Here is a 113950-nt window from a genome sequence, read left to right as displayed (position 1 = left end):
CTTCCTCGATGCGGGCGACGAGGGTGTCGCGGTCGCCGAGCATCAGGTCGCGGGCGATGGCCAGGGCCTCGGGGGGGCGGGTGGCGAGGGTGGCGGCCAGCGCCAGGGCCTCGGCTTCGAGGTCGGCTTCCGGCACGACGCGGTAGATCAGGCCGGCGGCGAGCGCGCGGTCGGCGGAGAAGCCTTCGCCGAGGCCGAGCAGGGCGAAGGCCTGCTGGCGGCCGAGGGTGGCGGGGGCGAGCAGGCTGGAGCCGGCTTCCGGCACGAGGCCGAGATCGACGAAGGGGGTGCGGAAGACGGTGCGCGGGGTGGCGAGCGTCAGGTCGCAGTGCAGGTTGATGGTGGTGCCGATGCCCACCGCGATGCCGTCGACGGCCGAGAGGACCGGCTTTCGCGACCGGGCGAGCGCGATCAGGAAGTCGTAGACCTCCGTGCCGCCCTCCCCGCCCAGGGCGACCGCCATGAAGTCGGCGAGATCGTTGCCCGAGGAGAAGGCGCCCGGCACGCCGAGGACGAGGTGGACGCGGATGGCGGGATCGGCGTCGCCCGCCGTCAGCGCGGCGGCCATCGTGGCGTACATGGCCCGCGTGATGGCGTTCTTCTTGTCCGGGCGGTTCATCCGGATCGCCTGGACGGCGCCGTGGCGGGTGATCTCGATGTGGTCTGTCATGGGGGGAGTCCTCCGTGCGTGTTCGGCCTATGATTCAGACAGCTACGGGCAGGTTGCGCTCCGTCGCGCCCCCCTCTGTCCTGCCGGACATCTCCCCCACGAGGGGGAGATCAAGCGCTCCGCCGATCTCGCCAACCGCCGAAGTTGGAGGAAGCGCGGCAGCGCCGGGGCTGCCGATCTCCCCCCTCGTGGAGGGTCCGAGCGACGGGCGAGACCGGTGGCTCGCCCTACCCGGTAGGGCAGAGGGGGGCGACGTAGAGCGCGGCGGTGCAGAACGGCATCGCTACCCAATCCTCACCCCAGCGCCTTCGCGGCCTCGGCCAGGCTTTCGGCCCCTTCCATCACCCGCTCCTTCAGCGCCGCGGTCTCGCCGACGAGGTTTTCGGCGTGGAAGCGGCAGAGCGCGATGCGGTTGGCGTCCTGCGAGGCGACGGCGCCGCGGCCGAGCATGGCGGCGGACGCCGCGAGGGCGAAAAGGCGAAGGTAGGGCGTGGCGCCGGCGAGCGCTTCCTTCGTGCGGCCGGAGGCGAGGCAGTCCTGCAGGAAGCGGGTGGTGGTCTCGAGGTCGTCGATGGCGGCGGCGATCTTTCCGGCCGAGCGGCCGAAGGCCGGCAGGTTGGAGGCGCGGACGGTCTCGGCGTCGGCGCGCAGCTCGGCGATGAAGCCGTGCACGTGTTCGCCGCCCGCCAGCGGCAGCTTGCGGGTGACGAGGTCGATGGCCTGGATGCCGTTGGTGCCCTCGTAGATCGGCGCGATGCGGGCGTCGCGGTAGAGGACGGCCGCGCCCGTCTCCTCGATGAAGCCCATGCCGCCATGGACCTGGACGCCGATCGAGGCGACGTCGACGCCGATGTCGGTGGCGAAGGCCTTGGCGACGGGCGTGAGCAGGTTGGCGCGGTCCTGCCAGTGGCGCGCCGCGTCGCCCGAGGTCGCGCGGCCCATGTCGGTGGCATGGGCGCAGGAATAGGCGATGGCGCGGGCCGCCGCCGTCAGCGCCTTCATGGTCAGCAGGTTGCGCTGCACGTCGGGGTGCAGGACGATGGGCGCCATGCCCTCGCCCGTATGGCCCTCGGCCCTGCCCTGGCGCCGCTCGACGGCATAGGCGTGCGCCTTCTGCCAGGCGGCCTCCGCGATGGCCACGCCCTGCATGCCGACGGCGAGGCGGGCGTTGTTCATCATGGTGAACATGCAGGCCAGCCCCTTGTTCTCCTCGCCGATCAGCCAGCCGATGGCGCCCGGCGCGTCGCCGAACTTCCCGTCGCCGTAGATCATGGTGCAGGTGGGCGAGCCGTGGATGCCGAGCTTGTGCTCGATGGAGGCGCAGAAGACGTCGTTGCGGGCGCCGGGATTGCCGTCCGCGTCCGGCAGGAACTTCGGCACCAGGAAGAGCGAGATGCCGCGCGTGCCGGCCGGCGCGTCGGGCAGGCGGGCAAGCACGAGGTGGACGATGTTGTCGGTGAAGTCGTGCTCGCCATAGGTGATGTAGATCTTCTGGCCGAAGATGCGGTAGGTGCCGTCGCCGGCCGGCTCTGCGCGGGCGCGCAGGGCGGCGAGATCCGAGCCGGCCTGCGGCTCGGTCAGGTTCATGGTGCCCATCCACTCGCCGGAGACGAGCTTCGGCAGATAGAGCTGCTGGAGTTCGTGGCTGGCGTGCTTTTCCAGCGCGTCGACGGCGCCCATGGTGAGCGTCGGCCCGAGCGCGAAGGCCATGGAACCGGCGTTCCACATTTCGAGCGCGGCGACGCCCAGCATCTGCGGCAGGCCCTGGCCGCCGAACTCGGCCGGTCCGGACAGCGCGTTCCAGCCGCCCTCGCGCCAGCGGGTGTAGAGGTCCGCCCAGCCGGCCGGCGTGGTGACGGCCGCGTCGGCCCAGACGGCGCCCTGCGTGTCGCCGACCTTGCCCGCGGGCGCGACCTCCTCGCCGGCGAAGCGGCCGGCCTCGGCGAGGATGGCGTCGACGAGGTCGGCGGAGAGGTCGGGGAAGACGCCGGCGTCGATCGCGGCGGAAAGGCCGGCGATCTCGTTCAGCGCGAAGGAAATGTCGTCGAGGGGGGCACGATACATGGGGCGGTTCCTCCCGGATGCGGCCGTGACCCGACGGGCCGGCCCGTTTTGCTGGCGACGCCCGGACCCCGAGGGCCGGACCGTCCGGTGAACGATAGGGCGCGGCGGGACGCTGCCGCAACCTCGCGCCGATGGCTAGTGATTTTTGACGTTTACGTCAATTCATCGCGCGGCGCCGCTGCGACGATTCCGGCCGGCTGAAGCGCAAGGCGGGCCAGGACTTGCGGCATGGCGCCGGGTCGCCTTGACGCCCGCCCCCTGCCCTGCCACTCACTGCGCCATGGACAGCATCCAATCCCGCGACGCGCAGGGCCGGGTCGCAGACGCGCCGACCGGGCACTGGGTCTACCGCACCCTGCCGCGATGGCTGTGGCCCTATGCGCAGCTCGCCCGCTGGGACCGGCCGATCGGCTGGCAGCTCTTGCTGTGGCCGTGCTGGTGGTCGGCGGCACTGGCTGCGATCGCCTATGCGCGGCCGGGCGAGCCGCTGATGACGCTGCTGCCCGACCCGTGGCATCTCCTGTTGTTCTTCCTCGGCGCCTTCGCCATGCGCGGCGCGGGCTGCACCTTCAACGACATCGTCGACCAGGACATCGACGAGAAGGTGGAACGCACGCGCTCGCGGCCGCTGCCCGCCGGCAAGGTGACGCGGCGCGGCGCCTGGGCCTTCCTCGTGCTGCAGTCACTCCTGGGGCTGGCCGTGCTCCTGCAGTTCGAGAGCTTCGCCATCCTGCTCGGCATCGCCTCGCTGGCGATCGTGGCGATCTACCCCTTCCTGAAGCGCATCACGAACTGGCCGCAGCTGGGGCTCGGCCTCGCCTTCTCCTGGGGCGCGCTGATGGGCTGGGCGGCGGTGTTCGGCGACGTCGACGCCGCCTCGCTGTTCCTCTATGGCGGCTCGATCCTGTGGGTGATCGGCTACGACACGATCTATGCGCACCAGGACAAGGAGGACGACGCCATCGTGGGCGTGCGCTCGACGGCGCGGCTGTTCGGCGACAGGACCAAGCCGGCGCTGATCGTGCTCTATGGCGGGGCGCTCATCCTGATGGGCGGGGCCTGCGCTTCCGCCATGGCGCCGTTTCCGGCGCTGGCCGGCCTGCTGGCGGCCGGGGCGCACATGCTGCGCCAGGTTCAGGCGCTCGACATCGACGACCCCGACCAGTGCCTGGCGCTGTTCAAGTCGAACAACACGGTTGGCTGGCTGATCTTCCTCGGCTTCGTCGGCGGCGGCGTGTGGATGGCGGTCAGCCCGCTGTTCTGAGCGGGCGGGAGCGCTTCGACGGCAAGGTCAGTTGCGGGCGATGATCTCCTCGCCCTTCACCACCAGGCGCAGGCCGAGATCGCCCTTGCGGCGGCGCGCGAGGAAGCGCGGCCGGCGCGGCTGCGAGCCGACGCGCTTGCGCCGGTCGACCGGACGCGTCGAACTCAGCGAGGATTCGAGCGAACGGGCCACACCGTCGGCCTCGATCAGCAGCATCGGCAGCTTGAGCACCTCAGACCAGGCGCGCCAGTCGGCGGCCACGTCGTCGAGATCGTCGGCGACGAGCAGCGGCACGCACAGCATCGGGTCGCGGTGGTGGAGTTCGAGCGTGACGGTGACGTTGCCGCGGCCGTCCTCGATGGCGCGGGCGGCGATGCCGTCGAAGGTGCGCGCCGGCAGGAGCAGCGACACCGGCAGTCCCGACCGTTCGAGGACGCGGCGCATGACGGCGCCGCGCCGGTCGATCGTCACGGTGACCTCGCCGAGGTCGTCTCGCGATGCGTAGCTCGTCATCTGGGGCAACCGGAACGGGTCGAGCCGCATGTTGCGGCCGGCCCAGCCGGGCTTGGTCACCGAGTTCATCATCATGCCTTCCTGCAATCCCTGAGAGCCGAATTCGCGGTCCTCGCGGGCCGATTTGCTCGGCCTCGTATGGGTTGCAGACTAGCGGGAGGGGCTTACCGTCGGCCTTAGAAGTTCGGTTAAATTTTGCTAGCGCGGGCGATGGTTAGCGGAATGCCACCGGAACGGGTGGGATTGCAGGTGTGCCAGGCGCTGTGCGACGTGCTGCTTTACTCGTGTACACTTTTCGTGTACTTTTTGCCACAGTTTCAGGATGGTCGGCGACGGTGTCGCCTGAGCAGCGTCCGTCAGCCAAAGGGAACCCCTCCCATGGTTTTCGAATGGGACGAACGCAAGCGCCAGCAGATCATCAAGCAGCGTGGCGTCGACATCGTCTATGCCGCCCTGATTTTCGAAGGCACCGTCCTGACCCGGAGCGATGATCGCGAGGACTACGGCGAGGAGAGGCTGATATCGCTCGGCATGGTCGACAACGAATGTTTCGTCGTGGTCCATACCGAGCGACATGGGTCGACGAGGCTGATCACAGCATGGAAAGGAGGCCGCCGTGAGCGAGCCGGATATCAGGCGGGCATCGCTCGCCGACATAAGGCGGATGAAGGAGGCCGGTGAACTGCATCACGATGCGGATGCGCCCGAAGGCGAGAGCCTGGGAGCGGAGTTCTGGGCGCATGCGGCGATCGAGGAACCAAAGAGGCCTCGTTCGGTCCATCTCAAGCTCGATCCGGACGTGTTCGAGTTCTTCCGGCAGCAGGCGGGCGGCAAGGGCCATCTGACGAAGATGCAGAACGTGCTGAAGGCCTATGCGAAGGCGCATCGGCCTTGAGCCGCCGGGCGCCCCCCGTCAGATGACCTTGCCGGGGTTCATGATGCCGGCCGGGTCGAAGCTCGCCTTGATGCGGCGCATCAGGTCTGTGGCGACGGGGGGCTGGGTGGCGAGGAGTTCGTCGCGCTTCATGCGGCCGATGCCGTGTTCGGCCGAGATGGAGCCGGAAAATTCGCGCACGACGGCGTGGACGATGTCGTTGAGCTCGCGGTAGCGGGCGAGGAAGGCGGCCTTGTCGCCGCCGGCCGGCTGCGAGACGTTGTAGTGCAGGTTGCCGTCGCCCATGTGGCCGAAGGTGACGAGGCGGGCACCGGGCGCTGCCGCAAGCACGGCCCGGCCGGCCTTCTCGATGAAGGCGGGGATCGCCGCCACCGGCACCGAGATGTCGTGCTTGATGGAAGCGCCTTCCGGCTTCTGGGCGTCGGACATCGCCTCGCGGATCGCCCAGAAGGCGTGCGCCTGGGCGAGGTTCTGGGCGATGACGGCATCGTCGGCGTGGCCGGCCCCGATGCCTTCGGCGAGGATCTCCTCGATCAGGGCGCGGGCATCGTCCGCCGAGCGGCCGGACGAGATTTCCATCAGCACCAGCCAGGGGTGGTCACCGCGCAGCGGCGGCGTGAGGCCGGGGGTGTGGCGGACGGAGAAGTCGACCGAGATCGCCGCGCAGAGCTCGAAGGCGGTGAGACCGGAGCCGGCGCGGTCGAGCGCCAGCGAAAACAGCGCCAGCGCGCGCTCCGGCGAAGCGAGGCCGACCCAGGCGACCTCGCGGCCCCTGGGCTTCGGCACCAGCTTCAGCACGGCGGCGGTGATGACGCCGAGCGTGCCCTCGGCGCCGACGAACAGGTTCTTCAGGTCGTAGCCGGTGTTGTCCTTCTTCAGCTTGCGCAGATCGTCGAAGACCTGGCCGGTGGGCAGCACCACCTCGACGCCGAGGCAGAGCTCGCGCGCATTGCCGTAGGCGAGCACGCCCGTGCCGCCGGCATTGGACGAGAGGTTGCCGCCGATCTGGGCCGAGCCCTGCGAGGCGAGCGAGAGCGGGAAGAGCCGGTCCGCGGCATCGGCCGCCTCCTGGATGCGCTGGAGAACGACGCCGGCCTCGACGGTGATGGTGTTCGAGGCGACGTCGAGTTCGCGGATGCGGTCGAGGCGCGACAGCGACAGGACGACCTGGCCGCCCGACATGTCGGGCGTGCCGCCGCCGACGAGGCCGGTGTTGCCGCCCTGCGGCACGACCGGCGTGCGCGTCTCGCTGGCGAGCGCGAGGACTTTCGAGACCTCGTCGACGGATCCCGGCTTCAGCACGAGGCCGGTGCGGCCGGTCCACAGGCCGCGCGGCTCGGTGACGTGCGGGGCGACGTCGGCCGGAGCGGTCAGCGCGTGGCGTTCGCCGACGATGGCGGCGAAGCGGGCGAGGCGATCGGGCGGGAGAGTGGCGGTCATGGGCGGCTCCGGACGGGCGCGGCAAGCATCCGCGTCGGCGCGGCGGGACGCGTCGCGGGCGCACCCGAGGGGTCAGGCATGTCTGAGGTCATCGTCTTTCCGCACGACGGCGATGCGGAGCCGGTCGTCTTCTTCGGGAGGGCGGGGGGCGGAGATGGCGGCCGGTGCCGCCGGCAGGAGCCTGTCTCTCAGCCAGCGCTGCGCCGGCACTTCGAAACGGCGGTAGACCGGAATGCTGACCGCGATCACGGTGCCGAGAAACAGCGCCAGCGTGGCGGGATGGGATACCCATTCCTGCCAGCCCAGCGCCGCGATGACCATCTTCATCACCATCAGGATGGGCATGTGGGTGAGATAGGTGGCGTAGGTGATCGCGCCGATCCAGCCGAGCGACGCCGGGACCGGCGGCCGCGCGTGATCCAGACAGACGAGCCCGGCGATGGCGACCGGCAGGCAGACGAGGGTGAGCGCCGTCGGAAGCCGGTCGATCTGGCCGGCCCACACCACGGCCGCCGCGATCGCGACGCCGAACGACGGGAGGGTGAGACCGAGCGACAGCATGGACCGCTTCGACAGGCGCCCGGCGACGGAGGTGACGCCGAGCGAAGCGGCGACGCCGAGGAAGAACAGACCGAAGCAGTAGACGATGACGTTGTCCGACAGCAGCCAGCAGACGATGCCGAGGCAGGCGATGGCCAGTGCCGCCGCGATGCTGCGCGGGGCGACGAGCACATAGGCGGCGAACATCGCATAGGCGATGATCTCGACCGAGACGCTCCAGATCGGGCCGTTGAAGGAATCGCCGACCTGGAAGCCCCAGCTGGAGGCGAAGAAGAGCTGCAGGACGAAGTGATAGGCGTCGTTGTTCCCGTAGACCTGCGGTGCGCCGAAGACGGCGAAGCTGAGCGCCTGGATGGCCGCGACGAGCAGCAGCGTGGCGAAGTGCAGCGGGTAGAGGCGGGAGAAGCGGCGCACCGCGAAATCGCGCAGGCCGAAGGACACGTTCGCGCGGCAGTAGGTGACGGCGAACACCACGCCCGACAGGACCCAGAAGGCCTGCACGGCCGCACCGCCGTAATCGTAGAAAGGCCAGAGCAGGCCATGGAGCGGCAGCCGGTCGGCATAGGCGGGATTCCACAGCGGCGGATCGAACAGCCAGCGGTAGTGGACGAGCATCACCGCCAGGGCGGCGAGGCCGCGCGCGAGATCGACATGGGTGAGACGAAGCAAGACTTGACCCCCTGGCAGGACCGCGAGCCAACAGCGACGGCATCACGCTGTCAAGGCGGCCGGCCGGGCCGGAACGCTTTGTCCCCGCCGGGGTCGACGGATCCGCCCGGCCGGCCCGACCTCCGATCGGGATCGCGACCTTGAAACAGGATAGCACCCAGTGCTATCTATCAGCATGGCCGCCGCCGGACGATCGCGTGTGTTCAAAACCGCCTGGTTCGCCAGAGCGGCACGCAAGGCGCGGATCCAGGACACAGAACTCTGCGAGGCGATTTCGGACGTGATCAGGGGGCTTGCCGACGATCTCGGCGGGGGGGGTCTACAAGAAGCGCCTGAACAGGAACATGCACCGGAGCATCGTTCTGGCGAAGGGGGGTCGACACTGGATCTACGCCTATCTGTTCGCGAAGAAGGACAGGGCGAACATCGAAGACATCGAACTCGATGATTTTCGCACCTTGGCGCGGGGGTATGCAACGCTGACGGACGAACAAATGTCGATGCTTCTGCACAACGGCGAATTGAAGGAGATCTGCCATGGCGACGAAGGCCAGGTTCAGGAGCGACATCGCTGAGGCCATCCATTCGTCGGCGGCCATGCTCCACAAGGTCGGAGCACTGGACAAGGCGACGATGCGGGACTTCGACGCCCGCCATCTGGTCGTGCCTGACAGGATGGAACCTGCGCAGATCAAGCAGATCCGCGAGGCCAACAATGTCAGCCAGCCGGTGTTCGCCCGCTACCTCAACACCAGCGAAAGCACGGTCGAGAAGTGGGAGACCGGCGCGAAGCGGCCGAGCGGCGTGGCACTGAAACTGCTCTCGGTGGTCCAGAAGCATGGCTTGACCGTGCTCAAGTAAGGCAAGTGACGCCAGTGGCAGGAGCCGCGGCGCCCCCGCGGCGCAGCCCCCTCGCCGCTCTGCGACAACGCGATGCTTGCATCCGGCCAGGGAATGGCGTCATACCGTTCGCCACCCAACGTCGAGGAAACCCGCGATGTCCGTCGAAGCCTTCCACCAGCGTACGCGCATCCGGCTGCTGCAGGCGGGCGGGGTGGCGCTCGGCCTGCTGCTGCTGGCGGGGCAGCCGCTGTGGACCGGCGCGATCCACGAGCGGCTGGAGTTCCTCGGCTTCTGCCTCGTGGTGGCCTGCATCGCCGGACGACTGTGGAGCATCCTCTATCTCGGCGGTCGCAAGAACCGGACGCTGGTGGTGGAGGGGCCGTATTCGATGACGCGCAACCCGCTCTACGTCTTCTCGACCGTCGGCGCCGTCGGCGTCGGGCTGATCTACGGCTCGGTGGTCGTGGCGCTGCTGCTCGGCATGCTGAGCATCGCTGCGTTCACCCTGACGGCGCGCAAGGAGGAAGTCTTCCTGCGGGACGCCTTCGGACCGGCCTATGCGGCCTATGCCGAACGCACGCCGCTGTTCTGGCCGCGCCCCTCGCTCTACCGCGATTCCGCGGAGGTCTCGTTCTCGCCGAAGGTGCTGAAGCAGACCTTTCTCGACGGGCTGGTGTTCCTGGCGATGTTCCCGGCACTCGAAGCAATCGAATGGCTGCAGGCGGAGGGCGTGCTCAAGGTGTTCTTCCACTTCGCCTAGCCGGAGACGCGGCCGGGCGAGCGGCTTCGGGCGTTCAGCTGCGCGGCGCGGCGTTCAGCCGCGCGGCACGGCGATCAGCCGCGCGGGGCGGCGGCGCGGGCGAGGCGGTCGGCGATGGCTTCGCCGAGACCCTCGACGGGGATCGGCTCGACGGCGATGACCGGCGCGCCGGACCGGTCGAGCAGCGACAGCATGGCGAAGAGATTGGCGGCGGCTTCGCGCAGGTCGCCCGACGGCGACAGGTTGGCCAGGGCGGCGGCCTTCTCGGCGCCGGGAATGCGGGAGGGACCGAAAGCGAGCAGCGCCTCCCCTGCCCCGACCGACGACGCGCCGAGCCGGACGGCCGCGCGCGGCGCGTAGTGCGAGGCGAGCATGCCCGGCGCTTCCACGCCCGCGGCATCGCCGGCCCCTTCCCGCCTGGTACCGCCGCGCGTCAGCGGCAGGCCCGCGACGGCCTCGATGTCGGCGGCCGCGATGCCGCCCGGCCGGAGCAGGCGCAGGTTCCCGTCCCCGACCTTGACGATGGTGGATTCGACGCCGACCGGCGTGGCCCCGCCGTCGACGACGAGCGGGATGCGGTCGCCGAGATCTCTGGCGACGGCCTCGGCGCTGGTGGCCGAGATGCGGCCGGAGGAATTGGCGCTGGGGGCGGCGAGCGGCCGGCCGGTGGCCGCGATCAGCCTCGCGGCGAAGCCGACGGGCATGCGCAGGCCGACGGTGCCGAGCCCCGCCGTGACCAGCGGGCTGATGCCGGCGCCGTCGCGCAGCGGCACGACGAGGGTGAGCGGGCCGGGCCAGAAGGCATCGGCCAGCCGCTGCGACACGGGATCGAGCACGCCGATGCGGTCGGCCATGGCGCGGTCGGCGACGTGGACGATCAACGGGTTGAAGCGCGGGCGGCCCTTGGCCTCGTAGATGCGCGCCACGGCCTGCCCGCTGGTGGCGTCGGCGGCGAGGCCATAGACGGTTTCCGTCGGCAGGGCGACGGGCAGGCCGGCGAGGATCAGTTCGCCGGCGCGGGCCAGCGCCTCGGCCTCGGGGACGATGTCGGCCATGGAAGCTTCCTTTCGCCGCGCTGCCTATCGCGCGGGCGGCATGGCCGCAAGTGACCCCGCGTCATCGTTTCCTTAATCGTTCGGATGCTATCCAACCGCAGGGTGGGTCCCTCCATTGCGCCCGGCGATGCGATCGGGTGTGCGTTCCGCAAGGGGCAGTGCGTAGGTTCATGACGTTTCCGAGGGCCGTACTGGTCACGACCGGATTTCTGCTCGCGCATCAGGCGCAGGCGGCGTCCTTCGTCGTGCTCGGCGGCGAGCCGGTGGTGCGCCCGCGCTCGGTGCTGGTGCTGGGCGAACCGGCCGCGCCGCGCCCGGCCGCGACGGCACGCGCCGTGCCGCCGCCCGACCGCAGCATCGAGACCGCCGCGCTGCGGCCGACGCATCCCGCGACGGCCGAAGCCGCGGCGGACGTCGTACCGTCCGCGGCCGCACCGGACATGCCCGCCACCGTGGAGCCCGATCCGCGTTCCGTGGTGGCCTGGCCGCCGGTGCTGTCGCGCTCGATGGTGGCCTTCGGCGTGCCGCTGCCGGACGAGACGCAGGTGGTGGCGCTGGCGCCGCGGGCGCCCTTCAGCCTGCCGGCCGTTTTCCGGGCGGGGCTCGCCGGCGAGGCGTTCCAGTTTGCGCCGACGCCTGCGCGCGCCGCCGTGCAGGAGGCGCCGGCGGAGAAGAAGGCGGCCAAGCCGGAGCGGCCGGCCACCGGGCGCTCGATGGAAGCGGATGAAGACGAAATGGCCGAGGGCCGCGACCCGGCGCCGCTGAAGCCGCAGGACCGGACGCCCGCACCCGCCGCACCCCCCTCCGTGCCGGCGACGCCGCCGCCGACGATGCGGCTGGAATAGACGGGACGGGGCGGAACGACCCCGTCGGGCCGGCGGATCAGCCGGCGATCTTCGAGAAGTCCGCCACCTGGCCCGTCGCGCCGCGGATGCGCGACAGCAGCGCCAGTCGGTTCGCCCGCACCGCCTCGTCCTCGGCATTCACCATCACGGCCTCGAAGAAGGCGTCGATGGGCGCCCTGAGCGCCGCCAGCGCGCGCATCGCGGCGGCGAAATCCTCCTGCGCGATGGCCGTGGCCGCCTCCTGCTCGGCGGTCTCGACGGCGGCATGGAGGGCCACTTCCGAGGGTTCGGACAGGAGGGCGGCGTCGACACGGGCCGCGACGCGGGTGCCCTTCTTCTCCTCGGCCGCCAGGATGTTGGCCGCGCGCTTCGTGCCCGCGACGAGGTTCTTCCCGTCCTCGGTTCCGAGGAGATCGGACAGCGCCTCGACGCGGCGGACGATCATCAGGAGGTCGTCGTTGGTGGAGGCACCCTCCCCCGCCAGGGGGGAGGAGGTCGCCGCCGGTGGAGCGCCGATCTCCCCCCTTGTGGGGGAGATGCCCGGCAGGGCAGAGGGGGGCGTCGCGGAGTGCAAGCGGTCGACGTCGTAGGGGATCGCGGGCTGGGGGGTGAGTTCAGCCTGGTTCTCGGAAGCGTGGAGAGGTCGAGCCTGGGCGCCCCCCTCTGTCCTGCCGGACATCTCCCCCACAAGGGGGGAGATCGGCCTGCCGCCGCCGGCGAGCACGGCGTCGATCAGGTCGTGCCGGGCGCCCTTGTCGCGGAGGTAGACTTTCAGGCGGTCGTGGAAGAAGGATAGGAGGTCGGCGCATTCTGCCTCGAGCAGAGAGACCCCCAGTGCGCTTTCGATCTCTGTCTCCTCACGATCTTCTCTATGAACAAGTGACGCCTCTAAGTTCTTTGCTTCAAATAGAAGCCCTTGCTTATTCAGTTCGGCCACCAGCGCGCGCCGCCGCTGATCGCGTAGATATTCAACAGCGAGTTCGATCTCGACCGAGGCTCTGAACAGAGTATCGAATAAACCCAACCTTACCCCGTTCTCCACCAGAATCCGGATCACCCCCAGCGCCGCGCGGCGCAGCGCGTAGGGGTCCTTCGAGCCCGTGGGCTTCTCGTCGATGGCCCAGAAGCCCACCAGCGTGTCGAGCTTGTCGGCGAGCGCGACGGCGATGGCGACGGGGTCGGTGGGGACGGTGTCGGTGGGGCCCTGCGGCTTGTAGTGGGCTTCGAGTGCTGCGGCGACGGAAGGGTGTTCGCCCTGGAGCAGCGCGTATTTGCGGCCCATGGCGCCCTGGAGTTCGGGGAACTCGCCGACGATCTCGGTCTGCAGGTCGGCCTTGGCGAGCACCGCGGCGCGGCGGGCGAGCGCGGGGAGGTCGGCATCGCCGTCGTGGTGAGCGGCCAGGTGCGAGGCGTCGGCGGGAGGCGTACCCCCACCCCTTACCCCTCCCCTCAGGGGGGAGGGGGGGAGAGACGCCGCGATCTCTTCGGCGAGCCTGGCGATGCGCTGGACGCGTTCGCCTTGCGTGCCGAGCCTGGCGTGGAAGGTGACGCCCAGATGGTCGAGGCGGGCCATGCGCTGGTCCAGCGGCTTCTTCAGGTCGAGGCCGAACCTTTCGGCCGACGGCTGCAGCGCGGCGAGGTCGGGCAGGTCGGCCTGGTCGGTCTTCCAGAAATGCACGGCGTCGGAGAGCCGCGCGCGAACGACCTTGCCGTTGCCGTGGACGATCTCGGCGCCGCCGTCGTCGGCCTCGATGTTGGCGGTGAGGATGAAGCGGGGGGCGAGCCCGGCCTCGGGGGCGGCGCCATGCGGCCGCGTGACGAAGCACTTCTGGTTGGCGCGGATGGTGAGGCGGATCACTTCCGGCGGGATAGCGAGGAATTCCTCCTCGAAGGAGCCCATCAGCACGACCGGCCATTCGACGAGGCCGGCGACCTCCTCGAGCAGGCCCTCGTCCTCGACGAGGTCCAGGCCGCTGGCGAAGGCGAGGTTGCGGGCGTCCGACAGGATGATCTGCTTGCGGCGCTCGGCGTCGAGCACGACCTTCGCCGCCTCCAGCGCCGAGACGTAGTCGTCGAAGCGGCGCACGGTGATCTCGCCCGGGGCGTGGAAGCGGTGGCCGACGGTGACGTTGCCGGAGCGAAGGCCGTCGACCTCGAAGTCGACGACCACCGGCTCGGCGGTCTCGGGGCCGAAGGTGCAGAGGATCGACTGCAGCGGCCGCACCCAGCGCAGGCTCTCGGAGCCCTTCGCCACGTCGCCGTAGAAGCGCGGATCGCGCGGCGCGGACGCCGCACCCCAGCGCATCGACTTCGGCCAGGGGAAGTCGCGGATGATGCCGGGCATGAGGGCGGCGATGATCTCCTCGGCCGCGCGGCCGGGCTTCTCGATCAGCGCGACGTAGAAGTCGCCCTTCTTCGGGTCGGTCTGGACGGAAAGCTGGTCGACGGACGCCAGGCCGGCCTTGCGCAGGAAGCCCTGCACGGCCGCCTCCGGCGCCTTGACGGGCGGGCCCTTGATCTCCTCGCGCACGTCCTTCGAGCGGGCGGTGACGCCGCGGATGTCGAGCGCGAGCCGCCGCGGCGTCCAGTATTCCCGCGCCGCCTCGTAGGTGAGACCCGCCTCGACCAGACCGTCGGTGACCATCTTCCGCAGATCGCCCGCCGCCTTGCGCTGCATGCGGGCCGGTATTTCCTCGGAGCGGAGTTCGAGCAGAAGATCGGGCATCAGAGCACCTCCAGCCGCATGCCGGTTCCCGTCTTGCGCGTCCTCGCGCCTGCGGCGCTGCGGGCGCGCGGGCGGGCAGGCATTTCCTCGGAGCGGAGTTCGAGCAGAAGATCGGGCATCAGAGCACCTCCACCCGCATGCCGGTTCCCGTCTTGCGCGTCCTCGCGCCTGCGGCGCTGCGGGCGCGCGGGCGGGCCGGTATTTCCTCGGAGCGGAGTTCGAGCAGAAGATCGGGCATCGGATCGGTTCTCGGGCGCGGGAGTGTCAGGCGTGCGCTCTAGCAACTCCGTCCGCCGCTGTCACCAGCGCGCGGGCGCGAGGGGTTTTCGTCGCGCGCCGTGGTTGGCACAATGGCTGCGATCGGCGGTGACGACGGGCGGGAGCAGACGATGACGGAATGGCCGAGGGGCAAAGGCGTGGGGCGGCTGGTGCGGATGCTGGCCGCGGCCATGATCGTGACCCTCGGCCTTGCCGTGCCGCAGGCCGCGGCGGCTCCCGCCTGCGCCGACCTGGACGCCGCGGTGCTGCGCGACGCGACGCGGGTGGCGATCGAGGCGGAGGCACCCGTGCGCGGCGGCGCGCCGTTTCGCCTGACGTGGAGCGTGCCGGCGCCGGGCTGCGAGGGAGCGGCCTTCCTGGTGGTCGACCTTCCGGAGCGCGTCAGGCTGTCGGGCGAAGGCTTCATGGCGCTGGCACCCGGGGAGCCGGCGCCTTTCGGGATCGGCCATGCCTCCGACCGGCTGCGCCTCTTCGTGCCGCTGCACCTGGCGGAGGCACGGCGCGGCTCGGCGCTGGTGACGCCCTTCCTCACGGGGCCGATGACGGCGGGGTGGGCGCTGGCGGTTCCCGGCAGGCCGGCGACGGCTGCCGGCGCGCTCGACCGGACGGTCGCGCCGGGCGAGCCGAAGATCGTCGTGCAGGACAGTTTTGCAGCCGACACCCCGGTCGAAAGCCGGGCCAGCGCGGACGGAGAATATACGCTCTCGGTGTTCGACGGACACTTCCGCGTGACGGACGCGACGACGGGGGCGCAGGTGATCGCGGCGGAGGGGTACCGGCCGACCTTTTCGCCCACGGGGCGCTTCCTGCACTGGTTCGGCGACATGGCTTCGCAGCTGCGGGTCTTCGACCTCGTGTCGGAGAGCATGGTGCTCGAACTCGACCCGGAGGGCGTGGGCGGGCGCGGCACCTTCGTGCAGGGCGTGCAGTGGTCGCCCGGCGACAGCTTCATGCTCGCCGCCTACGAGGCGGCCGGAGCGATCGGCTTTCTCGAAACGCTCACCGGCCGCGGCTACCGCTACCTCGCGGAAGGCTGCGGCGCGTGCGACCCGACCGAAGAGGCCGTGGTGGACGTGGAGATCGACAACACGCTGGTGCGCATGGGCTCCTACGATCCCGAGGTCGCCTACAGCCTGATCTTCGATCGCATGCTGACCGACGCGCGCGATCCGGACGAGCCCTTCACCGCCGCGGATGCGGCGGCGCATGTGGTGGCACCCCGACCGACGCTCGGCTCGGCCGGGCGCGGCCTTGCGAGCTGGCGCCTGAACGGCGGTCCCCGGGCGAGCCTGTCGCCGCTCGACGGGGTGCCGCTGCTCCTGGACGAGGCCGGCGACGGCAGACCGGAGGCGAGCGCGCCGGACGTGGCGGCCGCCGCCGCGGACGGGACGGTGCTGCGGGCGGCGGCGCGGCTGCGGCCCGTCGAACGCTTCAACCGGGCGAGCCGCATCGCCGACCGGCTGCGGGCGCTGGGCCTCGGCTATCGCGGGCAGGCGCCGCTCGCCTTCGACCGCCTGACCTTCGAGAGCATGAAGGACGATGCCGGCGACGAGGCGGAGTATCGCGTCGCGTCGGGATCGGCCGCGCAGGCGCGGCGGCTGGCCGATGCAGCGCTGGCGGCACGCTTCGACGCGGCGGCGGCGACGCTGACGATGCATCCCGACCTCGACGCCGCCTGCACCACGGTCGGCCGCAGCTCGGAAGCGCGTGTCTGGAGCCTGACCTACCAGGGCCGGCTGCGACAGATCGTACAGTTCCACTGCTACGTCAGCACCGGCGCCTTTCCCGAGGGGGCGGCCTCCCTGCTGGAGGAGAGCGGGGGCGAGGTCGCCGTCACGCTGATCGGACAGACGCTCGACGGCGACATGCTGGCTTTCGACCCGCGCTATGCCGACAATCCAGAGATGCTGGCCGATGCGGAGGACGCGGGGGACGCGCCGGACGAGCTTCTCGACATGACCTTCCACGACGAGCTGCGGGTGTTCCGCCCGGACGAGCGGCACCTGGCGCTGCTCAACAGCCGCGGCGAACTGGCCCTGCTCGACCTGGCGGATCGCTCCGTGACGTTTCGCCAGGCCCGACTGGAGGGCTTCGCCAACGTGGCGGAGATCGCGCTGTCGGACGACGGGCGGCATCTCGTGCAGATCAACGCCGACGGACGCTTCTTCGTGCATGCGATCGGCTCGGGCGCAGCGGTGCTCGCGGGGCGCTTCGTGGACGACGAGGTGGTGGCCTACGGCAGCGGCTTCCGCTTCGAGGCGACGCCGGAAGGCGCGCGCCACGTGCATCTGAAGTTCCCCGGCGACCGCAACCTCTACGAGCTCGCGCAGTTCGGCGGGGTGCTGGCGGCGTCGGGGCTGGTGGAGGAGACCCTGCGCGGAGGCGCCCGCCCCGGCGCGGCCGCACCCGGCATTCCGCCGCGCCTGACGCTGCGGGCGCGCGCAGGCGCGACGAAGGGCGAGGCCATCTTCGAAGCCGTAGCCGAGGGCGAGGCCGACCTGGCGCGGCTGACCCTCTTCCGCGACGGCCGTCCGGTGGAGGCCGTGCCGCTGTCGGGCCGCACGGCCGCGGTGGAACGCCGCGTGACCCTTTCGCCGGAAACGCGCGTCGTCTCGGCGCGGGTTCTCGACGCGCGCGGTCTCGCGAGCCTGACGGTGGACGTGGCGGTCGGGGAAATCGAAGGACAGCGGCCGGTCGACGGTCCCGCGCAGGCCCGCGGCCGGCTGTTCGTGCTTGCGGTGGGCACGGACCGGTACGACGACCCGGCCATCGGGACCCTGCGCTATGCCGTCCAGGACGCCCGCCGCTTCGCCGCCGCGGCGGCAGCAGGATCGCCCTATTATGCCGGCGTCGAGACGGAGGTGATCGCGGACGCGGCCGAGCTGGCGGCATTGCTGCCTTCGAGGCTCGACGTGATCGCTGCGCGCATGGGGCCGGACGACACGCTGTTCCTGCACGTGGCCGGGCACGGGCTGGTGGACGAGGCCGGTGCCTTCCGGCTGGCCGACCGGGGGACGCGGCTCGACGGGCTGGCGCAGACGGCCATCGGCATGGACGATCTCTCCGCCGCGCTGCGCCGGCTGCCGGGCCGGGTGTTCGTGTTCCTCGACGCCTGCCATTCGGGTGCGGCCGGCACGGCGAGCAACGACGCGGCGGTGGACGGGCTGCTGTCGCAGGGCGCTGCGGCCGTGGCGGTGATCTCGGCCTCCAAGGGCCGCCAGTTCAGCCTGGAGGGACCCCGCTTCGGCGGCGGTGCCTTCACGGCGGCGCTGGCGGCGATCTTCTCGGACCGGGCGACCGCAGACGCGAATGGCGACGGCGCGCTGGACTTCGACGAAGTCTACCGCGCGCTGAAGCGGCGGGTGGTGACGGAGACCGGCGGGCGGCAGACGCCCTGGATCGCGCGCAGCGGTCTCGCCGGAACCGCGCCGCTTCTGTGAGCGCGGACCGCCCCGGTCAGTAGACGCCCGGCAGCAGGCGCTTCGTGCGGGCGGCGTAGGCGTCGTAGTCGGCGCCGAAGGCGGAGCGCATCATGGCTTCCTCGCGGCCGGTGCGCAGCGCGTAGAGCAGCGTCACGGCGAACAGCCCGGCGAGACCGGCGAACCAGTTGGCGACGAGCAGCGCCTGCATGATGCCCCAGAGGAAGAAGGAGGCGTACATGGGGTGGCGGACATGGGCGTAGACGCCGCCGGTGACGAGCCGGTGGCCTTCGCGCAGTTCGAGGCTGACCGACCAGTTGCGGCCGAGATCGCGGTGGCTGCGGCGGAAGAGCCACAGGAACGCGGCGCCGGCGGCGATGCCGAGGACGAGCGGCACGAGGCCCTGCGGCCGGTCGCCGATGCCCTGGAACAGGCCGAGCCGCCAGGCGACCGGCAGGACGGCGAGGCCGAAGACGCAGTCGACGAGCAGGGCTATGTCGAGCGTGTCGCGCCGGTCGTCGCGGGTGCGCAGCCTGCGGGCGCGGCGCATGGCCGGCCAGCGCAGCGCCACCCAGCCGATCAGGAAGGCGAGCCAGACCCAGAAGGAGACGTCGCGCATCAGTGCTTCTCCGTTGCTCAGGACGTCTCCGGCCGGCGCGGAACGAGGCTGCCCCGGATCGACGCGTGGATCGGATGCGGCCCGCAGCACATCATGAAGAAGTCGTAGCGGTCGTGCTTCGTGTTGGCCGAGATGAACTGGTAGTGCAGCCGGAAGACGTTGAAGCGGATGCTGCGGTAGAACGCCTTGTCGAGCATGGACCTGAAGCGAACCCGCCGGACGAAGGGAAAGGGCGTCGTCCGCGGGTTCGGGATACCGGCCAGCGCCAGCTGGTCGCAGCGATAGAAGTTGATGATGTCGGCGACGGCCTGGAAGTCGCCCCAGTCGACGCCGGGATGGGCGACGAGACCGCGCAGGCGCTCGCGCGAGCCTTTCGCGGCGGGATGCAGCGTGATCTTGGGTCCCGTCGAACCGACGGTCAAGAGCGTGAAGGCGGGCGCTTCGCCCCGCGCGGCGACGCGCGCCGCATAGGCTGCCGCGACGTCGAGGATGATCGCGCCGCCGGTGGAGTGGCCGACGAGCACCACCTCCTCGTACCCGCCCGCAAGGACCCGCTCGTCGATCGCGCGCGCCCACACGGCGATGCGCGCCTCCATGGCCGGCCGCCTGCCGCGCAGCCATTCGCGGCTGAACGACCAGAGGTCCATCAGGTGGAAGAGGAAATAGCGGCGCGCCAGCCGGCGGATCAGCAGGACCGCCAGCGCGGCGCCGAGGAGCGCGCAGACCACGCCGGCAGCGGGAACGGGAACGGTTCTGCCGAAGCGCCAGACGAGAAAGCCGAGCAGGACCGGGCCGACGATGCCGAGCAGGGGATAGAGGAAATAGAGCGCGAAGCGCCAGTTGGCCGCGAAGAAGCGGAACATGGTGCCGGTCGCGACGTAGTCGAAGAACGCGGCGAGCCAGCGGACGACGCGCGTGGCGAGCGGTCGCGCGCCATCGGCCATGACGATGTCGTCGTAGTCGAGGAGCACGAAATCGGTGCGCGTCGCGCGGGAAGCGGCGCGGCAGTCGACCGACGCCGACGCGACGTGGCCGGCGCGGTCGAAGGCGACCGGGCCGAGCGTGGCCTCGACCGACCAGCAGGCGGCGAAGCGGGCGAGTTCCTTGCCGAAGCGCGCGAAGAAGCGGCCCGCGTCGTTGCGCTCGTAGCCGCCGACGTGGAAGACGGCGCGGCGTGCGACGGCGTGACGCGTCATCGGCGGTCCGGGTTCGGCAAAGGCGGTCATGGCGTCATCTTCCGCAGGCGACGGTCGGGCGCCAGAGGCCCCTTCCCGCTCTATGGACGATTCCGCCCGCGACCGGAACAGCTTTTCTCCGAGCCATGGACGAGGGATCAGTCGAGGACGGGCGCAGCGGGATCGAACAGCCGCTGGCCGACCCCCCTGACGACGGCATACGCGGCCGGCATCGGTCCGAAGCACAGCATCGGATAGTCGTAGCCGTAGCGCCGCGTGTTGGCGGACACGAACTGGTAGTGGATCCGGAAGACGCTGTGCTTCATCGCCGCGTAGAAGGCCGGATCGACCATGTCGCGGATACGGGTTTCGTAGACGAAGGGGAACGGCCCGGCGCGCGGGCTGGGCACCCCGGAGAGAACCATCGGATCGCAGCGGAAGAAGTTGATCGGGTCGATGAGCGCCTGGACGTCGACCCACTGGACGCCGTCCTGGCCGGCGAGATACCGCAGCGTCGCGCGGGCCGCTTCGGCGCGCGGATGCATGGTCACCATCGGCGCGGTGGATCCCACCGTGAAAACGTGGAAGGCAGGAACCCCGCCGGCCGCGGCGACGCGTGCCGCGTGACGGGCCGCGAGGTCGAGGACGAGCATGCCGCCGAAGGAGTGCCCAACGAAGACCACCTCGTCGAACCGGCCGTCCGCCAGCCGGTCCCGCACCACGTCCGCCCAGGCCTCGAGCCTGCGCTCGAAGGCCGGAGCGCGGCCATGCGCGACGTCGAAGGCGGCGATCCACAGGCCCTTCACGTGGAAGAGCAGCAGCCTGCGGGCGAGATGGCGCAGTGTCGCGAGGGCGGCGGCGAGACCGAGCACGACGGCGGCGGTTCCGGCGCCGGGAACCGGCACGGCGCGCACCGCCGCGAAGACGAGACAGCCGAGCAGGAGCGGCATCGACCAGCCGATGACGGGATAGAGGAAGAAGAGGCCGAAACGCCAGTTCGCCCGGAAGAAGCCGGACGCGGTTCCGGAGGCCACGTAGTCGGCAAAGGCGGCCGCGTATTCCCGCAGGCGGCGTCCCGCCGGGCGCGCGCGCTCGGACGCGACGAGGTCGTCATAGTCGAGAAAGGTCAGCTCCGTCTCGGTGCGGCGGAACCCGTCCTCGTAGACGACCGTGGCGGAGGCCGCCTCGGGCCGGACCGGGACGACCGGGCCGAGGGAGGCCGAGACAGACCAGCACGAGCGGAAGCGCTCGAACTCGCGCTCGAGGCGGCCGAAGAAGGCGCCGGCGTCGTTGCGCTCGTAGCCGCCGACGTGAAACACGGCGCGGCGCGCGACGGGGCGGACATGCGATGGCCCGGATACTTCCGCAGCGCCGCTCATCGGATCATCCACCGGCCATCGCGAAGGGGCACCCGGGAAGCCCGGCGTCAGGCCGCCAGGCCGCCGGCTTCGGTCTTCAGGAAGGCCTCGCCGCAGGCCTTGGCCAGGTTGCGGACCCGCAGGATGTAGCTCTGGCGCTCGGTGACCGAGATGACGCCGCGCGCGTCGAGCAGGTTGAAGGCGTGGCTGGCCTTGATGCACTGGTCGTAGGCCGGCAGGACGACGCGGTGCCGGCCATGGTCGTCGTTCGCCGGGGCACCCGCGGCGAGCAGCGCCCTGCACTCCTTCTCCGCGTCCTCGAAATGGCGGAACAGGATCGAGGTGTCGGCATGCTCGAAATTGTGGCGGGAGTATTCCTGTTCGGCCTGCAGGAAGACGTCGCCATAGGTGACCTTCTCGTCGCCGTCGCGGCCGTTGAAATTCAGATCGTAGACGTTGTCGACGCCCTGGACGTACATGGCGAGACGCTCGAGGCCGTAGGTCAGTTCGCCGGCGACGGGGGAGCATTCGATGCCGCAGACCTGCTGGAAATAGGTGAACTGCGAGACTTCCATGCCGTCGCACCAGCACTCCCAGCCGAGCCCCCAGGCGCCGAGGGTGGGGCTTTCCCAGTCGTCCTCGACGAAGCGGATGTCGTGGCGCAGCGCATCGATGCCGATCGCCTTCAGCGAGCCGAGATAGAGCTCCTGGAGGTTGGACGGGTTGGGCTTCAGGATGACCTGGTACTGGTAGTAGTGCTGCAGGCGGTTGGGGTTCTCGCCGTAGCGGCCATCCTTGGGGCGGCGCGAGGGCTGGACGTAGGCGGCCTTCCACGGCCGCGGCCCGAGCGCGCGCAGCGTGGTGGCGGGATGGAAGGTGCCGGCCCCCACCTCCATGTCGTAGGGCTGCAGGATGACGCAGCCATACTGCGCCCAGTAATCGTGGAGCGTGAGGATGAGCCCCTGGAAGGAGCGTTTCGGGTCGAGATGGGGGCTCGGGGTCACGTCGCGCCTTTCGCGATGGGGGCGGTGGTCCGCCGGTCCTATTCCGGGCATCCGGCAGCGTCAAGATTGCGGCCCCCGCGCGGCGGTCCTCGCGGATCGCGGCGGTCCATTGCCGTCGCGCATGCAGACGACTACATCGGAGAGACGGCGGGGGCCGCGAAACGGGAGCGCATCGATGAGAAGACTTCACCACCTGGCCTTCGCCGGTCTCCTGGCCGCCGGGGCCGTCATGGCTTCGGCAGCGGCGCAGGCCTCCGAACGCTTCCCGAACGCCGGCGGCGGCCGCGACATGGTGTCGGGCTATCTGTGCGTGGGCACCGACTGCGACACGCTGCGCCTGCCGGGCACGGACTGCCTGTGCACCAAGGACAATCCGGCGCAGATGGACTTCCGCAAGCTCGAGCTCACCTGCGTCAGGAAAGAGAACCGCAAATGGGTCGCCTGCCCGATCCAGCCGCGGCCGGGCGAAGTGATCCGCGGCAACTGAGCCGCGCCCTTCACGGGTGCGGGCGACGGCGGCTGCGCAAGCCGGCGCGCCCGCCGCACCTCAGGGCGTGGGCAGCACCAGTTCCTGGCCGGGGCGGATGGCGTCTGCCTTGCCGCGCAGGCCCGGATTGAGCCGGAGGATCTCGCGGAAACGCTCGCCATCGCCGAGCTTTTCCACCGCGATCGACCAGAGCGACTGGCCCGGCTGCACGACGTGGCGGGCCGGTACGGCCGCCGGAACGGGCTTCGGCGCGGCCGCCTGCGGGATCACGACCTGCGGGATCTCGGCCTTCTGCTCTTCCTTGAGAGGCGCTTCGGCGGCGGGTAGGCCTTCCACCAGCTTGCGCTGGACGGAGGCGAGCACCGTCGCGTCGGGCTTCAGATCCCGGGCGTGGGCCCACTGGAAGGTGGCTTCCAGGCGACGGCCGACGCGCCAGTAGGCATCGCCGAGATGGTCGTTGAGGACCGGATCGTCCGGCTTCAGCGAGACGGCGCGCTCCAGCTCGGTGACGGCCTCCTCGAAACGGCCGAGGCGGTAATAGGCCCAGCCGAGGGAATCGACGATGTAGCCGTCGTTCGGGCGCAGCTCGACCGCGCGGCGGATGAGGTCGAGCCCTTCCTCGAGGTTGATGCCCATGTCGACCCAGGAATAGCCGAGATAGTTCAGCACCTGGGGCTGGTCGGGAAAGAGTTCGAGCGCCTTGCGGAAGTTCGGCTCCGCCTTTTCCCATTCCTTCAGCCGCTCGTAGGCGATGCCGCGCTGGTAGAACAGGTTCCAGTCGGCGCGGCTGGGCTCGTCGATGCGCTGGAGGGCCCGGTCGTAGACGGTCGCCGCGTCGCGGTACTCCTCCTTGGCGGCATGGACGCCGCCGAGCGCCAGATAGGCGCGCATGTCGTCCGGATCCTGCTCGATCAGCGCGCGCAGATGCGCCTTGGCCTCGTCGCGGCGGTCGAGATCGGCGAGGTTCAGCGCAAGCTGGAGCTCGGCGATGCGCTTGAGCGGCGAGGCGGCCGGCACGTCGCCGTAGAAGCCGATCGCTTCGGCCGGCCGGTTCTGCAGTTCGGCCACCTGGCCGAGCTGGACCAGCACGCCGTCGAGCCGCGGCGCGAGCGCGCGCGCATATTGCAGATAGAGCCGCACGAAGGACTCGCCGCCGCCGCGGTTGAGCGCGGCGCCGAGATTGTAGAGCGCCTCGGCTGCGCCGTCGGCGGTGCTGGCGATCAGCGGCTCGACGGTCTCGCCCGCCTCGATGGACTTGCGCAGCATCACGATGGAGGGTCGGTTGGCGGCGAAGGCATCGGCCTGGTCGAGGACGGCGAGTGCCTCGTCCCTGCGGCCCTCGCGCGCCAGCATGCGGGCGTAGGCCTCGGCGGCGCGCAGCCAGGTCTCGGGCGCAGCGGCGCCGGCGGCCTGGTTGGCGACGGTTTCGGCATAGGCGGCGGCCGCGACGTCGCGCAGGCCCGCGGCCTGTGCGATCAGGGCACGGTGGTAGCCCTTGAACAGCGTGTACCATTCGGGGCCCTGCAGTTCCTGGAGCTGGTCCAGCGCGAACTGCGCGTTGCCCTGGCCGAGATTGGCCCAGCCGGTCATGAGGCCGACGATCAGGCGATCGAGATCGGAGGCGAGCGCGAGCTTGAGCAGGTTCTCGGCGGCGGCGTGATCCTGCTTGCGGAAGGCATCGACGGCCAGCGCCAGGCGCGAGAAGCGCTCGACTTCCGGCACCGTCTTCAGCTTCTCGGCATAGGGCAGCGCGCGGTCGAAATGCCCGCGGGCGATGAGGGTGAGCATGACGCTCTGCTGGATGGCGAGATTGTCGCGGTCGAAATCGAGCGCGCGCTCGTAATAGGCGATCGCGGAATCGAAGTCGTTGTCGGTCTCGGCCGTCCGCGCCGCGAGCACGGCGCCGGAGAAGGAGCCGACCCGCACGGGGGGCTGGGATTCGACGGTGCCCGCCTCCTGCGAGGCGAAGGCCGCGCCACCACCGAGTGCGCAAGCCACGGCGATCGCGGAGGCGATCAGCCGAGTTCTACCAAAACGCTGCATGCTTTCCCTTCCTGCGCATCGCGCCAGACCGGATTCGCCATGGACGACGAGCATGGCCTTTTTGGGGACGCACTTCAATGCGCCAACCGATCACCACGCCGCGAGGCCACCGATGCGGCGGCCCTTCGCGGTGCGGCGCGGTCAGTTCACCCGGCTGATGCAGAAATCGATGACCTCCAGCAGCGCGTCGCGCTGCGGCGTGGCGCCCAGCGGTGCCAGCGCGTCGGCGGCGATGTTGCCGAAATGGCGGGCGCGGCTGATCGTCTCGCCGATGGCGTTGTAGCGCGTCATCAGGCCCATGGCCTTTTCGAGCGCCGCATCGTCGTTGACGCCGTCCTCGATCGCGGTCTTCCAGAAGGCGCGCTCGGCGGCCGTGCCGCGGCGGTAGCTCAGGATGACCGGGAGCGTCACCTTGCCTTCGCGGAAATCGTCGCCGGTGTTCTTGCCGAGGTCGCGGGCATTGCCGCCATAGTCGAGCGCATCGTCGATGAGCTGGAAGGCGAGGCCGAGATTGGTGCCGTAGGAGCGCAGCGCGGCCTGTTCGGACCGGCCGGCCTGGGCGATCACCGGCCCGACCTCGGCGGCTGCCGAGAACAGCGCGGCGGTCTTGGCCTTGATGACGGCCAGATACTCGTCCTCGGTGGTCTCGAGGTTCTTGGCGGCGGCCAACTGCCAGACCTCGCCCTCGGCGATGACGGAGGCGGCGGTGGCGAGGATCTCCAGCGCCTTCAGCGAGCCGACCTCGACCATCATGCGGAAGGCCTGGCCGAGCAGGAAATCGCCCACCAGCACGCTCGCTTGGTTGCCCCAGACCATGCGCGCGGTCTGCTTGCCGCGGCGCATGTCGCTCTCGTCGACGACGTCGTCGTGGAGCAGCGTGGCGGTGTGCATGAACTCGACGCTGGTGGCGAGCTTGACGTGGCCGTCGCCCGCATAGCCGAACATGCGCGCGGCCGCGAGCGTGACCATGGGGCGCAGGCGCTTGCCGCCCGACGAAATGAGGTGGTTGGCGATCTCGGGGATCATCTCGACGTCCGAGCCGGCCTTCGACAGGATCAGCTCGTTGACGCGCGACATGTCGGCAGCGGTCAGGTCCACCAGCGGCTTGACCGAGGCCTGTCCCTTCTTGCCTTCATCGAGTGAAACGACGACGCCCACTGAAGCTTCTCCATTCCATCGCCGTTGCGGCGTCTTCCATGCCCCTCCCCTCAATTATGGCGCGGCAGTCGCCGGTCTCAAGGGGCGGGCTGGCGGCCGGACCGCCGGAAGCGAGCAATATAAGTTTACAGTGCGTGGTCAAGCTGCGAACGTCGCAAACATGATCGAACTCGTACGCACCAACGATCCCGTGACCATTTCCTTCATCGAGGCGCTGCTGCGGGACGCCGGAATCGCGCATTTCGTCGCGGACCAGAACATGAGCATCCTGGAAGGATCGCTCGGCGTGCTGCCGCGCCGGGTCATGGTGCTCGAGGACGACGCCGACCGGGCACGCCGGCTGCTCACCGATGCCGGCTTCGGCGGCGAGATGCGGGCCGGCTGACGCGCGCCATGGAACCGACCGAGGACGGCGCGAGCATCGACGCGTTCCACCGCGGCCGCTTCTTCCTGGCGCAGCCGCTGAACGGCGGCCACCGGGCCGGCATGGACGCCATGATGCTGGCGGCGGCCGTGCCGTCGGGCTTCGGCGGGCTCGTCGCCGACCTCGGCGCCGGCGCTGGCGGCGCAGGCCTGGCGGTGCTCGCGCGCTGCCCGCAGGCGCGGGCGCTGCTGGTCGAGCGCGAGCCCGCGATGGCCGCGTTCGCGCGGCAGACGCTGGCGCTGGAGGCGAATGCGGAGATTGCGCGGCGGGGGTCGCTGCTGGTGGCGGACGTCGCGCTGGCCGGCCGGGCGCGGACGGAGGCGGGACTTGGCGACCGCAGCGTCGACATCGCCATCATGAACCCGCCCTTCAACGAGGCCCGCGACCGCCAGACGCCCGACGGGCTGCGGAAAGCGGCGCATGTGATGGACGACGGGCTGCTGGAGCGCTGGATCCGCACGGCGGCCGCGATCGTCAGACCGTCTGGCGCTGTGGCGCTGATCGCGCGGCCGCAATCGCTGGCGGAGATCCTCGACGCCATGGGGGGGCGGTTCGGCGGGCTGGAGGTCAAGCCGGTGCATCCGCGGCCGGACGCCGATGCGATCCGCGTGGTGGTGCGGGGCCGGCGCGGCTCGCGCAGGGCGATGCGGCTCGCCGCGCCGCTGGTGCTGCATGCGGCGGACGGCAACCGCTTCACCGCGCATGCCGATGCGATCTGCAACGGCCAGGCCTCGCTGTTCGGCGACTGACAAGCGAGGGGAAATCGCTCTCGGCGGGAGCGGCCGGGATTGCGCCCGGCCCTCGATTTCCTACATGCCTTGCAAGACCCACAGCCAAGGCCCGCCGTGACCCGCTTCTTCCACCGCTTCATCCCGAAATCCATGCGCAGCACCGCGGTGACGATCCCCGTCATCCGGCTGCACGGAACGATCATGTCGGGCGGCGGGCAGTTCCGGCAGCCGCTGTCGCTGGCCAGCACCGCGGGCGTGATCGAGAAGGCGTTCTCGTTCAAGGACGCGCCGGCCGTGGCGATCTCGGTCAATTCGCCCGGCGGTTCGCCTGTGCAGTCGCGGCTGATCTACCGGCGTATCCGCGATCTCGCGAAGGAGAAGAACAAGACGGTGCTGGTCTTCGTCGAGGACGTGGCGGCATCGGGCGGCTACATGATCGCGGTGGCGGGCGACGAGATCATCGCCGACCCGTCCTCCATCGTCGGATCGATCGGCGTGGTGTCGGCCGGCTTCGGCTTCACGGAACTGCTGGAGAAGATCGGCGTCGAACGGCGCCTGCACACGGCGGGGCGCAACAAGGCGACGCTCGACCCGTTCTCGCCCGAGCGGCCGGAGGACGTGGAGCACCTGAAGGCGCTGCAGCTCGAGGTGCACCAGACCTTCATCGACCTCGTGAAGGAGCGGCGCGGCCGCAAGCTCGCCGACAGCGAGGACCTGTTCACCGGGCTGTTCTGGTCGGGCATCAGCGGCAAGGCGCTGGGGCTCGTCGACCATCTCGGCGACATGCGCAGCTTCCTGAAGACGCGCTACGGGGAAAAGACGCAGCTGCGGCTGGTGACGGCCCCGCGCGGCCTGTTCGGCCGGCGGCTCGGCCTGTTCGGCTCGTCGGCCGGAGCGGCGACCGGGGAGATCGCGGCGAGCGCGGCGCATGGGCTCGCCGATGCGGCGATGGAACGCGCGCTGTGGGCGCGCTACGGCTTGTAGGCGGCGCGGGTTCGCCGCATGATCGGTACGCCTGCCGGGGCGGGGAACGCCGGCCTTGCTGGAGGAGCAGAACCACATGCCGCAGCTGATCTTCTTCGCCGTCGTCGCGGCGGTCGGCTATTTCGGATACCGGGCCTTCCTGAAGGAGGCGGAACGGGTGTCGGCGCGCGTGCGGCGGGCCGAGAGCGAGACCCGCAGCGGCGCCAACGGCACGCTGGTGAAGGATCCCAAGACGGGCGAGTACCGTCTGGCCAAGGACTGACGGCGCGAAGACCCGGACCGCCGGCAGGACCATGACACAGAGCACCGCCGCGCTGGCGCCGGCGAAGATCAATCTCGCGCTGCACGTGACCGGCCGGCGCGCGGATGGCTATCATCTGCTCGAAACACTCGTGGTGTTCGCGCGGTTCGGCGACGTGCTGGCGGTGGAAGCGGCGGCGGCGGATGCGGTCACGATCGGTGGCCCGCACGGCGCCGGACTGCCCGCCGACGGTTCCAACCTCGTCGTGGCGGCGCGCGACCGGCTGCGGGCGGCATTGCCTGCCGAAACGGCGACGCCGGTGGCGATCCATCTCGACAAGCGGCTGCCGGTCGCCTCGGGCGTCGGCGGCGGATCGAGCGACGCGGCGGCGGCGCTGCGGGCGCTGGCGCAGGTCTGGGGCCTCGACGCCGGTTCTGCCGCGATCGCCGGCATCGCCGCCGGTCTCGGCGCCGACGTGCCGATGTGCCTCGACGGGCGGCCGCTGGTGGCGCGCGGCATCGGCCACACGCTGGAGCCGCTCGCCGCATGGCCGGCCTTCGACGTGGTGCTGGTCAACCCGGGCGTGGCCGTGGCGACGCCGGCCGTGTTCGGGGCACTCGCGCGGCGCGACAACCCGCCGCTGCCGCCCCTGCCCCGCACGCCGGACCATGCCGCCGCGCTTGCCTTCCTCGCGGCCGCGCGCAACGATCTGGAAGCGCCGGCGCTTGCGCTGGCGCCGCAGATCGGCGACGCGCTGGACGCGCTGCGGGCGGCCGGCGCCGGCTTCGCGCGGATGTCGGGCTCTGGCGCGACGTGCTTCGGGATCTTCGACGGCGCCGAGGCGGCGCAGGCCGCGGCGGCGCGCATCCGGGCGGACCGGCCGGGCTGGTTCGTCGAAGCCACGCGAACGAATGGAGCAGGAGCATGAGCCTGGAACGCCTGGACGAAAGCCGACCCTTCATTCCCGTGGGGATCGCGGTGCTGACGGTCTCGGACACCCGCTCGCTCGACGAGGACAAGTCCGGGCGGACGCTGGCGGAGCGGATCGCGCAGGCCGGGCACCGGCTGGCGCACCGCGCGATCGTGACCGACGACGTGGAGAAGATCCGCGGCGCGGTGCTGGGCTGGTGCAACGATCCGGCCGTCGACGTGGTGATCACCACCGGCGGGACCGGATTCACCGGGCGGGACGTGACGCCGGACGCGCTGGAGCCGCTGTTCGAGAAGCGGATGGACGGCTTCTCGTCCGTGTTCCACCGCATCTCCTTCGACAAGATCGGCACCTCGACGATCCAGAGCCGGGCAACCGCCGGGCTGATCGCGCAGACCTTCGTCTTCGTGCTGCCGGGGTCGCCCGGCGCCTGCCGCGACGCATGGGACGGGATCCTCAAGGCCCAGCTCGACTACCGCCACATGCCGTGCAACTTCGTGGAGATCATGCCGCGGCTGGACGAGCACCTGCGGCGCGGCGGGATCGTGGTCTGACAGGATGGGAAAGAACGCCCGTTTCCGCACAGATTGAGCCAACGATCACAAGGATACCAGCGGGCGTTCTTTCGCATCCTCGAATGATTCACTCGCTCTGAGAGGTCCCCGCGGGGCCTTGCCGGCTCACGCCGTCTCGCGGCGCGCCGGCATGATCTCGGCGCCGATGCGGCGGCTGGAGAGGCGTCTGGCCAGGGCCTCCGCGCCGTCCCCCGGCTTCAGCCTCGCCAGGGCCTGGCGCTTGGAGACGAGCAGGCCTTCCGACAGCGGGCGGCTGCGCGTCATCAGCCGGGCGAGAAAGCCACGGTCGGGCGTGCGGGCGCGCAGGAAGCGGGCGGGCGTGGTGGCGTGGCCGACATGGGCGAACACCGCCTCGACCCAGCCGTCGGCCAGCCGGGCACCCGGCTCGACGAACAGGAGCCAGTCGCCCCTGGCGCGGCGCACGCCGCCGATGAGGTCACCCGACGGCACGATGATGCAGCCGGCATGGTCGGCGACCGCCGCAGTCTGATCGGTCGAGCCGCGGTCGTGGACGAGAACCTCGCGGACGACGCCTTCGACCGCACCCGACACGAGGGACGCGAGCGTCCGGGCGAGGGCCTCCTGGTGGTTGCGGGTCTCGATCATCACCGACAGCATGGATACGGCATAATCCAAACGCCGGCCAAACGCCAGTGTTGCAGCGCAGCATGCTTATGTTCTTGCTTTGTTCCGATGCCTGCTCTAGGAATAGTTTCATCAGAGCGGCGATTCTCCCTCGCCGTACGGAGCATGAGACATGGAACAGATCGCACGCGCGGACATTGCCGCCTTCACAAGCGGAGATTCCGGTTTGGCCAATGCGATGATCGAGCAGAGCGGCGTGCGGATCGGCGAAAGGCGCCGGCGCGGCCGGGCGGCCGGCATCAATCCGTCGGGTCGGTTCGAGGCGCTGCGGCGCGACGTCTTCGACGACGGCTGGGACACGATCGAGGACCTGCCGCCGTTCAAGACCGAGGTGCAGACCGAGAAGCCGCGGACGATCATCACCCGCAACGAATCGCCCGACATCTCCTTCGACCGCTCGATCAACCCCTATCGCGGCTGCGAGCACGGCTGCGTCTACTGCTTCGCGCGGCCGACGCATGGCTACATGGGGCTTTCGGCGGGGATCGACTTCGAGTCCAAGCTGTTCGCCAAGCCGGACGCGGCGAAGCTGCTCGAGCGGGAACTCGGCAAGGACGGCTACCAGCCGAAGACCATCGCCATCGGCACCAACACCGATCCCTACCAGCCGATCGAGAAGCGCTACGGCATCATGCGGCAGATCCTGGAGGTGCTGGAGGCGCACGACCATCCGGTCGGCATCGTGACCAAGTCGGCGCTGGTGACGCGCGACATCGACATCCTGTCCCGCATGGCGGAGAAGGGGCTGGCCAAGGTGGCGCTGTCGGTGACGACGCTCGACCGGCGGCTGGCGCGGGCCATGGAGCCGCGCGCCGCCACGCCGACGCGGCGGCTGGAGACGATGAAGGCGCTGTCGGAAGCCGGCATCCCGGTCTCGGTGATGGTGGCGCCGGTGATCCCCGGCCTCACCGACCACGAGGTGGAGCGCATCCTCGATTCGGCGCAGTCGGTCGGCGCGCGCGAGGCGGGTTACATCATCCTGCGGCTGCCGCTGGAGGTGAGCCCGATCTTCAAGGACTGGCTCTTGCGGCACTATCCCGACAGCTACCGCCACGTTCTGTCGCTGGTGCGCTCGATGCGCGACGGCAAGGACTACGACTCGACCTGGGGTGCGCGCATGAAGGGCGCTGGTCCCTATGCCTGGCAGATCGGGCGGCGGTTCCAGATCGCCGCGCGCCGCCTCGGGCTGAACCAGAACAAGCGCGTGCTGCGGACCGACCTGTTCAAGCCGCCGGCCCGCGCCGGCGAGCAGCTTTCGCTGCTCTGACGCCCGTCCCACGTCGACCGCCTCCCCTTCCGTCCGGCCGCTTCGTCCCGGCTGGACGGCGCCCGCCCGGTTCGCCCCGACCGGGCGGGCCTTGCGGAGGGCCGGACGCTCTGCGACCATCGCCGCACCATGAGTCGCCTTCCCTCCGGTCCTCCGCTCCTGTTCGACATGCCGCTGGCGCCCGATTTCTCGATCGAGACGCGGCTGATGGCGCGCGGCGCCGGCCCGGTCTGCGGCCTCGACGAGGCCGGCCGCGGACCGCTCGCGGGGCCGGTCGTGGCGGCGGCGGTGATCCTCGACCCGCGCCGCATCCCGCCGGGACTGGACGATTCGAAGCGGCTGAAGGCCGCCGATCGCGAGCGGCTCTGCGCGGAGATCCTGCGCACGGCAAGCGCCGTCTCGGTCGCGTCGGTGGCGGCCGACGGCATCGACACGGTCAACATCCTGCGCGCGAGCCTCGAGGCGATGCGGCGGGCAGCCACCCTGCTGTGCGTGTCGCCCGGTCACGCGCTGGTCGACGGGCGCGACGTGCCGCCGGGCCTGCCCTGCGACGCGCAGGCGCTGGTGAAGGGCGACCAGCGGTCGCAGTCGATCGCCGCCGCCTCGATCGTCGCCAAGGTCACGCGCGACCGCATGATGACGCGCTGCGCGGCCGTGCACACGGCCTACGGCTTCGATCTGCACATGGGCTACGCCACCGCGCGGCACCGCTCCGCGATCGTCGAAGCGGGCGCGGTCATGCGCATCCACCGCATGAGCTTCGCGCCGCTGAAGAGCGGGGCGGTCGAGGCGGACGTGGAAGAGGGCCTGCTGGTGGCGCAGGCCGGCTGAGCCGGCCATGGAGGCCGACCGGGCGGCGCCACGTCGCGTTCCGGGATGACGACGGGGAGCGGCGGCCGGGTTCGGCGGACGTCGCCCCAGTCCCGTGTCACCGAACCCGCCGGACCCGCAAGGGGGTAAAGTCCTTCAAGACACGCCGTCGTCCGGCTCCGGATGGCGCTTCGGGATGAGGCCGGCCGGAAGGACTGCATCCCGGCCGCTCCCCCGCGCCGCGTCATTGCGAACCGGATAGCGAGCGCCGACGGCCGGAACCGCCTCCCTTGCGTGGCGTCCGCGCCGGGGACCCGACGCCATCGCCGGCGCCGAAATGGTTAGGCATGGGGCAGGGAGCCGGGCTCAGGCGCAGCGCGGACTGAGCCGTGCGGCGCCGCATCCTCGGCGTCATCCCGGAAGGGCGTTCGAGCGCAGCGCTGGACGGCGTATCCGGGCCCCATTCCTCGACGGTGTCCGTCGGCTGGGGCGGCGGCAAAGGCGATCTGTCCTCCACCCCACGAAGTGGGGGCGGAGGTGGCGTCGCGAAGCGACGACGGAGGGGGGGGCGCCGGCGGGCGGCGGCGCGGGCCTCGTCGTGGACCGGATCGCGGGCATGGACGGCGAGGCATGGATCCCGGATACGGCGTCCTTCGCTGCGCTCGGACGTCGTTCCGGGATGACGAAGGCGGGGGTGCCGGCTTCCAGCCCCTCGTCCTCGGCGTCCGTCCCGATGCGAACGGTCCGCGTGACGCGTCGTTGCGGGGCTGCGCAGCGGGACCCGGAATGACGCCGATGAGGGAGCCCGTGCGGGGGCTTCGAGGCCGGCCTGCGGATGCTCCGGTGCAGCAGGGTCGATGACGAAGCGGAGGCGCGGCGCCCCTTTCACCGTCGTCATCCCGGGCGAAGCCGGAGCGGAGCGGAGGCGCAGACCGGGGATCCATGCCTCGGACGTCGTCGAGAGGCGGGAGGGCGCGGACGACGCACCGGACCTTCTCCGTCGTCCCGCTCGATGACCTGCGCAGAGGCATGGATCCCGGATACGGCGTCCTTCGCTGCGCTCGGACGTCGTTCAGGGATGACGAAGGCGGTGGTGCCGGCTTCCGGCCCCTCGTCCTCGGCGTCCGTCCCGATTCGGCCGGTCCGCGTGATGCGTCGTTCCGGGGCCGCGCAGCGGGACCCGGAATGACGCCGATGAGGGAGGCCGCGTGGGTGGGCTTCGATGCCGGCCTGCAGATGCCCAAGTGCAGCAGGGTCGATGACGAAGCGGAGGCGCGGCGCCCCTTTCACCGTCGTCATCCCGGGCGAAGCCGGAGCGGAGCGGAGGCGCAGACCGGGGATCCATGCCTCGGACGTCGTCGAGAGGCGGGACGGCGCGGACGACGCACCGGATCTTCTCCGTCGTCCCGCTCGATGACCTGCGCAGAGGCATGGATCCCGGATACGTCGTCCTTCGCTGCGCTCGGACGTCGTTCCGGGATGACGAAGGCGGGGGTGCCGGCTTCCTGCCCCTCGTCCTCGGCGTCCGTCCCGATGCGGCCAGCCCGCTACTTCCGGAACGAAAAATGCCGCCCGAGGGCGGCATCGATCGTGATCCGAGATCGGCCCGGCTCAGTTCAGCCTGGTCTTGACGTCGTCGACCGAGGACTTGAAGAGCTTCTCGGCGACGGTGGCGTCCACCTTGTCGGCGAGAAGCTTGCGCGCTGCGGCGACGGCGATGTCGACGGCGTTGGAGCGCACCTCGTTGACCGCATCGCGCTCGGCCTGGCCGATCTTCTGCTCGGCGAGCGCGGTGCGGCGGGCGACGTATTCCTCGGTCTTCTGCTTGGCCTCGCGGACGAGCATCTCGGCCTCGTGACGGGCGGACGAGACGATCTCCTCCGCCTCCTTCTCGGCCTCCTTGCGCTTGCGCTGGTAGTCGGCGAGGAGCTGCTGGGCTTCCTCGCGCAGCCGGCGCGCCTGCTCGAGTTCGTCGCGGATCTTGGCGGCCCGGTCGTCGAGCGACCGGGTGATCATCCCCGGCACCTTCACGTAGACCATGAGGGCGAGGAAGATGACGAGGCCGACGAGTGCCCAGAATGTGGCGTCCATAGCCGCTCTCCTATTCCGAAGCCGCGCGCACGGCGGCCGAAACATCGCCCTGGGCGACGCTGTCGCCGATCAGGGCCTGGACGATGGCGCCCGCGGTTTCCTCGGCGATCGCCCCGACGTCCTTCATGGCCGAAGCCTTGATCTCGGCGATGCGCGCCTCGGCGGTCGCGAGCTTGGTGTCCAGCTCGGCCTCGATCCGCTTGCGTTCGGCATCGGCTTCCGCCTTTGCCCCGTCACGCGCCTTCTGGCCGATCATGCCGGCCTTCCGGCGCGCTTCCGCCAGCCCCTGCTCGTAGGCGGCGATGGCCTCGTCCGCCTCCTGCTTGAGACGGGCCGCCTGGTCGAGGTCGCCGGCGATGCGGTCGCGCCGCACCTCCAGGATGCCCGCCAGCCGCGGCAGAGCCACGCGCTTGAGGAAGACGTAGAACAGGCCGAAGGTGATGGCCAGCCACAGAATCTGGGACGGGAAGGTATGGGTCTCGAACGGCGGGAACGTGCCGCCGCCATGGGCGTCGGCCGCGACCTCCGTGCCTTCGACGACCTCGCTCCCCGCATGTCCGGCCGGGGCTTCCTGGGCGAATGCCGGTGAAACAAACATCAGCGCATCCTGTCAAATACAGCCGGCCGCGACTGCCGCGGCCGGACGACCCTGCTCGTGCGTGACGCCGGATCTTACGTGAAGAGCAGGAGCAGCGCGATGAGAAGGGAGAAGATGCCGAGCGCTTCCGTCACGGCGAAGCCGAACACCAGACGGCCGAACTGGCTGTCGGCGGCCGACGGGTTGCGCAGCGCGCCCGAGAGGTAGCTGCCGAAGATGTTGCCGAGGCCGAGCGCCGTGCCCGCCATGCCGAGGCAGGCGATGCCGGCGCCGAGCGCCTTTGCTGCTTCTACTTCCATGAAAGATCTCCTTGTTGAAGCCTTGAGATGAGGTTTGGTTGCCGCGGCGGCAGGCCGCCGGAACTCAGTGTCCGCCCGGGTGGAGCGCGTCGTTGAGATACATGCAGGTCAGCACCGCGAAGACGTAGGCCTGCAGGAACGCGACGAGGAATTCGAGACCGGTCAGCGCCACCGTCATGGCGAGCGGCAGGATGGACCCGGCGATGCCGAGCGCGCCCATCGAACTCATCGACACGACGAATCCGGCGAAGACCTTGAGCGTGATGTGACCGGCCAGCATGTTGGCGAAGAGACGGACCGAGAGGCTGATCGGCCGCGAGAGGAACGAGACCACCTCGATCGCGACGATGAGCGGAACGAGCATGCCGGGCACGCCGCTCGGCACGAAGAGCTTCAGGAAGCCCAGGCCGTGCTTCATGAAGCCGTAGACGATGACCGTGCCGATGACGAGCATCGCCAGCGCGAAGGTGACGATGATGTGGCTGGTCACGGTGAAGAAGTAGGGGAACATGCCGAACAGGTTGGCGAACAGCACGAACATGAACAGCGAGAAGACGAAGGGGAAGAACTTCATGCCGTGCGAGCCGGCCGCGTCGCGCAGCATGTTGGCGACGAACTCGTAGGAGATCTCGGCGATCGACTGCATGCGGCTCGGCACCAGGCCGCGGTTGGCGGTCGACAGGAACAGGAAGGCACCCGCGCCCACCGCCGACGCGACCATGAAGGCCGAGGAGTTGGTGAACGAGAAATCGAGGCCGCCGATCTCGATCGGCACCCAATTCTGGATCTGGAACTGGTGGATAGGATCGTTGGCCACCGTGTACCCCGCCTTGCCGTTCGGGCGCCGCAGCGCCGCCTATTTCCTGCCGGACCCCTGGTCGTCCCCTTCGGACTTCCGGGCTCCGAATTCCGCCATCATGCCGGCCGAACGCAGAGCGTTCACCACACCGGCGGCAAATCCGATCAGCAGGAACACCACGAGCCCGAAGGGCGAGGTTCCCGCATAGTAGTCGACGGCCCATCCGAGCGCCGCACCCACCACGATGCCAGCGATGAACTCGCTGGACAGTCGCATGGCGTTGCCGACGCCGGCCATTCCGCCGGTCGCGGACGGTTCCTTCCCGCTCACCGCCGGGCGGCGCGCCTTCAAGGCCGCGTCGAGTTCCCTGCGCCTGCGTTCGAGATCGTCCGACCGGGCATTTCCCTCGCCGTCCTGTCCGGGGCCGGTTCCGCCGGTCTCGCCTGGCCTCTTCGACATGGCGATCCAACCTCCTGCCCGGTCAATCCTGCACGGACTGCCCGCTTCAAAGTCGGGCGCACCATAGTGAGGGGCGTCCGGGCAGTCAAGCCGATGAACGTCCCCATTCCACATGGGAAATGATATTGAAATTCAATGAATTAGCGGGCTGCGACAGAACGTCCGCCCGCTTCTTGCCCGCCGATGTGCCGAATCCGCACCCGCAAGGGCGGCCGCGGGCTCAGTTCCAGCCGCCGCCATGGGTCCGGTAGAAGACGTGGAGACCGATCTTCTTCATCTTCTCCATGGTGCCCGCCCAGCGCGGATGGACGTAGGTGGCATGGTAGTGGGTGGAGGAGCCGACCTCGGGAATGAAGATCTTTCCGGCGGTGACGGCCATGGCCACGTCGCGGGCCATGGCCCAGTGCGAGGGGCTCGCCACACGGTCGCGGATGCCGTCGCAGGCGAAGGAGAACTGGCAGCGGTTGCGCCAGTGGTCGTTCTGATAGACGACGCCGCAGATGCTGTCCGGATAGGCGGGGTTGCGGACACGGTTGAGGATGACCTGCGCCACGGCCGCCTGGCCCTTCAGGTTCTCGCCGCGCGCCTCGAAGTAGACGCCGGCCGTCAGGCACTTCTGCTCGGCGTCGGAGAACACCTCCGGCGGCAGCGGCTTCTTCATCCAGGCATGGTCGCCCTCGCCCATCGGCGGAATGAAGCGGCCCTCGTCGGGGTCGGCCTCGCCCTTGAGGAGCGTGGCGAAGGGCGAGAGCTCGGCGTAGTCGGGCGCGGCCGGCGCATAGGCGGTGGCCAGGATGTCGGGCTTGTCGTTGGTGACGAGGCTCGCCAGCATCGCCGGCACCGCCGGATCCGGCTTGCGGTCGACGCGCGGGTGGAAGGCGGCCGCGATGTCGATCTCCTTGCCCAGGATCTTCGGGCGGTCGAAGGCCATGACGACCTCCTCGCCGCCGATGGTCGGGTGGATCAGCAGCGACGTCCGCTTGAAGACCGAACCGGCATTGAAGGATTTCGGCGGCGCGACGGGCGCGACGTTGACGATACGGCCGCGCTTCTCGGCGCGATTGACACGATCCTCGTCGGGCGTCTCGGCGGGGGACCCGTTCTTCGTGCGGAACGCGACCGCACCGACGCCCTCGGCGTTCATTCCCGAACCCGAAACGGCGCCTGTGACCGTGGAATCGACGAAGCGCATCTCGGCCGCATGGACCGAACCCGCGACCGACTTCTCCAGGACCGCGCCCCAGCGGACGGCGGGCGCCTCGGTGCCGGCGACGTAGCTCGCCATGTCCGGGTAGGCGACGACGGTCGGGAAGCCGAGGAGGAAGCCGGCGCCGACGAGGAGAACGGACATCAAGGAAGACTTGCGGGGCGGGGCGATGCCTCGCCGCGATTCGGATACTGGTTTCACCGGGTTACTCTCCAGGACGCCACTCGAACGACATGGAGAGTGACAATGCTGCATTAACCTTGAAGGACGGTTAACGGCGGCAGTGTGGCATGCCGGCGGTTGTCCACCGGAGGGGGACGTCGCGCTCAGCGTGCCTGCCTGGCCTTGCCCGCATAGGGATTCTCGGGCGCGCGCAGCATGATGCGGATCGGAACGCCGGGCATCTCGAAGCTCTCGCGCAGCCCGTTCGTCAGGTAGCGGATATAGGACTGCGGCATGGCGTCCGGCCGCGAGCAGGAGATGACGAAGCCCGGCGGCCGCGCCTTCACCTGGGTGAGATACTTGATCTTGAGGCGGCGCCCGGCCACCGCCGGGGGCGGGTGGTGCGCGAGCACGCCCTCCAGCCAGCGGTTGAGGCGGCCGGTGGAGATGCGCCTGTTCCAGACCTCGTGGGTCGAGGCGATCGCCTCCATCAGCCGGTCGAGGCCGCGCCCGGTCTCGGCCGAGACGGTGACGGCGCGGATGCCGCGCACCTGCGGCAGCAGGCGCTCGGTCTTCTCGCGCAGTTCGGCCAGCAGTTCCTGCGGATTGTCGATCAGGTCCCACTTGTTGAAGGCGATGACGGCCGCCCTGCCCTCGCGGATGACGAGGTCGGCGAGCTGCAGGTCCTGCTTCTCGAAGGGGATCGTGGCGTCCAGCACGATGATGACCACCTCGGCGAAGCGGATGGCGCGGAGGCCGTCGGCGACCGAGAGGCGCTCGAGCTTCTCCTGCACCTTCGACTTGCGGCGCATGCCGGCGGTGTCGAACAGCTTGATCCGGCGGCCGCGCCATTCCCAGTCGACCGAGATCGAATCGCGGGTGATGCCGGCCTCGGGACCGGTGAGCAGTCGTTCCTCGCCGACGAGCGCGTTGATCAGCGTCGACTTGCCGGCATTGGGCCGGCCGATCACGGCGATCCTGAGCGGCTTCGTCGGATCGTAGGCTGGGATTTCCTCGGCATCCGGATCGGCGATGTCCTCGCCGACGAGGGCTTCGGCCGCCGAGGGTTCCGGCGTCTCCTCCTCGTCCGGCGGGAAGACGCGCTCCTCGCCGAGGGCGGCGACGATCGCCTCGCGCAGGTCGGGCATGCCCTGGCCGTGCTCGGCCGAGATCGGGATCGGCTCGCCGAGGCCGAGTTCCCAGCTCTCCAGCATGCCGCCCTGTGCGCCGCGCGCCTCCGCCTTGTTGGCGACGAGGACGACCGGCTTGCCGGCGCGGCGCACGATGTCGGCGAAGGCGCGGTCGTTGGGGGTGAGCCCCGCCTTGGCGTCCATCATGAACAGGATCAGGTCGGCCTCGGCGACCGCGAGCTCGGTCTGGGCCCGCATGCGGCCTTCGAGCGTGGCGGCGGCGGCCTCCTCGAAACCGGCGGTGTCGATGACCTCGAAGCGCAGATCGTAGAGTTTGGCGTCGTGGATGCGGCGATCGCGCGTGACGCCGGGCGTATCGTCGACCAGGGCGAGCTTCTTTCCGGCGAGCCGGTTGAAAAGCGTGGATTTGCCGACGTTGGGCCGGCCGACGATCGCGATCTTGAAGGTCATGGTGCCGCGCTAGGACGCATCGCCCGAACCGCGGATCAGTTCGGACATCAGGGTGGCGCGTTCGCGCAGGTTGCGCGGCGCGAGCTCGTCGGCGGAGATCTGCTCGAAGAGGGTCAGAGCGTCGCTGCCGCGACCTTCCTTCCAGGCGGAGAGGCCGAGCGCCTCGCGCGCGGAGTGGCGCAGCGGGTTGGTGTCGGCCGCCAGCGTCTCGACACGCGACGAGACGTCGGCATAGGAGCCGCTGTCGACCAGGATGAGGCCGGCGCGCAGGCGCGCCATGTCGCGGACCGGCGCGTCGACGGAACCGTCGGCGGCCACGGCATCGAAGGCGGCGACGGCGGCGGCCTTGTCGCCCCTGGCGTCGAGAACGGTCGCGGCGCGCATGCGGGCCAGGACGGGATAGGCGCCGTAGCCGTCGGCCTGCAGCGCCTCCAGCGCGGCCAGCGCCTCGTCCGGCTTGTCCTGGCCGGCCAGCACGAGCGCCTGCGAGTAGCGGTCGCCGGATGCGTTGGCGCGGCTCGTCGCCCAGTAGTCCCAGGCCACCCAGGCGGCGGTGGCCAGCACGACGACGAGCGCCAGCGCTATGGCGATGGGTCCGAAACGGTCCCAGAGCGCCTTCGCCTGATCCTGGCGAATCTCCTCGTTGACCTCGCGGATGAAACTGTCGTCGGACATCGAACCCAGTACCGTCAATCTGTCGCCCGTCCGGCGGACGGGGCTCTCGTTCCTGCGCCTTTTATCCGAAAATCGGGCGTATGGAAGGCCAACCGGCAAATATCCGCCTTCAGCCGCGCGCCAGCGGATCGGCGCCGAAGAGCCACAGATGCAGACCGGAGACCAGGAGCACGTAGAGGACGACGCCGAGAGCGACCGCCGCGACGTCCCAGACCACCGGTCCGGCGACGGCCGGGCCCATGTCGCCGCGGCGCTTGAGCGAGATGCGGTCGACGACCGCCCAGGCGAGGAAGCCGCCGAACAGCAGGATCGAGGCGAGCTCGCCATTGGCGAGCAGATGGGCGAAGGCCCAGATCTTCACCGACAGCAGCATGGGATGCTTCAGCATCTTCTTCAGCCGGCCGCCGGGCAGCTGGCTGACGGCGAGCGCGATCAGGGCAAACAGCATCAGCAGGGCGGCGAGGTGCTTCGTCCAGACCGGCGGCTCGTAGAGGACGGGGCTTTCCGGCCAGGCCAGCGCATAGCCCCAGACGATGAGGACGAGGCCGACGGCCGAGACGACCGAATAGAGCCCCCGCCAGCCATTGCCCATCGAAGCCGCCCTGGCGTCGCGCCAGCCGGGGGCGACGATGCGGACGGAGTGGATGCCGAGAAAGAGGATCAGTCCAAGAACGAGTACGACCATCGGTGCCCCCAGGGTGCCTGCGGCGGAACCTATCGCGCCCGTCCCGGGTTTGGAACTGCAATTCCTCCGCCATCGCATGCTCGCCACAATTGCGGGCGACCTCTCCACCTCCTCCCCTGCCGCCCGAATCGTCTCCGCGCATGCTCCTGACCCGACGTCTCCTCCTGTCCGTTCCGCTGCTCGCCTCGACGGCGTCCGCCCCCGCGGCCGACATGGCCGAGCCGCGTCAGGTGGTGGTCATCTCCTTCGACGGGGCGCAGCACGTGGCGCAGTGGAAGCGAAGCCGGGCGCTGGCCGAGCGGACCGGGGCGCGCTTCACCTATTTCCTGTCCTGCGTCTACCTGCTGTCGCCCGAGCACCGCGCGCTCTACCAGGGGCCGGCGCACCGGCCGGGACGTTCGAACGTCGGCTTCGGCGGCTCGACGGAGGAAGTGGCCGAGCGGCTCGGCGAGATCTGGGCCGCGCGCCAGGAGGGCCACGAGATCGCCAGCCACGGCTGCGGCCATTTCGACGGCAAGGACTGGTCCGTGGCCGACTGGACGACGGAGTTCGCCGCCTTCACCCGCATCGTGCGCGACGCCTACGCGATCAACGGCATCGAGGGCGAGCCGGAGGGCTGGCGGGCCTTGGTCGAAGACGACATCCGCGGCTTTCGCGCGCCCTATCTGTCGACCAGCGAGGCCCTGTTCCAGGCGCTGGGCGAGGCGGGCATGGACTACGACGCGAGCGGCGTCTCGAAGGGTCCGGCGACGGCCCCGATGCAGGACGGCCTGCGCCGCTTCGCCCTGCCGATGGTGCCGGAGGGACCCGCCGCGCGGCCGGTGATCGCCATGGACTACAACCTGTTCGCCCGCCATTCGAACGCCGAGGAGACCGAGGACCGCGACGGCCGGTTCGCGGAGCGGGCCTACAAGGCCTTCAAGGCGGCCTTCGACGAGCAGCACGACGGCCGGCGCATCCCGCTGCAGATCGGCTACCACTTCACGCTGATGAACGGCGGCGCCTACTGGCGCGCGCTGGAGCGCTTCGCCGAGGAGGTCTGCGTGATGCCCGACGTCGACTGCATCAGCTACGAGGACCTGAACCGCCGCCTCGGCGAGGGCGCCGACGGCTGACGGCGCCCGCCTGCCGGCAAATCACGCCGCCGGCTGGTCCTGCGGCGCGACCCCCGCCTGTTCGCGCTCGAGGTAGCGGCGGTCGATATCGGGCAGTTCCCCGCCCTCCAGCACGGCCTCGAAGGCGCGCAGGCGCTTGTAGACCGAGAGGAGCTCGACGATCGTCGGCCAGGAACTCACCAGGTACTGAAACGAATTGGTGACCTGCGTGAAGGCCGAGACGGTCTGCTGGAAGACGCCCAGCGTGATCGTGCCGACGGCGATGGTCGGGACCATGATGAAAGTGGCGAAGACGGCATCCGCCTGGAGATAGAGATAGCGGGCGACGTCGAAATAGACGTAGTGCGCATAGAGGGTGAAGTAGTTCTTGCGGACGTTGGCGAACAGCTCCGACAGGGTGATCGGCTGGGCCCGGTTCGGGTCGTCCTCGCCATAGACCAGTTCCTTGCGGAAGGCGGCCTCGACGCGCTGGTTCCTGAACTCGAGGCCCGGCAGCCTGATGCCGACGACGGCGAGCAGCAGCGTTCCGAACAGCGCCCAGGCGATGGCCGCCGTCATCAGGGGCGCCGGGATTTCGCCGATGAAGGGCAGATGGGTGACGTTCGCCGACAGGCCGTAGAGGATGGGCAGGAAGGCGATCAGCGTCATGATCGCGTCGATCAGGCTGACGCCGAGCCCCTGCATGGTGGAGGAGAACCGCATGGTGTCTTCCTGCACGCGCTGCGAGGCGCCCTCGATGCTGCGCAGCCGCCCCCAGTGCGAGACGAAGAAGTCGTTCATGGCCGTGCGCCAGCGGAAGATGTAGTGGCGGATGAAGAAGACGTTGAGCACCGCGACCGTGATGCCGACCAGCGCCAGCGTCAGGAACTGGGCGACGCCGAGATAGAGATCGGCGCTCGAGACCGAGCCTGGCGTGCCCAGCGCGCGCTGCACCATGTCGTAGAAGACGCCGCGCCATTCGTTCAGGGCAACGCTGATCTGGACGTTGAAATGGGTGACGATGACGATCAGGCCGGAGCCGAGGATCGACCAGCGCTCCCATGGATGCGGCGCGACGATGCGCCAGACGGCGTAGAAGACGAGGATGCCAGCAGCGAAATAGCCGTAGAACCAGAGGAAATGCGGCTGGAGGAAACGGGCGGGACTGATGATCGGCGGCGCATCCGGCGCGGGCTGGGCGACGCCGAGGAGTTCGCCGAGCCGCTCGCCGCCTGCAAACCACACCAGGACGAGGACCACGCTCCAGCCCAGAGCGAACAGAAAGAACAGCTTCGGCTTCGGAAAGAAGGAAACGAACACGGCGGAAAACCTCGGATGGGCTGTCCGGCGGCCGGAGGGAGGGATGCCACCGCCCGGACGACCGGTGGCCATCCATCGATAGCCGTCTTTCCGTGCGGCGCAAGTTACAGTTTGGTGGGAATCGCCGCGCGCGTGGCGGCTCAGCCGGCCCGGCGCTCGCCCGCCCAGGCGATGACGGCAGCGGCGACGAGCACGATCGCCGCGCCGACGGAAGGCGCCGCGAAGCTGCCGCTCCAGTCGGCGCCGTAGCCCGCCAGGATCGGACCGAGGATCTGGCCGGTGCCGAAGGCGGCCGTCATGACGGCGAGCGCCCGGCGCGGCGCGGCCTGGGCGAGCCGGCGGCCGGCCTGGAGCCCGTAGGCGGTGATGGCCACGAAGGTCCCGCCGAGCAGGATTCCGCCGATGACCGGCCCGGACGGACCGGGGATCGCGACGCTGGCCAGCACGCCGACGGCTTCGACCAGGCACCCCACCGCGAAGGTGGCGGTGAGGCCGACGCGCCGCACGACCTTGCCCCAGAGCCAGACCGACGGCGCGGCGGCGAGCCCCGTGACCAGCCAGACGGTCGATTCGAACAGCGGCGCCTGGCCGCCCTGGCGCACGATCGCCACGAGGAAGGTTGCGGTGACGATGTAGCCGGCGCCGAAGAAGCCGTAGGCGAGGATGAGCCTGGTCAGCGCCGGGCTCCTGGGCAGGGCCGGCTCGCGCACGGCCGCCGCGGCGCCGCCGGCCTGCACCGGACCGCCCGTGGCCATCAGATAGACGACCGAGAAGGCGACGAGCGAGACGACCGCGGCACCGAGCCAGGCCGCGCGCCACCCGGCATCGGCCAGATGAAGGCTGGCCGTGAGCAGGGCCGACAGCGCGATGCCGCCGCCGACGCCGCCGAAATGCAGCGCCTGGAGGTCGGAGCGGCCGGCGGCGGCCAGCCGCGAGAACACGATCGAGCTCATGAAGACCATGACGAAGGCGCTGGCGACGCCCGCGAGGAAGCGCAGCACGAGGAAGGCCGGCAGGGTGTCCGACAGACCCATGACGGCGAGAAGGAGGCAGTTCACGCAGAGGCCCGCCAGCATGAGCCGGCGGTCCATCCCGTGGGCCCAGCCGCCGGCCGCCAGAAGCGCGCCGACGAGATAGCCGAGATAGTTGGCCGACGCGATCAGCCCGGCATCGGAGACGCTCATGGAGAGCCCCTCCATCATGCCGGGCAGGATGGGCGTGTAGACGAAGCGGCCGATGCCCATGGCCGCCGCCATGGCGATCAGTCCGGCGATGGCGTAGCGTTGCGGCGCGGCGGTCTCGGGCGTCATGGACGGACCATATGGGCTCGTCCGCGACTTGGGAATGCGGAGGCAGCGCCAATCCGGTGGACCAGCGCCTCCCGCCCGGTCAGGCGGTTCCGGCCGCTCCGCGGGGCTCGCTGCGCAGACCGACGAAAGTGGCGTACATCATCAGGAGCAGCAGGAGCGCGAAGGGGAAGCCGGTCGCGATGGCGCTGGCCTGCAGGGCCGCCAGCCCGCCGCCGAGCAGCAGGACGATCGCCACCAGACCCTCGAAGCAGGCCCAGAAGACGCGCTGCGCCACCGGTGCATCGACCTTCCCGCCCGCGGTGATGGTGTCGATGACCAGCGAGCCGGAATCCGACGAGGTGACGAAGAAGACGATGACGAGGACGATGCCGATGAGCGAGGTGAGGCCGGCCAGCGGCAGCGGCTCGAGCATGCGGTAGAGCGACAGTTCCGGCACGTAGTCGATCACCGTTTGCTGCACGCCCGCATAGCCGGCGACGAGATACTGGTCGAGCGCCGTGCCGCCGAAGGTGGTCATCCACAGGATGGAGACGAGCGTGGGAATGAGCAGCACGCAGGTGATGAACTCGCGGACCGTGCGGCCGCGCGAGACGCGGGCGATGAACATGCCCACGAAGGGCGACCAGGAAATCCACCAGGCCCAGTAGAAGGTGGTCCAGCCGTGCAGGAAGGCGTCGTCCTCCCGGCCGATCCAGTTCGACAGTTCGGGCAGCGCGGTGACGTAGTCCCAGGTGTTGGTGAAGAAGCCGGAGAGGATGGCCAGCGTCGGGCCGAGCACGATGACGAAGGCCAGCAGCAGCACGGCGAGCATCATGTTGAGCTCCGACAGACGCTTCACGCCCGCGTCGAGCCCGGCCACCGCCGAAACCAGCGCGATTCCGGTGATGCCGGCGATGAGGATCACCTTGGCGAAGTCGGTGTTCGGGATGCCGTAGAGGTCGTTGAGGCCGGCGAGTGCCTGGGAGGCGCCAAAGCCGAGCGAGGTGGCGAGACCGAACAGCGTGGCGAAGACCGCCATGGTGTCGATGACATGGCCGGTCCATCCGCGGATGCGCTCGCCGAAGATCGGATAGAAGGCCGAGCGCATGGAGAGCGGCAGGCCCTTGTTGTAGGTCGCCAGCGCCAGCGACAGCGCGACCGCCGCATAGATGGCCCAGGGGTGCAGTCCCCAGTGATAGATGGTGGCGGCCATGCCGGCCTCGCGCGCGGCGGCGACGCGGTCGGCCTGGATCACCCCGTCTACCACGGGCGGCGCGATGCCGAGCGGCGGATTGTTGAAGTGGTACATCGGTTCGAGCACGCCGAAGAACATGAGCCCGATGCCCATGCCGGCGGCGAACAGCATGGCGAACCAGCCGGCATAGGAATAGTCCGCCCGTGCATCGGGGCCGCCGAGGCGGACCTTGCCCAGCGGCGAGACCACCAGCGCGAGGCAGAAGAGCACGAACAGATTGGCCGACAGCATGAAGAGCCAGTCGAAGGTCGAGGTGAGCCAGTCGCGCAGCCCGCCGAGCACCGCAGCCGCCTGCTCGCCGAAGAGGAGCGCGACGACGACGAAGAGGATGATGGTGCAGGCCGAGATGGGGAACACCGGATTGTGGATGTCGAGGCCGAGAAGCTGGACGTTGTCCTGGCCGGCTTCGAGGCCGTGCTCGTCGGGAAGGGAATCGGTGGCGGAAAGGTCGGACATCGCTGCCTCCTTCTTCTTTTTTCGAGCCGTGCGCTGACGCGACGGATCCTGGTATCCGGGCGAAAAGGGAGGACCTCGGATCGAGGCGGGGCATGAGGCACGCCGGGGCGCCCGGATGGGGCGAAGGGACGGTCTAGCCCAATTTCCGCCGCAGTTCAAAACCGAACGGCCCGAAAGCGCGGAAAAACAGCATCCGGACGGTTCAACGCTCCCCGTGGCAGGCGATCGGCGGGCGCGGCGAGCGCTGCGGGCGGGCTTCGTCAGGGTCGCGCGGGAACGGAAGATCGGCCAGTTCGCGCTCGCTCATGCGCGCGATGGCGGGGTGGGCGAGGAGGTCCGGCGCCTGGCAGGAGGGCGTGCAGCCACCGACCGCGCCGCATGCGCGGAGGCGAGACGCCAGGCGCCGCCCCATCGAGAAAAACTGAAACATCTGCGGGCCTCCGCCGATCCGGGAGATGCTTGCGTTCTAGCTTGTGAGGTGGCTTATCGCGATCCAGAACTTCACGCGGCGGGTTTAGAAAATCTTGAACCGGAACCTGAATACGGTACACCTGAACGGCCTGCGGGCGGTGGAAGCGGCAGCCCGGACCGGCTCCCTGCAGGCCGCAGCCGAGGAACTCGGCGTCTCGGCCAGCGCGGTGAGCCAGCAGGTGAACCGGACCGAGCGGCAGGTCGGGCGGGCGCTGTTTGCGCGGACGGCGCGGGGGCTCGTGCCGACGGAGGCCGGGGCGGCCTTCGCCGCGCGGCTCTCGGCCGGCTTTCGCGAACTCGACGCGGCGGTGGGGACGCTGCGCCACACGGCGGAAGACACGCTGGTCGTGTCGGTGGCGCCTTCCTTCGCGACCCGATGGCTGGTGCCGCGGCTGCGCCAGCATTTCGCCCGTTATCCGACCGTGCTGGTGCGGGTGGATGCGACGGAACGGCTCGTCGACCTCGCCGGCTCCGACGTCGACGTGGCGATCCGCATGGGCGACGGGCGCTGGCCGGGCGTCGCGGCCGAGCTCATCCTGCCGCAGCAGGTGTTCGTGGTGGCGGCCGCGGCCAAGGCCGGCCGGATCCGGAGCGTCGCCGATCTCGCCCGGGAGACCTCGATCGACGATGATTCCTCGCGCATGGTGACCTGGGAGCGCTTCTTCGAGGCGGCGGGCATCGCACCCGTGCGGCCGCTGCAGGGGGCGCGGCTCAACGATCCGCTGCTGTGCATCGACACGGTGATCGCCGGCCAGGGCATCACGCTCGCCTGGCAGCTGATCTGCGCCGACGCGCTCTCCGACGGGCGGCTGGCCGCGCCGCTGCCGATCCGCGCCGATCTGGGCTTCGGCTTCTGGATCTGCACGGCCGCCGGCGCGCGGCCGCCGCGCAAGGTGCGCGACTTCATCGCCTGGGTGCGGGAGGAGATGGCGCAGACGGCGACGCTGCATGCGCGGCTGCCAGGCGGCTGATCCCGCCGCGCCGCCTCCCCTGTCAAGGAAGGCGGCGCCGCTGTCGCGGCCGCACCGCCGCGGCGGTGGAAACGGGCGCGCGGCCGGACTATGTTCCAGCCGAACCGTCAGCGACTTGCCAGCACAGGATCCTCTTCATGACATCGCATCCGCGCGCCGTTTCCGCCTCGATCGACCCGGTCCGGCTCGACCGGCTGGCCGAGGTGGCCGTCAAGGTGGGGCTGCAGCTGCAGCCGGGGCAGGACCTGGTGATGACGGCGCCGGTGGCCGCGCTGCCGCTGGTGCGCCGCATCGTCGCGCATGCCTACGAGGCCGGCGCGGGCATCGTCACGCCGTTCCTGTCGGACGAGGAGGTGACGCTCGCCCGCTTCCGCCACGGCCGCGAAGAGAGCTTCGACCGCGCCGCCGGCTGGCTCTACGAGGGCATGGGCAAGGCGTTCGCCAGCAACGCTGCGCGGCTGGCGATCTCGGGCGACAACCCGATGCTGCTCGCCGAACAGGATCCGGCGAAGGTGTCGCGCGCCAACAAGGCCAATTCGATGGCCTACCAGCCGGCGCTGGAGAAGATCGCCGGCTTCGACATCAACTGGAACATCGTCTCCTATCCCAACCCGTCCTGGGCGAAGGTGATGTTTCCGGGCGACGAGGAGGACGTGGCGGTGGCCAAGCTCGCCGAGGCGATCTTCTCCGCCTCGCGCGTGAACGGCGACGACCCGGTGGCGGCCTGGGCCGCGCACAACGCGGCGCTGCGCACGCGCACCGTGTGGCTGAACGGCAAGGCCTTCGCCGCGCTGCGCTTCACCGGACCGGGCACCGACCTGACGGTGGGGCTGGCCGACGGCCACGAATGGCATGGCGGCGCCTCGACGGCGAAGAACGGCATCACCTGCAACCCCAACATCCCGACCGAGGAGGTGTTCACGACGCCGCACGCCCTGCGCGTCGACGGCCACGTGTCGAGCACCAAGCCGCTCTCCTACCAGGGCACGCTGATCGACCAGATTTCCGTGCGCTTCGAGGCCGGGCGGATCGTCGAGGCGAAGGCCTCGAAGGGGCTGAACGTGCTGGAGAAGGTGCTCGACACCGACGAGGGCGCGCGGCGGCTCGGCGAAGTGGCGCTGGTGCCGCATTCCTCGCCGATCTCGCAGAGCGGGCTTCTGTTCTACAACACCCTGTTCGACGAGAACGCAGCCAGCCACATCGCGCTCGGCCAGTGCTACTCGAAATGCTTCCGCGACGGCGCGGCGATGACGCCGGACCAGATCGCGGCCGCCGGCGGCAACAAGAGTTTTATTCATATCGACTGGATGATCGGCTCCGGCGCGATCGACGTCGACGGCGTGCATGCGGACGGGACGGTGGAACCGGTGATGCGCAAGGGCGAGTGGGTGTAGGCGCGCGCGGGCAGCGTTCCCGCCCGTGGGTCGGAGGACCTGAGTTCGGGACCACGCCTCTGCGACGGAGCGCCCCACGGTTGCGGGCGCAGCCCCCTCACCGTCTCGGGCTTCGCCCGATCCACCTCTCCCCCCGGAAGGGGGAGAGGAAGGCGCTTCGTTCTGCCCGCTACAGATCGGGCCGAAACCGTGCTAACGGCGGCCCGAACGATCAAGGAGCATCATCGTGACCGAACCGACCGTGGCCGAGGCCACCGACCGCATCTACGCCTCGCTGCAGGCCGACAATGTCGACCTCGACATCCATATCGCCACGCTGAAGGCCGCGATGGCGCGCGAGGGCGTGAAGGAGGCCGTGTTCGACCCGGCGAAGCTCGCGCAGGGCAACCGCTCGGGCCGCAAGCTGATGCAGGCGTATTTCAGGCAGCGCGGGGTGAAGGTGGGGTTTTCGAAGGAGTGAGGACGGTTTTCGGCCGTGCCTAGCAATCTCGGATTTTGATAGGCATACTGTGCCAAGCAAAATTCGAAAGTGATAGGCATGGTTCCGCTCAGCAGCATCGCGACGAGCGCCTACACGGATCTGGTGCGGCTGCTGAACGACGACGCGGTGTCCGGGATCCAGGGCAAGCCGACGCTGAAGCAGCGCGGCGAAAAGGCCTACTGGTACGCCGCGCGGCGCGTCGGATCGGAGATGCGCTTCATCTACATCGGCGAGGATGGCGACGAGACGCGCGCGCGGATCGACCGCATCGAGGCCCTGCGCGCGACCGCGAAGGAGCGGCAGGCCGAGCGGTCGCGGCTGGTCCGGCTGTTGCGGGCCGAGGGCATGACGCCGACCGACCGGGCGACCGGCTCCATCCTGTCGGCCTTGGCGGAAGCGGGAACGTTCCGGCTGGGCGGGACGCTCGTCGGGACCAATGCGTTCCGCCTCTACGAAGGCGAACTCGGCATCCGCCTGCCGCTGGGCGGAATGGCCAACACCGGCGACATCGACATCGCCCAGTTCGAGAAACTCAGCATCGCCCTGGGGGACCGGGTCGACCCAGCTCTGGCCGAAACGTTCTCGGCACTGAAGTTCGATCCCGTCCCCGCACTCGACCCGACCCGCACCTGGCGCTGGGCGCAGGGCGGGAGCGGTCAGCTGGTGGAATTCCTCACGCCCGCCTTCGGCGCGGAAACCATCCGCGACCTGCCGGCGCTCGGGGTCAGTGCGCAGGCGCTGAACTATCTCAATTTCCTGATCGCCGAGCCGATCCGCGCCGCGGCCATCTACCGGTCCGGCATTCTGGTGCAGGTGCCGCGCCCGGAACGCTATGCGATCCACAAGCTGATCGTCGCCGACCGGCGGCGCGACGGCGCGGGCAGCCTGAAAGCCGCCAAGGACCGCGAGCAGGCGGCGTTCCTGATCGAAGCGATGGCGCAAGACCGGCCCGACGACCTGCGCCTGGCCTATGAAGCCGCGATGGCGGTCGGCCCGCGCTGGCGCGAGCATATCGCGAACTCGCTGAAGCGGATGGCGGGGACGGGGGTCAGGCTCGAGGAACTGTAGGGGCGAGCATCGTGTGCGGATCGGCGCAAGCAGATCCTCGACTGTTCGGTTCTTCGGCAGCGGCGGCGTATTGCGGTCCGTCGAGACGGTCAACAGCCAGATGCCCTCCCCCCGAAAACCCCCGCATACACCTCCGGCTTGAACCCCACCGTCAGCCGCCCGTCCACGTCGAGTACCGGGCGCCTGACCATCGACGGCTGCGCCAGCATCAGGCGTCTGGCCTTGTCCGCGTCGAGGTCGGCCTTGTCGGCGTCGGGGAGGGTGCGGAAGGTGGTGCCGGCGCGGTTCAGCAGCGGTTCCCAGCCGAGGGCGTCGATCCAGGACTGGAGGCGGGCTTCGTCGAGGCCGGCGGTCTTGTAGTCGTGAAAGGCGTAAGCAATGCCGTTCGCGTCGAGCCAGGCGCGGGCCTTCTTCATGGTGTCGCAGTTCCTGATGCCGTAGATCGTGACGGGCATGGGCGGTTCTCCTGGGGTGGCGGTGAGCGGCCTTCGGAAGCGGTGGCGGAAACCCCGGGGACAGTTTACTGAATTCGGGTCACAGGGGTGCTTGCGGGTGCGGGCGTGCCCCGAATTCAGTAAACTGTCCCCTGCTTCGCGCTCAATCCTCCCCCTGCCACGCCTTGAAGGCGGCGGAGTGGTCGACGGTGCCGCCGAGGCGGTCGAGGGCGGCCTGCCACCAGCGGTTGGTCTCCTCCACGATCGGCAGCGGCTTGCCCATGGCGTCGGCGAGATCGGCGGCGATGCCGACGTCCTTGGCGAGCAGGCCGAGCGCGAAGCCGGTGGCGAAGTCGCCCGAGAGCACGTGCTGGGCGAAGACGTTCTCGGTGGAGAAGTTGCGGCCGGTCGAGACGTTCATGATCTCGACCGCTACTTTCGGATCGAGTCCGAAGCGGCCGGCGACGACGAGGGCCTCGGCGACGGCGGCGAAGCCGGCGGCGGCGACGAAATTGTTCAGCGCCTTCATGGCGTGGCCGGTGCCGAGCGAGCCGGTCTCGAAGACGCGGTTGCCCATGGCCATCAGGACCGGGCGGGCGCGCTCCGACAGCGCCGGGTCGTCGCTGCCCAGCATGATGGTGAGCGTGCCGGCGATCGCCCGCGGCACGGCGCCCGAGACCGGGGCGTCGACGAAGCCGACGCCGTGTTCGGCGAGCGCGGGGCCAAGGTCGCGGCTGCCGATCGGGTCGGAGGAGCTCATGTCGATCAGCAGCGACCCGGGTTTCAGGGCGGCGGCGAGACCGCCGTCGAGCAGGACCTCGCGCACGATGCGGCCGGTGGGCAGCATGGTGACGACGATGTCGCAGGCCGCGCCGAGCTCGGCGGTCGTGGCCGCCGCGGCGGCATCGATGGTGGCCGCATGGGCGCGGGCAGCCTGCGGGCTGGCGTCGTAGAGCGTCAGCGGGAAGCCCGCCTTCGCCAGATTGGCCGACATCGGCCGGCCCATGTTGCCGATGCCGACGAAACCGATGCGCTCCATGGTCAGGCTCCGATCTCGGCCAGCACGGTCTCGGCGGCGCGCAGGCTGCCGACCATGGCGGGGATGCCGCAATAGAGGAAGGAATGGATCAGGATCTCGCGGATCTCCTCCTTGGTGACGCCGTTGGCGATGGCGCCGCGGACGTGGACCTTGAGCTCCGGCTCCTTGCCGAGGGCGGCCAGCATGGCGAGCGTCACCATCGAGCGCTCGCGCGTGGCGAGGCCGGGGCGCTGCCAGATCTCGCCGAAGCAGATGCGGGTGACGATGTCCTGCATCGGTGCCGTGAAGTCGCTGGCGCTCTCGACCTGCTGCTCGGCGCCGGCTGAGCCGAACATCTTGCGGCGCAGCTCGAGGCCGAGTGCGTCGGGTGTGGTGGTCATGGTGTCCTCCCATTCGTGGCGCGATGCCGGGGCGGAATCGCGTCTCGGGGAAGACCTAACATCATGGGGTTGCAGCCGAAAGCGCCAGCTGCGCGGACGGCGCGAACCAGAGGGGCGGGAGGGCGGAAATGCGGGGACAGTTTACTTAATTCGGGCAGACGGCATTGCGTCAGGAAGACTGTCCGCAATCCGAATTAAGTAAACTGTCCCCGTATTCCTCAGTTGCCGAGGATGGCGGGGAGGCGCAGGCCCTGGTCGCGGGCGCAATCGAGGGCCGTGTCGTAGCCGGCGTCGGCGTGGCGCATGACGCCGGTGGCGGGGTCGTTCCAGAGCACGCGCTCGAGGCGGCGGGCGGCGTCGGCCGTGCCGTCGGCGACGATGACCATGCCGGAATGCTGCGAATAGCCCATGCCGACGCCGCCGCCATGGTGCAGCGACACCCAGGTGGCGCCGGAGGCGCAGTTGAGCAGCGCGTTGAGCAGCGGCCAGTCGGAGACGGCGTCGGAGCCGTCCTTCATGGCCTCCGTCTCGCGGTTGGGCGAGGCGACGGAGCCCGAATCGAGATGGTCGCGGCCGATGACGACCGGCGCCTTCAGCTCGCCCTTCGCCACCATCTCGTTGAAGGCGAGGCCGAGGCGGTGGCGGTCGCCCAGGCCGACCCAGCAGATGCGAGCGGGCAGTCCCTGGAAGGCTATCCGCTCCTTCGCCATGTCGAGCCAGCGGTGGAGGTGGTGGTTGTCGGGCAGCAGCTCCTTCACCCTGGCGTCGGTGCGGTGGATGTCCTCCGGGTCGCCCGACAGGGCCGCCCAACGGAACGGCCCGATGCCGCGGCAGAAGAGCGGGCGGATGTAGGCCGGGACGAAGCCCGGGAAGGCGAAGGCGTTCTCGAAGCCCTCGTCCTTCGCCACCTGGCGGATGTTGTTGCCGTAGTCGAGCGTCGGCACGCCGGCGTTCCAGAAGCCGACCATGGCCTCGACATGCGCGCGCATGGAGGCGCGGGCGGCGGCCTCGACCCGCTTCGGATCGGTTTCCCGCGCAGCCTTCCATTCGCCGATGCTCCAGCCCTTCGGCAGGTAGCCGTTGAGCGGATCATGCGCGGAGGTCTGGTCGGTGACCATGTCGGGCCGCACGCCGCGGCGGAAGAGCTCCGGCACGATCTCGGCGGCATTGCCGAGCAGGCCGACCGACTTCGCCTCGCCGGCCCTGGTCCAGGCGTCGATCATGGCCAGCGCCTCGTCGAGCGAGGTCGCCTTGGCATCGACGTAGCGGGTGCGCAGGCGGAAATCGATGCGGGTCTCGTCGCATTCGACGGCGAGACAGCAGGCGCCGGCCATGACGGCCGCCAGCGGCTGCGCCCCGCCCATGCCGCCCAGCCCGGCGGTCAGTATCCACTTACCTTTCAGATTGCCGCCATAGTGCTGGCGGCCGGCCTCGACGAAGGTCTCGTAGGTGCCCTGCACGATCCCTTGCGTGCCGATGTAGATCCACGAGCCGGCCGTCATCTGGCCGTACATGGCCAGGCCCTTCTTATCCAGCTCGTTGAAATGGTCCCAGGTGGCCCAGTGCGGCACGAGGTTGGAATTGGCGATCAGCACGCGCGGCGCATCGGCATGGGTGCGGAAGACGCCGACCGGCTTGCCCGACTGGACGAGCAGCGTCTCGTCGGGCCCGAGCGTCTTCAGCGTGGCGACGATCGCATCGAAATCGCCCCAGGTGCGGGCGGCGCGGCCGATGCCGCCATAGACGACGAGTTCGTTGGGGTTCTCGGCCACGTCCGGATCCAGATTGTTCATCAGCATCCTGAGCGGCGCCTCGGTGAGCCAGCTGCGGGCGCTGAGGTCGGTGCCGCGGGGGCTGCGCACTTCGCGGAGATTATGGCGGGGGTTGGCGGTCATGGACGGGCTCCGGCAAGGTCGAAGGCGATGGATTCGATGGCGGACAGGATCGCGGCGAGGTGCGGGCGCAGGCGCGCGGCGCGGGGCGGATCATAGGCGAAGGCATGGTCGGCGAGATGGGTCGACTGGGTCAGCTCCATCTGGATGGCGTGCACGCCGTCGGCCGGGCGGCCATAGTGGCGCGTCGTCCACCCGCCGCGGAAGCGGCCGTTGAGGATCGACGAGTAGCCTTCCGCCGCCCGGCAGACGCCGACGGTCGCGGCTTCGATGCGCGGATCACAGGTGACGCCATTGTCGGTGCCGACGTTGAAATCGGGCAGCACGCCGTCGAAGAGGTACGGGATGACCGGGCGGATCGAGTGGCAGTCGTAGAGCACGGCGACGCCGTGCAGCGCCCTCACCCGCGCGATCTCGGCGGCAAGGGCTTCGTGGTAGGGCCGGTGGAAGAGCGCGACGCGGCGCGCGGTCTCGGCGGCATCGGGCTCCTGGCCGGGGCGCCAGATCGGATTGGCGTCGAAATCGATCACAGGGATGAGGCCGGTGGTGGTCTGGCCGGGATAGAGGCTGGTCCCCGACGGGTCGCGGTTGGCATCGATGACGTAGCGGTGGAACGTCGCGCGCACGGTCGTGGCGCCGGGCAGCAGGCCGTCATAGAGCGTGTGGACGTGCCAGTCGGTGTCGCGCAGCTTGCGGCCCTCGTCGTTGAGGCGGCCGGCGACGTCGTCGGGCACGTGGGTGCCGGTGTGCGGCAGGCCGAGGATGACGGGGGAAGAGCCGCGGGTGATTTCGACGGGGGTCATGGGGCGATGCTCCGCGGGGGTTGGGCGGGATGTGTCCACGGATTTGCGGGGGGCGCCCATCCTGCGGAAGATCGCGCGAGGCAACCCGACGCATCGGAGGTCAGCGCGAGGCACCCCCACCCCTTACCCCTCCCCTCAAGGGGGAGGGGGGCGTGAGACGCCGGCGCTCCCCTCCCCCTTGAGGTTGGTCTGTGGGTCCGTTCAGCGGGAAACTGCGTCAGGCGGCCCCATCCTGCTGAAGTCAGCGCGAGGGACTCCCAACCCATGGAGGATCGCGCGAGGCACCCCCACCCCTTACCCCTCCCCTCAAGGGGGAGGGGGGCGTGAGACGCCGGCGCTCCCCTCCCCCTTGAGGTTGGTCTGTGGGTCCGTTCAGCGGGAAACTGCGTCAGGCGGCCCCATCCTGCTGAAGTCAGCGCGAGGGACTCCCAACCCATGGAGGATCGCGCGAGGGACCCCCACCCCTTACCCCTCCCCTCAAGGGGGAGGGGGGCGTGAGACGCCGGCGCTCCCCTCCCCCTTGAGGTTGGTCTGTGGGTCCGTTCAGCGGGAAACTGCGTCAGGCGGCCCCATCCTGCTGAAGTCAGCGCGAGGGACTCCCAACCCATGGAGGATCGCGCGAGGGACCCCCACCCCTTACCCCTCCCCTCAAGGGGGAGGGGGGCGTGAGACGCCGCAGAATCCCCCTCCCCCTTGAGGGGAGGGGTAAGGGGTGGGGGTGCCTCGCACCAACGGCCAACAGGGGGAGGTGCCTCGCACCAATGTTCCACGGTTGGGGGACCATCGCACCAACCTCCGACGCCGGCGGGTGCCTCGCACCAACGGCCGACAGGGGGAGGTGCCTGGTGCAGAGTTCCTTCGCCAGCCATCGGACCTCCCCTCACCCCTCCAGCCCCGGCAGCACGCCGTCGCCGACGCTGGCGTTGAGGGCGCCAGAGCGGACCAGGTCGGCCGCGGCTTCGAGATCGCCCGCCATGTAGCGGTCGACGTCGAGCGTCGGGACCACGGCGCGGATGGCGGCGTGGGCGCGGGACAGCAGGGCGCTGGTGGCGAGCGGGGCGCGGAAATCGATGCCCTGCGCGGCGGTGACGGCCTCGATGCCGATGATGCCGGCGAGGTTGTCGGTCATGGCGAGCAGGCGGCGGGCGCCGTGGCAGGCCATCGAGACGTGGTCCTCCTGGTTGGCGGAGGTAGGCGTCGAATCGACCGAGGCCGGATGGGCCATCTGCTTGTTCTCGCTCATCAGCGCCGCCGAGGTGACCTCGGCGATCATCAGGCCGGAGTTGAGGCCGGGCTTCTTCGCCAGGAAGGCCGGCAGGCCGAAGGAGAGCGCGGGGTCGACGAGGAGCGCGATGCGGCGTTGCGCGATCGCGCCGATCTCGCAGATGGCGAGCGCGATCTGGTCGGCGGCGAAGGCGACCGGCTCGGCGTGGAAATTGCCGCCGGAGACGACCGAGCCGTCGGACAGGACGAGCGGGTTGTCGGTGACCGCGTTGGCCTCGATCGCCAGCGTGCGCGCGGTCATGCGCAGGATGTCGAGGCAGGCGCCGTCGACCTGCGGCTGGCAGCGGATGCAGTAGGGATCCTGCACGCGCTCGTCGCCCTCGAGATGGCTTTCGCGGATCGGCGAGCCGTCGAGCAGGCGCCAGAGCGACGCGGCGGTGTCGATCTGGCCGCGATGGCCGCGCAGCGTGTGGATCTCGGGATGGAACGGGGCGGAGGAGCCCATGGCCGCGTCGGTGGACATGGCACCGGTGACCAGCGCCGCATTGGCGGCGCGGTGGGCGCGGAACAGGCCGGCCAGCGCCAGCGCGGTGGAGACCTGGGTGCCGTTGATCAGCGCCAGGCCCTCCTTGGCGGCGAGCACGACGGGCGCGAGGCCGGCCTTGGCCAGGGCGGCGGCGGCGGGCATGCGGACGCCCTCGAGGAAAGCCTCGCCCTCGCCGATCATCGCCGCGGTCATGTGGGCAAGGGGCGCGAGATCGCCCGAGGCGCCGACGGAGCCCTTTTCGGGGATGACGGGGATGATGCCGCGCGCGAGCATCGCCTCGATGAGGTCGACCGTCGCCGGTCGGACACCCGAGGCACCGCGGCCGAGCGAGACGAGCTTCAGCGCCATGATCAGCCGCACGACGTCGGCCGGCAGCGGCTGCCCGACGCCGCAGCAATGCGACAGGATCAGGTTGCGCTGCAGGGTGGCGACGTCCCCGGCCGCGATGCGCACGCTGGCGAGTTTCCCGAAGCCGGTGTTGATGCCGTAGACGGCCGCCGACCCGCCGGCGATTTCGGCGATGCGCGCGGCGGCGGCCGCGATGCCGGGACGGAAGGCGTCGTCGAGGCGGGCGGGCTCGGGCGAGCGGTAGAGGCGTTCGAGGGTGGCGAGCGGGACGGCGCCGGGGTGGAGGGTGATCATGATGGGACTCCAGCCGCCGATCGACAGCGATCGAACCCTCCCGTTCCTTCGCGCCCCCCTCTGCCCTGCCGGGCATCTCCCCCACGAGGGGGGAGATCGGCAGCTCGAGTGCCGGCGCATCTCCTGCGCCGTTCGGGATTGGCGAAAGCCGCGGCGACGGCCGATCTCCCCCCTCGTGGGGGAGATGCCCGGCAGGGCAGAGGGGGGCGCGACAGAGCGCAACCGTCATTCATGTTCAACGATCCTCCGGTACAGCGGATTGAAGCCGATGCGGTAGGCCAGTTCGGCCGGATGCGCGACGTCCCAGATGGCGAGTTCGGCGCGCTTGCCGGGGGCGATGGTGCCGATCTCGTCGGCGAGGCCGAGGGCGCGGGCGGCGTTGCGGGTGACGCCGGCGAGCGCTTCCTCGGGCGTCAGGCGGAAGAAGGTGCAGCCCATGTTCATGGCCAGAAGCAGCGAGGTCATCGGCGAGGAGCCGGGATTGCAGTCGGTCGCGAGCGCGATGGGCACGCGGGCCTCGCGCAGGGCGGCCACCGGCGGCAGCCTGGTCTCGCGCAGGAAGTAGAAGGCGCCGGGGAGGAGGACGGCGACCGTGCCCGCCGCGGCCATGGCGGAAACGCCATCGTCGCCCAGATATTCGAGATGATCGGCCGACAGCGCGCCACAGAAGGCCGCGAGCTTCGCGCCGCCGAGGTCGGAGAGCTGCTCGGCATGCAGCTTGACCGGCAGGCCGAGGACCGCGGCGCGATCGAAGACCCGGGCGATCTGGGCCGGCGAGAAGGCGATGCCCTCGCAGAAGCCGTCGACCGCATCGGCAAGGCCTGCGGCATGCGCGGCATCGAGGCCAGGCAGCACCACCTCGTCGAGATAGGCGTCGGATCGGCCCTTGTATTCGGCCGGCACGGCATGGGCGCCGAGGTAGCTGGTATTCACGCGCACGGGGCGCAATTCGCCCAGGCGGCGGGCGGCGCGCAGCATCTTCAGTTCGTCGTCGACGGTGAGGCCGTAGCCCGACTTGATCTCGACGGTTCCGACGCCCTCGGCGATGAGCCGGTCGAGCCGCGGCAGCGCGGCGGCGACAAGGTCGTCCTCCGACAGCGCGCGCGTGGCGGCGACGGTGGAGACGATGCCGCCGCCGGCCCGCGCGATCTCCTCGTAGGTCGCGCCCTGGAGCCGCAGTTCGAACTCGCGGGCGCGGTCGCCGCCGAAGACGAGATGGGTGTGGCAATCGACCAGGGCCGGCGTCATCAGCCGGCCGCCGAAGGCTTCCGTCCCGACACCGCGCCAGTCGGCCGGGATGTCGTCCTGCGGGCCGACGAAGGCGATGCGGCCGTCCTCGACGCCGACGGCGCCGCCGGAGACGAGCCCGTAGGGCGCAGCGTCCGGCTGCATGGTCGCGATGGCGAGGTCGGTGAGGATGCGGCGCAACGGCTCGTCCGATGATTGGTGTTTTCAAATGCGAGAAACAGGCTATTATGTATAGACATAATGAGTCAAGGGACGACCATGCGATCCACGAAGGACACCGCGTCATCACACCCGACGCCGTCATCGCCCCCGGCTCTGTCGTCATCCTCGGGCTTGTCCCGAGGATCTGCCGAGGGTTGCAACCCGGGCGCGGCCGGCACACCCGGCAAGGGAGGGCGCGGCTCCGGAGGAGCGTCGCAGATCCTCGGGACGAGCCCGAGGATGACGGCGGAGGGGGTGTGCGACGAGGCGTGGGACGGGGCGGCAATCCATGCCGCCACGGCGCTCCTGCCCTCCGGCTGGGCGAATGACGTTCGCGTCTCGATCGGCCCGGACGGGCGGGTTGCCGACGTGGCGACAGGGGTTGCGGCGCAGCCGGGCGACCACCGGGCGGCCGCGCTGCTCCCTGCCCCGTCCAACCTGCACAGCCACACCTTCCAGCGCGCCATGGCCGGGCTGTCGGAGGCGCGCGGGCCGTCGGAGCGGGACAGTTTCTGGACCTGGCGGGCGATCATGTACCGCTTTCTCGACGTGCTGACGCCCGACGAGATCGAGGCGATCGCCGCCTTCGCCTTCCTGGAGATGCAGGAGGCGGGGTTTTCGGCGGTCGCCGAATTCCACTACCTGCACCACCAGCCGGGCGGGACGCCCTATGCCGACCTCGGCGAACTGTCGGCGCGGATGGCGGCGGCGGCGGTGCAGACGGGCATCGGCCTGACGCTGCTGCCGGTGCATTACGCGCAGGGCGGCGTCGACGGGCGGCCGCTCGCCGGCGGTCAGCTGCGCTTCGGCAACGGGCTCGACCGGTTCCTCGCGCTGCACGCGCGGGCGCGGGAGGTCCTGCGCGACCTGCCGGCCGACACGGGCCTCGGCACCGCGCCGCATTCGCTGCGGGCGGTGGGCGCCGTCGATCTTGCGGCACTGGCGCAGGCGGCAGAGGGACCGTTCCACATGCACATCGCCGAGCAGGAGAAGGAGATCGAGGAGACGCTGGCCGTCTTCGGCGCGCGGCCAATGGAGTGGCTGCTCGACAATCACGATGTCGACCAGCGCTGGTGCCTGATCCACTGCACCCACATGACGGCGCCCGAGACGCGGGCGCTCGCCGCCACCGGTGCCGTGGCGGGGCTCTGCCCGGTGACCGAGGCCAATCTCGGCGACGGCATCTTCAACGGCGCGGACTATCTGGAGGCCGGCGGACGGTTCGGCATCGGCTCGGATTCCAACATCCGCATTGCAGTCGCCGAGGAACTGCGCCAGCTCGAATATTCGCAGCGCCTGCGCGACCGGGCGCGCGTCGTCCTGGCGGGGCTCGGCCAGTCGGCGGGACGCAACCTCTACGAAAGGGCGCTCGCCGGCGGCGCTCGGGCGCTCGGGCGGGACTCGGGCGCGATCGCCCCCGGCCTCTTCGCCGACCTGGTCGCGATCGACCCCGCGCGCGACGGGCTCCCGGGCCTTTCGGGCGACCGGCTGCTCGACGGCTTCGTCTTCGCCGGCTCGAACCGGTCGGTCACCGACCTCTGGTCGGCCGGCCGCCACGCCGTGCGCGCGGGCCGGCACGTCGCGCGCGACGCGATCGCGGATCGCTACGCGGCCGCCGTCGGGGCCATCCTCGGACGGATCTAGACGCGATGCGGCGCACCTCGTTCAAGGACATCCGGGCGGAGATCGAGAGGCGCATCTCGATGCGGCTCTGGCGGCCGGGCGAGATCATTCCCGGCGAAGAGGCGCTGGCGGCCGAGTTCGGGGCCGCGCGGGCGACGGTGAACCGCGCGCTGCAGGAACTCGCCCGCGCCGGACTGGTGGAACGCAAGCGCAAGTCCGGAACGCGCGTGGCGCTGCATCCGGTGCGGGAGGCGCGATTCGTCATCCCGCTCGTGCGCGCGGAGATCGAAGCGTCAGGAATGGCTTACGCATACCGGCTGATCTCGCGCGAGGAACGCCCCGTGCCGGAGGCCGTGGCGGCGCGGCTGGGGATCGCGGCGGGAGCGGCGGGGCTGCACGTCGCGTGCCTGCATGCCGCGGACGGCCGGCCCTACCAGTACGAGGACCGCTGGATCAATCTCGACACCGTTCCGGCAGCCGGCGGCGAGCGCTTCGACGCCGTCGGCCCGAACGAATGGCTGGTCGCCAACGCGCCGTTCTCGCAGGCGCGGTTCGGCTTCGCGGCGGCGATCGCCACGCCGGTCGAGGCGCGGATGCTCGGCCTGGAGCCCGGCGCGGCCGTCTTCGTGGCCGAGCGGGTGACGTGGCTGTCCGGCCGGTCGATCACGCTCGTGCGCATGGTCCACCCGCCCTCTCACACGATGGTGATGGACATGTGACCGGATGTTCGGCCCGGAACCGGAGGCATGCGCGCGGGACGGTCGGATGGTCAACGATTCCTTGAGGCATATCAACGCAAGCTCCGTCAGGGGCGTCTAGACGGGACACGGGACGCGACGGCTGCCGACCGACTGCAGTCGGAACATCGCGAATGGTGCAATTTGACGCGTCCCGAAGGGAAGACAAAGGCGGCGCGGAAGGTTAGAACGCCTCCAAGGAGAAAAGACCAATGGACTTCGAAGCCTTTTTCGCCACGAAGCTCGACGGCCTGCGCGGCGAGGGCCGCTACCGGGTCTTCGCCGACCTGGAGCGGCAGCGCGGCACCTTTCCGCGGGCGACCCGCCATGTCGACGGACAGACGCGCGAGGTCACCGTCTGGTGCTCGAACGACTATCTGGGCATGGGCCAGCACCCCAAGGTGATCGCGGCCATGCACGAGGCGATCGACCGCTGCGGCGCCGGCGCCGGCGGCACGCGCAACATCTCCGGCACCAATCACTACCACGTGCTGCTCGAGGACGAACTCGCCGACCTGCACGGCAAGGAATCGGCGCTGCTGTTCACCTCCGGCTACGTCTCGAACTGGGCGGCCCTCGGCACGCTCGGCTCGACGATCCCGAACTGCGTGATCCTGTCGGACGCCGGCAACCACGCCTCGATGATCGAGGGCATCCGCCAGTCGAAGGCCGAGCGCCGGATCTGGCGCCACAACGACGTCGAGGACCTCGACCGGATCCTGTCGGAATACGGGCCGGAGCGGCCCAAGATCGTCGCCTTCGAGAGCGTCTATTCGATGGACGGCGACATCGCGCCGATCAAGGACATCCTCGACGTCTGCGAGAAGCACGGCGCGATGAGCTATCTCGACGAGGTGCACGCGGTCGGCCTCTACGGGCCGCGCGGCGGCGGCATCGCCGAGCGCGAGGGCCTGATGGACCGCGTGACGCTGATCGAGGGCACGCTGGGCAAGGCCTTCGGCGTGGTCGGCGGCTACATCGCCGGCTCGGCGGCGCTCTGCGACTACATCCGCTCCTTCGCTTCGGGCTTCATCTTCACCACCGCGCTGCCGCCGCACGTGGCGGCCGGCGCGCGGGCCTCGATCCGGCACCTGAAGGAGAGCCAGATGGAGCGCGCCCGCCACCAGGAGCGGGTGCGCAAGGTGCGCGCGCGCCTCGACGGCATCGGCATTCCGACCATGCAGAACCCGAGCCACATCGTGCCGGTGATGGTGGGCGACGCGGCCAAGTGCAAATGGCTGTCGGACCTTTTGCTCGACAGCCACGGCATCTACGTGCAGCCGATCAACTATCCGACGGTGCCGCGCAAGACCGAGCGGCTGCGCATCACGCCGACGCCGTTCCACACCGACGCCGACATCGACCACCTCGCCGGCGCCCTGTCGGACCTCTGGTCGCGCTGCGCGCTGGCCAGGAAGGTGGCGTAGTCCGGGCGGACCACGCCGCGGCGTCGATCACCGCAGGGTTCGAACACAGGAAGGCCCGGATCCTGCGATCCGGGCCTTCGTGCTTTCAGCCGCGATGCGGAGACCGGCCGGCAGCTACTTCACGCCGGTCTTCGCGGTGATCCAGTCGCGGACGCTGGAGACGCGGGTGTAGACGCCGTAGGCGTTGGCGTGGCCGCAGGCGATGCTGGAATCGAGCGGGCCTTCACCCCAGCTGACGATGCCGACCTGCACGGGGCCGCCCTCACCCGTCATGAAGAGCGGGCCGCCCGAATCGCCGTTGCAGGCGTCGCGCGCGCCGCTGGTGGTGCCGGCGCAGATCATGTTGGAGGTCAGCGGATCGCGCATGGTCTGGGCGATCAGCCGGGTGGCCTGATCGATCCCGTCCTCGGTGACGCGCATGCGGCGGCCGTAGTCGCTGAGCACGAGCTTCAGGTCGCGGGCGTAGATCTCCTTGATGCCGGCATTGCAGGCCTCGTTGGGGAAGAGTTCGAGATCGGCCTGCATCAGCGTGTCGGGGAAGCCGCCGTCGGCCATCTTGCCCCATCCGGTGACCATGGCCGCTCCGGCCTGGACGTCGCTCGCGGTCATTCTGACCGCCGGCTGCGTGGCCGGCCGGGACAGCCGGATCAGGCCGACGTCCTTGTCGAACGCCTGCGGGTCATAGGCTTCGTGAACGATGACCTCGGCCGCGGGGATCCGTTCGCCACCGACCAGCGCAGTGGCGCCGACCAGCACGACCACGGTGGCGGGATCGACCGCCTCGCCATAGTCGTAGAGGCAATGCGCCGCGGTGAGCACCCATTCGGGCGAGATCAGGCTGCCGCCGCAGAACTGCGCGTCGAGCTGCGTCGCCGGATCGTCGCCGAGATAGTCGGCGGTGAGCAGCGCGACCTGGAACGGCCATGCGCCCTCCTGCGCCGCGGTGCCGCCGATGACGCGGTCGCCCTCGCCGCTCTCGCGCGCCGCCTTGCGCGCCTCGGGAACGCGGCTGATCGGCGAGGCCTCCGGCTTCGCCTGCGCGTCCTGCGCATGGGCCGTGGCGAGCGACGTCACCCCCGCCGACAATGGCGTGATGCCAAGGGCGACCCCCGCGGCGACCGCTGCCGCGACCGTCCTGTTCATGAGCATCGATGTACCTCCTGAGACTGTTGTCGAGCCCGGACCCCGACCAACGGCGCCCGTCGTTTCGTCATCAAACCCCGGCCCGTGACGAAACGGAAGCGGTTTGTCGGGTCCAATAGTGGAAGTTTTGCGGCGGTCCTTGCCGGCCATCACGTTGCGGAAGACGCGTATCGATATCTTGCGCGCACAATCCGCACGCCCTGCGGGGTGTGTCCGGGCGATCACGAATTGGTCATGATTTGTCTGTTCTGTGCGGTCGCTCTATGGGCTTGGGAGAATATTTTCATGAACAGACTGCATACGACCTTGATGACGGCCGCCCTGATCTCGGCGGCGGCCATCCCTTCGGCATCCTTCGCGCAGAGCGTGTCGGGCAATGCCGGTTCCGGCGAATCGCCCCGCGCGTCGATCGAAGGGCCGGACCTGTCCGCCCGCAAGGTCGTCGACCGGACGCCGAAGATCGAGGAAGGCGAGGCCAGCCGCGACCTGGCGATGCCGACCGAAGAAGAGCTGCAGAAGGGCTTCGTGACCCGCGCCCGCTCCAAGGACGGCTCGGTGCGCGAGATCGCGCCGGATCCGGAACTGATCGAGCAGATCAAGTCCTCCCTGAAGGGCACGTCGGCGATCGTCGAGAAGCCCGGCTCCGCGCTGGAGCAGGAACTCGAGGAAGGATCGCGCCAGGTCTTCGGCGAGGACGACCGCATCCAGATCACCGACACCAGGAAGTACCCGTTCAACACGATCGGGCAGATCTGGTCGAAGAACAGCAAGGGCGAGTGGAGCATCTGCTCGGGCACGCTGATCGGAAAGAGCGCCGTCATCACCGCCGCGCACTGCCTCTACAGCCACGAGGACGGCGGCTGGCTGTCGGACTACGAGTTCTATCCGGGCCTGAACGGCCAGAACGACGCGCCCTATGGCGGCTTCGGCTTCGTCGACGCCTACATCCTCGAAGGCTACATCACCAACTACAAGGGCTATTACGGCTCCGTGGTGCCGTGGGACCTCGCCGTGCTGATCCTCGACAAGCCGGCCGGCGACACGGTGGGCTGGATGGGCTACGCCACCTACGACCCGGCCTATGCCTTCAACGCCAACATCGTCGGCTATCCGGGCGACAAGCCGGTGAGCACGATGTGGGGCACGGCCTGCCCGGTCGATCCGGCGACGGCCACGGAGAACAACTTCTCCTATCTGTGCGACACCTATCCCGGGTCGAGCGGCAGCTCCGTCTACGAGCTGAACGGCCAGACCAAGGAGCGCTACATCGTCGGCGTGAACATCGCCGAGTCGCAGACCGAGAACATCGCGCTGCGCCTCAACAAGCCGTACTTCCAGTGGGTGAACGGCATCGCCAAGGCGAACTGATCCGCCCGACTCGGCACAGTCCCGGCGGCCGGAGCGATCCGGCCGCCTTTTTTCGTCGCGGTCGATGGTTGCGCCACGGCCGCGCCTTTGGTTCACTCGCGTCCGGCAGGCATGGCGAGGAGGGATGGGCATGCGCAGGGCTGGAGCGGCGAGGATCGTGGCTGCGGCGGCGTTCGCCCTGACCTGCGTCTGGGCCTCCGCGGGCCTGGCTGCCGATGCCGCGACAGGGGCCTGGAACGAACGGGTCCAGGTGTTCCACGATCCGGCGAACCGGTCGATCATGCGCCGGACGGTTCGCGTCTGGGACACCGAGCCCGAACGGAACCTCGACTTCCTCTGGGAACCGGAACGGGACACGATGCCCAAGCTGGACACCGGCGGCGCGCTCGGCGGGCGCGGGACGCTGACATGGCGCGTGCGCGGCGCGGCGAGCTACGACCCGGCCGCCGTCTTCTCGGTCTACACCGGCGAGATGCGGAACGGTCGTCCGCACGGCCGCGGCCGGCTCGAGCGCCGCTCGGGCGAGACCTTCGAAGGCGTCTGGCGCGACGGACTGCTCGATGGTCCCGGTATCCAGGTCGACGCGCAGGGCAACCGCTACGAGGGCGCGTTTCGCGGCGGCAGGCCGGACGGCGAAGGCCGCTATCTGGCGGCAAACGGCGAGATCTTCGAAGGCCGGTTCGTGGCGGGTGTTCGGCATGGCACGGGTACCACCACCCTTCCCGGCGGAACGCGTTACGCCTCCTCCTGGACCATGGGCGTGGAGACGAGCGAGCGGCCGGACGCGCTGGCCGACGCCGGCGGCGGCGGGCTGCTGCGGATCCAGACCGGCAGCGATGCGGCGGCGCGCACGGAGTTTTCCGTGACCGTCGACCAGCGGATGAACCAGCAGAGCGAGACCCGCTACCAGCACCTGATGCGCGCCGACGACATCGCCATCTACCCGGTCAGCGACGACGTCAACCGGGCGTGGAACGGCAACGGCGAGATCGACGAGTACCGGATGGTCTTCCAGGCCGCCGCGGAAGACGTTTCGCCGGTGTTCCTGGAGGGCCAGCTGGCGACCACCGACAATTCCCGCGTGAAGCTGGACGCGGTGCGGATCGAGGTGGCGAGCAGCGAGTCCTACCGCAAGCCGATGCTGACCCTGCAGTCGCACAGCGGATGCGTGGGTTTCCGCCCGAGCTTCTCCTTCGTCAACCATGGATGGGGCGAGGTGGAGGATGCCGAAGTGACCTTGCGGTTCACGGGCGAGCGCAGCTATGACGACAACCCGCAGCCGCAGCCGGAAACGCGGAGTTTCGCGGTGCCGATCGGACGGTTCGACGAGGGCATCGACGTCTCGGTCCGCAATGCGCTGATCGAGGCGGGCGTCGACGTGACGACGCTCGAGACGAAGCGGTTTCCCTGCCCTTCCGACGATCAGCTCGGCATCTGCCGGGGCCAGGTGTTCAACACGGTCGACTTCGGCGAGATCGCCGGCATGGTCTTCGGCGAAGACACGATCTCGACGCGGGCGGTGGGCGAACTGACCTACCGCTGGGCCGACGCTGCCGGCAACCGCTACGACACGGTGGAAACCTTCTCCGTCGACATTCATCTCGCGCAGATCGAGATCGAGCGCAGCATGGCCGAATGCGGCGACAGTTTCGGCCTGTCGCCCGAAGCGCTGCGCTACATCGAGGTCAAGCTGCCGCTCGACCAGACCGGCTATGCGATCGACCTGCCGGTGCGGGGCAACAAGACCATCCGCGACTACACCGCGCGCCTCAAGGTGTCCGCCGACCAGAGCTCGGTCCACCGATTCCAGGCGACGGCGCAGTTCGCCGACGGCAGCATCCGCCGCAGCAAGCCGGTGACGCTGTTCTATTTCCGGCCGCGCGAGAATTTCTACGCGCCGACGATGCGCCTGCCGGCCTGCTATCTCGACAGTTTCGGTCCGGGCTGCTGAACGGCGCGCCGTCCGGTCTCGAACAGGTTCGGCAGCGGCACGAGGCGGGCAGAGAAGGTGCCCTGGGCGAAGCTGCGGATTTCGAGCAGCGCGCCCGAGGCGCGGTCGGCCGACTGGTCGAAGATGAAATTGCCGAGCGAATGGGCAAGCAGCGTATCGCCACCCGACAGGGCCTCGAGCGTCGTGCTCGCCACATGCGAATGGCCGCCGACGAGCGCGGCGAAGGCGCGGCGCGACATGGCCTGCGCCAGTTCGCGCTCGCGCCGGCCGGGCGAAGTAGCGTATTCGCTGCCCCAGTGGACGAAGCCGACGAGCGGCCGGCTGGCCGGGCGATCGGGCAGACCGTCGAGCAGCTGCGGCGTCACGAGATCATGGTGGCGCGTGCCGTTCTGGCCGACATCGCTGAGCACGACGACGTCGAGGCCGGCGAGCGGCAGCACGCCGCCCTGCCCGGCATGGGCGATGCCCGCCTCGTCGAGCGCCCGCCGCGTCTCGGCGAGCCCCGCCTCGCCGAGGTCGAGCGCGTGGTTGTTGGCGAGGCCGGCCGCGACCACGTTCAGCCGCTTCAGCCAGGGGAGCGCGAGTTCGGCCGGCATGGCGAGGGTCATGTCGTCGAGCGAGCCGGGGACGTTGGGCAGGATGACGCCTTCGAGATTGACGAGCAGCGGCCGGCCGGCCGTGCGCGACAGGACCGCCTCGGCGATGGCCTCGGCCGCCCGGTCATCGAGCAGCAGGCGCTGCATGGCACGGCCGAAACTGGTGTCGCCGGCCAGATAGACCACCTGCGAGCGCGGCCAGTCGGGTGCCGGCATTCCCTCCGGGAAGCGGCCGTAGAGCACGACCATGTAGCTCGTCGTCTCGGCCACCGGGCGGTCGTCGTATTCCTGGCCGTTCTCGCTGGCGACGACGAGGCGGATGGCGCCGCGGCGGCGTTGCAGCGTCTCCTGCACAACGAGGGCGGCGACCGAATCGGCGTGGCCGGGCTGGCTGAGCGCGGCGATCTGGTCGAGATCGCCGGCGGCGAGCACGTTGAGGGTCTGCTGGTCGCGGATGCGCGCGGCGTGGTGCGGCAGGAAGTGCGAGAAGTCGGTCGACTGGAGAACGAGCGTGCCCTCGCCCGCGAAGGGCGCGAGGAGTGCCGCCATCGCGTCCCAGTCGGCGCGCCGGCTGCGCACGGAGGCGGCGACGGGCAGCACCGGCACGTCCGGGAACAGCGCGCGCACGAAGGGCAGCAGCGCCTGCAGGCCGTGATCGCGGCCAAAGAGGCAGGAAGTACCGTCGACCAGCGCCGGATCGGCCGCGATCAGCGCGGCGGCGGCCGCGCGATCGGTCGGAACGGTGCCGAAGACGGTCTCGACGTCGCGCAGCGTGGTGGCGAAGGGCCTTGCTGTGCCGCGGAAATGGTCGGGGAAGACGAGGAGGATGCGGTCGTAGCGCGTGCCCGTGGCAGCTTTCAGCCCCTCGGCGACGAGATGCGGCGCCAGAAGGTGATGCGGAACGGTGACGCCGGTGAGCGGCACGGACGACGGCGCGATCGAACCGGCGGCCCGCAGCGCGTCGCGGAACAACACGTCGTCGGAATAGACCGAGGGGAAGGCAGGCCCCTCGCCGGCGCAGTCCTGCGCGACGGCGACCTGCGGCAGGAGGAGCGGCGCGAGGACGACGACCAGCCGGCGCAGCCCGTTGAGCAGCAACGTCACGGCTTGGCGACCACGAAGTTGTCGACCTTGGAGATGTAGTATTCCGGCGCCTGGCGCGCGGCGGTGAGGCGGCGCACCTCGCGGTCGACGAAATCGGCGAGAGACAGCAGCCTCACCCCCTCGCCGGTCGGATCGGCGCCGCCCTTCATGCCCTGCAGGAGGGCATGGGTGAAAACGCCGTGGCCGAGTTCGGGCAGTTCGGCGGCGGTGTTGTTGGCCGCGGTGGCGGAGAAGACGATGATTCGCGCGTCCTCGGCGTCCTTCTCCAGGCGAGGATTGAAGGAATTGCCGGCATGGCAGGTGTCGACCAGCATCAGCCGGCGGCCCTTGGCGCGCTCGACGGCGCGCTGGATCGTCTCCCAATCGACCAGCGAGGAGCGCTGCCAGCGGTCGGGCTCGCGCTGGCGGCCGTCGGTCGGAATGAAATAATAGTCCTCGTCGATGTTGATGCCGTGGCCGGCGACGAAGATGATCGTGGTGTCGTCGGGACCGGCCTCAGCGAGGAAATCCTCGATCTCGTCGAGGATCAGATCCGACTCGGGCTCCATGACGTTGGCGAAGAGCGACGTCTCGCGGGCGGCCTTCGTCTCCGCGAGGGCATCGGCATTGGCGAAGACCAGCGTCTTCATCTCCCGGTAGAGCGGCCGGGTGCGCTGGTCGACGAGACGAAGGAACTCGGCCGCGTCGTCGACCGGGAAGGCGAGGTCGCAGGAGCGGCCGCCGCAGGCGCGCGGCAGGAAGGGATAGTCCTCGACGCCGATCGCCACGACGAAGAGCGTGCCGGCGGCGCGGTCGGTCTGGCGCATGCGGCCGATGGCCTTGACGGAGCGCTCGGTGAGATAGCCGAACTCGTTCAGCCCGGCGATGGAAATCTCGTTCTCGCCCGGCTGGACCGGGACCTCGATGACGATGCGGTCGGCATCGCCGCCGGAGACGGCGCGGGTCTCGAAGCCGTCGATGCGGCGGTCGTTGGCGGTGACGGCGAATTCGGCGACGCTGGCGCCGGCCCCGGCCGCGCCGGTGATCTCGACGGCGACGAAGCCCTCGCGCGAGGCGTCGCTCTCCAGCACGCGGGCCTGGAACTCGGGCGGGCGGCGCGCGAGCAGGCGGTCGAGTTCGGTGTCGACGCCGCGCAGTTCGCGCACGGCGGCCTCGGCATCGGCGAGGATCAGGGCCCGGCGGACGATCTCGGGGCTGAACAGGTACTGCTTCAACTGGCGGGCGCGGACGAAGCGGGCCTCGCTGTCGGGCCCCTGGTTGACGTGCCAGCCGACCAGAGCGTCGCCGTCGGGCGAGGAGTAGTAGTAGCCCTGCGGCACCCAGACGATGAACTCGCCGCCGGCGAAGAAGAAGGTGGCGACGAGCCGGCGCGTCTGCAGGTTCCACAGCTTCAGCGTCTGGTCGTCGCTGCCGGTGACGAGGAGGCCCGCCTGGGGCGCCTCGGCGATGGCGTGGACCTCGCCGGTGTGGCCGTCCTCCAGCGTGATGACGTAGCCGCCCGTCTGACGATCGTGGATGGTCAGCGTGCCGTCGCTGCCGCCGGTGACGAGGTTTCGACCGTCGGAGAGAAGGGTGAAAGCCGCGTGCAGGAAGCCGTTCGTGGCGTCGTTGGCGATGCGGTGGAGCGTCGCGCCGTCGCGGCGGATCTCCAGCACGTCGTTCGGGACGGGGCTGTCCTCGCCGGCGGATGCGACCAGCGACCAGCCGGCCTGCGCATGGATCGCGCGCAGGAACCCGCCGACCTCCTGCGTCGCGCGCGGACGCTCGAAGAAGCGGCCTTCGGCCGGCAGCGGCATGACGTTGGCGAGCGCCGACTGGCGTTCGGGACAGGCCGCCAGATCTGGACAGGGGTCATCGCTGCCCCAGGCGATGGCGCCGCCGTCCGGCGTGACGCCGACGGCCATCACCGGGCTGCCGATGCCTTTCAGTTCGGCCACCGTCTCGCCGGTGGCGGGATCCCACAGGCGGATCTCCTTGCGCGATCCGCCCGCCGTCGCGACGAGCGCGCCGTCCGGCGTGGCGGCGCTGGCCCAGACGGTGTCGTCATGACCGGCATAGCCGGCCCCCTCGCCCGCCCCGAAGCGCCAGACGGACTGCTCGAAGCGCCCGGCACAGCGATAGCCGCAGGAGACGACCAGCGCGCGGCCGCTCTCCGCGAAGACGAGCGCGCCGACCGCGAAGCCGCGCTGCGGCACGGTTTCGGCGAGGCCGCCATCGTCGGCGCGCCAGACATGCACCTGACCGTCGTCGGCACCGGTGGCGAAGAGCGCGCCGTCGGGCGAGACGGCGAGCGCGCGCACCGGAACGTCTTCCAGCACCGTCGCATCGGGCATCTCGACCGGGCTCATGTCGGCGAGATCCCAGAGGCGGATGCCGTAGTCTTCCGTCACGGCGGCAAGGCGGGTGCCGCCGGCGGCGAAGGCGACCTTCTCGATGCGCAGCGAATCGCCGTCGAGCCGCGTCTCGGGCTGCCAGGCACCCGCTTCGTCCTTCTTCCACAGGTAGACGAAGCCTTCCTGGCCGGCGGCGGCGAGGCGCGTGCCGTCGGGCGAGAAGGCGACGTCGTGGACGACCCAGGGGTTGCCCTTCAGCACCGACACCAGGCGGCCGCTGCGCAGGTCGAAGAGACGCACGTCGCCATAGGGCGGACTGTCGCCGACCGAGGGGCCGAACCAGCCGGCAGCGGCGATGGTGGCGCCGTCCGGCGAGACGTCGAGAGCGAAGACCTTGCCTTCCTGCCCAGGACCGATCTGGCCGCGGATGGTGCGCAGCGAAATGCCCGACCGCCAGTCCCAGACGCGGATGGTCTTGTCGTCGGAGGCCGAGACGAGGAAATTCCCGTCGGGCGTGAAGGCGATGGCCTTGACCAGGGCGCGGTGGCCGCCGGTGTCGAGGTCGAGGTGGAAATCGACCGTTTCCGAGGCCCGCAGCGGCACGAAGCCGGTGGCCGCGAAGACGGCGGCCAGCAGCATCACGGTGGCCGCGCGCAGCGCGAACCGGACGACGAGCCGCAAGGGCACCATCCTATCGCGCCGACGGAGCGACATAATCCTCGAGCGGCCTGGCGAAGTTGGGAGAGCCGCGCCGGCGCTCCTGGCGGATGTGGCCCGCGAAATAGCTCCAGAAAGAGGTCGCGAAATCGCTGAAATAGGCTTCGGCGACGTCCCGCGAACACAGGCCGCCGTCGACGCAGAAGGAGACGCGGTTGAGGAAGTAGACGATGCGGTCGAAGGATTCGCGGAACTCCTCCAGCGGCACCGCACCGCCCTCGGCCTTCATCGCCTCGATGCCGATGCGTTCCTGGAAGATCGCCAGTTCCTTCGGGGTCGCCGACCGGCCGAGATCGGCCGAGAAGCGCGCGTTCAGTTCGGCGAGGCGGCGCTTGAGGACGCGCTGCGCGTCCTGATACTCGGGGCGATCCCAGAGTTCGACCAGTTCGAGCGTACGCTCGACCCGCTTCTCCTCGCGGGCCTGCAGGTACTGGACGACCGAGAAGACGGTGCCGAGCACGAGGAGGATGCGCAGCACGTAGCCGCTCCAGGCGTAGGAAAGCATCCGCCAGTCGCCGTCCGTGAACGGGTTGTTCTCGCGCTTGTCCACGTCCTCGACCTCCGGGAACGCTTCCGTGCGCTCCGCCAGACGCCTGGCCGTGGCGGCGATCTTGCCCGGAGCGGCGCTCATCGGCAGGCTCTCAGGTCGATGGTGGAGACCGGCGGCTCGACCGCGCCGGGCGTTTCGAGCCGCGTCTTCAGGCAGTCCAGCTGACGCCGGGACAGGAAGAACTGGAGGTCGGGTTCCGGCGGCGCCGCGGTGAGCGATGGCAGCGCCTCGATGATGCCCCGCTCCTGCTCGCATTCCGAAAGGTCGACGGCGATGGCGCCGCCGTCGTCGCCGGTGGCAAGCACCTCGTATTGCGACAGGAGACAGGCCGCGAGCGGCGGGCTGATGACGACCTCGCTGGCGCAGAGCCCACAGGTTTCGCCGGCCAGAGCCGTTCCGAGCGACACCGCACCGACCATGACGCCAGCGGCAACCCCAGCAAGACGCATCATCGACGACACTCTCCGCCACTGCGACCGCAACGCCCGCATGGAACGCCGGTCGCAAACTTTCCGCCAAAGCCGAGGCGGGCGCAAGGGCGTCCGCCGTCACCATTTTCGTCGCGCCGCCGCCGCAACGGCGGCGCCGTGATGGTTTGCTGCGACATGGCGGCGCCCGCAAGCGCGCCGCTGCCATCCCCGTCGCCGCGGAGGCCGCGGCCACGAGGCCGACCGGCCCCGGGAGCCCGCGTCAGGAACGGGGCATCGTCCGGACCGGGAAGATCGTGACCGAGCCGCGCTGCTTCTTCTCGGCCCGGCTCGACGAGGGCTTGGCCGCCCGCGTCATCGCCGCCGCTCCCATCGCATCGAACAGATCGGCGACGCTCTGTGGAGCAGCCCCCCGGGTGGTGGCGCGCAGGCCGGGCTGTTCCAGGTAGGAAAGGTCGAGCGTGGCCTTGAGCGGCACGACCTCGGAGGCGACGGCCACCATCAGTTCCTTGCCGTAGACGCCTTCGGTGAACTCGATGAACTCGTCATCCAGGGTCGCGGAAGGCTGCAGACGCTCCTGCCCCATGAAGGTGATGGAGTAGTCGCTGCCGATGTAGAGCACGTTGATGTCGACCGGAGCACCGCTGTTGTTGACGGCCCGGACGTGCACGCGGTCCCCCGGCTGGCCGAACGGGAGACTGGTCGTCTCGATCGGCACTTCCTCGCCCGTGCCCTGGCGGCGCAGCGTGAAGGTGATGTCGACCTCCTGCGGACCGTAGTCCGACCCCTGCCCGATCCGCGCCAGATTGGTGGCGCGATAGATGCGAAGCAGATACTGGCCGATCGCCTCGCCGATGGCCTTCCGGTCGTCGCTCTCCATCGTGATCGACGGCGGCCGGCGCCCCTCCTCCAGCGACAATTCGCCCGATTCGGGCAGGAACCAGAGCGTCGGGAGCGTGCCGGCGCCGAGACCGGCGTCGGGAAGTTCCGCTTCGGCCATGACGGCAAGGCGCAGATCCGCTGCCGCGCCGGGCTCGACGAGGGCGATGCGCATCGGCTGCGTGTCGTCGGCCGCCAGCGTATCGAGCATGGCGTTGACCATCGCGACGCGCTCCGGATGGGTGTCGGACGGGGCCGGCCGGGCGACGGTGAGGGTGAAGTCGAAACTCGTCTCGACCAGACGGGCATAGGCGCCGGCGGGGATGTCGGCCAGCGTCTTCACCCTGAGGCTCGTCGCTTCCGGCGCTGCCGGCTCGGCCGGCGCAAGAGCCTCCTCGCCGGCAGGAGCTTCCGGCTCTTCCGGCGGCGGTGCCATCACGAGGCGGCTGGTGAAGTTGTCGGCGCTCCTCACCTCGAGAAAGCCGATCGCCTTGTCCATGGTATCGCCGGCCTTCTCCATGACCGCAAGCCGCGTGCCCGGCACGAGACCGTTGAGCAGGCCGCCGGCGATGGTGACGCCGCTGCCGGCGAGCTTGACCGGCCATTGGGGAACGAACTCCTCCAACTCGAGGCCGAAGACGGGGACGTCGAGATCGCCCTCGAAGAGCGGGGTCGTGGAGGTGCGGTTGATCGAGGCGTAGTGCTGGAGCACGCCCTCGGCGAGCTGGCGGTAGGTGACCGACGGGTTTTCCGAGAGGCGCGAGAAGATGGTGTGCGTGAACAGCCCGTACCTGGTGGCGCCCTCCGCGCCCTTGGGCAGCGGCATCTCGGGCGTGGTCTCGTTCGTCTGCGCGGCGAAGAAGGCGACCATGCCGCCCTTGCGGGTGGAGGCTGCGCTGGTCGCCTCGCTTTCGACCGGTGCCTCGCGGGCGAGCAGGTCGCGCGTGGCGGCGCCCTCGTAGAGGACTTCGGCCGGCATGCCGACCATCTCGGGGTCGATCTTGCGTTCCTGCACGTCGTCGCCCGGAGCGGCGCGGGTGGCGGTGCCGGAGTGACAGGAATCGAAGACGACCCAGACGAAGGCGCCCTTGTCGCGGATGCGCTCGATGGCGGCGCCGACGGTATCGTCGACGAGCACGTTCGGCATGCCCTGCGTGCGGTCGACCCAGCGGCCGGTATCCTTGGGAAGGAAGATCTCGTCCAGCCCGTCGGTCTCGGTGGCGGGATCGGCCGCGGTCTGCTGGAAGCCGTGGCCGGAGAACTGCAGATAGAGGAAGTCGCCGGGTCCGGCCTTCTGCGCCATGGCGTCGAGCGTCTCGACGATCGCGGCGAGAGTCGGCTCGCGGGCGCCCTCGACCGCGTCGGCGAGGACCGCGACGTTGGCGGGTTCGAAGGGAACGCGCGACTGGTTGAGGAGGTAGTCGCGGACCAGCAGCGCGTCGTTGCGCGGCCCGACGAGCCAGGCGCTGCGCGGGAGCTGCGGATACTCCGTCACGCCGACCACGACCGCATAGTTGGTGCGCGCGAGCGCGCTCCCAGCCAGTGGTCCGGCCAGCGACGCAGCGAAAGCCACGCCCGCGAGAAGCGCCTTCGCGCCAGGTCCATATGTCATGCCGTCATTCTCCCAAGCCCATTGCAGTGCCCCAACGTTACCATTGGTGTTTCTGAAATGGGGCTGTTTTTGGGAGTATGATCGAGAGCAGCCGCGGCCGGACGCCAGACGTCCGGCTTCCGAGCCCAGGAACGCGGGCAGGTCGGCTCAGTTCTCGGGCCTGTAACCCATCCGCAAGCCGCCCCAATGTCTGCCGCGCACGAAGATCGGGGCGGAAATGTCCTTCATCAGGACGAAGTTGCCGCCGCCCATGTCGCGCCGGTAGGTCTGCAGCAGGAAGGGCCGCGTGTTGCGTCCCGCGCCGAGGCCGGTACGGTCGGCGAAGATGCGATGATTGCGGCAGTTGGCGGCGTTCCAGACCGGATCGTCGCCCTGCGGCTGCGAGTAGACGAGGTTGTGGGTGGGCAGGTAGCCGTTGCGATCGATCGCCGCGCAGAAGACGATGCGGTCGTCGAGCTTCAGCACCGGCTCCTGCAGCGAGGGCAGCACCCGGTCGGTGAAAGCGGTGAAGCGTGTCAGGACCTGCTCGGGGTTGGTGCCCGGCACCGGCCGATAGTCCTCGTCAAACAGGTCGCCGAGACCGATCTGGCCCGTTTCGACGGCTTTCTCGAACAGCGCGGAGACCTGAGACGCCTTCTCGCGGACGAGGTGGATGAAGAAGCTGTCGGGCGTCTCGATCCCCGATTCCGCGATGAAGAGGATGAGGTTCTCGGAGATGTCGAGGATCGCGGTCGAGCTCTGGCCGGCATCGTCGAGCTTGGCGTGGCATTCCCGGGCCATGCCGACGAGCTTGCGCAGTTCGTCGCGCACGTTGGAACTGGAGCGGATGTTCGACTGCACCGGATCGGACATGCCGACGATCCGGTCGGTCAGCGTCTCGACGCTGGTGACGAGCGACTGGATGGTGCGCGTGGTGTCCGCCGCGCGGCCCGAGGCCTCCATCGCGGCCTGGGCCGTCACCGCGCTGCGCCTGGACTGGGAGAAGAGTTCATCGAGCGTGCCTTCCAGCGAGCCGAGGCTCACCTCGTTCTGCTTCGCGAACATGCCGATCTGGTCGGCCAGCGTCTTGACCGCGGCGCCGATGACCGCGAAGCCCTTGCCGGCGTCGCCGAGGCGGGCGGCCTCGATCGAGGCGTTCAGGGCGACGAGCTGCGTTTCGCGCGCGATCTCGTTGATCGAGGCGCTGGCGGAGCTCACCTGACGGATGGTCTCGGAGACGCGGGCCAGCGAATCGGTGAAGGTCAGCACGCCCCGGCTCAGCGATTCGAGCTGCTCGACCGAACTGCCGATCGTCCGGGCGACCGTATCGGCGCTTTCGGACAGCACGGCACGGGTGGCCTCGGCGGACGACTTCGCCACGTCCATGCTTTCGGCGAGCCGCTTGTTGGCCTCTCCCGTCTGCCGGGCGGACGCGACGACGGCGCGCAGCGAATCCTCCTGGGCGCGGCCGAGTTTCACCATGTCCTCGACGAGACCGGCGATGCCCGCGATCTCGAGGCCCAGCCGGCTGGCGCGCGGTCCGATGTCGGAAATGTCGGTGGCCATCGGCGATGCGACGGCCCGCTCCGGCTCAACGGCAAACGTGATCGCGTTCATTGAGAACTCCTCGCCATGACGAGAGGTTGTACAACCATCGGACTTTCGGAAACGTTAACCCTGATTGCAGAGGATGCGATGCATGCGCACCGGACCTGCCGATCCCCGGCGGCCGTGCCCGCGACGCGGGAAGCGCGCCCTTGCGGAGCGTCGGCGGCTGGCGCACAAGGGAGAAGGATGCCGGCCGGGCTTCGCACGCGAAGCGGCACCGGCAAGGAACAGGAAGCGCCGATGGTCGACAGGAGCACGCTGACCCGCAACCAGCAGCTCGTGCTGGAGAAGCTGGAAGCCGCGCGCGGTCCGGTGAGCGCCTACGCGCTGCTCGACGGGCTGCGCGACCAGGGTTTCCGCGCACCGCTGCAGGTCTACCGGGCGCTCGACCGGCTGACCAAGGCGGGGCTGGTGCACCGGCTCGAGAGCCTCAATTCGTTCGTGGCATGCTCGGAGCACCACCACCATGCCGACGCGCTGACGGCCTTCGCGATCTGCGAGACATGCGGCCAGGTGGCGGAACTCGCCGATCCGTCGATCGGCAAGCAGCTCGGCGACTGGGTGTCCGGCACGGGCTTCCGCGCAAGCCGCGCGGTGATCGAGTTCCGCGGGCTGTGCAAGGATTGCGCGGCCGCGGAAGGCTGACGTCCGCGACCGCCCTGAAGCGGACCGCCGCCTTCAGCAGGCGACGGCGAGCCGCTTGTCGTCGTTCGGGATCTGGATGTCGATCTCGAGCGTCGAGGTGGTCTTGCCGCGATCCATGGAGATCTGCACCTGGTCCTGGTCGATCTGGATGTGCCTGCCGATCACGGCCATGATCTCCTCGCGCAGGATGGCGACGAGATCGGGCTTGTTGCGGTTGTTGCGCTCGTAGGCGAGCAGCACCTGCAGACGTTCGCGCGCGACAGGCGCGCTGGCGCGGCGCTTGAAGAGCGATAGCAGTGTCATGCCGCCTTCCTCCTGAACAGCCGGTCGAAGAGTCCCCGCTTGTCGAACGGAAGCACGACGGGAAGGCTCTCGCCCTGGAGCCGTCGTGCCGCGTCCATGTAGGCCCGTGCCGCCGGATTGGCGGGCTCGTTGACCGTCACCGGCGCACCGACGTTGGAGGCGCGCAGAACGCCCTGGCTTTCGGGAATGATGCCCAGCAGCGGCACGGACAGGATCTCCAGCACGTCGTCGATGGCGAGCATCTCGCCACGGGCGGCTCGCTCCGCATCGTAGCGCGTGACCAGCACGTGCTTCTTCAGCTCCTCGCCGCGTTCGGCCTTCATGGTCTTGGAATCGAGCAGGCCGATGATGCGATCGGAATCGCGCACCGAACTGACTTCCGGATTGGTGATGATGACCGCTTCGTCGGCAAACCGCATGGCGAGCTGGGCGCCGCGCTCGATGCCGGCCGGGCTGTCGCACAGCACGTAGTCGAACACCTGGTTGAGACGCGCGATGACGTCGGACACGCCTTCCTCGGTCAGCGCGTCCTTGTCGCGGGTCTGCGAGGCGGCGAGCAGGAACAGCGTGTCGATGCGCTTGTCGCGGATCAGCGCCTGGGACAGCTTGGCGTGGCCCTGGATAACGTTGACGAGGTCGAAGACCACGCGGCGCTCGGCGCCCATGACCAGATCGAGGTTGCGCAGGCCGACGTCGAAATCGACGAGCGCCACGCGCTTGCCGGTCTGTGCGAGCGCGGCACCGAGAGCCGCCGTCGAGGTCGTCTTCCCGACGCCCCCCTTGCCCGACGTGACGACTATTACCTTGCCCATTTCGGAGTTTCTCCAATCCTTGTCATTTGAGAGGTGCGACGACGAGCGCACCGCCGTCGAGGAAGGCCTGGATCGCGGCGCCGCGGTGGGCGGGCTCCATGTCCTCGGCCGTGCGGTACCAGCCGTCCACGGCGACCAGTTCGGCCTCGTTGCGGCGGCAGAAGATGCGCGCCCGGTCGTTGCCGTCGGCCCCTGCGAGCGCCCGCCCGCGCAGCGTGCCGTAGACGTGGATCGAGCCGGAGGCGACGATCTCGGAGCCCCAGGACACGTCGCCGAGGACGATGACGTCGCCCTCCATGTGGACGATGGAACTGCCGGAACGGACCGGCGTGTCGACCGTCAGCGTCCGGCCGGACTTCGGTTCGGCGAGCACCTTCGCGGTCGCAGGCGCAGCCACGGCCGCCGACGCGACCTCCGGGGACACGGGTGCGCTGCGGGCGAGGAGACCGTCGAGCGTGGCCTCGCGGGCGCCCGTCAGGAGCGGCGGCAGATCGCTGCCCGCAGCCTCGGCGGCAATGCCCTCGATGGCATAGACGCGGATGCCGCGCACGGCGAGCGCCGCGACCAGCGCCACCACGTCGTCGGTCGACGGCTGCAGGGCGGCAAGGTCGAGCACGACCGGCCGGCCCGTGAAGAAGCCGGGGGAATTCTCGATCCAGCGGTCGAGACCGTCGATCCATTCGCCAAGCGGCGCTTCGGGCGCCAGCGCGAAGGCCACGAAGGACCGTGCGCGGAAGCGGATGGCTTTCTTATCCATTGGGGCGGCGCTGGTCACCGAGTCGATTCCTTACTGACCGTTAAGGAATGGAGCCGCCGTGGTTAACAAGTGGTTAACGACGGGTGCCGGAACGGGCCGCGCCGGCTTCCGCTGCGGACGGCGATCGCGATGTCCGCGCGGGCCGGCGCCGCTGCGGGCGGCGGCGTCTCCCGGGTCGGCGTGGCCCGGCGCCCACCCGCCGCGGGGGCAGGCTCGTCGGCACGCGAAGGAGACACGCAGGACTCCGCTTGACTACATACCAACTGGTCGGTATTAAACTAGGGAGCGACGCAGGAAGGAGATCGTCATTGGCGCGCCCGGCCAACCCGCACACACGCACCCGCCTGCTCGAGGCCGCGACCAACGTCATTCGCACGCAGGGCTATGCGGCGACGACGGTGGAAGACATCTGCACGGCCGCCGGCCTTTCCAAAGGTTCGTTCTTCCACCACTTCTCCTCGAAGGAGGATCTGGCCGTCGGCGCTGCAGGGCATTGGGCGGAGGTGACGGGCGCGCTCTTCGCCGAGGCGGACTATCATCGGCATGGCGACCCGCTGGACCGGGTGCTCGCCTATGTCGATCTGCGCCGCGACCTGATCCAGGGGACGCTGCCTCAGTACACCTGCCTCGTCGGCACGATGGCGCAGGAGGCCTACGAGACCGCGCCCGACATCCGCGACGCCTGCTGGGCGAGCATCGGCGGCCATGCGCAGACGCTGGTGGCCGACATCCAGGCGGCGATGGATGCCCGGGGCCTCGCGCCCGACTGGACCGCCGAGAGCCTGGCCCTGCACACGCAGGCGGTGATCCAGGGCGGCTTCATCCTCGCCAAGGCGAGCGGCGAGACGCGACATGCGATCGACGCCGTCGACCATCTCCGGCGCTACATCGAATGCCTGTTCGGCATTCGTCCGACGGGCGGAAACGACATCAACGAAAAGACGGAGGAAGGAACGACACCATGACCACCGAACCGAAACACGTGCTCACCCTGACGCGCGTCATCGACGCACCGGTATCCGCCCTGTGGCGCTGCTGGACCGAGCCGGAGCTGCTGAACCAGTGGTTCTGTCCCAAGCCCTGGTACGTGACGGACAGCCGCGTCGACCTCAGGCCCGGCGGCGAGAGCTTCAACGTGATGAACGGGCCGAACGGCGAGCGCTTCGAGAATCTGGGCGTCTATCTCGAAGTGGTTCCGCAGAAGCGGCTGGTGTTCACCGACGCCTTCCTGCCGGGCTGGATCCCGTCCGACCGGCCCTTCATGGTCGGCGAAGTGCTGTTCGAGGACGCCGGAGACGGCCGCACGACCTACACCGCCCGCGCCATGCACTGGTCGGAGGAGACCATGAAGGAGCACGAGGCGATGGGCTTCCACGAGGGCTGGGGCAAGGCCGCCGACCAGCTCGCGGAACTGGCGAAGACACTCTGAACCGGGAGGAACGGATCATGGAACCGACGATCTACCTGAACTTCAAGGGCAACTGCCGGGAGGCGATGACCCTCTATGCCGAGACGCTGGGCGGGACGGTGCTCGGAATCTTCACCAATGCCGACGCACCGGCGCCCGAGGAACGCATGCCGGGCGGCGACCACCTGGTCATGAACATGGCGATCAGGCTCGGCAGCGCCACCGTGATGGCGTCCGACGCGCCGGACGAATGGTACTCGAAACCGCAGGGCTTCTCGGTTTCGATCACGCCCTCCTCCATGGACGAGTTCGACCGCATCTACGGCATCCTGGCGAAGGATGCCGAGCGGATCATGATGGCGCCGGCCGAGACCTTCTGGGCCGACCGCTTCGCCATGTTCGTCGACCGCTTCGGCACGCCGTGGATGCTGATCATCGAAGGCTCCAAGCGCGCTTACTGAGGAGGACGCCTTGGCCGAGATCCCCAAGGTTCGCACCTGCCTGTGGTTCGACGACCAGGCGCTGCGGGCCGCCGAGTTCTACTGTTCGCTGATTCCCGGCAGCCGCATCGACCATGTCGGCCGGCACGCGGAAGGCCAGCCGGTCGCCAGGGCCGGGGACGTGCTCTCGGTCGAGTTCACGCTCGCCGGCACGCCCTACCAGGCGCTGAACGGCGGGCCGCACTTCACCCTGAGCGAGGCCGTGTCGATCTCGGTCTCGACCGCCGACCAGGCCGAAACCGACCGGCTTTGGGCGGCGCTGACCGCCGACGGCGGCGCGGAAAGCCGGTGCGGCTGGCTGAAGGACCGGTTCGGCCTGTCCTGGCAGATCGTGCCGAAGCGGGCGGTGGCGCTGTTCACCGGGCCGCAGGCCGCCAAGGTGTGGCCGGCACTGATGCAGATGCGGAAGATCGACATCGCAGCGCTGGAGGCCGCGGCGGCGGGGTGAGGCGGCGGGGTTCGGTGACCGCTGCCATGCAGGATGCCCCACGTACTGGGAGAGCGCCCGCCGACACGCTGCTCCATCTCTGGCGTCAGCCTATCATCAGATGTGCAAATTTTTGAGTATGCATATCCATTGATTGACATCCATGCATCGGACGCCTATTTTCTGATGGGCATCCGATGGGGTGAAGGGAAGATGAGCGTCAGGACGACCGCTCGGAAACAGTATGCGCAGATCGTCGACAGGGCGGCGCGACAATTCGGAGCGGCGACGGTGCCAGTCGAGGGTTGGCTCGCCATGCTTCGCAAGGCGCTCGCCATGTCCGGCTCGGAGGTCGCCACGCGAGCCGGTGTCAGTCGCAATGCCATCTATCAGGCCGAACGCAACGAACGCGACGGCGCCATCACGATCAATCAGATGCAGAAGCTCGCGCAGGCCATGGGCGGACGTTTCGTGTATGCCATCGTTCCGGACGAGGGGCGTGTCGAAGACGTCATCCGGGCGCAAGCCAGGCGCAAGGCGGAGGCGCGTGTGGAGCGCGCCGGCGCCCACATGGCGCTGGAACAACAGGCGCTGACCCGCGCGCAGACGGCGCAGCGGATCGACGACCTGACCGACGAACTCATCCGGGAGATACCGCCCGACCTTTGGAAGCGCGATGGGTGACGACCCGGACGGCGCCACGCCGCTCGATCCGGACGAAAGGCACGGCCTCAGGTTTGCGCATGTAACAACGCGCGGCGAGCTGGACGAACTCGAACAGGCGAACATCGAGCAGGGCCTCGCCTGGATCGCGCGACGGCGCGGCGGTTCCATTTTCGACGATCGCTTCGTGCGAACGCTGCACAAGCGGCTTTTCGGGGATGTCTGGGCATGGGCGGGCACGTATCGCCGGACCGAGAAGAACATCGGTATCGATCCCGTGCATATTCCCGTGCAGCTTCGCATGCTGCTCGACGACGCGCGCTACTGGGCTGAGAACGATATTTATCGCCCGCTGGAAGCCGCGGCTCGCTTCCATCACAGAATGGTGCAGATCCATCCGTTCCCGAACGGCAATGGCAGACACGCCCGGATCGCTGCCGACATCCTTCTGAAAGAAGCCTATGCCCACCCGCCCGTGGCTTGGGCAGGCGGGCTTGACCTGCAGGTCCACCATGTGCGTCGCGAAGCGTACATCGCCGCGCTTCGCGCGGCCGATCGCGGCGACTACGGCCTGCTGCTGGTGTTCGTCGGCGCAGTGCACTCCTAGCGCAGCGCCACAGGCAGCGCTGGCCGGTGGGCCAGCCTCAATGCGCCTCGTCCCAGTTGCCTGCCGCCCGGGCGTCAACCCGCAGCGGCACGCGCATGGCGACGGCGGGCATGGCGGCGTGTTCCATGACGTGGCGGATCAGCGGGATCGCCTTCTCGACGAGGCTTTCGGGGGCCTCGAAGATCAGTTCGTCGTGGACCTGGAGCAGCATCTCGACATCGGACAGGCCTGCCTCGTCGAGCGCGGCCTCCATGCGCACCATGGCGCGGCGGATGACGTCGGCGGCGGAGCCCTGGATCGGGGCGTTGATGGCGGCGCGTTCGTTGAAGGCGCGAACCTGGGGGTTCGAGGCGCGGATCTCCGGATAATGCGCGCGGCGGCCGAAGATGGTCTCGACGTAGCCCTTGTCGCGCGCGGTAGCCTTGGTCTCCTCCATGTAGTCGCGGATGCCCGGGAAGCGCTCGAAATACTTCCTGATGTAGGCGCCGGCCTCCTCGCGCGGGATCGACAGCTGGTTGGCCAGCCCGAAGGCCGAGATGCCGTAGATGATGCCGAAATTGATCGCCTTGGCGCGGCGGCGCACCTCCGACGGCATGCCCTCGACCGGCACGCCGAACATCTCGGACGCCGTCATGGCGTGGATGTCGATGCCGTCGGCGAAGGCCTGGCGCAGCTGCGGGATGTCGGCGACATGGGCGAGCACGCGCAGCTCGATCTGCGAATAGTCGGCCGAGATCAGCTTGCGGCCCGGCTCGGCGACGAAGGCGGTGCGGATCCTGCGGCCTTCGGCGGTGCGGATCGGGATGTTCTGCAGGTTGGGCTCGGACGAGGAGAGGCGGCCCGTCGAGGTCGAGGCCATCGAATAGCAGGTGTGGACGCGCTTCGTCTCGCGGTTGATGAAGCCCGGCAGCGCGTCGGTGTAGGTGGACTTGAGCTTGGTGAGCTGGCGCCAGTCGACGATCCGGCGCGGCAGATCATGCCCCTCCGCCGCGAGATCCTCCAGGATGCGCGCGGAGGTCGACCACTGGCCGGTCGCCGTCTTGGTGGCGCCGGCGAGCCCCATCCTGCCGAACAGGATGTCGCCGAGCTGCTTGGGGGAGCCGATGTTGAAGCGCTCGCCGGCAAGCTGGTGGATCTCGTCTTCGAGCGCTGCGGCGGCCTGCGCGAAGTCGCCCGACAGGCGCGACAGGATCTGCCGGTCGACCGCGATGCCGCGCCGCTCCATGCGGCCGAGCACGTCGATCAGCGGCCGCTCCAGCCGCTCGTAGACGGCCGTCAGGCCCTCGGCGACGAGCCGCGGCTTGAGCAGGCGCCAGAGCCTGAGTGCCACGTCGGCGTCCTCGGCGGCATAGGTGGTGGCGCGGTCGATGTCGACCATGTCGAAGGTGACGGCCGACTTGCCCGAGCCCGCGACCTCCTTGTAGGCGATGCAGGTGTGGCCGAGCCAGCGCTCGGCCAGCTTGTCCATCCCATGGCCGCCGGTGTTTCCGCTGGAGGAACCGCCGTCGAGCACGTAGGAGATCAGCATGGTGTCGTCGAGCGGCGCCATGGTGAGGCCGAGGCGGTCGAGCAGGACCCAGTCGTACTTGATGTTCTGGCCGATCTTCAGCACCGAGCGGTCGGCGAGCACGGGGCGCAGCGCCGCCAGCGCCTCGTCGAAGGGGATCTGGCCGGGAAGCCTTTCGCCGCCGCCGAGCAGATCGCCGGTGCCGTTGCGGTGGGCGAGCGGCACATAGGCCGCCTTGCCGGGACGGGTGGCGATGGAGAAGCCGACGAGTTCGGCCTCCATCGGATAGAGCGAGGTGGTCTCGGTGTCGATCGACAGCACGCCGGTCCCGACGGCGTCGGCCAGCCATTCGCGCAGCGTGCCGACATCGCGGATGGTGACGTAGGCCGAGCGGTCGATCGGCGCGGCGAGCGCCTCGGCTGCGCGGGCGGCGACGAGATCGGCAGGCGTGGGTGCGCCGGTCATGGTCCCGGACGGAGCGGCCGCGTCCGCTGCCGGTGCCGCGTTCGCGGCCGGACCTTCGGCCGGCGGGACGCCCGCGCCGACGTCGGGACCATGCGCATCCTCGCCGCGCTGCACGTCGACGTCGGCCGCATCGACGGCCGCCGCGTCGGCGCCGGTCGCCTCGGCCACGCGGCGGGTCAGCGAGGTGAATTCCATCGCCTTGAGGAAGGCGATCAGCTTCGGGCCGTTCGGCGGCTGCAGGACCAGATCGTCGAGGCCCTCGGCCAGCGGCACGTCGTTCTTCAGCCGCACGAGCTCGCGCGAGATGCGGGCCTTGTCGGCGTTCTCGATGATGCTTTCGCGGCGCTTGTTCTGCTTGATCTCGGCGGCACGCGACAGCAGGGTGTCGAGATCGCCGAACTGTTCGAGGAGCTGCGCCGCTGTCTTGGGGCCGATGCCGGGCACGCCCGGCACGTTGTCGACGGAATCGCCCGTCAGCGCCTGCAGGTCGATCATCTTCTGCGGCGGCACGCCCCATTTCTCGATGACCTCGGGGACCTTGATCTCGCGGTCCTTCATCGGGTCGTACATCGACACGGTCTCGCCGACAAGCTGCATCAGGTCCTTGTCGGAGGAGACGATGGTGGTGTCGGCGCCGGCCTCGCAGGCGAGCCGGGCATAGGTGGCGATGATGTCGTCCGCCTCGAAGCCTTCCATCTCGATGCAGGGCAGGTCGAAGGCGCGGGTGGCCTGGCGGATCAGCCCGAACTGCGGCACGAGATCCTCCGGCGGCGCGGAGCGATTGGCCTTGTATTCGGGGTAGAGCGCGTTGCGGAAGGTCTTGGAGGAATAGTCGAAAATGACCGCGAAATGCGTCGGCACCACGCCGACGTCGGTGTCGCGCGCGCTGACCATCAGCTTCCACAGCATGTTGCAGAAGCCGGAGACGGCGCCGACGGGCAGCCCGTCCGACTTGCGGGTCAGCGGCGGCAGCGCGTGATAGGCACGGAAGATGTAGCCCGAGCCGTCGACGAGGAAGAGATGATCGCCCTTTTTCATGCGCGAAGGCTTAGCGCGGCAGACGGACGAAATCCACGCGAAACGGAACCCGGCACCCACGCCTCCCGCCATGCCGTGACGCACCAACGTGTGCCGGGCGGTTGAATCGGCGGCCCGCCCGTGCCATACGACGCGTCACCGGCCGATCGTCCGCCGGCCGGGCCGAGGCTCCGGCGCGTTGCCGACGGCGTCCTGTCGCCTCCCTCACGGCGTTCACGGATTGGTTACGAAGATGTAATCTTCGTGCCCTTGAATCGCCACTATCGAAATCCAATTTTCATGTCATCGGAAGTTGCTTCCGAGTTCGGTCAAAGGCCCGTCCCCCGCCTCGCCGAACACAGCGGCGGCCTCATCCCCCCCTCTCCGGGCCGCCGCATCCAAAGTCCGGCCACCGTGGTAGTCCCCCTCCACCACGGTGGCCGGTGTTCGTTCAGGGAAGCCACTCCCGCCCCGACACGACGGAAACCGGATGCAAGACCGAACCGACGCTCCCAAGCGACGCGCACTGCTGCTGTTCAACCCCGGCGCCCGACGCGCGGGAGAAGGATTCGGCGCGGTGATGCCACGGCTGGTGCAGGGCGGGCTCGCGGTGACCGTGGAGCCGTTCGCGGCGCTGCCGGAGATCGCGCGCGACATCGTGCGGCTGCGCGAGACCGCCGACCTGATCGTCCTGTGCGGCGGCGACGGGACGATCGCGTCCGGCGCCATGGCCGTGATGGAAAGCGGCCTGCCGCTCGGCATCATTCCCATGGGCACCGCCAACGACCTCGCCCGCACACTCGACATCCCCCTGGACCTGGAGCAGGCGGCGGAGGTGATCGTGGCTGGCGCGACGCGGCGCATCGACGTCGGCTCGGTCAACGGCCACGCCTTCTTCAACGTCGCGAGCATCGGTCTCTCCGCGGACCTGGCGCGCAAGCTCGACGCCGGGCTGAAGAAGCGCTGGGGCCGGCTCGGCTATGCGGTCGCGGCGCTGAAGGTGCTGTCGCGGGCGCGGCGGTTCGAGGCGACCATCACCGAGAAGGAGGACGAGACGCAGGTCTCCACCTACCAGATCGCTGTCGGCAACGGCCGCCATTACGGCGGCGGCAACGTGGTGGAGGAGAAGGCGTCGATCGACGACGGCCATCTCGACCTCTACAGCCTGGAGGTCTCGAACGTCTGGAAGCTGGCGGCGATGATGCGCTCCTTCCGGGCCGGACGGCAGGGCCTCTGGAGCGAGGTGCGGACGGCCAAGTGCGTGCGCTTCGATGTCGTGACGAAGCGGCCGATGCCGGTGAACACCGACGGCGAGATCGTCACCGCGACGCCGGCGCGCTTCATGGTGCATCCGGGCGCGGTGGAGGTGTTCGTTCCGAAAGCCTGACGATTCGGCGCGCCGGCCGCAGGTCCAAACACCCCCTCCCCTTTCGGTCGTCCATGCAGTAGGGTCGCGCCACATTTCCCGAGTGCATTCGCGAGACTTCCGCCATGGCCATCCCGTCTTCCGTCCTCTCCACCCTCGACGACGGGCTGCCCGGCAGTCTCGAGCGCCTGTTCGAACTCCTGCGCATCCCGTCGATCTCGACGGACCCGGCCTATGCCGGCGACTGCCGCCGCGCGGCCGAATGGCTGGTCCAGGATCTCGCCTCGATCGGCTTCACCTCAGGCGTCCGCGAGACCGCCGGCCATCCGATGGTGGTGGCGCATCACGCGGGTGCCTCGGCCGGCGCGCCGCACGTGCTCTTCTACGGGCATTACGACGTGCAGCCGGTCGACCCGCTGGCCCTGTGGGAGGACGATCCCTTCGCGCCCGCGGTGAAGACGGGCGCGTCCGGCCGCAGGATCATCACCGGCCGCGGCGCGGCGGACGACAAGGGCCAGCTCATGACCTTCGTCGAGGCCTGCCGCGCCTGGAAGGCGGCGACGGGCTCGCTGCCCTGCGCCGTGACCATCCTGTTCGAAGGCGAGGAGGAATCGGGCTCGCCCTCGCTGAAGCCGTTCCTGGACGCCAATGCCGAGGAGCTGAAGGCTGATTTCGCACTGGTCTGCGACACCGGCATGTGGGACCACGATACGCCCGCGATCTCGACCGGCCTGCGCGGCCTCGTGGGCGAGGAGATCGTGGTGAAGGCGGCGAGCCGCGACCTGCATTCGGGCCTCTATGGCGGCGCTGCGGCCAATCCGATCCACATCCTGTCGAAGATCCTGGCCGACCTGCACGACGCGGACGGCCGCGTGACGCTGCCCGGCTTCTATGACGGGGTGGACGAGACGCCCGCCGAGATCCTTGCGGTGTGGGAGACGCTCGGGCGCGGCGCCGACACGTTCCTGGCCGACATCGGCCTGTCGATTCCCTCCGGCGAGAAGGGCCGCTCGGTGCTCGAACTGACCTGGGCGCGGCCGACGGCCGAAGTCAACGGCATCACCGGCGGCTACACGGGCAAGGGCTTCAAGACGGTGATCGCCGCGGAGGCCTCGGCGAAGGTCTCGTTCCGGCTGGTGCACCGGCAGGAGCCGGAGGCGATCCGCGCGGCGTTCCGCGCCTTCGTGCAGGAGCGCATCCCGGCCGACTGCTCGGTCGAGTTCCACAAGCATGGCGGCTCGCCGGCGATCCAGCTGCCCTATGATTCGCCGCTCCTGGCCAAGGCCAGGCAGGCGCTGTCCGACGAGTGGCCGAACGAGACGGTGATGATCGCCATGGGCGGCTCGATCCCGATCGTCGGCGACTTCCAGTCGATGCTGGGCATGGACTCGCTGCTGGTCGGCTTCGGCCTGCCCGACGACCGCGTCCATTCGCCGAACGAGAAATACGAACTGTCGTCCTTCCAGAAGGGCCAGCGGTCGTGGGCGCGCATCCTCGGCGCGCTGGCGGCCTGAGGAGAGCATCATGACCATCCGCTTCCACAAGCAAGACCTGCCGGATCTCTCCAACTACGCGGTCGACGCGATCGCCATCGACACCGAGACCCTCGGACTGAAGCCGCACCGAGACCGGTTGTGCGTGGTGCAGATCTCACCGGGCGACGGCTCTGCCGACGTCATCCAGATCGAGCGCGGCCAGACCGGGGCGCCGAACCTCGAAAGGCTGCTGCGCGATCCCGGGATCACCAAGATCTTCCATTTCGGCCGCTTCGACCTCGCCGTGCTGTTCCACAATCTCGGCGTCATGCCGCAGCCGGTGTTCTGCACCAAGATCGCGTCGCGCCTGACGCGCACCTATACCGACCGGCACGGGCTGAAGGACGTCTGCCAGGAGTTCCTCGGCGTGTCGCTGTCGAAGCAGCAGCAGTCGTCCGACTGGGCGGCGGAGATCCTGTCGCCGGAGCAGCTGGAATATGCCGCTTCGGACGTGCTCTACCTGCACCGGCTGCGGGAGGCGCTGACGGCACGGCTCGTGCGCGACGGCCGGGCGGCGGAGGCGGCGGCCTGCTTCGAGTTTCTGCCGACACGGGCCAAGCTCGACCTGATGGGATGGGACGAGGAAGACATCTTCGCGCATTCCTGACCGAGCCGGCCCGACGGGACGGGACGGCAGGCCGCCGGCCCGCCGAAGGCATGTCCTTCTGCGCATCGCCCACGGGTCAGCCCCTCCCGAACGGAGGCGGACGCTGCACGGGCCGGTTGCAGCAAGATCTGCATAGACAGGCCCGCACCTCCTTGCCTTTGCCGCGCAGTCCGGTATGTCGTCCGCGAACAGAGAGCCGCACCCTTCGCGGCACCGGCGACCACACGGGCAATGAAGCGGACATGAAAACGGGAATGCAACCTGAGGGACCCGCGGGACTCCTCGTCCTGGAGCCGCGCCGTTTCGTCGACGAGCGCGGCTACTTCGAGGAGGTCTGGAACCGGGACGGCTTTCGCAGAGCCGGCATCGACGTCGATTTCGTCCAGGACAACTGCTCCATGTCGGCCGCGGCCGGCACGCTGCGCGGCCTTCATTTCCAGACACCGCCGCATGCGCAGGACAAGCTGGTGCGCTGCGTGCTGGGCGCGATCTTCGACGTGGCGGTGGACATCCGCCGCGGTTCGCCGACCTATGGCCGCTGGACGGGCGTCGAGCTGACGCAGGACAACGGACGCCAGATCTTCGTTCCGAAAGGCTTCCTGCACGGCTTCGTCACGCTGGTGCCCAACACCCTCGTGCATTACAAGTGCTCGGATGGCTATGCGCCGGAGTGCGACCGGGGGGTGCGCTGGGACAGCCTCGACATTTCGTGGCCGCTCGAGACCGCTCCCATCCTGTCGGTCAAGGATGCCGGGGCGCCGTCCTTTGCGGATTTCGACAGTCCCTTCGTGTTCGGCGAAAAGGCATGACGGACGCGGTGCGTGGAGGGGGCAACGCCAGATGAAGCTGCTCGTCTTCGGCAGGACGGGACAGGTCGCACGCGAACTGGCGGGGCGCTGTCCGCCCGGCATGAAGGCGACCTTCCTCGGCCGGGAACAGGCCGACCTGTCGGTGCCGGAAGGCTGCGCCGCCGCGGTCCGGGCCGCGAGGCCGGACGCGGTGGTCAACGCCGCCGCCTGGACGGCCGTCGACGCGGCGGAGGCGGACGAAGCGCTGGCGACGCTGGTGAACGGCACGGCGCCGGGCGCGATGGCTCGGGCCTGCGCCGAACTCGGCATCCCGCTGCTTCACCTTTCCACCGACTATGTCTTCGACGGCTCCGGCACCCGTCCGTTCGGGCCGGACGACCAGACCAATCCGCTGAACGCCTACGGCCGCTCGAAGCTTGCCGGCGAGGACGCGATCCGCGCCAGCGGGGCGCGGCACCTCGTCCTGCGCACGAGCTGGGTGGTGTCGGCGCACGGAACCAACTTCGTCCGGACGATGCTGCGGCTGGGGCGGGAGCGCGAGACGGTGAAGGTCGTCGCCGACCAGATCGGCGGACCGACGCCGGCCGCCGCGATCGCGGAGGCGCTGCTGTCGGCGGCGCGCGACATGGCGGCGGGCGCGGAAGGCGGCACGCACCATTTCGCAGGAGCACCCGACACGAGCTGGGCCGGCTTCGCCCGCGCGATCATGGCCGCGGCGGGCCTGTCCTGCCGCGTGGAGGACATCCCGACGAGCGCGTATCCGACCGCGGCGCGGCGGCCGCTGAACTCGCGGCTCGACTGCGCGCGCTTCGAGAAGGACTTCGGCGTGGCGCAACCGGACTGGCGGAAGAGCCTGGCGGAGATCGTCGCGACCATCAGGGACGCAGGATGAGCCGGGCCGGTGCCGGGACGACCGCTGCGGTCGCGTCCGCTTTCCGCGGGAGCGTCGCCGCGGCGTCCGATGCGAGCCGCCGGAGCGCCTTTTCCAGGCCCGTCGACCACGCCATGCCTCCAGCCGTCGGCGCGCCGGGCGGCGCCGCGAACCGCACCGAGGGCTCCCCGACATGATTCCAAGCCGCGGCTATCACGAGCGTATCCTCGTCACGGGGGGCGCCGGCTTCCTCGGGTCGCACCTGTGCGAACGGCTGCTCGACCGCGGCGCGGAGGTCGTCAGCGTCGACAACTACTTCACGGGGTCGCGGACGAACATCGGCCACCTGCTCGCCAATCCGCGCTTCGAGGCGCTGCGGCACGACATCACCTTCCCGATCCATCTGGAGGTCGACCGGATCTACAATCTGGCCTGTCCGGCCTCGCCGGTGCACTACCAGCACGATCCGGTCCAGACGACGAAGACCTCCGTGCACGGGGCCATCAACGTGCTGGGGCTCGCCAAGCGGCTGCAGGCACCGATCCTCCAGGCGTCGACCAGCGAGGTCTATGGCGATCCGACCGTGCATCCCCAGACCGAGGACTATTGGGGCAACGTCAATCCGATCGGCCTCAGGGCCTGCTACGACGAGGGCAAGCGCTGCGCCGAGACGCTGTTCTTCGACTATCACCGCCAGCATGCGGTTCCGATCAAGGTGGTGCGCATCTTCAACACCTACGGGCCGCGGATGCACCCGAATGACGGGCGCGTGGTCTCGAACTTCATCATGCAGGCGCTGAAGGGCGAGCCGCTGACGATCTATGGCGAGGGACAGCAGACGCGGTCGTTCTGCTATGTCGACGACCTGATCGACGGCATGATCCGCTTCATGGAGGCGGGGCCGGAGCATACCGGGCCGATCAACCTCGGCAATCCGGTCGAGATCACGATCCTCGAACTCGCGGAGAAGGTGCTTCAGCTGACCGGCTCCTCGTCGGTCCTCGAACGGCGGCCGCTCCCGTCCGACGACCCGAAGCAACGGCGCCCCGACATCGGCCGCGCCAAGGCGGTGATCGGCTGGGAGCCGAAGGTCTCGTTCGACGACGGGCTGGAGCGGACCATCCACTCCTTCAGGTCGCGGTACTTCTCGTAGGAGGAGCGATGCGCAACGACGCCTCTCCAGCGGAGCTCCCGCGCAGGGCCCCCGGCGGCGGTCCCCTCATGGCAGGCACGGGCAGGACAGGCGGTGTTTCCGGGCCAGCCGGGAGATTGCTTCAGGACGGGGTTCTGATCCTCACGATCCTCGTCGGCATCGGGGTGGTCGCCATGTCGGTGTACGTGGCCTTCCGCGACATGCACGTCTTCCCCTACTGGGACATGGGCGGGGTTTTCCACGCCCTGTTCGCGATGCCGCTTCGCGACTTCTTCATCTTCCGCGACAACGAGCATCTGCCCATTGCCGTGATGCCGCTCTTCCTCGCGGACGCAGAACTGTTCCGCGCCCGCGGCATTTCGCTCGTGGCGGGAATTCTGCTTCTGAACGCCCTGATCGTGTGGCTGCTGGCGGACGAGTACCGTCGGCATGCGCCGCGCTCCAGGCGGGTTCTCGCGATGGTGTCTGCGCTGTTCGCCGCCAACATGTTCTGGCTGATCCATCAGGAGAACCTGATCTGGCCGAAACAGATTCACATGTACATGGCGGCCGGCCTCACCCTTCTCGCCTTCCGGGCGCTGATCGGCTTCGAGGGCGAGAAGGGCGGAGCAACCACCTTCCGCCGCGAGCGGCTGATCGCGGTCTGCGTGCTGCTGACTCTGGCGACGTTCTCGTTCGCCTATGGAGCGGTCGGTTGGATCGCGGCGATCCTGTTCGCCCTCAGCCGCCGCTGGCCGTGGCGGCCGTCGTGGATCCTCTTCGCGTCCTTCGCCGTGAACATGGCGGTCTACGCCTTCCTCTACAACACGCGGACGCTCGAGCATCACACGAACCCGCTCCTGGCGATCGGCAAGCCGGTGCAGGTCGCCGAATACCTCGTCCATTACTTCTCCGCGCCCGTCAGCGCGCTCCTGCGCCCGGTCCTGGACGACGGGGCGGCGAAATCGATCTCGCTCGTGGTATCGGCGCTGGCCTGCCTCGCCGCCATCGCCGGTCTCCTGCACGAGGGGCTGACGGGCCGTTCCCGCCCGCGGGAGCGTCTGCCGCAGTTTGCGTGCCTCCTTCTGCTGTTCACGTTCGGCGCGGGGTTGATGACGGCTCTCTCGCGGCTGGATTTCGGAACGGCCCAGTCGCAGGCGCCGCGCTATGCGATCATCCAGGTGCTGTTCTGGAACGGCCTGACACTGCTCTTCGCCGCGCGGTTCGGACACTGGATCCGCCTGCAGGCTGGGGCCCTCACCGGACTCTGCCTCTTCACGAGCATTCTTCTGATCCCTTCCCAGCTCGGCATCGCACGATGGAGCCGGGACCATGCCGAGGATCACTGGACCGCCGTGCTGGCAATCGTCAACGGCGTCGACGACGACCAGATCCTGACCACCCGCATCTTCCCGCAGAAGGACGTCTACGCGGCCGTCGTCCGGGGACTGGCGGTGCGGGGATGGTCGGTATACGCGCGGCCGCAGCCCTGGTGGATCGGGCGTCCCGCACGGACCCTTTTCGCCGACGCGCCTGCGGAACGCTGCATCGGATTCTTCGACGCGGGCAGCGATCTCGGCCGCATCAGGGACGGCAGCTACGTCAACGGCTGGGCCTGGGACGTCGCGGCGCAGAAGCCACCGGAGTGGGTCGTCCTGCTCGACGGCGATGGAACGGTGCGTTCGCTGGCCCGCAGCGGGCTCGTGCGACCGGACGTCGGCGAAGCCCACCCGGCGCTGGCCGGGAGCCGGCCGGGCTGGCGCGGCTATGCGGACCGCACGGACGCGATCTCGCATTACCGCGCCTTCGCCGTCCTGTCCGACGGAGCGACGATCTGTCCGCTCGCAAGCCACGCCGAAGAGACGCCGGGCTGACGGGCGGGGAGGAAGCAGAACGTGAGCACGGAACGAGACACCGGCGACGAGGGCAACGGGATGGTCTTCGTCATCCCCGTCTTCAACGACTGGGACGCCCTGCGGCTGCTGATCCGTGACCTCGGCAGCGCATTGACGGACGAACCGGGGCCGGTCGAGATCCTGATCGTCGATGACGGTTCGACCGAACCGGAAACCGGGCTGGCGGATGCCGTCGCCGCCACGCCCTTCCGCTGCACGCTGCTGAGGCTGGTGCGCAACGTGGGGCACCAGCGGGCGATCGGAATCGGCCTGTGCCATGCGGCGCGCCGTCCGGCGGGGATCATCGTCGTCATGGACGGTGACGGTGAGGATCGGCCTGCCGACGTTCCCCGGCTGTTGCGCGCGCTCGGGGAAAATCCGGGAAGCATCGTCGTGGCCGAGCGGGGGCGGCGCAGCGAGGGACTGCGGTTCACGCTGTTCTATCACCTGTATCGACGGCTGTTTTCTCTCCTGACCGGGACATCCATCTCCTTCGGCAACTTCAGCGCCATGGATGTCGGCGCCGCCCGCCGGCTGACGTCGATGCATGAACTTCTGCTGCACGTGCCGGCGACCATGCTGCGGTCGCGCTGCCGCATCGTCCGCGTCGCGGCCGACAGGGGAAGGCGCTATGCGGGACGCTCCAGGATGAGCCTCGTTTCGCTTGTCGTTCATGGACTGAGTTCGGTCGCGGTGTTCAGCGAGCGCGCCTTCACGCGCATCCTGCTGTTTTCGGCCGGCGTCTTCGCCCTCTCGGCGGTCGCGACGGTCGCGGCGGTCCTTCTGAAGCTGGCGGGCATGGCAACGCCGGGCTGGGCGACGACGGTGGCCGGGATCCTGATGGTCGTCCTCGTCCAGAATGCCGCGGTGGCGCTCGGCGGGCTCTTCGTCGTCCTGAACAACGACCGCGACATGGCCAAGATGCCGCGCGACCTCGCCGATGTCTTCGTCGCCGAGACGGTGCCTATCGCGGGCGGGGGGGAAAGACGAACCTCTCGTTGAGGAGGAAGGTCAGGGCGGGCGCGACCGTCAGCGCGAGCGCCAGGGGTATCAGGTAGTGAAGGCCCAGAAGCCTCTCGAGAACGAACATCGTCAGCGTGTTGAAGCCCATGATCGCGCCATAGACGAGCAGGAAGCGCGGGATTTGCTCCCGATGGCGGCCGGGGGACGAGAACGTCCAGAAGGTGTTGCCCAGGTACGAGGTCGTCACGCCGACAACCGTGCCCAGGACCATCGCGAGCGTAGCGTCGGCCGACAGGGCGCTGACGAGCACGACGGTCGTCGCAGCATGCACGGCCGTGGCAGTGACGCCTACGGCTGCGAAGCGCAGGACCCGTCCTGCGCGAAGCCCCGGCCACCCCTGACGTCGTTCCCTGCCGGACAATCGACTTCCCTTTCCCTGAGAGGCGCACGGACGACGATCGGACGCGGCGGGCCCCCATCCTGCCCGGCGACCACCCGATCCTTCGGTCCGGCACGACGGGCGCCGGATCACCTCTTCAACCCGAAATCCTCGGAATCCATCGTCAGGTTCGGCGAGTAGAACGGATCGGCCGCGAGCTGCGCCGCCCAGCGTTGCTTCATCTGCGCGTTCTCGCGATCGAACCGCGCCCGCTTCTCCGGCGTGTCCTCGGGGCCACGCGAGGGGCTTTCGTGATGGTAGAGCTCGGCGAACGGCGTCCAGACGTTGTCGTAGCCGGCGGCGCGTACGCGCAGGCAGAAGTCGACGTCGTTGAACGCGACCTCGAAGCTGACCTCGTCGAGCCCTCCAACCTCGTCATAGACGGTACGGCGGACGAGCAGACAGGCGCCGGTCACCGCAGACAGGTTCTGCAGGACCCGGGCGCGCGAGAAATAGCCGTTTTCGCCGCGCGGCAGATATTTGTGCGAATGGCCGGCCACTCCGCCGAGGCCGAGGATCACGCCGGCGTGCTGGATGGTCTCGTCGGGGAAATAGAGCTTGGCGCCGACGCAGCCGACCCGGTCGAGCTGTGCCCAGGAAACCATCTCGTCCAGCCAGTCCGGGGTGATGACCTCGACGTCGTTGTTGACGAGGCCGATGATCTCCCCGCGCGCATGGCGCACGGCCTCGTTGTTGATGGCCGAATAGTTGAACGGATGCGGGTAGCGGACGATGCGAAGGTTGGGGTGGCTGGCGATCTCGTCGAAATAGGCGAAGGTCTCGGCCTGCTCCGAATTGTTGTCCACGACGATGATCTCGAAGGGCTGGTAGGTGGTCTTCTCGAGGATCGAACCCACGGCGACCCGAAGCAGGTCGACGCGGTCGCGCGTGGGAATGATCAGGGTGACGAGCGGCGCCGGCTGCCGAATGGCATGGCGGACGCGATAGAATGGCAGTCCGGGGATCCGGATCGCGCGCGCATCCGGCGTCGTACGCGAAAGATGTCCCTCGAGCGCGCGCAATCCGTTCCGGCAGGCGTAATCCTTCTCCGATCCGGCGAGCGCGGTCGATCCCGTCGTCGCCCGCCAGTGATACAGGACTTTCGGGACGTGCACGATCCGCTCGGGAGCGACCTGCTCGACGATCCGCAGGACGAGGTCATAGTCCTGCGCGCCCTCGAAGCCCGGCCGCCAGCCGCCGACCGCGCGGACGAGATCGGCCCGGCAGACCGTCAGGTGATTGAAATAGTTCATCGACCGTAGAAGCTCGGGCGAATGGTCCGGCTTGAAGTGCGGATCGAAGCGGCGACCCGAGCCGTCGATCTTGTCCTCGTCGCTGTAGATCAGCGCAGCATCCGGGCGTGCGGCGATGGCGAGCGCGATTTCGGCGAGGGCGTTCGGTGCGAGTACGTCGTCGTGATCGAGCATCGCGATCCACTGGCCGGTGGCGAGCGCGAAGGCGTCGTTCGTCGCGCGGCTGATCTGCCCGTTGCCGGCGCGATGCACGACCCTGATGCGCCGGTCCCTCGCCGCCCAGCGGTCGAGCTGCGGCCGGATGTGCCTGCTCTTCGACCCGTCATTGGCGATGCAGAGTTCCCAGTCGCCATACACCTGGGCCAGAACAGACCGGATCGCCTCGTCGAGAAGCTCCCGAGGCGTTTCGTAGACCGGCATCAGAACGCTGATCAGGGGCTTCGACGGCAAGGCGGAAACGCTGCGGGTCAGCGAAAGACGATCGTGCGCGTCATCGTAGTCGAACCGCTCGATCCAGCGATCGTAGCCGGCCGTCTTCTCCTGTCGTGGCCAGAAGCGGTTCAGATCGATGAAATCCCGTGCCCGCTTCACCCTCGCATAGTCTCGCCACAGCGCGACGAAGGGCGCGAGCCGCCACTCCGCCTGATGCAGCGCCGAGAGGAACAGGCCCGGAAAACGCCGGTAGTGGGGGAGCCTGTCGATCCTGATCGAGGTCCAGCGGATCTCGTCCGACCCGCAGGCCATCTGGAGCCGGATCGAATCGAAGGGCAGACGCGCGAGAAACCGCCCTTCGTAGACGTTGCCGGTGCCGCCGATGCGGGTCAGACCGGCCGACTGCTGGCGTGAGAAGGCATGGTCCCGGGCGACGAAGACATACGGGCGGACGGGAACACCGGAGCTCAGCGTCGCGACGATCCGGTACCATCCCGACGGCAGCGTCGCGAAATCGAAATCCACTCCACTCCCGTCTCCCGGGCGCGGTTCGGCCCGACCACCGGGAGAACGGGAACCGGAGGAGTCCCGCTGCACGAGGTCGAGCACGAGGCCCCGCATGCGGCGCCGGCGACCGGCTGGAGTGGAACCCGAAACCGCGACCCGAACGTCGCGGTGCGCCCCGCCCCCGGCCTCCGGCTGCGTCAAGATTTGCTCCCATGCGATGAAGCCGACATGTGCATGCGTCCGTTGATCCCACAGCGCCAAGGCCGTAGCCGAACCCGCGAATTCCGACAAGATCGACGCTCCGCAGCCGAATTTCCTAGCGGCGGATCGAGCGTATCGCAACCGCTCCTGCAACCTATTCGCGCAGTTTCCGCATCGTCACCCGTTGCCTTGCGGGCGATGATCTGCAAAGGCAAGGTATGGACATGCGGCCGGCAGCGAGGCAAGTGACGGCGCCGGACCGCTTGATGACGGTGTAACGCGTGGCGGAGTCGATACCGTTGAAAGACTTTCTGCAACGGTTCCTGAGGATCGAGAACACCCTGCTCGTCCGGCTGTTCCAGGACAGTTTCCGCAAGCAGTTGAAATGGTATGCGTTCGCCATGGCCGGCATGGTGGTGACGGCCGCAATGACCGCCTCGACGGCCTTCATCATGCGCGAGATCGTCAACGGCGTCGTCGTCGATCGGGACGTGGTCAAGACGATGGCCGTCGCCGGGGCCGTGGCGCTGATCTTCATCGTGAAGGGGGCCAGCACCTATCTGCAGACGGTCTTTCTCAGCCGGGCCGGCAACCGGATCATCGCGGAAAACCAGCGCAAGGTGTTCGACCGCATCATCCGCAGCGACCTGACCTTCATCCAGAGCAAGGCGACCTCGGACCTCCTGCTGCGCGTCACGCATGCCGCGCAGGCCGCGCGCAGCGTCATCGACACGATCGTCCTGTCCTTCGTCCGCGACACCTTCACCATCATCGGGCTGGTGGTCGTGATGGTCATCCAGCAGCCGCTCCTGTCGACGCTGGCCCTCGTTCTCGGCCCGCTCGCGCTGATAGGAACGCGGCTCCTGATCTCCAGGGTGCGCAAGATCATGGAAATGGAGATGGCCTCGCTGGGCGAGATCATCCGCGTGGTGCAGGAAGCGACCACCGGCTTCCGGGTGGTCAAATCCTACGGCCTGGAGCCGGTGCTCACGCGCGACATGGACAGGTCGATCAGTGCGGTGGAGAAACGGGCGAACGCGATCACGCGCATCGAGGCCGCCACCTCGCCGCTGATGGAGACGCTCGCCGGCATCGCGATCGCCGGAGCCATCGCGCTCAGCGCGATCGCGGTCATCCAGAACGGCAACAGTCCGGGCGCGCTCGTCTCCTTCATGACCGCGCTGCTCCTGACCTACGAACCCGCCAAGCGGCTGGCGCGCATGCGCGTGCAGATCGAGGCCAACATGGTGGGCGTGAGGATGCTGTTCGAGATCCTCGATCACCCGATCGAGCTGAAGGAGGCGCCGGACGCCATCGACCTCCCCGCGGGGCCGGGCGTGATCCGGCTGGAAAAGCTCGGCTTCTCCTATCGCGGCGGGCCGGCGATCCTGACGGGGCTCGACCTCAGCTTCGAACCCGGCAAGGTCACGGCGCTGGTGGGTCCGTCGGGCGCCGGAAAATCGACCATCATCAACCTGATCATGCGGCTCTACGATCCGGACGAAGGGCGGGTGACGGTGGACGGCCACGACATCGCAAAGGTCACGTTCGCGTCCCTGCGCCGGCGCATTTCCTACGTGGGGCAGGATCCGTTCCTCTTCGCCGGCACGATCCGCCACAACATCGCGCTCGGGAACGAGGAGGCGAGCGAGGAGCAGATCGTGGAGGCCGCGAAGGCGGCGAGCGCGCACGGGTTCATCATGTCGCTGCCCAATGGCTACGATACCGACGTCGGCGAGAACGGGCGCAACCTGTCGGGCGGACAGAAGCAGCGCATCACGGTCGCCCGCGCCTTCCTTCGCAACAGCGAAATCCTCATCCTTGACGAAGCGACGAGTTCGCTGGATTCCGAATCGGAAGCGGGCATCCGCGCCGCCATCGAGCAGCTGGCGCATGGACGCACGACGATCACCATCGCGCACCGCCTGTCGACGGTGGCGCGCGCGGACCACATCATCGTGATCGAGGAGGGCCGGGTGGTCGAGCAGGGTCCGCCCGCCGAACTGCTGCGCAGCGATGGCGCCTATCGCCGCCTCTACACCTACCAGCTCCTTCCCGATGCCGGACCGGTGGCCAACGTGACGGGAGTGGCGGGAGCGTGACCGGCGCCAGTCCGATGCCCCCACCCCGGCCCCATCCGAAAGGCGGGGAGCCTTACGCTGCGCCATCGCCGTCGCGGGCAAGGCCGCAATGAACGCGAGAGCGCCCGCCCTGGCGGACAGGATCTCCATCGTCTGCGTCACCCATGAGAGCGGCGGCGTGGTCGGCGATCTCCTGGAGAGCGTCGCCCGTCGCTGCCCGGTCGTTCTCGTCGACAATGCGAGCTCAGACGCCGCAGCGGTCGCCGATCTCGCCAGGCGAACCGGTGCGACGCTGATCCACGGCGCGCGCAATGTCGGCTTCGGCGCGGCCTGCAACCGGGGCTGCGCCGCGACCTCGACCGAGTTCGTGTTCTTCGTGAACCCGGACGCCCGCCTCGTCGATGGCGCGCTCGAGGAATTGCTCCGCGCCTTCGACCGCTACCCGGCCTGCGTGGCGGCGAGCCCCCGCCTCGTCGACCGCGACGGACGCTCCGCCTTCAAGGGACGCAGCGTGCTGCTGCCGCAGTCGCAATGGATCGCCGAACCGGACGACGACGGCGTCGTGCCGGTGCTCAGCGGCGCGGCGCTGTGCGTGCGCCGCGGGTCCTTCGAGGCCGTCGGCCGGTTCGACGAGCGGATATTCCTCTACCACGAGGACGACGACCTCAGCATCCGGCTGCGCGCGGCAGGGGGGGAGCTGCGGCTGGTCCGCAACGCGACGGTGGTGCATGCCGGCGGCATGGGCTCGGGCCGTTCGGTGGCGATCGCGCGGCGGAAGGGCTGGTGGATGGGCCGGTCGAGGGTCTATGCCGCACGCAAGCATGGCGTGCCCCGCGCCGTGACCGCAGCGATCGCGACGGCGGCGCTTCAGTGCCTCAACCCCGAAGTCCTGTGGTCGCCCGTCAGGCGCGCCAAGCAGTGGGCTTTCCTCCGGGGCGTGATCGAGGAAGCGAGGAACCCTGCGACGCGCGGCGAGGAAGGCTCCGCGTGATGCCCGACCGACGCAAGCTGCGGCGCGAGTTCGACCGGGTGCGGCGGCAGCTGGCGGCGATTCCTGCGGTCGCGGAGGAATATCTCCTGGCGACCCGCCGGCACGACCGCGACCTGCGCCCGCTGCAGCTCCGGACCGCCGGCGCGGTGCCGCGCAGGGACAAGGCTGCCGTCTTCGTGATCTTTCCGCGGCACGGCGTGCAGTCCAGCCATCTCCAAAGCCTTCGCTACATCGCGTCGCGCGGCTATTCGCCGGTGACGGTGAGCAATCTTCCGCTCGAGGCGGCCGACCGGAACGCACTGGCGGAACTGAGTACATTGCTCATCGAGCGGTCGAACTTCGGCTATGATTTCGGTGCCTACCGGGAAGGCGTCCTGTCGCTCGCCGACGACCTTCCGCGGCTGCGGCGTCTGGTGCTTCTCAACGATTCCTGCTGGTTTCCGCTTCCCGGTTCGCGCGACTGGCTGACGCTGGCCGAGGAGAGCGGGTTCGACTATGCGGGTGCGGCGAGCAACTACGCGATCGACCCGCCCGACGTCGCGCGGTTCGAAAGCCTGTCCTGGTCGCAGGACAGGACGAGGCGCAGCTTTCACTACTGCTCCTTCGCGATCTCCCTGTCGGCTGCGCTGATCGCCGATCCCGCCTTCCTCCGGTTCTGGCGAGGCTTCCGCCTGTCGGACGTCAAGTCGCGGACGGTGCGGCGCGGCGAAATCGGGCTGACGCAATGGGCGATCCGGCGCGGTCACCGGCACGGCTCGATCTTCGACGTCGACCACCTCGACCGCGATCTCGCGCGCCTCGACGACGCGGCGCTGCGCCGCCATGTCGGCCAGGTCATCATTCCCGAGCATACCGTGCTGCGCGACATGTTCGCGACGATCCTCGCAGACGACGCGGCCGGCATGGTGCCACGCCGGACCCTGGAGAAGCTGTTCCTCATGGCTGTCGCACGGCAGGGGATGGCCTATACCATTCCCGGCTACCTGCACGAGACGGCCGGCTATCCCTTCCTGAAGAAATCGCCGGTCTGGCTCGACCCCGTCGCGCGAGAGCAGACGATCCGGTTCGTCGAGGGGCTCGGCGCCGAGGCTTCCGGGATGCTGGCGGAGATCGCGGCCATCGTCCGCGACCGCGGGCTGGATGGCGGCGCACGGCGGTAGCGACGGTTCACCGCGCCGCGGGCCGGGAAGGCGGGAAGCGCCGCTCCCGCCTCCAAAACGACAAAAGCCGCGGAAGACCGCGGCTTTTGTCCTGACGAGAAACTGGAGCGGGCGAAGGGATTCGAACCCTCGACCCCAACCTTGGCAAGGTTGTGCTCTACCCCTGAGCTACACCCGCTCGCGCGGCTCGTCGCCGCAAGTGACGGCTATATGGCCGAACTGTTCGGCGATTGCAACAGGGAAAAACGGGTCTCCGTCGGGTTGCCGGCGCATTTTTCGGTGGGCGCCGATGCCCGCGAGGAGGTCCGTTCCGGCGGCTGCGACGGAGTGCCGGCCCGTCGCGTATTGGACGTCAGGGCAGGACGGGGCGGGATGGAGGCTGTCCTGCACCGGATCACCTCGCGGAGTGGGCGAGGCGGCCGTCGAAAGGCGGCGGCATCCGGAAACTTCCTGCGCCGTCTCGCCTGCCGGTGGCGGCGAGGCACGGATCCCGGATACGCGCCGTCTCGCTCCGCTCGACGCCGCGTTCCGGGATGACGAAGGCGGGGGGAGGCGCGACCGGAGGGTCCGTGGGCCAGGCTTCGCGCTCGTGGCGGTCGCGGTCCACCTTCGCGGCGCCCCTTTCACCTTCGTCATCCTCGGGCGGAGCAGGCCGAAGGCCGTCGCGCAGACCCGAGGATCCATGCCTCGGCCGATGTCGAAAGGCGGGACGACGACGAAAGGCGGCGGCGTCCCCGAAGCTTCGGCGAGGGCACGTGTTCCGGCGCGGCGAGGCATGGATCCCGGATACGCGCGGTCTCGCTCCGCTCGACGTCGCGTTCCGGGATGACGAAGGCGGGGGGAGGCGCGATCGGAGGGCGTTGGGTCCGACTTGCGTCCTGCTCGTGGCGGTCGCGGTCCACCTCCGCGGCGCCCCTTTTCACCTTCGTCATCCTCGGGCGGAGCAGGCCGAAGGTCGTCGCGCAGACCCGAGGATCCATGCCTCGGCCGGTGTCGAAAGGCGGGACGACGATGAAAGACGGCGGCGTCCGGGGAACCTCCTGCACCGTCTCGCCTGCCGGTGGCGGCGAGGCATGGATCCCGGATACGCGCGGTCTCGCTCCGCTCGACGTCGCGTTCCGGGATGACGAAGGCGGGGGGAGGCGCGATCGGAGGGCGTTGGGTCCGACTTGCGTCCTGCTCGTGGCGGTCGCGGTCCACCTCCGCGGCGCCCCTTTTCACCTTCGTCATCCTCGGGCGGAGCAGGCCGAAGGCCGTCGCGCAGACCCGAGGATCCATGCCTCGGCGGATGTCGACAGGCGGGACGACGATGAAAGACGGCAGCGTCCCCGAAGCTTCGGCGAGGGCACGTGTTCCGGCGCGGCGAGGCATGGATCCCGGATACGCGCCGTCTCGCTCCGCTCGACGTCGCGTTCCGGGATGACGAAGGCGGGGGGAGGCGCGATCGGAGGGCGTTGGGTCCGACTTGCGTCCTGCTCGTGGCGGTCGCGGTCCACCTTCGCGGCGCCCCTTTCACCTTCGTCATCCTCGGGCGGAGCAGGCCGAAGGCCGTCGACGCCGCGTTCCGGGATGACGAAGGCGGGGGGAGGCGCGGACGTGGCGCATCCTGGACGAAGCCGATCATCAGCGGCGGGCGGCGGGCCTGTTTCCGCCGCCAGCCGCATGCCGGCTCAGAAGACCGGCGGGTAGGGACGGCCGCCGCGGTCGAGCGTGATCCAGCGGGTCTCGGTGAAGGTTTCCAGCGACCAGCGGCCGCCATGCTTGCCGACGCCCGAGGCCTTGAAGCCGCCGAAAGGCACGTGCGGCTCGTCGTTCACCGAGGAGCAGTTGATGTGGCAGTTGCCGGTGTCGAGCTGGCCGACGATGGCGAGCCCCCTGCCCTCGTCGCGCGTCATGACGCCCGCCGACAGCCCGTATTCCGAATCATTGGCGATCTGGATCGCCTCCTCGTCGGTGCGGAACGGGATGACCGGCACGACGGGGCCGAAGGTCTCGTCCTGGTAGAGCTTCATGTCGGGCGTGACGCCGGTGAGGATCGTCGGCTCGACGAAGCGGCCCTCGATCTTGCCGCCGAGCACGACCTTCGCCCCCTTGGCGATCGCGTCGTCGAGCTGTTCCTTCACCTTGGCGACCTGCTTGTCGTTGATGAGCGGGCCGATGACGTGCTCCTTGCTCCTGGTCGGGTCGCCGACCTTGAGCTTGGCCGCCCGCTCGACGAAGCGCTTGAGGAAGTCGTCGAAGATCTTCTCGTGGACGAGCACCTTCTCGACAGACATGCAGATCTGGCCCTGGTGCATGAAGGAGCCGAAATTGGCGGCCTGGGTGGCGCGCTCCATGTCGGCATCGTCGCAGACGATGAGCGAATCCTTGCCGCCGAGCTCGACGCAGCATTTCTTGAGATGGGCGCCCGCCTTGGCGGCGATCTGGCGGCCGACGGCGGTGGAGCCGGTGAACGAGATGCCCTTGACGTAGGGATGCTCGATCAGTTCGTCGCCCACTTCCTGGACGTTGTCGCGCGAGCAGGTGACGACGTTGAGCACGCCCTTGGGCAGGCCGGCCTCCTCGAAGATCTCCGCAAACAGCAAGCCGCCAAGATAGGGCGTCTCCTCCGAGGGCTTGAGCACGACCGTGTTGCCGGCGACCAGCGGGAACAGGAAGCCGCGGGCGGTGAGGATGCAGGGGAAGTTCCACGGGCTGATGACCGAGACGACGCCCATGGGCCGGCGCACCGCCATCGACACCTTGCCGTATTCGGACGGCATCACCTCGCCGGTCGAATTCCAGACCGACGCGGCGGCGGCGTGGAAGATTTCGGTCGTGTAGCCGGTCTCGAACATGCCCTTGCCGAACCAGCCGCCGCCTTCGGCCTGGATGGCGTCGACGATCTCCATGCGCCGGCGCTCCCAGATCTCGGCCGCCTTGTGCAGCACGTGGGCGCGCTTGGAGAAGGGAAGCTGCGACCAGGCCGGGAAGGCGGCATGGGCGGCCTCGATGGCGGCGGCTGCCTCGGCCCGGCCGGAATCCGGAACCTCGGCCCAGACCGACCCGTCGGCGGGGTTCAGGTCCTTGAACGTCTTGCGGGTGGCGGACCAGCCGCCGCCGATATACGTGCCCTCGAATACGCGAGCCATGTTCAAGCCTCCTTGCGCTTCTTCCGCTTCCTGGGGGTGGAAGCATCGTTGAAATTGTCCGATTTCTTCGTGCGGCGGATCTCGACCGCCGCGGCGACCGGGACGTACCCATCGACGCCGGCCGCGATGTCGGCATCCGGCGCTTCGTCGACCGCGGGCTCGACGACCGGCTGCGACGGCGCTGCGGGTTCCTCGGCCGGCGGCGGCGGCGCAGCAGGCAACGTGAAGGCGACGAGCGCCTTGCGGCGCGACGCCACATGCGCGGCCTGGATTGCGGCGGCTCGGGCAGCGAGACCGGCCGGGTCGGGCATGACGACACGCGGCGCCGGCGCCTCGGCCGGCCGCGCCGTCTCGTCATCCACTGCAAAGCGGGCGCTGTTGTGGCCGATCAGGCCGTGGCTGGCGGTGGGGCGCTGCCCGCGCGCGGTTGGCGCGTCGGGCCCGCGCGCCGGCGCGACCTCCGGACGCGGCTGGAAGGCGGACGGCATCGCGGAGGCCTTGCGGCGCGCCTCCACATGGGCCGACAGCCGCTCGCCGGCGCTTCGTGCCAGCGCCACGGAATCCTTCGACAGACGGCGCAGGTCGGCCGGCTGCGCGCGGCCGGCCGGCCCGCGTTCGAGTTCGGCGTCGAGCCGGGCCCAGGCGTCGGCGCCGGCACCGGCGTCGAAGCGGCCTTCGAAGGCGCTGGGCTGGCGCATCCGGGCGCGCAGGGCGCGGACATAGGCGGCCTGGATGCGGGCGGCGCGGGCGGCGAAGAGATCGGCGTCGAGGCCGAGCCGGTGCGCGTCGCTCGACACCGGGCGGGTGGGCGATGCGATCGGCTGCGCCTGCGCCAGCTCGGCCCAGGGGTCGGTGCCCGCCTTCGGATCGTAGCGCCCGGCGAAGGCACTCGGCACGGCGGTGTCGCGGCGCAGCGCCCGCACGAAGGCGGCCTGCACGCGGCCTGCCCGGCCGGCGATGTCGCCGATCGCGCCGCGCCAGGCGGCGGGGTCGAGCGGCAGCTTCAGCGCCGGCGGCAGCTTGATCGACGGCAGCAGGCCGGACCCGGCGGCAGCCGGCTTCGGTGCGGCCTTGGCGCCGCCGCCGAGATAGGCGCTGACGACGGCCGGGTCGGTGGCGAGATCGGCGGCGCGGCCCTCGCCGGTCACGAGGCCGTTCTCGATCAGCACGCCGCGGTCGGCGATGGCCAGGCTCTGGCGGGCGTTCTGCTCGACCATCAGGATGCCGACGCCGGTGGCGGCGACCTGCTTCAGCGAGCGGAACAGTTCCTTGGTGAGCAGCGGCGACAGGCCGAGCGAGGGCTCGTCGAGCATCAGGATGTCGGGCTTCGACATCAGCGCACGGCCGATCGCCACCATCTGCTGTTCGCCGCCGGACATGGTGCGCGCGATCTGGCGCTTGCGCTCAGCGAGCCGCGGGAACAGCTGGTAGATCAGTTCCAGCGTCGCGTGCTCGTGGCGCCGGGCGCGGTTGGCGAAGGCGCCGAGCTGCAGGTTTTCGGCGACCGTCAGCTCGCCGAAGATACCGCGGCCCTCCGGCACCAGCGCGATGCCCTCCTCGACGATCCGGTGCGGCTTCATGCCGGCAATGGCGCGGCCGTTCATGGCGATCGCCGCGCCCGCCTCGGGCTTGACCATGCCGGCGATGGTCTTCAGCAGCGTCGACTTGCCGGCGCCGTTGGCACCGAGGATGACGCAGATCTCGCCCTTCGAGACCCTGACGCCGACGCCTTCCAGCGCGCGGTGCCGGCCGTAGCTGACGGAGAGGTTCTGCACCTCAAGCATCGTCGTCTCCCAGATAGGCGCGCACGACTTCCGGATCGGACAGGGTCTCCGAGACGGCGCCCTCGGCGATCATCCGGCCCGAGCTCATCACCACGCAGCGGTCGCAGAGCGAGCGGATGGCGTCCATCACGTGCTCGACCATGACGATGGTGCGGCCCTCGCGGCGCAGCTCGTCGATCAGCGAAATTCCGATCTGCAGTTCGCTCGGGTTGAGGCCGGCCAGCCATTCGTCGAGCAGCAGCACGCGCGGATCCGCTGCGAGCGCGCGGGCGAGTTCGACGCGCTTCTGGTCGATATAGGTCATGGCTGCGACGGGCATGTGGGCACGATCGCCGAGGCCGACGCGGTCGAGCAGCACGCGCGCGCGCCGGCGGGCATCCTCGCCCCAGAGCCGGACAAGGCCGAAGACCGCGCCCGACATGACGTTCTCCTCGGCGTCGAGCGAGGGCAGGACGCGCACCAGCTGAAAGGTGCGCGACACGCCCTGCCGGGCGATGGCATGCGCCGGCAGGCCGGAGATGCGCCTGCCGTCGAGCAGGATCTCGCCCGATGTCGGCGGCAGCGCGCCGGAAATCAGGTTCAGCATGGTCGTCTTGCCGGAGCCGTTCGGACCGATCAGACCGAGCAGTTCGCCTTGCTTCACCTCGAAGGAAACGTCGTTGACGGCGACGAGGCCGCCGAAGGCCTTGCGCGCGGCGCGGATGGAGAGGGCGGCGGTCATGCGCGGCGCTCCATCGCGACGACCGGTGCCTTACCCCCACCCCTTACCCCTCCCCTCAGGGGGGAGGGGGATTCTGCACCGTCGGCGCCCCCCTCCCCCTCGTGGGGGGCCGCAGGACGGGCGAGACGAACGGCTCGCCCAGGCGGGGTGAGGCGTGGGGGTGGCCTGCCAGCCATCACGTTCTTCATGCCGGCTTCTCCTTGGCCACCGCGGCGGGGGCGGAGCGCTGCTTCCAGCGGGCCTGCACCTTCTCCAGAAGCCCGGTCACGCCGTGCGGGATCAGGTAGACGATCGCCAGGAAGGCGAGGCCGACCACGATCATGGTGTGGTTGGGGAAGTTGGACGAGATGAAGTCCATGACGATGGTGAAGGGTATGACGCCGACCAGCGGACCCCACAGCCGCCTGGTGCCGCCGAGCAGCGCCATGATGACGACCAGGAAGGAGATCATCGGATTGAAGGCCGAGGGCGGCTCGATGTAGATGTAGCGCGGCGCGGTGATGGCGCCGGCCATGGCGATGAAGGCGCCGGAGATCATGAACAGGATGATCTTCGAGCGCGCCGTATCGATGCCGACATGGCGCGCCACCGTCTCGTCGTTGCCGATGACGGTCATGGCGAAGCCGAGCCGCGAGCGGGCGATCAGGAAGCTGGTCAGGAACACGGCGCCGGTGAGCGCCAGAAGCATCCAGTAGATGTGGCTCTCGGTCATCTCGGTGAAGACGTAGAGGCCCATGGCGGTCGAGACCTTGGTCTGCGTCCAGGTGACGAGCTGGCGCACGAGTTCGGCGAGACCAAAGGTGAAGATGACGAAATAGACGCCCGAGATGCGCAGCGTCGCCGCTCCGACCAGCCCGGCCATGACCGCGCCGATGGCGGCGGCGATGAGCAGGAGCAGCGGATAGGGCAGCACCTCGATGCCGAGGCCGACCGAATAGGTGCCGAGGCCGTAGAAGGCGGCGGTGGCGAGCGAGACGTAGTGGGTCGGCCCCGAAAACAGCGCCCAGGCGGTGCAGAGCGCGGCGTAGAGGACGATGTTGACCGAGATCGACAGGTAGAAGCCCTGGTCGAAGAGCGGCAGCAGGGCCGCAAGCGCGATCAGAGCCGCGCCGATCCCGAGGTTCTTCGTCTCCTGCGGCGTGAGGCCCATCATGTCGGCGCCCTCCCGAAGATGCCCTGCGGCCGGAACAGGAGAACCAGGATGAAGAGGCCGTAGGTGGCGGCCAGCGTCAGGCCCGGATCGATGACACTCGCCACGAAGGTCTCCGCGATGCCGAGAATGAGGGCGGCGAGCACCGCGCCGCGGACGTCTCCGACACCGCCCATGATGACGATGATCAGCGCCTTCATGGTGAAGACGACGCCCATCGAAGCGTTGAAGGTGTAGAAGGTGGACAGGAGCGCACCGCCGCAGGCGGTGAGCGCGCCGCCGAGCGCGAAGGCGAAGGCGGCCGTGCGGGCGACGTCGATCGCCACGAGGTTGGCCGAGTTCGGGTCGACGGCGACGGCGCGCAGGGCGGTTCCCTGGCGGGTGCGGTAGAGGAAGAACCAGAGCCCTCCGGCGATGAGGACCGCGGCGAGGAAGGCGACGACGCGGTTCAGCCCGTAGGAATTGCCGAAGAGATCGAAGCGCTCGGCGAGGAAGGTGTAGGAGCGGTACTCGCCGCCGAAGGCGAGGATCATGAGGCCCTGCAGCAGGAAGAGCAGGCCGAAGGTGGCGAGGATGGAATCCACTTCCAGCTGGCCGCGGTTCTTCGCCCGCTTGACCAGCGGCTGCAGCGCGACCGCATAGATGCCCCAGTTGATGGCGAAGGCGGCGGGCGCGATGAGCAGCAGCCCGACCAGCGGGTTGATCGCGAATCCGGTGTAGAGCCAGAAGGCGACGAAGCAGGCCGCGACCAGCGTCTCGCCATTGCCGAGATTCATGATGCGGGCGACGCCGTACTGCAGCGTGAGGCCGAGCGCGACGAGCGCGTAGGTGCCGCTGAGCAGGATGCCGGTGACGATGATGTTCATCTGGTTGCGATCTGGTCCTGTCTTCGTTCGTCCCGACGGGGAACGCCCCCTCGCATTCCCCGTCCGAAGCCCCTCCCCTCGCCGCGCGGGCGCAGGACGGGCGATCTCGCCTGCGTCAGGCCGTCACTGCCAGGCCGGCTTCTTCACCGGGTCACCGGCCACCGGAAGCCCGTCGGCAGCGACCGCCTTGAAGATGCCGTTCTCCCACTGCCCGACCGTCCAGACGTTCCTGTTGACGTTCTCCGGCATCGAGATCTCGCCGATGATGGTCTGGAAGGTGCCCGTGCGGATGGCGTCGACCACGGCTGCCTTGTCGAGCGTCCCGGCCTTCTCGATGGCCTGGCCGAGAACCTGCAGGCCGGCATAGGTGGTGGCGGAGGCCCAGAAGTCCGGCGTGGCGCCGGTCACTTCCTGGTGCTTGGCGAGGTAGGCCTTGATCTTCTCGTCTTCGGAGTTGACGCCGCCGATACCGAGAACGCCGTTTGCGGCTTCCTTGAAGCGGCCGGCGAAGGCCGGGAAGGCGGTGCCGACGCCGGTGTAGAAGGCGCCGACGTTCAGCCCCTGGACCTGCGCCTGCTCGGTGAGCGCGAAAGTGTCGCCGGGATAGGAGAAGGCCACGAAGGCATCGGGTGCGGCCGCCTTGGCGCCGCTGATCACCGGAGCGAGGTCCTGCGTGCCCAGCGGATAGGAGCTCTCGTAGACGATCTCGAAGCCGGCCGCCGCGAGCGCCGGCTTGGCGGCACCGACGAGCTCGAGACCGAAGGCGTCGGCGACGTTGACCAGCGCGACCTTGTTGCCGATCTCGCCCTTTTCCTTGAGCTTGGTGAGCGCCTGGACCGCGCCGGCCGCGAGCTGGCTCGACGTGCCGAGCATCCAGAACGAGTTCGGCCAGCGCTTGGCGAATTCGGCGACGCCGTCGGTCGCGGCGCTGGTGGTGATGTGCGGATAGCCGTAGCGCGCGATGATCGGCGCGGTGGCGATGTTGAGGCCCGTGGAATAGGGGGTGACGATGAAGTCGACCTTGTCGACCGTGGCGAGACGCTGGATGTTCTTGATCGCCTCCTCGCCGTTGGTCTTGTCGTCATACTCGACGAGTTCGAGCTTCATCTGCTTGTCGCCGACCTTGAGGCCGCCGGCATCGTTCACTTCCTTCATCCAGAGCTGGATGTTGGGCCAGTGGGTGACGGCGGCGCCGCCGGCGAGCGGACCGGATTTCGGCGCGCTGGCGCCGAGCCGGATCACGTCTTGTGCGAAGGCCGGCGCTGCGGCCGCGATCGCCGCCGCGGATGCGGCCAGCGCGATGAATGTACGTCTCAGCATGGTTTCCTCCCTGTTGCCGTTTCGTCTGGTCAGTCTGGTCGCCTGCCGCCCCTGAGCGGTCAGGCGAAGTGGATGGTCTTGGTCTCGACGTAGTTGTCGAGGCCCTCGGGTCCGCCCTCGCGTCCCATGCCGGACTGCTTGAAGCCGCCGAAGGGATGCTTGGGATCGACGATCATGCCGTTGACCGTCACGCTGCCGGTGCGCATGCGCCGCGCCATGCGGTAGCCGCGCTCGGGATCGGACGCGTAGACGGCGCCGCTGAGCCCGAAGGCCGAGTTGTTGGCCTTGTCGGCGGCGTCGTCCTCGTCGCGATAGGTCAGCACCGAGACGACCGGGCCGAAGATCTCCTCCTGGACGATCTTCATGTGCGGCGTGACGCCGGTGAACACCGTCGGCTCGACGTAGAAGCCCTTGTCCAGCCCGCGCGGGCGGCCGCCGCCGCAGGCGACGCGTGCGCCTTCCGCCCGGCCGGCGGCGATGTAGCCTTCGACGCGGGCGCGCTGGCGGGCCATGGTGAGCGGTCCCATCTGGGTGGCAGGATCGAAGGGATCGCCGACCTTGATGTTCGAGACCGCGCCCAGATAGAGGTCGAGGAACTCCTTCTCGCGGCGCTCCGGCACCAGGATGCGGGTGAGCGAGAAGCAGACCTGGCCGGTGATCGGCATGGTGTAGACCATGAGGCTCGGCAGCGCCTTGGCGAAGTCGGCGTCGTCGAGCAGCACGGCGGCCGACTTGCCGCCGAGTTCGAGGCTGACGCGGGCCAGTCGCTCGGCGCAGACGGCGGCGATGTGCTTGCCGGCGGCCGTCGAGCCGGTGAAGGCGACCTTGTCGATGCCCTTGTGGCGGACGAGATAGTCGCCGCCCTCGCGGCCGGCCGGGACGATGTTGAACACGCCCTGCGGCAGACCGGCCTGTTCGATGCATTCGGCCAGGATGTAGGCCTCCAGCGGCGTCTCGGGCGACGGCTTGGCGACCATGGTGCAGCCGGCGGCCAGACCGGCCGCGATCTTGTAGCTCAGGAGCACCAGCGGCGCGTTCCACGGGGTGATGGCCGCGCAGACGCCGACCGGCTCCTTGACCACGCGCACCCGGCCGCCGTCGTCGCGCCGGCGCTCGTCGACGAAGGGGTATTTCTCGATCAGGTCGGCATAGTAGTTGAACAGCGTCGGATTCTGGCCGACCAGCTTCTTCGTCAGCGAGATCGGCGCGCCGACCTGGAGGGTCCAGGCATGGGCGATCTCGTCGAGGCGGGCCGTCAGCAGATCGGCGACCTTGCGCAGGTAGCGGGCACGCTCGGACGGCGCCATGCGCGGCCATGGGCCGTTGTCGAAAGCGTCGCGGGCGGCCGCCACGGCACGATCGATGTCGGCCGGCCCTGCCTCGGGATAGGTGATCAGCAGTTCCTCGGTGGTCGGCGACACGACCTTCAGGGTCTGGCGCGAGATCGGGTCCACCCACCGACCGCCGATGAAGAATCGCTCGGGCGCCTTCGGTGCGCTCGACGGCCTGTACATCACATTCATGCTCTTCCTCCCACGATGTCGCGCGAGCGGCTGCGGCCCGCACCCGCACGGGACGCCGGGCGACGGAACCGCAGAGGTTCCGCTCCTTCCCGCCTGGCGTCACGTTTCGCCGACAAGGTAGGGCGGGAAAGGGCTTCTGTCACGAGGTGGTTGCAAAAAATGTATACACACGGTGAAGGACGGTGGCTCACGACCTTGCCGACGATCTCATGGTCACAACGCCCGGGAGCCCCCATGCCACAAGTCTTGCGACACCTTGTCGGCGACCGGTGAACCCGGATGTCCGAGAGGACAGCCTGCCCCCGTCCTGTATACACGTCGGCCGACGGCTGCCGCCGGAACGGAGATCGGACCGCGCCGTTCACAGCGGATAGTCCTGGCTGCCGCTCTGGATGGAGATCCAGCGCAATTCGGTGAACTCGTCGATGCCGGCGCGCCCACCGAAGCGGCCGTAGCCAGAGGACTTCATGCCGCCGAACGGCATCTGCGGCTCGTCCTGGATCGTCGCCGCATTGATGTGGCAGATGCCGGTTTCCAGCCGTTCGGCCACGGCAAGCGCACGCGTCACGTCGCGGCCGAACACCGCCGCGGCAAGGCCGTATTCCGTGTCGTTGGCGATCGAGACCGCCTCGTCGACGTCGCCGAAGCGCATGACAGACGCCACGGGACCGAAGGATTCCTCGTAGTAGATGCGCATCGACGGCGTCAGCCCGTCGAGGATGGTCGCGTCGAGGAAGGCACCGTCGAGGCGTCCGCCGGCGACCACGCGCGCGCCCTTGGCGACGGCATCGTCGATCATCGCCTTGAC

99 protein-coding genes, 1 tRNA gene and 1 pseudogene (2 of these 101 running past the window's edge) are annotated in these 113950 nt (G+C 69.4%); 45 read left to right on the top strand and 56 right to left on the bottom strand.

The window, feature by feature from the left end; all coding sequences use genetic code 11:
- Nucleotides 1-670, bottom strand: partial view of a crotonase/enoyl-CoA hydratase family protein gene (locus IAI54_RS26170; protein ID WP_187969961.1) — the 5' portion only. Its footprint begins 83 nt before the window's first position; only the first 670 of its 753 coding nucleotides appear in the window; its start codon is at nucleotides 668-670; the stop codon falls past the left edge of the window.
- Nucleotides 671-964: 294 nt separating this feature from the next.
- The gene (locus tag IAI54_RS26165) at nucleotides 965-2734 is read right to left on the bottom strand and encodes an acyl-CoA dehydrogenase family protein (protein WP_187969960.1); all 1770 of its coding nucleotides are present in this window, start codon (nucleotides 2732-2734) and stop codon (nucleotides 965-967) included.
- Nucleotides 2735-3014: 280 nt separating this feature from the next.
- On the opposite strand from IAI54_RS26165, the gene ubiA reads away from it, so the two are divergent.
- Nucleotides 3015-3998 carry a 4-hydroxybenzoate octaprenyltransferase gene (ubiA, locus tag IAI54_RS26160; RefSeq protein ID WP_187969959.1) on the top strand — a complete coding sequence of 328 codons (984 nt, stop codon included), beginning with the start codon at nucleotides 3015-3017 and terminating at the stop codon, nucleotides 3996-3998.
- 27 nt (nucleotides 3999-4025) lie between these two features.
- Here ubiA and IAI54_RS26155 read toward each other — a convergent pair whose 3' ends face one another.
- Entirely contained in the window at nucleotides 4026-4580 is a 555-nt protein-coding gene (locus IAI54_RS26155; protein WP_187973363.1) for a DUF6101 family protein, read from the bottom strand.
- 309 nt (nucleotides 4581-4889) lie between these two features.
- Here IAI54_RS26155 and IAI54_RS26150 point away from each other — a divergent pair, with 309 nt between their 5' ends.
- A complete protein-coding gene (locus IAI54_RS26150; RefSeq protein ID WP_187969958.1) occupies nucleotides 4890-5192 on the top strand; it encodes a BrnT family toxin in 303 nt (100 codons plus the stop codon).
- Nucleotides 5176-5406 carry a BrnA antitoxin family protein gene (locus IAI54_RS26145; RefSeq protein WP_187969957.1) on the top strand — a complete coding sequence of 77 codons (231 nt, stop codon included), beginning with the start codon at nucleotides 5176-5178 and terminating at the stop codon, nucleotides 5404-5406. The genes IAI54_RS26150 and IAI54_RS26145 overlap by 17 nt, the downstream gene beginning before the upstream one ends.
- An 18-nt stretch (nucleotides 5407-5424) precedes the next feature.
- Here IAI54_RS26145 and IAI54_RS26140 read toward each other — a convergent pair whose 3' ends face one another.
- Both IAI54_RS26140 and IAI54_RS26135 read right to left on the bottom strand, forming a co-directional pair.
- Nucleotides 5425-6846, bottom strand: a complete 1422-nt coding sequence (locus IAI54_RS26140; protein ID WP_187969956.1) for an FAD-binding oxidoreductase — start codon at nucleotides 6844-6846, stop codon at nucleotides 5425-5427.
- A gap of 72 nt (nucleotides 6847-6918) precedes the next feature.
- A complete protein-coding gene (locus IAI54_RS26135; RefSeq protein WP_187969955.1) occupies nucleotides 6919-8076 on the bottom strand; it encodes an acyltransferase family protein in 1158 nt (385 codons plus the stop codon).
- A gap of 175 nt (nucleotides 8077-8251) precedes the next feature.
- Between IAI54_RS26135 and IAI54_RS26130 the strand changes: the two are divergent.
- The 3 genes and pseudogenes from IAI54_RS26130 to IAI54_RS26120 all read left to right on the top strand — a co-directional run bounded on the left by IAI54_RS26130 (nucleotide 8252) and on the right by IAI54_RS26120 (nucleotide 9679).
- Nucleotides 8252-8651, top strand: a pseudogene (locus tag IAI54_RS26130) (type II toxin-antitoxin system RelE/ParE family toxin).
- On the top strand, nucleotides 8614-8937 hold the full coding sequence (locus IAI54_RS26125; protein WP_187969954.1) for a helix-turn-helix domain-containing protein: 324 nt from the start codon (nucleotides 8614-8616) through the stop codon (nucleotides 8935-8937). The pseudogene IAI54_RS26130 and the gene IAI54_RS26125 overlap by 38 nt, the downstream one beginning before the upstream one ends.
- Before the next feature lie 136 nt (nucleotides 8938-9073).
- The gene (locus IAI54_RS26120) at nucleotides 9074-9679 is read left to right on the top strand and encodes a methyltransferase family protein (protein ID WP_187969953.1); all 606 of its coding nucleotides are present in this window, start codon (nucleotides 9074-9076) and stop codon (nucleotides 9677-9679) included.
- A gap of 74 nt (nucleotides 9680-9753) precedes the next feature.
- Here the strand turns inward: IAI54_RS26120 and IAI54_RS26115 are convergent, their stop codons facing one another.
- A complete protein-coding gene (locus IAI54_RS26115; RefSeq protein WP_187969952.1) occupies nucleotides 9754-10734 on the bottom strand; it encodes an L-threonylcarbamoyladenylate synthase in 981 nt (326 codons plus the stop codon).
- Nucleotides 10735-10904: 170 nt separating this feature from the next.
- On the opposite strand from IAI54_RS26115, the gene IAI54_RS26110 reads away from it, so the two are divergent.
- Nucleotides 10905-11579: a hypothetical protein gene (locus IAI54_RS26110; RefSeq protein WP_187969951.1), complete on the top strand. Its 675-nt coding sequence runs from the start codon at nucleotides 10905-10907 to the stop codon at nucleotides 11577-11579.
- Between the two features lie 37 nt (nucleotides 11580-11616).
- Here the strand turns inward: IAI54_RS26110 and glyS are convergent, their stop codons facing one another.
- Complete coding sequence (glyS, locus tag IAI54_RS26105; protein WP_187969950.1) at nucleotides 11617-14304, bottom strand: glycine--tRNA ligase subunit beta; 2688 nt, start codon at nucleotides 14302-14304, stop codon at nucleotides 11617-11619.
- Nucleotides 14305-14693: 389 nt separating this feature from the next.
- Between glyS and IAI54_RS26100 the strand changes: the two genes are divergently transcribed.
- Nucleotides 14694-18023, top strand: a complete 3330-nt coding sequence (locus tag IAI54_RS26100) for a caspase family protein (protein WP_187969949.1) — start codon at nucleotides 14694-14696, stop codon at nucleotides 18021-18023.
- A 16-nt stretch (nucleotides 18024-18039) separates the two neighbouring features.
- Here IAI54_RS26100 and IAI54_RS26095 read toward each other — a convergent pair whose 3' ends face one another.
- The 4 genes from IAI54_RS26095 to IAI54_RS26080 all read right to left on the bottom strand — a co-directional run bounded on the left by IAI54_RS26095 (nucleotide 18040) and on the right by IAI54_RS26080 (nucleotide 22158).
- Nucleotides 18040-18621 carry a protein-S-isoprenylcysteine O-methyltransferase gene (locus tag IAI54_RS26095; RefSeq protein ID WP_187969948.1) on the bottom strand — a complete coding sequence of 194 codons (582 nt, stop codon included), beginning with the start codon at nucleotides 18619-18621 and terminating at the stop codon, nucleotides 18040-18042.
- Nucleotides 18622-18638: 17 nt separating this feature from the next.
- Nucleotides 18639-19847 carry a lipase gene (locus IAI54_RS26090; protein WP_187969947.1) on the bottom strand — a complete coding sequence of 403 codons (1209 nt, stop codon included), beginning with the start codon at nucleotides 19845-19847 and terminating at the stop codon, nucleotides 18639-18641.
- Nucleotides 19848-19954: 107 nt separating this feature from the next.
- Nucleotides 19955-21175, bottom strand: a complete 1221-nt coding sequence (locus tag IAI54_RS26085; protein ID WP_187969946.1) for a hypothetical protein — start codon at nucleotides 21173-21175, stop codon at nucleotides 19955-19957.
- A 47-nt stretch (nucleotides 21176-21222) separates the two neighbouring features.
- The gene (locus IAI54_RS26080) at nucleotides 21223-22158 is read right to left on the bottom strand and encodes a glycine--tRNA ligase subunit alpha (RefSeq protein ID WP_187969945.1); all 936 of its coding nucleotides are present in this window, start codon (nucleotides 22156-22158) and stop codon (nucleotides 21223-21225) included.
- A 175-nt stretch (nucleotides 22159-22333) separates the two neighbouring features.
- Between IAI54_RS26080 and IAI54_RS26075 the strand changes: the two genes are divergently transcribed.
- On the top strand, nucleotides 22334-22645 hold the full coding sequence (locus IAI54_RS26075) for a hypothetical protein (RefSeq protein WP_187969944.1): 312 nt from the start codon (nucleotides 22334-22336) through the stop codon (nucleotides 22643-22645).
- Between the two features lie 60 nt (nucleotides 22646-22705).
- On the opposite strand, the gene IAI54_RS26070 is transcribed toward IAI54_RS26075, so the two are convergent.
- Both IAI54_RS26070 and IAI54_RS26065 read right to left on the bottom strand, forming a co-directional pair.
- On the bottom strand, nucleotides 22706-24688 hold the full coding sequence (locus IAI54_RS26070) for a tetratricopeptide repeat protein (protein WP_187969943.1): 1983 nt from the start codon (nucleotides 24686-24688) through the stop codon (nucleotides 22706-22708).
- Nucleotides 24689-24829: 141 nt separating this feature from the next.
- Complete coding sequence (locus IAI54_RS26065; protein ID WP_187969942.1) at nucleotides 24830-25846, bottom strand: polyprenyl synthetase family protein; 1017 nt, start codon at nucleotides 25844-25846, stop codon at nucleotides 24830-24832.
- Between the two features lie 160 nt (nucleotides 25847-26006).
- Between IAI54_RS26065 and IAI54_RS26060 the strand changes: the two genes are divergently transcribed.
- The 6 genes from IAI54_RS26060 (at nucleotide 26007) to moaB (ending at nucleotide 29711) form a co-directional block, all read left to right on the top strand.
- Nucleotides 26007-26231, top strand: coding sequence for a putative signal transducing protein (locus tag IAI54_RS26060; RefSeq protein ID WP_187969941.1), 225 nt, complete (start codon nucleotides 26007-26009; stop codon nucleotides 26229-26231).
- Between the two features lie 8 nt (nucleotides 26232-26239).
- Nucleotides 26240-27019: a methyltransferase gene (locus tag IAI54_RS26055; RefSeq protein WP_187969940.1), complete on the top strand. Its 780-nt coding sequence runs from the start codon at nucleotides 26240-26242 to the stop codon at nucleotides 27017-27019.
- Nucleotides 27020-27151: 132 nt separating this feature from the next.
- Nucleotides 27152-27985, top strand: a complete 834-nt coding sequence (locus IAI54_RS26050) for a S49 family peptidase (RefSeq protein ID WP_420838324.1) — start codon at nucleotides 27152-27154, stop codon at nucleotides 27983-27985.
- 76 nt (nucleotides 27986-28061) lie between these two features.
- Complete coding sequence (locus tag IAI54_RS26045; protein WP_187969938.1) at nucleotides 28062-28247, top strand: hypothetical protein; 186 nt, start codon at nucleotides 28062-28064, stop codon at nucleotides 28245-28247.
- Nucleotides 28248-28278: 31 nt separating this feature from the next.
- Entirely contained in the window at nucleotides 28279-29154 is an 876-nt protein-coding gene (locus IAI54_RS26040) for a 4-(cytidine 5'-diphospho)-2-C-methyl-D-erythritol kinase (protein ID WP_187969937.1), read from the top strand.
- Nucleotides 29151-29711 (top strand): molybdenum cofactor biosynthesis protein B, encoded by a 561-nt coding sequence (gene moaB, locus IAI54_RS26035; protein ID WP_420838250.1) that lies wholly within the window; start codon nucleotides 29151-29153, stop codon nucleotides 29709-29711. Before IAI54_RS26040 ends, moaB begins: the two co-directional genes overlap by 4 nt.
- A 126-nt stretch (nucleotides 29712-29837) precedes the next feature.
- Here the strand turns inward: moaB and IAI54_RS26030 are convergent, their stop codons facing one another.
- Nucleotides 29838-30350, bottom strand: a complete 513-nt coding sequence (locus tag IAI54_RS26030) for a glycosyltransferase (protein WP_187969936.1) — start codon at nucleotides 30348-30350, stop codon at nucleotides 29838-29840.
- 139 nt (nucleotides 30351-30489) lie between these two features.
- Between IAI54_RS26030 and IAI54_RS26025 the strand changes: the two genes are divergently transcribed.
- Together IAI54_RS26025 and IAI54_RS26020 are read left to right on the top strand one after the other, a co-directional pair.
- Nucleotides 30490-31644, top strand: coding sequence for a PA0069 family radical SAM protein (locus IAI54_RS26025; protein WP_187969935.1), 1155 nt, complete (start codon nucleotides 30490-30492; stop codon nucleotides 31642-31644).
- 129 nt (nucleotides 31645-31773) lie between these two features.
- Nucleotides 31774-32475, top strand: a complete 702-nt coding sequence (locus tag IAI54_RS26020) for a ribonuclease HII (RefSeq protein ID WP_187969934.1) — start codon at nucleotides 31774-31776, stop codon at nucleotides 32473-32475.
- 1590 nt (nucleotides 32476-34065) lie between these two features.
- On the opposite strand, the gene IAI54_RS26015 is transcribed toward IAI54_RS26020, so the two are convergent.
- The 9 genes from IAI54_RS26015 to IAI54_RS25975 all read right to left on the bottom strand — a co-directional run bounded on the left by IAI54_RS26015 (nucleotide 34066) and on the right by IAI54_RS25975 (nucleotide 41030).
- A complete protein-coding gene (locus IAI54_RS26015) occupies nucleotides 34066-34545 on the bottom strand; it encodes a F0F1 ATP synthase subunit B (RefSeq protein ID WP_187969933.1) in 480 nt (159 codons plus the stop codon).
- A 10-nt stretch (nucleotides 34546-34555) separates the two neighbouring features.
- A complete protein-coding gene (locus tag IAI54_RS26010) occupies nucleotides 34556-35143 on the bottom strand; it encodes a F0F1 ATP synthase subunit B (RefSeq protein WP_187969932.1) in 588 nt (195 codons plus the stop codon).
- A gap of 74 nt (nucleotides 35144-35217) precedes the next feature.
- Nucleotides 35218-35442, bottom strand: a complete 225-nt coding sequence (locus IAI54_RS26005; RefSeq protein WP_187969931.1) for a F0F1 ATP synthase subunit C — start codon at nucleotides 35440-35442, stop codon at nucleotides 35218-35220.
- A gap of 64 nt (nucleotides 35443-35506) precedes the next feature.
- Complete coding sequence (locus tag IAI54_RS26000) at nucleotides 35507-36259, bottom strand: F0F1 ATP synthase subunit A (protein WP_187969930.1); 753 nt, start codon at nucleotides 36257-36259, stop codon at nucleotides 35507-35509.
- Between the two features lie 39 nt (nucleotides 36260-36298).
- Nucleotides 36299-36706 carry an AtpZ/AtpI family protein gene (locus IAI54_RS25995; protein ID WP_420838323.1) on the bottom strand — a complete coding sequence of 136 codons (408 nt, stop codon included), beginning with the start codon at nucleotides 36704-36706 and terminating at the stop codon, nucleotides 36299-36301.
- Between the two features lie 214 nt (nucleotides 36707-36920).
- Nucleotides 36921-38051 (bottom strand): cell wall hydrolase, encoded by a 1131-nt coding sequence (locus IAI54_RS25990; protein ID WP_235679176.1) that lies wholly within the window; start codon nucleotides 38049-38051, stop codon nucleotides 36921-36923.
- Nucleotides 38052-38233: 182 nt separating this feature from the next.
- A complete protein-coding gene (gene der / locus IAI54_RS25985) occupies nucleotides 38234-39670 on the bottom strand; it encodes a ribosome biogenesis GTPase Der (RefSeq protein ID WP_187969927.1) in 1437 nt (478 codons plus the stop codon).
- A gap of 9 nt (nucleotides 39671-39679) precedes the next feature.
- The gene (locus IAI54_RS25980; protein ID WP_187969926.1) at nucleotides 39680-40345 is read right to left on the bottom strand and encodes a tetratricopeptide repeat protein; all 666 of its coding nucleotides are present in this window, start codon (nucleotides 40343-40345) and stop codon (nucleotides 39680-39682) included.
- 109 nt (nucleotides 40346-40454) lie between these two features.
- Nucleotides 40455-41030 carry an NnrU family protein gene (locus IAI54_RS25975; RefSeq protein WP_187969925.1) on the bottom strand — a complete coding sequence of 192 codons (576 nt, stop codon included), beginning with the start codon at nucleotides 41028-41030 and terminating at the stop codon, nucleotides 40455-40457.
- Nucleotides 41031-41170: 140 nt separating this feature from the next.
- Between IAI54_RS25975 and IAI54_RS25970 the strand changes: the two genes are divergently transcribed.
- Nucleotides 41171-42145 (top strand): polysaccharide deacetylase family protein, encoded by a 975-nt coding sequence (locus IAI54_RS25970; RefSeq protein ID WP_187969924.1) that lies wholly within the window; start codon nucleotides 41171-41173, stop codon nucleotides 42143-42145.
- A 21-nt stretch (nucleotides 42146-42166) separates the two neighbouring features.
- Here IAI54_RS25970 and sbmA read toward each other — a convergent pair whose 3' ends face one another.
- The 4 genes from sbmA to IAI54_RS25950 all read right to left on the bottom strand — a co-directional run bounded on the left by sbmA (nucleotide 42167) and on the right by IAI54_RS25950 (nucleotide 46874).
- On the bottom strand, nucleotides 42167-43444 hold the full coding sequence (sbmA, locus tag IAI54_RS25965; protein WP_187969923.1) for a peptide antibiotic transporter SbmA: 1278 nt from the start codon (nucleotides 43442-43444) through the stop codon (nucleotides 42167-42169).
- Between the two features lie 140 nt (nucleotides 43445-43584).
- A complete protein-coding gene (locus IAI54_RS25960) occupies nucleotides 43585-44754 on the bottom strand; it encodes a YbfB/YjiJ family MFS transporter (protein ID WP_187969922.1) in 1170 nt (389 codons plus the stop codon).
- A 79-nt stretch (nucleotides 44755-44833) separates the two neighbouring features.
- Entirely contained in the window at nucleotides 44834-46444 is a 1611-nt protein-coding gene (locus IAI54_RS25955; protein ID WP_187969921.1) for a BCCT family transporter, read from the bottom strand.
- A gap of 202 nt (nucleotides 46445-46646) precedes the next feature.
- Nucleotides 46647-46874 (bottom strand): hypothetical protein, encoded by a 228-nt coding sequence (locus tag IAI54_RS25950; RefSeq protein ID WP_187969920.1) that lies wholly within the window; start codon nucleotides 46872-46874, stop codon nucleotides 46647-46649.
- Nucleotides 46875-46968: 94 nt separating this feature from the next.
- On the opposite strand from IAI54_RS25950, the gene IAI54_RS25945 reads away from it, so the two are divergent.
- The 4 genes from IAI54_RS25945 (at nucleotide 46969) to IAI54_RS25930 (ending at nucleotide 50829) form a co-directional block, all read left to right on the top strand.
- Nucleotides 46969-47886 (top strand): LysR substrate-binding domain-containing protein, encoded by a 918-nt coding sequence (locus tag IAI54_RS25945; RefSeq protein ID WP_187969919.1) that lies wholly within the window; start codon nucleotides 46969-46971, stop codon nucleotides 47884-47886.
- A gap of 137 nt (nucleotides 47887-48023) precedes the next feature.
- Entirely contained in the window at nucleotides 48024-49280 is a 1257-nt protein-coding gene (locus IAI54_RS25940; RefSeq protein WP_187969918.1) for an aminopeptidase, read from the top strand.
- 226 nt (nucleotides 49281-49506) lie between these two features.
- Nucleotides 49507-49740 (top strand): hypothetical protein, encoded by a 234-nt coding sequence (locus IAI54_RS25935; RefSeq protein ID WP_187969917.1) that lies wholly within the window; start codon nucleotides 49507-49509, stop codon nucleotides 49738-49740.
- Nucleotides 49741-49818: 78 nt separating this feature from the next.
- A complete protein-coding gene (locus IAI54_RS25930; RefSeq protein WP_187969916.1) occupies nucleotides 49819-50829 on the top strand; it encodes a nucleotidyltransferase family protein in 1011 nt (336 codons plus the stop codon).
- A gap of 89 nt (nucleotides 50830-50918) precedes the next feature.
- On the opposite strand, the gene IAI54_RS25925 is transcribed toward IAI54_RS25930, so the two are convergent.
- The 7 genes from IAI54_RS25925 to hutI all read right to left on the bottom strand — a co-directional run bounded on the left by IAI54_RS25925 (nucleotide 50919) and on the right by hutI (nucleotide 59182).
- The gene (locus tag IAI54_RS25925; RefSeq protein WP_187969915.1) at nucleotides 50919-51284 is read right to left on the bottom strand and encodes an ArsC family reductase; all 366 of its coding nucleotides are present in this window, start codon (nucleotides 51282-51284) and stop codon (nucleotides 50919-50921) included.
- A gap of 142 nt (nucleotides 51285-51426) precedes the next feature.
- A complete protein-coding gene (locus tag IAI54_RS25920; protein WP_210321185.1) occupies nucleotides 51427-52302 on the bottom strand; it encodes an NAD(P)-dependent oxidoreductase in 876 nt (291 codons plus the stop codon).
- A gap of 2 nt (nucleotides 52303-52304) precedes the next feature.
- The gene (locus IAI54_RS28850; RefSeq protein WP_210321184.1) at nucleotides 52305-52682 is read right to left on the bottom strand and encodes a carboxymuconolactone decarboxylase family protein; all 378 of its coding nucleotides are present in this window, start codon (nucleotides 52680-52682) and stop codon (nucleotides 52305-52307) included.
- Between the two features lie 218 nt (nucleotides 52683-52900).
- Nucleotides 52901-54577: a urocanate hydratase gene (gene hutU, locus IAI54_RS25915; RefSeq protein WP_187969913.1), complete on the bottom strand. Its 1677-nt coding sequence runs from the start codon at nucleotides 54575-54577 to the stop codon at nucleotides 52901-52903.
- Nucleotides 54574-55377 (bottom strand): N-formylglutamate deformylase, encoded by an 804-nt coding sequence (gene hutG, locus IAI54_RS25910; protein WP_187969912.1) that lies wholly within the window; start codon nucleotides 55375-55377, stop codon nucleotides 54574-54576. The genes hutU and hutG overlap by 4 nt, the downstream gene beginning before the upstream one ends.
- An 880-nt stretch (nucleotides 55378-56257) precedes the next feature.
- A complete protein-coding gene (hutH, locus tag IAI54_RS25905; protein WP_187973361.1) occupies nucleotides 56258-57793 on the bottom strand; it encodes a histidine ammonia-lyase in 1536 nt (511 codons plus the stop codon).
- Nucleotides 57794-58015: 222 nt separating this feature from the next.
- Nucleotides 58016-59182, bottom strand: coding sequence for an imidazolonepropionase (hutI, locus tag IAI54_RS25900; RefSeq protein WP_187973360.1), 1167 nt, complete (start codon nucleotides 59180-59182; stop codon nucleotides 58016-58018).
- A 297-nt stretch (nucleotides 59183-59479) separates the two neighbouring features.
- On the opposite strand from hutI, the gene IAI54_RS25895 reads away from it, so the two are divergent.
- The 3 genes from IAI54_RS25895 (at nucleotide 59480) to hemA (ending at nucleotide 63026) form a co-directional block, all read left to right on the top strand.
- Entirely contained in the window at nucleotides 59480-60883 is a 1404-nt protein-coding gene (locus tag IAI54_RS25895) for a formimidoylglutamate deiminase (RefSeq protein WP_187969911.1), read from the top strand.
- 5 nt (nucleotides 60884-60888) lie between these two features.
- Complete coding sequence (locus tag IAI54_RS25890) at nucleotides 60889-61581, top strand: GntR family transcriptional regulator (RefSeq protein ID WP_187969910.1); 693 nt, start codon at nucleotides 60889-60891, stop codon at nucleotides 61579-61581.
- A gap of 230 nt (nucleotides 61582-61811) precedes the next feature.
- Nucleotides 61812-63026 (top strand): 5-aminolevulinate synthase, encoded by a 1215-nt coding sequence (gene hemA / locus IAI54_RS25885; RefSeq protein ID WP_187969909.1) that lies wholly within the window; start codon nucleotides 61812-61814, stop codon nucleotides 63024-63026.
- A gap of 114 nt (nucleotides 63027-63140) precedes the next feature.
- Here hemA and IAI54_RS25880 read toward each other — a convergent pair whose 3' ends face one another.
- Nucleotides 63141-64175: a serine protease gene (locus IAI54_RS25880; RefSeq protein WP_235679175.1), complete on the bottom strand. Its 1035-nt coding sequence runs from the start codon at nucleotides 64173-64175 to the stop codon at nucleotides 63141-63143.
- 279 nt (nucleotides 64176-64454) lie between these two features.
- Here IAI54_RS25880 and IAI54_RS25875 point away from each other — a divergent pair, with 279 nt between their 5' ends.
- On the top strand, nucleotides 64455-65537 hold the full coding sequence (locus IAI54_RS25875; RefSeq protein WP_187969908.1) for a trypsin-like serine peptidase: 1083 nt from the start codon (nucleotides 64455-64457) through the stop codon (nucleotides 65535-65537).
- A 130-nt stretch (nucleotides 65538-65667) separates the two neighbouring features.
- Nucleotides 65668-67488, top strand: coding sequence for an MORN repeat-containing protein (locus IAI54_RS25870; protein WP_187969907.1), 1821 nt, complete (start codon nucleotides 65668-65670; stop codon nucleotides 67486-67488).
- On the opposite strand, the gene amrB is transcribed toward IAI54_RS25870, so the two are convergent.
- The 6 genes from amrB to IAI54_RS25840 form a co-directional block, all read right to left on the bottom strand.
- Nucleotides 67458-69188 (bottom strand): AmmeMemoRadiSam system protein B, encoded by a 1731-nt coding sequence (gene amrB, locus IAI54_RS25865; protein WP_187969906.1) that lies wholly within the window; start codon nucleotides 69186-69188, stop codon nucleotides 67458-67460. The two genes, IAI54_RS25870 and amrB, sit on opposite strands and share 31 nt — an antisense overlap.
- On the bottom strand, nucleotides 69185-72202 hold the full coding sequence (locus tag IAI54_RS25860) for a caspase family protein (RefSeq protein ID WP_235679174.1): 3018 nt from the start codon (nucleotides 72200-72202) through the stop codon (nucleotides 69185-69187). The genes amrB and IAI54_RS25860 overlap by 4 nt, the downstream gene beginning before the upstream one ends.
- Nucleotides 72203-72212: 10 nt before the next feature.
- Entirely contained in the window at nucleotides 72213-72869 is a 657-nt protein-coding gene (locus IAI54_RS25855) for a DUF4760 domain-containing protein (RefSeq protein ID WP_187969904.1), read from the bottom strand.
- Nucleotides 72866-73240 carry a hypothetical protein gene (locus IAI54_RS25850; protein WP_187969903.1) on the bottom strand — a complete coding sequence of 125 codons (375 nt, stop codon included), beginning with the start codon at nucleotides 73238-73240 and terminating at the stop codon, nucleotides 72866-72868. The genes IAI54_RS25855 and IAI54_RS25850 overlap by 4 nt, the downstream gene beginning before the upstream one ends.
- 238 nt (nucleotides 73241-73478) lie before the next feature.
- Nucleotides 73479-75707, bottom strand: coding sequence for a caspase family protein (locus IAI54_RS25845; RefSeq protein ID WP_187969902.1), 2229 nt, complete (start codon nucleotides 75705-75707; stop codon nucleotides 73479-73481).
- Between the two features lie 147 nt (nucleotides 75708-75854).
- The gene (locus tag IAI54_RS25840) at nucleotides 75855-77303 is read right to left on the bottom strand and encodes a methyl-accepting chemotaxis protein (RefSeq protein WP_187969901.1); all 1449 of its coding nucleotides are present in this window, start codon (nucleotides 77301-77303) and stop codon (nucleotides 75855-75857) included.
- Between the two features lie 231 nt (nucleotides 77304-77534).
- Between IAI54_RS25840 and IAI54_RS25835 the strand changes: the two genes are divergently transcribed.
- Complete coding sequence (locus tag IAI54_RS25835) at nucleotides 77535-77939, top strand: Fur family transcriptional regulator (protein WP_187969900.1); 405 nt, start codon at nucleotides 77535-77537, stop codon at nucleotides 77937-77939.
- 33 nt (nucleotides 77940-77972) lie between these two features.
- Here IAI54_RS25835 and minE read toward each other — a convergent pair whose 3' ends face one another.
- The 3 genes from minE to minC are packed head-to-tail and all read right to left on the bottom strand — an operon-like array spanning nucleotide 77973 to nucleotide 79811.
- A complete protein-coding gene (gene minE, locus IAI54_RS25830; RefSeq protein ID WP_187969899.1) occupies nucleotides 77973-78242 on the bottom strand; it encodes a cell division topological specificity factor MinE in 270 nt (89 codons plus the stop codon).
- Nucleotides 78239-79054 carry a septum site-determining protein MinD gene (gene minD / locus IAI54_RS25825; RefSeq protein WP_187969898.1) on the bottom strand — a complete coding sequence of 272 codons (816 nt, stop codon included), beginning with the start codon at nucleotides 79052-79054 and terminating at the stop codon, nucleotides 78239-78241. The genes minE and minD overlap by 4 nt, the downstream gene beginning before the upstream one ends.
- Before the next feature lie 22 nt (nucleotides 79055-79076).
- Nucleotides 79077-79811 carry a septum site-determining protein MinC gene (gene minC / locus IAI54_RS25820; protein WP_187969897.1) on the bottom strand — a complete coding sequence of 245 codons (735 nt, stop codon included), beginning with the start codon at nucleotides 79809-79811 and terminating at the stop codon, nucleotides 79077-79079.
- A 308-nt stretch (nucleotides 79812-80119) separates the two neighbouring features.
- Here minC and IAI54_RS25815 point away from each other — a divergent pair, with 308 nt between their 5' ends.
- From IAI54_RS25815 to IAI54_RS25790, 6 genes are read left to right on the top strand one after another with little or no spacing between them, the layout of a single operon-like run.
- Nucleotides 80120-80776, top strand: a complete 657-nt coding sequence (locus tag IAI54_RS25815) for a TetR/AcrR family transcriptional regulator (protein WP_187969896.1) — start codon at nucleotides 80120-80122, stop codon at nucleotides 80774-80776.
- A complete protein-coding gene (locus IAI54_RS25810; protein WP_187969895.1) occupies nucleotides 80773-81240 on the top strand; it encodes an SRPBCC family protein in 468 nt (155 codons plus the stop codon). The genes IAI54_RS25815 and IAI54_RS25810 overlap by 4 nt, the downstream gene beginning before the upstream one ends.
- A gap of 17 nt (nucleotides 81241-81257) precedes the next feature.
- Nucleotides 81258-81680: a VOC family protein gene (locus IAI54_RS25805; RefSeq protein ID WP_187969894.1), complete on the top strand. Its 423-nt coding sequence runs from the start codon at nucleotides 81258-81260 to the stop codon at nucleotides 81678-81680.
- A gap of 19 nt (nucleotides 81681-81699) precedes the next feature.
- On the top strand, nucleotides 81700-82167 hold the full coding sequence (locus IAI54_RS25800; RefSeq protein WP_187973358.1) for a VOC family protein: 468 nt from the start codon (nucleotides 81700-81702) through the stop codon (nucleotides 82165-82167).
- Between the two features lie 33 nt (nucleotides 82168-82200).
- Complete coding sequence (locus IAI54_RS25795) at nucleotides 82201-82830, top strand: mobile mystery protein A (protein WP_210321182.1); 630 nt, start codon at nucleotides 82201-82203, stop codon at nucleotides 82828-82830.
- Nucleotides 82823-83416 (top strand): mobile mystery protein B, encoded by a 594-nt coding sequence (locus IAI54_RS25790; protein WP_187969893.1) that lies wholly within the window; start codon nucleotides 82823-82825, stop codon nucleotides 83414-83416. Before IAI54_RS25795 ends, IAI54_RS25790 begins: the two co-directional genes overlap by 8 nt.
- Before the next feature lie 37 nt (nucleotides 83417-83453).
- On the opposite strand, the gene polA is transcribed toward IAI54_RS25790, so the two are convergent.
- On the bottom strand, nucleotides 83454-86426 hold the full coding sequence (gene polA, locus IAI54_RS25785) for a DNA polymerase I (protein WP_187969892.1): 2973 nt from the start codon (nucleotides 86424-86426) through the stop codon (nucleotides 83454-83456).
- 469 nt (nucleotides 86427-86895) lie between these two features.
- On the opposite strand from polA, the gene IAI54_RS25780 reads away from it, so the two are divergent.
- The 8 genes from IAI54_RS25780 (at nucleotide 86896) to IAI54_RS25745 (ending at nucleotide 95622) form a co-directional block, all read left to right on the top strand.
- Complete coding sequence (locus IAI54_RS25780; RefSeq protein WP_187969891.1) at nucleotides 86896-87792, top strand: lipid kinase; 897 nt, start codon at nucleotides 86896-86898, stop codon at nucleotides 87790-87792.
- 104 nt (nucleotides 87793-87896) lie between these two features.
- A complete protein-coding gene (locus tag IAI54_RS25775; RefSeq protein ID WP_187969890.1) occupies nucleotides 87897-89285 on the top strand; it encodes a dipeptidase in 1389 nt (462 codons plus the stop codon).
- A gap of 10 nt (nucleotides 89286-89295) precedes the next feature.
- A complete protein-coding gene (locus IAI54_RS25770) occupies nucleotides 89296-89913 on the top strand; it encodes a ribonuclease D (protein WP_187969889.1) in 618 nt (205 codons plus the stop codon).
- Between the two features lie 254 nt (nucleotides 89914-90167).
- The gene (gene rfbC / locus IAI54_RS25765) at nucleotides 90168-90722 is read left to right on the top strand and encodes a dTDP-4-dehydrorhamnose 3,5-epimerase (protein WP_187969888.1); all 555 of its coding nucleotides are present in this window, start codon (nucleotides 90168-90170) and stop codon (nucleotides 90720-90722) included.
- Nucleotides 90723-90753: 31 nt separating this feature from the next.
- Entirely contained in the window at nucleotides 90754-91614 is an 861-nt protein-coding gene (gene rfbD, locus IAI54_RS25760) for a dTDP-4-dehydrorhamnose reductase (protein WP_187969887.1), read from the top strand.
- A 172-nt stretch (nucleotides 91615-91786) separates the two neighbouring features.
- Nucleotides 91787-92746 carry a UDP-glucuronic acid decarboxylase family protein gene (locus IAI54_RS25755; RefSeq protein WP_187969886.1) on the top strand — a complete coding sequence of 320 codons (960 nt, stop codon included), beginning with the start codon at nucleotides 91787-91789 and terminating at the stop codon, nucleotides 92744-92746.
- Nucleotides 92747-92862: 116 nt separating this feature from the next.
- Nucleotides 92863-94599 (top strand): hypothetical protein, encoded by a 1737-nt coding sequence (locus IAI54_RS25750; protein WP_187969885.1) that lies wholly within the window; start codon nucleotides 92863-92865, stop codon nucleotides 94597-94599.
- A 21-nt stretch (nucleotides 94600-94620) separates the two neighbouring features.
- Entirely contained in the window at nucleotides 94621-95622 is a 1002-nt protein-coding gene (locus tag IAI54_RS25745; RefSeq protein ID WP_210321181.1) for a glycosyltransferase family 2 protein, read from the top strand.
- Here the strand turns inward: IAI54_RS25745 and IAI54_RS25740 are convergent.
- Nucleotides 95585-95893 carry a GtrA family protein gene (locus IAI54_RS25740; RefSeq protein ID WP_235679173.1) on the bottom strand — a complete coding sequence of 103 codons (309 nt, stop codon included), beginning with the start codon at nucleotides 95891-95893 and terminating at the stop codon, nucleotides 95585-95587. The two genes, IAI54_RS25745 and IAI54_RS25740, sit on opposite strands and share 38 nt — an antisense overlap.
- 218 nt (nucleotides 95894-96111) lie before the next feature.
- Complete coding sequence (locus IAI54_RS25735) at nucleotides 96112-98568, bottom strand: glycosyltransferase family 2 protein (RefSeq protein WP_187969883.1); 2457 nt, start codon at nucleotides 98566-98568, stop codon at nucleotides 96112-96114.
- 158 nt (nucleotides 98569-98726) lie between these two features.
- Between IAI54_RS25735 and IAI54_RS25730 the strand changes: the two genes are divergently transcribed.
- The 3 genes from IAI54_RS25730 (at nucleotide 98727) to IAI54_RS25720 (ending at nucleotide 102647) form a co-directional block, all read left to right on the top strand.
- Nucleotides 98727-100517, top strand: coding sequence for an ABC transporter ATP-binding protein (locus IAI54_RS25730; protein ID WP_235679454.1), 1791 nt, complete (start codon nucleotides 98727-98729; stop codon nucleotides 100515-100517).
- A gap of 88 nt (nucleotides 100518-100605) precedes the next feature.
- The gene (locus IAI54_RS25725; RefSeq protein ID WP_210321180.1) at nucleotides 100606-101487 is read left to right on the top strand and encodes a glycosyltransferase family 2 protein; all 882 of its coding nucleotides are present in this window, start codon (nucleotides 100606-100608) and stop codon (nucleotides 101485-101487) included.
- On the top strand, nucleotides 101487-102647 hold the full coding sequence (locus tag IAI54_RS25720) for a rhamnan synthesis F family protein (protein ID WP_210321179.1): 1161 nt from the start codon (nucleotides 101487-101489) through the stop codon (nucleotides 102645-102647). The genes IAI54_RS25725 and IAI54_RS25720 overlap by 1 nt, the downstream gene beginning before the upstream one ends.
- Before the next feature lie 103 nt (nucleotides 102648-102750).
- Here IAI54_RS25720 and IAI54_RS25715 read toward each other — a convergent pair.
- From IAI54_RS25715 to IAI54_RS25675, 9 genes are all read right to left on the bottom strand, one after another.
- Nucleotides 102751-102825, bottom strand: a tRNA-Gly gene (locus IAI54_RS25715).
- Nucleotides 102826-104317: 1492 nt separating this feature from the next.
- Entirely contained in the window at nucleotides 104318-105778 is a 1461-nt protein-coding gene (locus IAI54_RS25710) for an aldehyde dehydrogenase family protein (protein WP_187969881.1), read from the bottom strand.
- 2 nt (nucleotides 105779-105780) lie between these two features.
- Nucleotides 105781-107562, bottom strand: a complete 1782-nt coding sequence (locus tag IAI54_RS29225; RefSeq protein ID WP_187969880.1) for an ATP-binding cassette domain-containing protein — start codon at nucleotides 107560-107562, stop codon at nucleotides 105781-105783.
- The gene (locus tag IAI54_RS25700; protein ID WP_187969879.1) at nucleotides 107555-108283 is read right to left on the bottom strand and encodes an ABC transporter ATP-binding protein; all 729 of its coding nucleotides are present in this window, start codon (nucleotides 108281-108283) and stop codon (nucleotides 107555-107557) included. Before IAI54_RS25700 ends, IAI54_RS29225 begins: the two co-directional genes overlap by 8 nt.
- A 184-nt stretch (nucleotides 108284-108467) precedes the next feature.
- Entirely contained in the window at nucleotides 108468-109436 is a 969-nt protein-coding gene (locus IAI54_RS25695) for a branched-chain amino acid ABC transporter permease (RefSeq protein ID WP_210321178.1), read from the bottom strand.
- Nucleotides 109433-110299, bottom strand: a complete 867-nt coding sequence (locus IAI54_RS25690; protein ID WP_187969878.1) for a branched-chain amino acid ABC transporter permease — start codon at nucleotides 110297-110299, stop codon at nucleotides 109433-109435. Before IAI54_RS25690 ends, IAI54_RS25695 begins: the two co-directional genes overlap by 4 nt.
- A gap of 123 nt (nucleotides 110300-110422) precedes the next feature.
- Nucleotides 110423-111619 (bottom strand): amino acid ABC transporter substrate-binding protein, encoded by a 1197-nt coding sequence (locus IAI54_RS25685; RefSeq protein ID WP_187969877.1) that lies wholly within the window; start codon nucleotides 111617-111619, stop codon nucleotides 110423-110425.
- A gap of 59 nt (nucleotides 111620-111678) precedes the next feature.
- Nucleotides 111679-113142 (bottom strand): aldehyde dehydrogenase, encoded by a 1464-nt coding sequence (locus IAI54_RS25680; protein ID WP_210321177.1) that lies wholly within the window; start codon nucleotides 113140-113142, stop codon nucleotides 111679-111681.
- 361 nt (nucleotides 113143-113503) lie between these two features.
- A protein-coding gene (locus IAI54_RS25675) for an aldehyde dehydrogenase (protein ID WP_187969876.1) crosses the window boundary here: on the bottom strand, nucleotides 113504-113950 show its 3' end. The gene runs 996 nt beyond the window's last position; only the last 447 of its 1443 coding nucleotides appear in the window; the start codon falls outside the window, past its right edge; it ends in the stop codon at nucleotides 113504-113506.

The sequence above is a fragment of the Aquibium microcysteis genome (assembly GCF_014495845.1).
Taxonomy (GTDB): Bacteria; Pseudomonadota; Alphaproteobacteria; order Rhizobiales; family Rhizobiaceae; genus Aquibium; species Aquibium microcysteis.
Note: the sequence above shows the minus strand (reverse complement) of the source record. Positions and strands in the feature narration are given on the sequence as shown.

Coding starts and splice junctions, on each gene's coding strand:
- IAI54_RS26030 (WP_187969936.1), bottom strand. CDS start 30,350: ATGCTGTCGGTGATGATCGAGACCCGCAACCACCAGGAGGCCCTCGCC.
- IAI54_RS25890 (WP_187969910.1), top strand. CDS start 60,889: ATGCGGCGCACCTCGTTCAAGGACATCCGGGCGGAGATCGAGAGGCGC.
- IAI54_RS25955 (WP_187969921.1), bottom strand. CDS start 46,444: ATGTCCGACCTTTCCGCCACCGATTCCCTTCCCGACGAGCACGGCCTC.
- IAI54_RS25805 (WP_187969894.1), top strand. CDS start 81,258: ATGGAACCGACGATCTACCTGAACTTCAAGGGCAACTGCCGGGAGGCG.
- IAI54_RS25685 (WP_187969877.1), bottom strand. CDS start 111,619: ATGCTGAGACGTACATTCATCGCGCTGGCCGCATCCGCGGCGGCGATC.
- IAI54_RS26070 (WP_187969943.1), bottom strand. CDS start 24,688: ATGCAGCGTTTTGGTAGAACTCGGCTGATCGCCTCCGCGATCGCCGTG.
- rfbD (WP_187969887.1), top strand. CDS start 90,754: ATGAAGCTGCTCGTCTTCGGCAGGACGGGACAGGTCGCACGCGAACTG.
- IAI54_RS25845 (WP_187969902.1), bottom strand. CDS start 75,707: ATGACATATGGACCTGGCGCGAAGGCGCTTCTCGCGGGCGTGGCTTTC.
- IAI54_RS26075 (WP_187969944.1), top strand. CDS start 22,334: ATGAGAAGACTTCACCACCTGGCCTTCGCCGGTCTCCTGGCCGCCGGG.
- IAI54_RS25855 (WP_187969904.1), bottom strand. CDS start 72,869: ATGAGCGCCGCTCCGGGCAAGATCGCCGCCACGGCCAGGCGTCTGGCG.
- rfbC (WP_187969888.1), top strand. CDS start 90,168: ATGCAACCTGAGGGACCCGCGGGACTCCTCGTCCTGGAGCCGCGCCGT.
- IAI54_RS25970 (WP_187969924.1), top strand. CDS start 41,171: ATGCTCCTGACCCGACGTCTCCTCCTGTCCGTTCCGCTGCTCGCCTCG.
- IAI54_RS26110 (WP_187969951.1), top strand. CDS start 10,905: ATGACGTTTCCGAGGGCCGTACTGGTCACGACCGGATTTCTGCTCGCG.
- IAI54_RS26120 (WP_187969953.1), top strand. CDS start 9,074: ATGTCCGTCGAAGCCTTCCACCAGCGTACGCGCATCCGGCTGCTGCAG.
- IAI54_RS26115 (WP_187969952.1), bottom strand. CDS start 10,734: ATGGCCGACATCGTCCCCGAGGCCGAGGCGCTGGCCCGCGCCGGCGAA.
- IAI54_RS25850 (WP_187969903.1), bottom strand. CDS start 73,240: ATGATGCGTCTTGCTGGGGTTGCCGCTGGCGTCATGGTCGGTGCGGTG.
- IAI54_RS26095 (WP_187969948.1), bottom strand. CDS start 18,621: ATGCGCGACGTCTCCTTCTGGGTCTGGCTCGCCTTCCTGATCGGCTGG.
- IAI54_RS25725 (WP_210321180.1), top strand. CDS start 100,606: ATGAACGCGAGAGCGCCCGCCCTGGCGGACAGGATCTCCATCGTCTGC.
- IAI54_RS25720 (WP_210321179.1), top strand. CDS start 101,487: ATGCCCGACCGACGCAAGCTGCGGCGCGAGTTCGACCGGGTGCGGCGG.
- IAI54_RS25875 (WP_187969908.1), top strand. CDS start 64,455: ATGAACAGACTGCATACGACCTTGATGACGGCCGCCCTGATCTCGGCG.
- ubiA (WP_187969959.1), top strand. CDS start 3,015: ATGGACAGCATCCAATCCCGCGACGCGCAGGGCCGGGTCGCAGACGCG.
- IAI54_RS26005 (WP_187969931.1), bottom strand. CDS start 35,442: ATGGAAGTAGAAGCAGCAAAGGCGCTCGGCGCCGGCATCGCCTGCCTC.
- IAI54_RS25960 (WP_187969922.1), bottom strand. CDS start 44,754: ATGACGCCCGAGACCGCCGCGCCGCAACGCTACGCCATCGCCGGACTG.
- polA (WP_187969892.1), bottom strand. CDS start 86,426: ATGAAAAAGGGCGATCATCTCTTCCTCGTCGACGGCTCGGGCTACATC.
- IAI54_RS25790 (WP_187969893.1), top strand. CDS start 82,823: ATGGGTGACGACCCGGACGGCGCCACGCCGCTCGATCCGGACGAAAGG.
- hutG (WP_187969912.1), bottom strand. CDS start 55,377: ATGACCCCCGTCGAAATCACCCGCGGCTCTTCCCCCGTCATCCTCGGC.
- IAI54_RS25755 (WP_187969886.1), top strand. CDS start 91,787: ATGATTCCAAGCCGCGGCTATCACGAGCGTATCCTCGTCACGGGGGGC.
- IAI54_RS25880 (WP_235679175.1), bottom strand. CDS start 64,175: ATGCTCATGAACAGGACGGTCGCGGCAGCGGTCGCCGCGGGGGTCGCC.
- IAI54_RS25810 (WP_187969895.1), top strand. CDS start 80,773: ATGACCACCGAACCGAAACACGTGCTCACCCTGACGCGCGTCATCGAC.
- IAI54_RS25700 (WP_187969879.1), bottom strand. CDS start 108,283: ATGACCGCCGCCCTCTCCATCCGCGCCGCGCGCAAGGCCTTCGGCGGC.
- moaB (WP_420838250.1), top strand. CDS start 29,151: ATGAGCCTGGAACGCCTGGACGAAAGCCGACCCTTCATTCCCGTGGGG.
- IAI54_RS26150 (WP_187969958.1), top strand. CDS start 4,890: ATGGTTTTCGAATGGGACGAACGCAAGCGCCAGCAGATCATCAAGCAG.
- IAI54_RS25920 (WP_210321185.1), bottom strand. CDS start 52,302: ATGGAGCGCATCGGTTTCGTCGGCATCGGCAACATGGGCCGGCCGATG.
- IAI54_RS26140 (WP_187969956.1), bottom strand. CDS start 6,846: ATGACCGCCACTCTCCCGCCCGATCGCCTCGCCCGCTTCGCCGCCATC.
- IAI54_RS26060 (WP_187969941.1), top strand. CDS start 26,007: ATGATCGAACTCGTACGCACCAACGATCCCGTGACCATTTCCTTCATC.
- IAI54_RS26010 (WP_187969932.1), bottom strand. CDS start 35,143: ATGTTTGTTTCACCGGCATTCGCCCAGGAAGCCCCGGCCGGACATGCG.
- IAI54_RS26155 (WP_187973363.1), bottom strand. CDS start 4,580: ATGAACTCGGTGACCAAGCCCGGCTGGGCCGGCCGCAACATGCGGCTC.
- IAI54_RS26025 (WP_187969935.1), top strand. CDS start 30,490: ATGGAACAGATCGCACGCGCGGACATTGCCGCCTTCACAAGCGGAGAT.
- IAI54_RS26165 (WP_187969960.1), bottom strand. CDS start 2,734: ATGTATCGTGCCCCCCTCGACGACATTTCCTTCGCGCTGAACGAGATC.
- IAI54_RS25990 (WP_235679176.1), bottom strand. CDS start 38,051: ATGTCCGTTCTCCTCGTCGGCGCCGGCTTCCTCCTCGGCTTCCCGACC.
- minD (WP_187969898.1), bottom strand. CDS start 79,054: ATGGGCAAGGTAATAGTCGTCACGTCGGGCAAGGGGGGCGTCGGGAAG.
- IAI54_RS26050 (WP_420838324.1), top strand. CDS start 27,152: ATGCGCAGCACCGCGGTGACGATCCCCGTCATCCGGCTGCACGGAACG.
- IAI54_RS25870 (WP_187969907.1), top strand. CDS start 65,668: ATGCGCAGGGCTGGAGCGGCGAGGATCGTGGCTGCGGCGGCGTTCGCC.
- IAI54_RS26045 (WP_187969938.1), top strand. CDS start 28,062: ATGCCGCAGCTGATCTTCTTCGCCGTCGTCGCGGCGGTCGGCTATTTC.
- IAI54_RS25780 (WP_187969891.1), top strand. CDS start 86,896: ATGCAAGACCGAACCGACGCTCCCAAGCGACGCGCACTGCTGCTGTTC.
- hutU (WP_187969913.1), bottom strand. CDS start 54,577: ATGACCGCCAACCCCCGCCATAATCTCCGCGAAGTGCGCAGCCCCCGC.
- IAI54_RS25770 (WP_187969889.1), top strand. CDS start 89,296: ATGACCATCCGCTTCCACAAGCAAGACCTGCCGGATCTCTCCAACTAC.
- IAI54_RS25795 (WP_210321182.1), top strand. CDS start 82,201: ATGCCCCACGTACTGGGAGAGCGCCCGCCGACACGCTGCTCCATCTCT.
- IAI54_RS25975 (WP_187969925.1), bottom strand. CDS start 41,030: ATGGTCGTACTCGTTCTTGGACTGATCCTCTTTCTCGGCATCCACTCC.
- IAI54_RS25680 (WP_210321177.1), bottom strand. CDS start 113,142: ATGAATGTGATGTACAGGCCGTCGAGCGCACCGAAGGCGCCCGAGCGA.
- IAI54_RS26125 (WP_187969954.1), top strand. CDS start 8,614: ATGGCGACGAAGGCCAGGTTCAGGAGCGACATCGCTGAGGCCATCCAT.
- IAI54_RS25930 (WP_187969916.1), top strand. CDS start 49,819: ATGGTTCCGCTCAGCAGCATCGCGACGAGCGCCTACACGGATCTGGTG.
- hutI (WP_187973360.1), bottom strand. CDS start 59,182: ATGCAGCCGGACGCTGCGCCCTACGGGCTCGTCTCCGGCGGCGCCGTC.
- IAI54_RS29225 (WP_187969880.1), bottom strand. CDS start 107,562: ATGCTTGAGGTGCAGAACCTCTCCGTCAGCTACGGCCGGCACCGCGCG.
- IAI54_RS25940 (WP_187969918.1), top strand. CDS start 48,024: ATGACATCGCATCCGCGCGCCGTTTCCGCCTCGATCGACCCGGTCCGG.
- IAI54_RS25840 (WP_187969901.1), bottom strand. CDS start 77,303: ATGAACGCGATCACGTTTGCCGTTGAGCCGGAGCGGGCCGTCGCATCG.
- IAI54_RS25835 (WP_187969900.1), top strand. CDS start 77,535: ATGGTCGACAGGAGCACGCTGACCCGCAACCAGCAGCTCGTGCTGGAG.
- glyS (WP_187969950.1), bottom strand. CDS start 14,304: ATGCCCGATCTTCTGCTCGAACTCCGCTCCGAGGAAATACCGGCCCGC.
- IAI54_RS25695 (WP_210321178.1), bottom strand. CDS start 109,436: ATGATGGGCCTCACGCCGCAGGAGACGAAGAACCTCGGGATCGGCGCG.
- IAI54_RS25925 (WP_187969915.1), bottom strand. CDS start 51,284: ATGCCCGTCACGATCTACGGCATCAGGAACTGCGACACCATGAAGAAG.
- IAI54_RS26015 (WP_187969933.1), bottom strand. CDS start 34,545: ATGGACGCCACATTCTGGGCACTCGTCGGCCTCGTCATCTTCCTCGCC.
- IAI54_RS26055 (WP_187969940.1), top strand. CDS start 26,240: ATGGAACCGACCGAGGACGGCGCGAGCATCGACGCGTTCCACCGCGGC.
- minE (WP_187969899.1), bottom strand. CDS start 78,242: ATGACACTGCTATCGCTCTTCAAGCGCCGCGCCAGCGCGCCTGTCGCG.
- IAI54_RS25690 (WP_187969878.1), bottom strand. CDS start 110,299: ATGAACATCATCGTCACCGGCATCCTGCTCAGCGGCACCTACGCGCTC.
- IAI54_RS26145 (WP_187969957.1), top strand. CDS start 5,176: ATGAAGGAGGCCGGTGAACTGCATCACGATGCGGATGCGCCCGAAGGC.
- IAI54_RS25710 (WP_187969881.1), bottom strand. CDS start 105,778: ATGGCTCGCGTATTCGAGGGCACGTATATCGGCGGCGGCTGGTCCGCC.
- IAI54_RS25775 (WP_187969890.1), top strand. CDS start 87,897: ATGGCCATCCCGTCTTCCGTCCTCTCCACCCTCGACGACGGGCTGCCC.
- IAI54_RS26100 (WP_187969949.1), top strand. CDS start 14,694: ATGACGGAATGGCCGAGGGGCAAAGGCGTGGGGCGGCTGGTGCGGATG.
- IAI54_RS26085 (WP_187969946.1), bottom strand. CDS start 21,175: ATGAGCGGCGCTGCGGAAGTATCCGGGCCATCGCATGTCCGCCCCGTC.
- der (WP_187969927.1), bottom strand. CDS start 39,670: ATGACCTTCAAGATCGCGATCGTCGGCCGGCCCAACGTCGGCAAATCC.
- IAI54_RS25895 (WP_187969911.1), top strand. CDS start 59,480: ATGACGGCGGAGGGGGTGTGCGACGAGGCGTGGGACGGGGCGGCAATC.
- IAI54_RS25950 (WP_187969920.1), bottom strand. CDS start 46,874: ATGTTTCAGTTTTTCTCGATGGGGCGGCGCCTGGCGTCTCGCCTCCGC.
- IAI54_RS26040 (WP_187969937.1), top strand. CDS start 28,279: ATGACACAGAGCACCGCCGCGCTGGCGCCGGCGAAGATCAATCTCGCG.
- IAI54_RS28850 (WP_210321184.1), bottom strand. CDS start 52,682: ATGACCACCACACCCGACGCACTCGGCCTCGAGCTGCGCCGCAAGATG.
- IAI54_RS26020 (WP_187969934.1), top strand. CDS start 31,774: ATGAGTCGCCTTCCCTCCGGTCCTCCGCTCCTGTTCGACATGCCGCTG.
- IAI54_RS26090 (WP_187969947.1), bottom strand. CDS start 19,847: ATGACCGCCTTTGCCGAACCCGGACCGCCGATGACGCGTCACGCCGTC.
- hemA (WP_187969909.1), top strand. CDS start 61,812: ATGGACTTCGAAGCCTTTTTCGCCACGAAGCTCGACGGCCTGCGCGGC.
- IAI54_RS25980 (WP_187969926.1), bottom strand. CDS start 40,345: ATGTCCGACGACAGTTTCATCCGCGAGGTCAACGAGGAGATTCGCCAG.
- minC (WP_187969897.1), bottom strand. CDS start 79,811: ATGGATAAGAAAGCCATCCGCTTCCGCGCACGGTCCTTCGTGGCCTTC.